The organism is Lacrimispora indolis DSM 755 (genome assembly GCF_000526995.1).
Taxonomy (GTDB): Bacteria; Bacillota; Clostridia; order Lachnospirales; family Lachnospiraceae; genus Lacrimispora; species Lacrimispora indolis.
The window spans coordinates 346,029-461,371 of the sequence record NZ_AZUI01000001.1 but is presented as its reverse complement, the minus strand read 5'-3'; the positions used below and the strand labels follow the sequence as shown (position 1 = coordinate 461,371).

Annotated in this window: 102 protein-coding genes and 1 riboswitch (2 of these 103 cut by a window edge); of the genes, 82 read left to right on the top strand and 20 right to left on the bottom strand. The window is 46.0% G+C overall.

Going from position 1 to position 115,343, the window contains the following annotated elements:
• The 4 genes in view from K401_RS0102190 to K401_RS0102175 are tightly spaced (at most 28 nt apart) and all read left to right on the top strand, a layout consistent with a single transcriptional unit that may run on beyond the window.
• On the top strand, window positions 1-15 hold the 3' end of the coding sequence (locus K401_RS0102190) for a nucleoside phosphorylase (protein WP_024291434.1). Its footprint begins 726 nt before the window's first position; only the last 15 of its 741 coding nucleotides appear in the window; the start codon falls outside the window, past its left edge; it ends in the stop codon at window positions 13-15.
• A 28-nt stretch (window positions 16-43) separates the two neighbouring features.
• Entirely contained in the window at window positions 44-646 is a 603-nt protein-coding gene (locus tag K401_RS0102185; RefSeq protein ID WP_027352212.1) for an ECF transporter S component, read from the top strand.
• 20 nt (window positions 647-666) lie between these two features.
• Complete coding sequence (locus tag K401_RS0102180) at window positions 667-1,440, top strand: energy-coupling factor transporter transmembrane component T family protein (protein WP_024291432.1); 774 nt, start codon at window positions 667-669, stop codon at window positions 1,438-1,440.
• Window positions 1,431-3,122: an ABC transporter ATP-binding protein gene (locus K401_RS0102175; RefSeq protein ID WP_024291431.1), complete on the top strand. Its 1,692-nt coding sequence runs from the start codon at window positions 1,431-1,433 to the stop codon at window positions 3,120-3,122. Before K401_RS0102180 ends, K401_RS0102175 begins: the two co-directional genes overlap by 10 nt.
• 210 nt (window positions 3,123-3,332) lie before the next feature.
• On the opposite strand, the gene K401_RS0102170 is transcribed toward K401_RS0102175, so the two are convergent.
• A complete protein-coding gene (locus tag K401_RS0102170; RefSeq protein ID WP_024291430.1) occupies window positions 3,333-3,839 on the bottom strand; it encodes a hypothetical protein in 507 nt (168 codons plus the stop codon).
• Window positions 3,840-4,096: 257 nt separating this feature from the next.
• Between K401_RS0102170 and K401_RS0102160 the strand changes: the two genes are divergently transcribed.
• From K401_RS0102160 to K401_RS0102125, 8 genes are all read left to right on the top strand, one after another.
• Window positions 4,097-5,791, top strand: coding sequence for a L,D-transpeptidase family protein (locus K401_RS0102160; RefSeq protein ID WP_024291429.1), 1,695 nt, complete (start codon window positions 4,097-4,099; stop codon window positions 5,789-5,791).
• A gap of 2 nt (window positions 5,792-5,793) precedes the next feature.
• The gene (locus K401_RS33820) at window positions 5,794-5,925 is read left to right on the top strand and encodes a hypothetical protein (RefSeq protein WP_278246351.1); all 132 of its coding nucleotides are present in this window, start codon (window positions 5,794-5,796) and stop codon (window positions 5,923-5,925) included.
• Window positions 5,926-5,967: 42 nt separating this feature from the next.
• Entirely contained in the window at window positions 5,968-6,243 is a 276-nt protein-coding gene (locus K401_RS0102150; RefSeq protein WP_024291428.1) for a hypothetical protein, read from the top strand.
• Window positions 6,244-6,353: 110 nt separating this feature from the next.
• Complete coding sequence (locus K401_RS0102145; RefSeq protein ID WP_024291427.1) at window positions 6,354-8,027, top strand: glutamine--tRNA ligase/YqeY domain fusion protein; 1,674 nt, start codon at window positions 6,354-6,356, stop codon at window positions 8,025-8,027.
• A gap of 189 nt (window positions 8,028-8,216) precedes the next feature.
• The gene (pdxR, locus tag K401_RS0102140) at window positions 8,217-9,653 is read left to right on the top strand and encodes a MocR-like pyridoxine biosynthesis transcription factor PdxR (RefSeq protein ID WP_330362353.1); all 1,437 of its coding nucleotides are present in this window, start codon (window positions 8,217-8,219) and stop codon (window positions 9,651-9,653) included.
• The gene (locus tag K401_RS0102135; protein ID WP_024291425.1) at window positions 9,646-10,503 is read left to right on the top strand and encodes an MORN repeat-containing protein; all 858 of its coding nucleotides are present in this window, start codon (window positions 9,646-9,648) and stop codon (window positions 10,501-10,503) included. The genes pdxR and K401_RS0102135 overlap by 8 nt, the downstream gene beginning before the upstream one ends.
• Window positions 10,504-10,520: 17 nt before the next feature.
• Window positions 10,521-11,483, top strand: coding sequence for an AraC family transcriptional regulator (locus K401_RS0102130; RefSeq protein ID WP_024291424.1), 963 nt, complete (start codon window positions 10,521-10,523; stop codon window positions 11,481-11,483).
• Between the two features lie 145 nt (window positions 11,484-11,628).
• Window positions 11,629-11,988, top strand: a complete 360-nt coding sequence (locus tag K401_RS0102125; protein ID WP_024291423.1) for a hypothetical protein — start codon at window positions 11,629-11,631, stop codon at window positions 11,986-11,988.
• A 189-nt stretch (window positions 11,989-12,177) separates the two neighbouring features.
• Here K401_RS0102125 and K401_RS0102120 read toward each other — a convergent pair whose 3' ends face one another.
• Both K401_RS0102120 and K401_RS0102115 read right to left on the bottom strand, forming a co-directional pair.
• Window positions 12,178-14,070, bottom strand: a complete 1,893-nt coding sequence (locus tag K401_RS0102120; protein ID WP_024291422.1) for a DUF5696 domain-containing protein — start codon at window positions 14,068-14,070, stop codon at window positions 12,178-12,180.
• A gap of 80 nt (window positions 14,071-14,150) precedes the next feature.
• A complete protein-coding gene (locus tag K401_RS0102115; RefSeq protein ID WP_024291421.1) occupies window positions 14,151-15,095 on the bottom strand; it encodes a helix-turn-helix transcriptional regulator in 945 nt (314 codons plus the stop codon).
• 443 nt (window positions 15,096-15,538) lie between these two features.
• Between K401_RS0102115 and K401_RS0102110 the strand changes: the two genes are divergently transcribed.
• The 10 genes from K401_RS0102110 to rhaD all read left to right on the top strand — a co-directional run bounded on the left by K401_RS0102110 (window position 15,539) and on the right by rhaD (window position 25,090).
• Entirely contained in the window at window positions 15,539-16,819 is a 1,281-nt protein-coding gene (locus K401_RS0102110) for a Gfo/Idh/MocA family protein (RefSeq protein WP_024291420.1), read from the top strand.
• Between the two features lie 118 nt (window positions 16,820-16,937).
• Window positions 16,938-18,233 (top strand): ABC transporter substrate-binding protein, encoded by a 1,296-nt coding sequence (locus K401_RS0102105; protein ID WP_024291419.1) that lies wholly within the window; start codon window positions 16,938-16,940, stop codon window positions 18,231-18,233.
• A gap of 9 nt (window positions 18,234-18,242) precedes the next feature.
• Window positions 18,243-19,151 (top strand): carbohydrate ABC transporter permease, encoded by a 909-nt coding sequence (locus tag K401_RS0102100; protein ID WP_024291418.1) that lies wholly within the window; start codon window positions 18,243-18,245, stop codon window positions 19,149-19,151.
• A gap of 12 nt (window positions 19,152-19,163) precedes the next feature.
• Window positions 19,164-19,991 (top strand): carbohydrate ABC transporter permease, encoded by an 828-nt coding sequence (locus tag K401_RS0102095; protein WP_024291417.1) that lies wholly within the window; start codon window positions 19,164-19,166, stop codon window positions 19,989-19,991.
• Window positions 19,992-20,245: 254 nt separating this feature from the next.
• Complete coding sequence (locus tag K401_RS0102090; RefSeq protein WP_024291416.1) at window positions 20,246-20,479, top strand: hypothetical protein; 234 nt, start codon at window positions 20,246-20,248, stop codon at window positions 20,477-20,479.
• Between the two features lie 183 nt (window positions 20,480-20,662).
• Complete coding sequence (locus K401_RS0102085) at window positions 20,663-20,890, top strand: hypothetical protein (protein WP_024291415.1); 228 nt, start codon at window positions 20,663-20,665, stop codon at window positions 20,888-20,890.
• Window positions 20,891-21,199: 309 nt separating this feature from the next.
• On the top strand, window positions 21,200-22,642 hold the full coding sequence (gene rhaB / locus K401_RS0102080) for a rhamnulokinase (protein ID WP_024291414.1): 1,443 nt from the start codon (window positions 21,200-21,202) through the stop codon (window positions 22,640-22,642).
• A 14-nt stretch (window positions 22,643-22,656) separates the two neighbouring features.
• Entirely contained in the window at window positions 22,657-22,971 is a 315-nt protein-coding gene (gene rhaM / locus K401_RS0102075; protein ID WP_024291413.1) for an L-rhamnose mutarotase, read from the top strand.
• Window positions 22,972-22,998: 27 nt separating this feature from the next.
• Window positions 22,999-24,249 carry an L-rhamnose isomerase gene (locus K401_RS0102070; protein ID WP_024291412.1) on the top strand — a complete coding sequence of 417 codons (1,251 nt, stop codon included), beginning with the start codon at window positions 22,999-23,001 and terminating at the stop codon, window positions 24,247-24,249.
• Between the two features lie 13 nt (window positions 24,250-24,262).
• Window positions 24,263-25,090, top strand: coding sequence for a rhamnulose-1-phosphate aldolase (rhaD, locus tag K401_RS0102065; protein WP_024291411.1), 828 nt, complete (start codon window positions 24,263-24,265; stop codon window positions 25,088-25,090).
• Between the two features lie 96 nt (window positions 25,091-25,186).
• Here the strand turns inward: rhaD and K401_RS30930 are convergent, their stop codons facing one another.
• Window positions 25,187-25,864, bottom strand: a complete 678-nt coding sequence (locus tag K401_RS30930) for a hypothetical protein (protein ID WP_024291410.1) — start codon at window positions 25,862-25,864, stop codon at window positions 25,187-25,189.
• Window positions 25,865-26,234: 370 nt separating this feature from the next.
• Here K401_RS30930 and K401_RS0102055 point away from each other — a divergent pair, with 370 nt between their 5' ends.
• The 9 genes from K401_RS0102055 to guaB all read left to right on the top strand — a co-directional run bounded on the left by K401_RS0102055 (window position 26,235) and on the right by guaB (window position 36,743).
• Window positions 26,235-26,525, top strand: a complete 291-nt coding sequence (locus K401_RS0102055) for a co-chaperone GroES (RefSeq protein ID WP_024291409.1) — start codon at window positions 26,235-26,237, stop codon at window positions 26,523-26,525.
• Between the two features lie 85 nt (window positions 26,526-26,610).
• On the top strand, window positions 26,611-28,230 hold the full coding sequence (gene groL, locus K401_RS0102050) for a chaperonin GroEL (protein WP_024291408.1): 1,620 nt from the start codon (window positions 26,611-26,613) through the stop codon (window positions 28,228-28,230).
• A gap of 232 nt (window positions 28,231-28,462) precedes the next feature.
• Window positions 28,463-28,972 (top strand): DUF6106 family protein, encoded by a 510-nt coding sequence (locus K401_RS0102045; protein WP_024291407.1) that lies wholly within the window; start codon window positions 28,463-28,465, stop codon window positions 28,970-28,972.
• A 218-nt stretch (window positions 28,973-29,190) separates the two neighbouring features.
• On the top strand, window positions 29,191-30,858 hold the full coding sequence (locus K401_RS0102040; RefSeq protein WP_024291406.1) for a peptide ABC transporter substrate-binding protein: 1,668 nt from the start codon (window positions 29,191-29,193) through the stop codon (window positions 30,856-30,858).
• Between the two features lie 189 nt (window positions 30,859-31,047).
• Window positions 31,048-31,986, top strand: coding sequence for an ABC transporter permease (locus K401_RS0102035; RefSeq protein WP_024291405.1), 939 nt, complete (start codon window positions 31,048-31,050; stop codon window positions 31,984-31,986).
• Window positions 31,983-33,041: an oligopeptide ABC transporter permease gene (gene opp3C, locus K401_RS0102030; protein WP_024291404.1), complete on the top strand. Its 1,059-nt coding sequence runs from the start codon at window positions 31,983-31,985 to the stop codon at window positions 33,039-33,041. Before K401_RS0102035 ends, opp3C begins: the two co-directional genes overlap by 4 nt.
• A 12-nt stretch (window positions 33,042-33,053) precedes the next feature.
• Window positions 33,054-34,133 carry an ABC transporter ATP-binding protein gene (locus K401_RS0102025; RefSeq protein ID WP_024291403.1) on the top strand — a complete coding sequence of 360 codons (1,080 nt, stop codon included), beginning with the start codon at window positions 33,054-33,056 and terminating at the stop codon, window positions 34,131-34,133.
• Window positions 34,123-35,046 carry an ABC transporter ATP-binding protein gene (locus tag K401_RS0102020; protein ID WP_024291402.1) on the top strand — a complete coding sequence of 308 codons (924 nt, stop codon included), beginning with the start codon at window positions 34,123-34,125 and terminating at the stop codon, window positions 35,044-35,046. The genes K401_RS0102025 and K401_RS0102020 overlap by 11 nt, the downstream gene beginning before the upstream one ends.
• Before the next feature lie 242 nt (window positions 35,047-35,288).
• Window positions 35,289-36,743 carry an IMP dehydrogenase gene (guaB, locus tag K401_RS0102015; protein ID WP_024291401.1) on the top strand — a complete coding sequence of 485 codons (1,455 nt, stop codon included), beginning with the start codon at window positions 35,289-35,291 and terminating at the stop codon, window positions 36,741-36,743.
• 65 nt (window positions 36,744-36,808) lie between these two features.
• Here guaB and K401_RS0102010 read toward each other — a convergent pair whose 3' ends face one another.
• Both K401_RS0102010 and K401_RS0102005 read right to left on the bottom strand, forming a co-directional pair.
• Window positions 36,809-37,213: a DUF3842 family protein gene (locus tag K401_RS0102010; RefSeq protein ID WP_024291400.1), complete on the bottom strand. Its 405-nt coding sequence runs from the start codon at window positions 37,211-37,213 to the stop codon at window positions 36,809-36,811.
• 56 nt (window positions 37,214-37,269) lie between these two features.
• Window positions 37,270-38,679: a spore germination protein gene (locus K401_RS0102005; RefSeq protein ID WP_024291399.1), complete on the bottom strand. Its 1,410-nt coding sequence runs from the start codon at window positions 38,677-38,679 to the stop codon at window positions 37,270-37,272.
• Window positions 38,680-39,202: 523 nt separating this feature from the next.
• Here K401_RS0102005 and K401_RS0102000 point away from each other — a divergent pair.
• On the top strand, window positions 39,203-40,075 hold the full coding sequence (locus K401_RS0102000) for a YitT family protein (RefSeq protein WP_024291398.1): 873 nt from the start codon (window positions 39,203-39,205) through the stop codon (window positions 40,073-40,075).
• A gap of 117 nt (window positions 40,076-40,192) precedes the next feature.
• Here K401_RS0102000 and K401_RS0101995 read toward each other — a convergent pair whose 3' ends face one another.
• Together K401_RS0101995 and K401_RS0101990 are read right to left on the bottom strand one after the other, a co-directional pair.
• Complete coding sequence (locus tag K401_RS0101995) at window positions 40,193-41,605, bottom strand: MATE family efflux transporter (protein ID WP_024291397.1); 1,413 nt, start codon at window positions 41,603-41,605, stop codon at window positions 40,193-40,195.
• A gap of 130 nt (window positions 41,606-41,735) precedes the next feature.
• Window positions 41,736-42,176, bottom strand: a complete 441-nt coding sequence (locus K401_RS0101990; RefSeq protein ID WP_024291396.1) for an FMN-binding protein — start codon at window positions 42,174-42,176, stop codon at window positions 41,736-41,738.
• Window positions 42,177-42,231: 55 nt separating this feature from the next.
• On the opposite strand from K401_RS0101990, the gene K401_RS0101985 reads away from it, so the two are divergent.
• The 12 genes from K401_RS0101985 (at window position 42,232) to xdhC (ending at window position 60,302) form a co-directional block, all read left to right on the top strand.
• Window positions 42,232-42,459 (top strand): hypothetical protein, encoded by a 228-nt coding sequence (locus tag K401_RS0101985; protein ID WP_024291395.1) that lies wholly within the window; start codon window positions 42,232-42,234, stop codon window positions 42,457-42,459.
• A complete protein-coding gene (addB, locus tag K401_RS0101980; protein WP_024291394.1) occupies window positions 42,444-45,887 on the top strand; it encodes a helicase-exonuclease AddAB subunit AddB in 3,444 nt (1,147 codons plus the stop codon). Before K401_RS0101985 ends, addB begins: the two co-directional genes overlap by 16 nt.
• 1 nt (window position 45,888) lies before the next feature.
• The gene (gene addA, locus K401_RS0101975) at window positions 45,889-49,668 is read left to right on the top strand and encodes a helicase-exonuclease AddAB subunit AddA (protein ID WP_024291393.1); all 3,780 of its coding nucleotides are present in this window, start codon (window positions 45,889-45,891) and stop codon (window positions 49,666-49,668) included.
• A 79-nt stretch (window positions 49,669-49,747) separates the two neighbouring features.
• Window positions 49,748-50,794 (top strand): selenide, water dikinase SelD, encoded by a 1,047-nt coding sequence (selD, locus tag K401_RS0101970; protein WP_024291392.1) that lies wholly within the window; start codon window positions 49,748-49,750, stop codon window positions 50,792-50,794.
• A 5-nt stretch (window positions 50,795-50,799) separates the two neighbouring features.
• Window positions 50,800-51,942 (top strand): aminotransferase class V-fold PLP-dependent enzyme, encoded by a 1,143-nt coding sequence (locus K401_RS0101965; RefSeq protein ID WP_024291391.1) that lies wholly within the window; start codon window positions 50,800-50,802, stop codon window positions 51,940-51,942.
• Window positions 51,939-52,844 (top strand): selenium metabolism-associated LysR family transcriptional regulator, encoded by a 906-nt coding sequence (locus K401_RS0101960; RefSeq protein WP_024291390.1) that lies wholly within the window; start codon window positions 51,939-51,941, stop codon window positions 52,842-52,844. The genes K401_RS0101965 and K401_RS0101960 overlap by 4 nt, the downstream gene beginning before the upstream one ends.
• Before the next feature lie 65 nt (window positions 52,845-52,909).
• Window positions 52,910-53,146 carry a putative Se/S carrier protein gene (locus K401_RS0101955; protein ID WP_024291389.1) on the top strand — a complete coding sequence of 79 codons (237 nt, stop codon included), beginning with the start codon at window positions 52,910-52,912 and terminating at the stop codon, window positions 53,144-53,146.
• A gap of 273 nt (window positions 53,147-53,419) precedes the next feature.
• A riboswitch (purine riboswitch) is annotated at window positions 53,420-53,515 on the top strand.
• Between the two features lie 149 nt (window positions 53,516-53,664).
• Window positions 53,665-54,945: an amidohydrolase family protein gene (locus K401_RS0101950; protein ID WP_024291388.1), complete on the top strand. Its 1,281-nt coding sequence runs from the start codon at window positions 53,665-53,667 to the stop codon at window positions 54,943-54,945.
• A gap of 81 nt (window positions 54,946-55,026) precedes the next feature.
• Window positions 55,027-56,421 (top strand): NCS2 family permease, encoded by a 1,395-nt coding sequence (locus K401_RS0101945; protein WP_024291387.1) that lies wholly within the window; start codon window positions 55,027-55,029, stop codon window positions 56,419-56,421.
• Between the two features lie 190 nt (window positions 56,422-56,611).
• Window positions 56,612-58,894: a xanthine dehydrogenase subunit XdhA gene (gene xdhA / locus K401_RS0101940; protein ID WP_024291386.1), complete on the top strand. Its 2,283-nt coding sequence runs from the start codon at window positions 56,612-56,614 to the stop codon at window positions 58,892-58,894.
• 32 nt (window positions 58,895-58,926) lie between these two features.
• Entirely contained in the window at window positions 58,927-59,808 is an 882-nt protein-coding gene (gene xdhB / locus K401_RS0101935) for a xanthine dehydrogenase subunit XdhB (protein WP_024291385.1), read from the top strand.
• Window positions 59,808-60,302, top strand: a complete 495-nt coding sequence (xdhC, locus tag K401_RS0101930; RefSeq protein ID WP_024291384.1) for a xanthine dehydrogenase subunit XdhC — start codon at window positions 59,808-59,810, stop codon at window positions 60,300-60,302. The genes xdhB and xdhC overlap by 1 nt, the downstream gene beginning before the upstream one ends.
• 148 nt (window positions 60,303-60,450) lie before the next feature.
• Here the strand turns inward: xdhC and K401_RS0101925 are convergent, their stop codons facing one another.
• Complete coding sequence (locus K401_RS0101925) at window positions 60,451-60,915, bottom strand: TspO/MBR family protein (RefSeq protein WP_024291383.1); 465 nt, start codon at window positions 60,913-60,915, stop codon at window positions 60,451-60,453.
• 36 nt (window positions 60,916-60,951) lie between these two features.
• Entirely contained in the window at window positions 60,952-61,848 is an 897-nt protein-coding gene (locus K401_RS0101920; RefSeq protein WP_024291382.1) for an AraC family transcriptional regulator, read from the bottom strand.
• Between the two features lie 140 nt (window positions 61,849-61,988).
• Between K401_RS0101920 and K401_RS0101915 the strand changes: the two genes are divergently transcribed.
• Window positions 61,989-64,238 carry a glycogen/starch/alpha-glucan phosphorylase gene (locus tag K401_RS0101915; protein ID WP_024291381.1) on the top strand — a complete coding sequence of 750 codons (2,250 nt, stop codon included), beginning with the start codon at window positions 61,989-61,991 and terminating at the stop codon, window positions 64,236-64,238.
• Window positions 64,239-64,380: 142 nt separating this feature from the next.
• Here the strand turns inward: K401_RS0101915 and K401_RS0101910 are convergent, their stop codons facing one another.
• From K401_RS0101910 to K401_RS0101885, 6 genes are all read right to left on the bottom strand, one after another.
• Complete coding sequence (locus tag K401_RS0101910) at window positions 64,381-65,841, bottom strand: uracil-xanthine permease family protein (RefSeq protein WP_024291380.1); 1,461 nt, start codon at window positions 65,839-65,841, stop codon at window positions 64,381-64,383.
• Window positions 65,842-66,009: 168 nt separating this feature from the next.
• The gene (gene arcC, locus K401_RS0101905; RefSeq protein ID WP_024291379.1) at window positions 66,010-66,954 is read right to left on the bottom strand and encodes a carbamate kinase; all 945 of its coding nucleotides are present in this window, start codon (window positions 66,952-66,954) and stop codon (window positions 66,010-66,012) included.
• 113 nt (window positions 66,955-67,067) lie between these two features.
• A complete protein-coding gene (ygeW, locus tag K401_RS0101900; RefSeq protein WP_024291378.1) occupies window positions 67,068-68,261 on the bottom strand; it encodes a knotted carbamoyltransferase YgeW in 1,194 nt (397 codons plus the stop codon).
• Window positions 68,262-68,449: 188 nt separating this feature from the next.
• Window positions 68,450-69,760, bottom strand: a complete 1,311-nt coding sequence (locus tag K401_RS0101895; protein WP_024291377.1) for a YgeY family selenium metabolism-linked hydrolase — start codon at window positions 69,758-69,760, stop codon at window positions 68,450-68,452.
• Between the two features lie 41 nt (window positions 69,761-69,801).
• The gene (gene dpaL / locus K401_RS0101890) at window positions 69,802-71,007 is read right to left on the bottom strand and encodes a diaminopropionate ammonia-lyase (RefSeq protein ID WP_029695343.1); all 1,206 of its coding nucleotides are present in this window, start codon (window positions 71,005-71,007) and stop codon (window positions 69,802-69,804) included.
• 34 nt (window positions 71,008-71,041) lie between these two features.
• The gene (locus K401_RS0101885) at window positions 71,042-71,686 is read right to left on the bottom strand and encodes a helix-turn-helix transcriptional regulator (protein WP_024291375.1); all 645 of its coding nucleotides are present in this window, start codon (window positions 71,684-71,686) and stop codon (window positions 71,042-71,044) included.
• A gap of 328 nt (window positions 71,687-72,014) precedes the next feature.
• Here K401_RS0101885 and ssnA point away from each other — a divergent pair, with 328 nt between their 5' ends.
• The 27 genes from ssnA to K401_RS0101740 all read left to right on the top strand — a co-directional run bounded on the left by ssnA (window position 72,015) and on the right by K401_RS0101740 (window position 102,694).
• A complete protein-coding gene (gene ssnA / locus K401_RS0101880; protein ID WP_024291374.1) occupies window positions 72,015-73,349 on the top strand; it encodes a putative aminohydrolase SsnA in 1,335 nt (444 codons plus the stop codon).
• Between the two features lie 106 nt (window positions 73,350-73,455).
• Window positions 73,456-76,446: a putative selenate reductase subunit YgfK gene (gene ygfK / locus K401_RS0101875; protein WP_024291373.1), complete on the top strand. Its 2,991-nt coding sequence runs from the start codon at window positions 73,456-73,458 to the stop codon at window positions 76,444-76,446.
• Window positions 76,447-76,698: 252 nt separating this feature from the next.
• Window positions 76,699-78,075, top strand: a complete 1,377-nt coding sequence (hydA, locus tag K401_RS0101870; protein ID WP_024291372.1) for a dihydropyrimidinase — start codon at window positions 76,699-76,701, stop codon at window positions 78,073-78,075.
• Window positions 78,075-78,917: a selenium cofactor biosynthesis protein YqeC gene (gene yqeC / locus K401_RS0101865; protein ID WP_156882323.1), complete on the top strand. Its 843-nt coding sequence runs from the start codon at window positions 78,075-78,077 to the stop codon at window positions 78,915-78,917. The genes hydA and yqeC overlap by 1 nt, the downstream gene beginning before the upstream one ends.
• Entirely contained in the window at window positions 78,883-79,239 is a 357-nt protein-coding gene (locus tag K401_RS0101860; protein WP_024291370.1) for a winged helix-turn-helix domain-containing protein, read from the top strand. The genes yqeC and K401_RS0101860 overlap by 35 nt, the downstream gene beginning before the upstream one ends.
• A 92-nt stretch (window positions 79,240-79,331) precedes the next feature.
• Window positions 79,332-80,366 carry a molybdopterin-binding protein gene (locus tag K401_RS0101855; RefSeq protein WP_024291369.1) on the top strand — a complete coding sequence of 345 codons (1,035 nt, stop codon included), beginning with the start codon at window positions 79,332-79,334 and terminating at the stop codon, window positions 80,364-80,366.
• Window positions 80,367-80,399: 33 nt separating this feature from the next.
• Complete coding sequence (gene moaC / locus K401_RS0101850) at window positions 80,400-80,900, top strand: cyclic pyranopterin monophosphate synthase MoaC (protein WP_024291368.1); 501 nt, start codon at window positions 80,400-80,402, stop codon at window positions 80,898-80,900.
• Entirely contained in the window at window positions 80,897-81,865 is a 969-nt protein-coding gene (gene moaA / locus K401_RS0101845; protein WP_024291367.1) for a GTP 3',8-cyclase MoaA, read from the top strand. The genes moaC and moaA overlap by 4 nt, the downstream gene beginning before the upstream one ends.
• 4 nt (window positions 81,866-81,869) lie before the next feature.
• Window positions 81,870-82,313: an MOSC domain-containing protein gene (locus K401_RS0101840; protein WP_024291366.1), complete on the top strand. Its 444-nt coding sequence runs from the start codon at window positions 81,870-81,872 to the stop codon at window positions 82,311-82,313.
• Window positions 82,292-82,783, top strand: a complete 492-nt coding sequence (locus K401_RS0101835) for a MogA/MoaB family molybdenum cofactor biosynthesis protein (protein ID WP_024291365.1) — start codon at window positions 82,292-82,294, stop codon at window positions 82,781-82,783. The genes K401_RS0101840 and K401_RS0101835 overlap by 22 nt, the downstream gene beginning before the upstream one ends.
• A 22-nt stretch (window positions 82,784-82,805) precedes the next feature.
• Window positions 82,806-83,621: a selenium-dependent molybdenum cofactor biosynthesis protein YqeB gene (gene yqeB, locus K401_RS0101830; protein WP_084492767.1), complete on the top strand. Its 816-nt coding sequence runs from the start codon at window positions 82,806-82,808 to the stop codon at window positions 83,619-83,621.
• Window positions 83,622-83,645: 24 nt separating this feature from the next.
• A complete protein-coding gene (locus tag K401_RS0101825) occupies window positions 83,646-84,221 on the top strand; it encodes a nucleotidyltransferase family protein (RefSeq protein WP_024291363.1) in 576 nt (191 codons plus the stop codon).
• A gap of 75 nt (window positions 84,222-84,296) precedes the next feature.
• Window positions 84,297-84,803 carry a flavin reductase family protein gene (locus K401_RS0101820; protein ID WP_024291362.1) on the top strand — a complete coding sequence of 169 codons (507 nt, stop codon included), beginning with the start codon at window positions 84,297-84,299 and terminating at the stop codon, window positions 84,801-84,803.
• 190 nt (window positions 84,804-84,993) lie between these two features.
• Window positions 84,994-86,799: a sensor domain-containing diguanylate cyclase/phosphohydrolase gene (locus K401_RS0101815; protein WP_024291361.1), complete on the top strand. Its 1,806-nt coding sequence runs from the start codon at window positions 84,994-84,996 to the stop codon at window positions 86,797-86,799.
• A 163-nt stretch (window positions 86,800-86,962) separates the two neighbouring features.
• A complete protein-coding gene (locus tag K401_RS0101810; RefSeq protein ID WP_024291360.1) occupies window positions 86,963-87,898 on the top strand; it encodes a tocopherol cyclase family protein in 936 nt (311 codons plus the stop codon).
• A 145-nt stretch (window positions 87,899-88,043) separates the two neighbouring features.
• Window positions 88,044-88,544 carry a C-GCAxxG-C-C family protein gene (locus tag K401_RS0101805; protein WP_024291359.1) on the top strand — a complete coding sequence of 167 codons (501 nt, stop codon included), beginning with the start codon at window positions 88,044-88,046 and terminating at the stop codon, window positions 88,542-88,544.
• On the top strand, window positions 88,537-89,442 hold the full coding sequence (locus tag K401_RS0101800) for a TDT family transporter (protein WP_024291358.1): 906 nt from the start codon (window positions 88,537-88,539) through the stop codon (window positions 89,440-89,442). Before K401_RS0101805 ends, K401_RS0101800 begins: the two co-directional genes overlap by 8 nt.
• Window positions 89,443-89,710: 268 nt before the next feature.
• On the top strand, window positions 89,711-91,021 hold the full coding sequence (locus tag K401_RS0101795; RefSeq protein WP_024291357.1) for an extracellular solute-binding protein: 1,311 nt from the start codon (window positions 89,711-89,713) through the stop codon (window positions 91,019-91,021).
• 10 nt (window positions 91,022-91,031) lie between these two features.
• Window positions 91,032-91,916, top strand: coding sequence for a carbohydrate ABC transporter permease (locus tag K401_RS0101790; RefSeq protein WP_024291356.1), 885 nt, complete (start codon window positions 91,032-91,034; stop codon window positions 91,914-91,916).
• Complete coding sequence (locus K401_RS0101785; RefSeq protein WP_024291355.1) at window positions 91,916-92,749, top strand: carbohydrate ABC transporter permease; 834 nt, start codon at window positions 91,916-91,918, stop codon at window positions 92,747-92,749. Before K401_RS0101790 ends, K401_RS0101785 begins: the two co-directional genes overlap by 1 nt.
• A 99-nt stretch (window positions 92,750-92,848) precedes the next feature.
• Window positions 92,849-94,576, top strand: a complete 1,728-nt coding sequence (locus K401_RS0101780; protein WP_024291354.1) for a cache domain-containing sensor histidine kinase — start codon at window positions 92,849-92,851, stop codon at window positions 94,574-94,576.
• Entirely contained in the window at window positions 94,573-96,177 is a 1,605-nt protein-coding gene (locus tag K401_RS0101775) for a response regulator (protein WP_024291353.1), read from the top strand. Before K401_RS0101780 ends, K401_RS0101775 begins: the two co-directional genes overlap by 4 nt.
• A gap of 98 nt (window positions 96,178-96,275) precedes the next feature.
• Window positions 96,276-98,372 carry a beta-galactosidase gene (locus K401_RS0101770; protein ID WP_024291352.1) on the top strand — a complete coding sequence of 699 codons (2,097 nt, stop codon included), beginning with the start codon at window positions 96,276-96,278 and terminating at the stop codon, window positions 98,370-98,372.
• Window positions 98,369-99,328, top strand: coding sequence for an ROK family protein (locus tag K401_RS0101765; RefSeq protein ID WP_024291351.1), 960 nt, complete (start codon window positions 98,369-98,371; stop codon window positions 99,326-99,328). The genes K401_RS0101770 and K401_RS0101765 overlap by 4 nt, the downstream gene beginning before the upstream one ends.
• Before the next feature lie 538 nt (window positions 99,329-99,866).
• Window positions 99,867-101,249: a glycoside hydrolase family 1 protein gene (locus tag K401_RS0101750; RefSeq protein WP_024291349.1), complete on the top strand. Its 1,383-nt coding sequence runs from the start codon at window positions 99,867-99,869 to the stop codon at window positions 101,247-101,249.
• A 32-nt stretch (window positions 101,250-101,281) separates the two neighbouring features.
• Window positions 101,282-102,400, top strand: coding sequence for a type I phosphomannose isomerase catalytic subunit (locus K401_RS0101745; RefSeq protein WP_024291348.1), 1,119 nt, complete (start codon window positions 101,282-101,284; stop codon window positions 102,398-102,400).
• Window positions 102,401-102,481: 81 nt separating this feature from the next.
• Window positions 102,482-102,694 carry a hypothetical protein gene (locus K401_RS0101740; protein ID WP_024291347.1) on the top strand — a complete coding sequence of 71 codons (213 nt, stop codon included), beginning with the start codon at window positions 102,482-102,484 and terminating at the stop codon, window positions 102,692-102,694.
• Between the two features lie 23 nt (window positions 102,695-102,717).
• On the opposite strand, the gene K401_RS0101735 is transcribed toward K401_RS0101740, so the two are convergent.
• On the bottom strand, window positions 102,718-102,975 hold the full coding sequence (locus K401_RS0101735; protein ID WP_024291346.1) for a TfoX/Sxy family protein: 258 nt from the start codon (window positions 102,973-102,975) through the stop codon (window positions 102,718-102,720).
• Window positions 102,976-103,054: 79 nt separating this feature from the next.
• Window positions 103,055-103,948, bottom strand: a complete 894-nt coding sequence (locus tag K401_RS0101730; protein WP_024291345.1) for an AraC family transcriptional regulator — start codon at window positions 103,946-103,948, stop codon at window positions 103,055-103,057.
• A gap of 114 nt (window positions 103,949-104,062) precedes the next feature.
• Here K401_RS0101730 and K401_RS0101725 point away from each other — a divergent pair, with 114 nt between their 5' ends.
• Together K401_RS0101725 and K401_RS0101720 are read left to right on the top strand one after the other, a co-directional pair.
• Window positions 104,063-105,289, top strand: coding sequence for an MFS transporter (locus K401_RS0101725; RefSeq protein WP_024291344.1), 1,227 nt, complete (start codon window positions 104,063-104,065; stop codon window positions 105,287-105,289).
• A 57-nt stretch (window positions 105,290-105,346) separates the two neighbouring features.
• Window positions 105,347-105,805, top strand: coding sequence for a GyrI-like domain-containing protein (locus K401_RS0101720; protein WP_024291343.1), 459 nt, complete (start codon window positions 105,347-105,349; stop codon window positions 105,803-105,805).
• A gap of 45 nt (window positions 105,806-105,850) precedes the next feature.
• Here the strand turns inward: K401_RS0101720 and K401_RS31680 are convergent, their stop codons facing one another.
• Window positions 105,851-106,861: a hypothetical protein gene (locus tag K401_RS31680; RefSeq protein WP_024291342.1), complete on the bottom strand. Its 1,011-nt coding sequence runs from the start codon at window positions 106,859-106,861 to the stop codon at window positions 105,851-105,853.
• Between the two features lie 404 nt (window positions 106,862-107,265).
• On the opposite strand from K401_RS31680, the gene K401_RS0101705 reads away from it, so the two are divergent.
• Window positions 107,266-107,700: a DUF5684 domain-containing protein gene (locus K401_RS0101705; protein ID WP_024291341.1), complete on the top strand. Its 435-nt coding sequence runs from the start codon at window positions 107,266-107,268 to the stop codon at window positions 107,698-107,700.
• Window positions 107,701-107,955: 255 nt separating this feature from the next.
• Here K401_RS0101705 and K401_RS0101700 read toward each other — a convergent pair whose 3' ends face one another.
• A complete protein-coding gene (locus tag K401_RS0101700) occupies window positions 107,956-108,603 on the bottom strand; it encodes a 4'-phosphopantetheinyl transferase family protein (protein WP_024291340.1) in 648 nt (215 codons plus the stop codon).
• Window positions 108,604-108,755: 152 nt separating this feature from the next.
• Here K401_RS0101700 and K401_RS0101695 point away from each other — a divergent pair, with 152 nt between their 5' ends.
• The 7 genes from K401_RS0101695 to K401_RS0101665 all read left to right on the top strand — a co-directional run.
• Window positions 108,756-109,379 (top strand): TetR/AcrR family transcriptional regulator, encoded by a 624-nt coding sequence (locus K401_RS0101695; protein WP_024291339.1) that lies wholly within the window; start codon window positions 108,756-108,758, stop codon window positions 109,377-109,379.
• 328 nt (window positions 109,380-109,707) lie between these two features.
• Window positions 109,708-111,456 (top strand): ABC transporter ATP-binding protein, encoded by a 1,749-nt coding sequence (locus K401_RS0101690; RefSeq protein WP_024291338.1) that lies wholly within the window; start codon window positions 109,708-109,710, stop codon window positions 111,454-111,456.
• Between the two features lie 13 nt (window positions 111,457-111,469).
• Complete coding sequence (locus K401_RS30915) at window positions 111,470-113,125, top strand: ABC transporter ATP-binding protein (RefSeq protein ID WP_330363124.1); 1,656 nt, start codon at window positions 111,470-111,472, stop codon at window positions 113,123-113,125.
• A 78-nt stretch (window positions 113,126-113,203) separates the two neighbouring features.
• Complete coding sequence (locus tag K401_RS0101680; protein ID WP_051153092.1) at window positions 113,204-113,977, top strand: thioesterase II family protein; 774 nt, start codon at window positions 113,204-113,206, stop codon at window positions 113,975-113,977.
• A gap of 26 nt (window positions 113,978-114,003) precedes the next feature.
• The gene (locus tag K401_RS0101675; protein WP_024291337.1) at window positions 114,004-114,597 is read left to right on the top strand and encodes an MptD family putative ECF transporter S component; all 594 of its coding nucleotides are present in this window, start codon (window positions 114,004-114,006) and stop codon (window positions 114,595-114,597) included.
• The gene (locus tag K401_RS0101670) at window positions 114,597-115,268 is read left to right on the top strand and encodes an energy-coupling factor transporter transmembrane component T family protein (protein WP_024291336.1); all 672 of its coding nucleotides are present in this window, start codon (window positions 114,597-114,599) and stop codon (window positions 115,266-115,268) included. Before K401_RS0101675 ends, K401_RS0101670 begins: the two co-directional genes overlap by 1 nt.
• Before the next feature lie 19 nt (window positions 115,269-115,287).
• Window positions 115,288-115,343, top strand: the 5' portion of a protein-coding gene (locus K401_RS0101665; protein WP_024291335.1) for an ABC transporter ATP-binding protein. 1,321 nt of this gene lie beyond the right edge of the window; 56 of the gene's 1,377 nt are visible here — the first part of the coding sequence; it begins with the start codon at window positions 115,288-115,290; its stop codon lies beyond the right edge, outside the window.

Genomic DNA, 115,343 nt, shown 5'->3' with positions numbered 1-115,343 from the left:
CTGGATCAGGGTTGAAAGAAAAACATGAATGGAGGAAAATGAGATGAAAAATTTATTCAAAACCAAATTGAACGCGGCCTGCTTTGTGCTGATTCCGGCCTGCATTGGCATTAACTATTTAGGAAAGCTGTTTGCGTCTGTTTTAAAGCTGCCTCTTTGGCTGGATTCCATCGGCACCTGCATCGGAGGTATTCTGGGCGGGCCTGTGATCGGCGGAATCTGCGGAGCTGCCAACAACTTGATTTACGGCTTTACTACCGGTGATTCCATTACTCTGGTCTATGCATTAACCAGCTTGGGAATCGGCGTTGCCGTAGGAATCATGGCAAGGATCGGATACATGGAAAAGCTTTCAGGAGCCATTCTCACCGCTTGTGTGGCAGGACTTACGGCTGTTGTGATCTCCACGCCTTTAAACATCATCTTCTGGGGCGGGACCACCGGAAACATCTGGGGAGATGCTGTCTTTGCCTGGTCACAGGCTTCCGGGCTTCCCGTTGCCCTTGGTTCCTTCCTTGACGAGGTTATCGTGGATGTGCCTGATAAGCTGATCACCCTTTTGATCGTGTATGCAATCATAAAAGGTCTTCCAAAGAAACTCACTTCCCTTTACGAACTGGATGATGAAGTAATGAGTCTGGATTAAAGCAGGAAAGGCAGAAATATATGAAAAGTATCAGTCTTTACGTGGATAAAGATACCTTCCTGACCAGGCTCCATCCCTTTGCCAAGATGTTTTATATCCTGGCCGCCGTCAGCGCACCTCTGATCGGAGGTGCGCTGTGGATGTATGTCCTGTTCCTGGTCCTTAGCTTATGCCTTTTGGTCAGCGGGAAAATCATTCAGAAGGTTTTTCCGTTGATCGCGTTTTCTTTTACCATCATTATCACCATTTTCTTGATACACGGCCTTTTTAACCAGGAAAACCAGAAGGTTTTGTTTCATCTGGGCCCCCTTGTCTTTTATCAGGAAGGACTTCTTTATGCGGCCAGGATCGGGCTTAATATTTTAAACATGCTTCTGGCCTTTGCTACCTTTGTGCTGACCACCAAACCTGCACAACTGGTGGAGACCATGGAACAGGCAGGCTTTTCTCCCAGGTTCGGATATATGATCAGTTCTGTTTTTCAGATCATCCCCCAGATGATGGGAACCATGAATACCATCATGGATGCCCAGAGAAGCCGGGGGCTGGAAACAGAAGGCAGTTTGCTTGTGAGAGCCAGGGCATTTATCCCCCTGATCTCTCCTGTGGTCAGCAGCTCCCTGATCAACACCAGGGAAAGGGCCATTGCCCTGGAGGTGCGGGGATTTGATTCCAGGAATAAAAAAACATTTCTAAGGGAACACAGGCTAAATGGCAGGGACAAGGTGCTCATGTCATTTATGGCCCTGCTCATTGTAAGTTCTATTGTATGGAGGGTGCTTGTATGGCTTTGATCGAAGTGAAAAATTTAAAATACCGGTATCCCCATACAGAAAGCCTGGCTCTTGACGGAATTGATTTTGAAGTGGAAAAGGGTCAGTTTATCGGGATAGTTGGCGAGAACAAGGCCGGAAAAAGCACCTTGTGTCAGGCCTTTGCCGGTCTGGTGCCCACCATGTTCCGGGGAGCTTACGGCGGAAAGCTCCTCATTGACGGAGCCGAGGCGGCAAAGACTCCCATTGCCGGACTGTGCCAGAAGGTGGGGCTGGTGTTCCAGAACCCCTTTAACCAGCTTTCCGGGGCAAAGGATACGGTTTTTGAGGAAATCGCCTTTGGACTTCAGAATCTGGGAATCCCAAGGGAAGAGATATTTAAGAGGGTGGAAGAAAATTTAAAACTTTTGGATATTGAGGAGTATAAGGACAGAAATCCCTTTGATTTATCCGGCGGGCAGACCCAGCGGGTGGCTATCGCCAGCATCCTTGCCATGGAGCCTGAAGTCATTGTGCTGGATGAGCCTACCTCCCAGCTGGACCCACAGGGAAGCGAAGAAGTGTTCCGGGTGGTTGAAAAGCTGGCCAGAACAGGCATAACCATTATTATGGTGGAGCAGAAAATGGAGAAGCTGGCTTCCTACTGCCATAAGATTCTTCTCCTTCACAAAGGAAAACAGGTGTCCTTTGATACTCCGGAACGGATTTTTTCAAGGGATGATTTAGAGGAGCTTGGCGTGAAACCGCCTGTGTATACCCAGGTGTGCAAAGCTCTTGGAGTATGCAGGAAAGAAGGAGAGGACAGGCTCTATCCGGTCACTCTTGAGCAAATGGAAGATTTAAGGGAACAATTTCCGCCAGGGCTTACGGGCAGGAATTCTGCTGATGAAAAGGAAGAGGGACAGGCTGGGGAAGTGTTCCGGATCCTTGACCTTGGGTTTCATTACCAGCCTGATACTCCGGTGATCCGGCACTTAGATCTTTGTCTTGATGCAAAGCCAACCGCCATCATCGGCCAGAACGGAGCAGGAAAGACCACTTTGGTCAAACTGTTAAAAGGACTTTTAAAGCCTGATGCAGGGTGTATTTTCTTTGAAGACGAGGACATATCCAAAAGGACCGTAGCGCAGCTGGCCGGAAAGGTAGGGTATGTGTTCCAGAACCCGGATGACCAGATATTTAAGAACCGGGTGCTGGAGGAGGTCATGGTGGGGCCTTTAAACTTAGGTATGAGCCGTGGAGAGGCACAAAAGCGAGCGGAGGAAGCCCTTGAGATGGTGGGGCTTATGGGGGCCGCGGAGGAAAATCCCTATGATCTGGATTTATCGGAACGGAAAATGGTAGCCATTGCCTCTGTGGTGGCCATGGACACCAAAGTGCTGATTCTAGATGAACCGACCATTGCCCAGGATGCAAAAGGCCGTGCCGTTCTGGGAAGGATTGTCCGCACCTTAAGCGAAAAGGGGAAATTTGTGCTTGCCATTCTTCATGACATGGATTTTGTGGCGGAATACTTTGACCGGGTCATTATCATGGCCCATGGAAAGATACTTTCAGACGGACCAGGGGAAAAGGTCTTTTATGAGAAAGAAAGCTTATCTAAGGCCAGACTGGAACAGCCCCATGCCACCAGACTGTGTGAATTCCTGGGTTATGAGGGAGCATTTATGACGGCAGAAGATATGAAAATAACAGGCAGGTAGTTCTTAGGCTTTTGGCCTTTGCCTGCAGACAGAAAACGCCTGGCTTACAGAAGGATTCCTTTTAACCCAGGTGTTTTTTGGATTCACAGGGCATCATTTCCTATGAATCCAAAACCGTTCCGTTATGGATGCCCGCTTTCTGCAGTTGCAGCATGTATGGCTGGTGAGGCAGCCGTGCTCTGACGGGGAAATCTGCCTTGCGGACCTTTTCTAGGTTTTTTCGGGAGCACAGAAGACCACGACGGTCTGAGGAGTGGTGATGGCCGGAATGCTCCGGGTGGTGAACATGTAAAGCACAAGCAGAAAATGGCCGCCGGGAGTGTAAAAGAAGTTCTGGCCGTTGGATAGGAGGATCGCTGTCTCGCTGTCATTGGAAATGTTCAGCTTCAGTGTCTGGGAAGAATTCATTAAGTCTTCGTCAAAATAATCAAAAACAGCCTCATACCCGTCACTGTTTTCCGCCAGGATCACTGCCGTGAACTGAGGCGGATAAATAAGGGGCACAGGCGCCTTTGTATCATAAATGGCAATGATGGAATCACCGGTGTTAAAGGTATGCTGGCCAAGGACATAGGTCCTTGGGGTGACAATGAAATTGGTCTGTCCTATGCTCTCGCTCATTATGGAAATGATCATGGAGCAGCTGGTGTCGCCGGAGGCAGTCATTAAAGGATTTACGGAAGTTACTATACCGTAGATGGGAGAATAGCGTGCCATAAAAGGATCCTTTTCATCATTCTTAATTGTATCTTATGAAGGCGGGGTGGGCATTATGAAATATTTTGCCTGCATAAAAGTCCGGAATTTTCTTAAAGCTCCGGGGCGGAAATCCCTTTGCATCCTGAAGGCCAGGAAGGATAGAGGAAATCGTAATAAAAATGTCAAAAAATATACCGTAAAAATTTAGACAAATTTCGCGTTTTTCATGTATAATAAATGCTGAACGAAAAGGCTTGTAAAGAGGTAGGAAATTAATGGAAAACGTGAAACCGCGCAGCAGAAAGAAAAAGCCACTGGGATTAAAAGGCTGGGCAGCAATTGGAAGCGGGACTGTAGCTGCAGCGGCGCTGATTGCTGCCTTGGCCTATCTTCAGATAGGCAGACAGTATGAGAAGGTGTTTTTCCCCAACACCACGATCAATGGAATGGATGCATCTAAGAAATCCGTAGAAGAAGTAAAAAAGTCCATTGCTTCCGGAATTGATGGTTATGTGCTGTCAATCAGGGAGAGGGGAGGAAACACAGAGGAGATAAAGGGAAAGGACATAGGCCTTGAGTCGGTTTTTGACGGAAGTCTTGAAAAGATTCTGGAAGGCCAGAAAACTCATGAATGGATGAAGCATGTAAAAACGCCCCAGGAATTCGATATAGGGACCATGATTCAGTATGACAAGGACAAATTTGAATCGGCTGTTTCCGGTTTAACGTGTTTAAAGGATGAGCTTGTGGAGAAGCCTGAGAACGCATACTTGTCCGATTATGTATCAGGACAGGGCTACACAATAGTGGCCGCAAAGGAAGGAAACCAGCTGGATCCGGAAATGGTGAGGAAAGGGCTGTCCGAGGCTGTTATGGGCTTAAAGCCGGAGGTTTCTCTGGAAGAGCTTGGGGCATACGTAAAGCCTCAGATCCCGGCTGACGATCCCCAGCTGATTGAACAGGTGCAGGCATTGAACAAATATGCCAATGTTACCATTACATACAAGTTTGGAGATGAGAAAAAGGTTTTAAACGGTGATACGATTTCCAAGTGGATCGGAATCGGAGAAGATGGCAAGGTTTATTTAAACAGTTCTTCTGTCACCGCATATGTGAAGGAACTGGCTTCCCAGTATGATACGTCTACGAAAGCCAAGAACTTAAAAACCTCTTACGGGCAGACCGTAAAGATCACGGGAGGCAGCTATGGCTGGAAAATCGACCAAAGTGCAGAGGCGGATGAGCTGGCAGCGCTGATCCGTTCCGGAGAGAGCCAGGTAAGGGAGCCTGTCTACAAACAAAAGGCTGCCAGCCGCGGGGGTAACGATTACGGCAGTACTTATGTGGAGGTGAACTTAACGGCCCAGCATTTGTATTTTTATAAAGACGGAAAGCTTGTAGTGGATTCTGATTTCGTATCCGGCAATGAATCAAAGGGCTGGTCCACTCCTGCAGGTGTGTTTTCCCTCTCCTATAAGCAGAAGGATGCCACCTTAAAAGGAGAAGATTACAGAACTCCCGTATCTTTCTGGATGCCATTTAACGGAAACATCGGCTTTCATGATGCCACATGGCGCAGCAGTTTCGGAGGTGCCATCTATAAGACCGGCGGCTCTCATGGCTGTGTCAATCTGCCTCCTGCTGTGGCAAAAACCATGTTTGAGAATATTGCGGCAGGAGTACCGGTTCTCTGCTATCATTTGCCTGGAACAGAATCCAAAACGGCCTCTAACGGAACTTCAAAGCCAGGAGAAACAAAGCCAGCCACAGAGCCGACCACGGCTGCAAATCCTACGGAAACACCGACTGCGGCTCCGTCAACCACGGCTCCCCCCACGACTGCAGCCCCTCCTGCAACCAGGGAACCGGAGACAGAGACCACAACAAGCGCTCCATCCACAGAGGGTGAGATCGGACCTGGAGTTTCCGGGTCTTCAGACAAGAAGAAAACCGGGCCAGGCGTAAAGTAGCAGTGTACCGGCAGGAACATATAGGAGCAAAGCTTTTGGCTGCTGCCCCGGCTGGCAATGTAAGCTGGGGCGGCAGCCGTTTGTTTTTTCTGAAAACAAAGGATGATCTTGACAATGGCAGGATCCTGATATAGGGTTTGATATATCAGCGCAGTAAGATTAAGGAGGAAAATAAAATGCTTAATAAAGATACTTTTGTGCCCATGCAGTTTTTCAAAAAGGAAGCCTACACCGGGAGCATGAAAGGGATGCGCTACCGGGTGAAAAAGGAAGAGGAGGAATTTTCTGCCGTGGTATACCCGGAACCGTATTGCTATGAGGCGACTCCTGAGGAGAATAAAACAAGAACATCCTTTCCTTTTACAGAAGAAGGGCGGGAAGAAGTGGTGGACTGGATCAATAAGCAGTACGAGGAGAACCGGACAACCTGGGAGAAAACCGCAAGAAAATGATGAAAAGACAGGGCAAAGACCCGCTTCTTTGCTGTATTTCCCCCTTTCCTAAATCTATGAAGTATGGTATGATAGTGTATTATTGGAATTACTGACATGGAGGAAGAGAGATGGAAGAAAACAAAGAAGACGTGGTTTCTAAAAACTTTATTGAACAGGAGATAGATAAGGATCTTGCAGAAGGTGTTTATGATCACGTGCAGACCAGGTTTCCGCCGGAGCCTAACGGTTATCTGCATATCGGACATGCAAAATCGATTTTACTTAACTATGGCCTGGCTCAGAAGTATGGTGGAAAATTCAACCTCCGTTTTGACGATACTAATCCGACAAAAGAGAAGACAGAATTTGTGGAATCAATCATAGAGGATGTGAAGTGGCTGGGAGCTGATTTTGAGGACCGCCTTTTCTTTGCTTCCAATTATTTTCAGGAAATGTATGATTGTGCCATCCTTTTAATAAAGAAGGGAAAAGCATTTGTCTGCGATCTGACTGCGGAAGAGATCAGGGAATACCGGGGAGATTTTAAGACTCCGGGAAAAGAAAGCCCCTACCGGAACCGCAGCGTGGAAGAAAACTTAAAGCTGTTTGAAGAGATGAAGGAAGGCAGGTATCAGGATGGGGAAAGAGTGCTCCGCGCCAAGATCGATATGGCGTCTCCCAACATCAACATGCGTGATCCGGTCATTTACCGGGTGGCCCGCATGTCTCATCATAACACCGGCGATCAGTGGTGCATTTATCCCATGTATGATTTCGCTCACCCCATTGAGGATGCCATCGAGTGCATCACCCATTCCATCTGTACTCTGGAATTTGAGGACCACAGGCCTCTTTACGACTGGGTGGTCAAGGAGTGTGAATTTGCAAATCCTCCCCGCCAGATCGAATTTGCAAAGCTGTATCTGACCAATGTGATCACTGGAAAACGCTATATCAAGAAGCTGGTAGAGGACGGCATTGTTGACGGCTGGGATGACCCTCGTCTGGTATCCATTGCAGCTTTAAGAAGAAGAGGCTATACACCGGAATCCCTCCGCATGTTTGTGGACCTGGTAGGTGTGTCAAAGGCCAACAGCTCCGTGGATTATGCTATGCTGGAATACTGCATCCGGGAAGATTTAAAGCTGAAAAGACCCAGAATGATGGCGATCCTGGATCCCGTTAAGCTGGTCATTGACAATTACCCGGAGGACACGATAGAATATCTGGATGTTGCAAACAACCTGGAAAATCCTGAATTGGGAGAAAGAAAGGTTCCTTTTGGAAAAGAGCTTTACATTGAACGGGAAGACTTTATGGAAGAGCCGATTAAGAAATATTTCCGCCTTTTTCCAGGCAATGAGGTCCGCCTGATGAATGCTTATTTTGTCACCTGTACCGGCTGTGAAAAGGATGCTGAAGGCAATGTGACGGTGGTACATTGTACCTATGATCCGGAGACAAAAAGCGGTTCCGGCTTTGAAGGCAGAAAGGTGAAGGGAACCATCCACTGGGTAGCTTCCTCCACTGCAGTACAGGCGGAATGCCGTTTGTATGAAAACATCGTGGATGAAGAAAAGGGAAAGCTGAATGAAGACGGCAGCTTAAACTTAAATCCAAATTCCTTGACAATCTTAAAGAATTGCTATGTGGAGCCCAGCTTCGCAGGCACAAAGGCTTATGACAGCTTCCAGTTTGTGAGAAACGGATTTTTCTGCGTTGACTGCAAGGACAGCAGGGAAGATCATCTGGTATTCAACCGGATCGTTTCTTTAAAGAGTTCTTTTAAAATAACAAAATAACTTATGACAGGCTTAAAAGGCCGGTCAAACGAGGAGAATGCTGCATGGCCGGGAGAAAAAGGGACGTGCAGCATTTCTTCATATCTGATCAAATGCTGTCCTGCGGGCTTACCTTTACACCCTGCGGGTATCCCTTTATGCAAAAAACATGAGCAGATAAGAGGAAAGGAGGAAAATTTTGTGGAGCTTATGATACCCTTAAAAAACCAACCAGGACCGCCCTATTACAGCCAGATTTACAGCTATATCAAAGAGGAAATAAAAAAGGGAAATATCAGTCCGGCTACCCGTCTTCCTTCCACAAGACAGCTGGCGGAAAATTTAAAGGTCAGCCGCAGCACCACTCAGATGGCTTATGAACAGCTGCTGTCGGAAGGGTATATTGAGGCCATACCCTGTAAAGGATATTTTGTATGCAGGATCGAGGGCCTGGTGCATACCGGACAGGAACAAAGGGATAAGATTCCAGCCTTTTTCCCCCCAGCCTCTTCTGAGAAGAAAAGGGTTCCTGAATGGAACGTGGACTTTTCCCCCAGAGGAATTGATCTTTGCGCTTTTCCATTCAATACCTGGAGAAAGATATCGAAAAATACCCTTGTAGACGATAACAGGGAGATGTTTATGCCGGGAGATCCCCAGGGAGAGCCCGCTCTAAGGGAGGCTATCCGTTCTTATCTCCATTCCGCCCGCGGGGTAAACTGTCGGGCGGAGCAGATCATCGTAGGAGCGGGAAGTGAATACCTTTTGATGCTGCTGTCCCAGATCCTTGGATCTGAACGGGTGATTGCCATGGAAAATCCCACCTATAAGCAGGCTTACCGGGTTTTTGACAGCTTAAAATACCGGGTGGCCCCCGTTGCCATGGACCGGTCCGGCATGGATGTGAAGCTTTTAGAAAAGAGCAGAGCTGACATTGCCTATGTGATGCCTTCCCACCAGTATCCAACCGGTATTGTCATGCCGGTAAAGCGTAGGCAGGAATTACTTGTCTGGGCCTATGAAAAGGAGGGGCGGTATCTCATTGAGGACGATTATGACAGTGAATTCCGTTACAAGGGAAAGCCTATCCCTGCATTACAGGGAATGGACGGAAGAAACCGGGTTATTTATTATGGAACCTTTTCTAAATCCATTGCTCCTGCCATCCGTGTGAGCTACATGGTATTGCCCGGACCTCTTTTAACTATTTACAGGGAACGGATGAATTTTTATGCTTCCACAGTGTCCCGCATTGACCAGAACATCCTTTATCAGTTTATGGCAGAGGGGCATTACGAACGCCATTTAAACCGTATGAGAGCAGTCTATAAGGCAAAGCACGATGTCCTGGCAGCGGGGTTGAAGCCCTTTGAAAGCCAGTTCTTGATCAGGGGGGAGCATGCGGGGCTCCATCTGCTTTTGACGGACAAGAAGGGAAGGCCGGAGAGCCTGCTCATAAATATGGCGGCAGAATCAGGAGTTAAGGTTTATGGAATGTCAGGATACTTTATCCATGAAGAGCATAATACCTATCCTTCTACCGTTGTCCTTGGGTTTGCAAGCCTCACGGAAGAAGAGATAAGGACAGGACTTGGGCTCCTTAGCCGGGCCTGGTCAGTAGATGAAGAGGAGGGATTTTGTGGGTGAAAATTGGGAGGATCAGAAAAGGAAGGAAAGTCTTCACATCCTCCTTTGGGTCGGTCTTATTACGTTGCTTTTGCTGCTGCTCAGTGTGGCCGGTACTCTAAGAAATGAAGAGCCTTCGGCAGATTATACTGAGGCAGAAACGGCAGAAGCAAAAGTCATGGCAGAGCCTTTACAGGAGACTTCTCTTGCTGGAATACCCCTTACCTCCGATGATAAAGAGTTTTTGAACCGGCTGACAGAGCTGTTTGACCAGGGAGACTTAGAAGGAGCTGCCAGGGTGTTAAACGGTTATGAGATCCCCTGGAAGGGTTTTCCCTGCATGTATGACGGGACAGCCATGAAAACAGAAATATCTTCCGGCAAAGGACTGGTATTTATAAAATCTTCCACAGTTTTTTACGGAAATTTCCTGTCAGGAAAGCCTGAGGGGACTGGTACGGCCCTCCAGGTCCTTGAACTGGAGGAAGGAAAACGGTATGATTACTCCTATGGGACATGGGTGAGCGGAAAAATGAACGGAGACGGGGAGTGCGGCTATAATTATTACGATGGGGTAACTGAGGGCATCACAAAGCTGAATGCTAAAAGAGGTGTTTTTAAAGATGATATGATGCAGGGAGAAATTACCTACACCAGCACCAATGCAGAAGGAGAGTCTGCTGTCTGGCAGTTTTTGGTTGCAGATGGCGTGATCGTAAGGGATGACCGGTGGATAAAGGATACGGAAGATTCCGGTGCTGTTATTTACAAGCTGCCGGCAAAGGATGATGACATTCATGCCTATGCTTTAGGGGAAAGCGCCATAGGAGAGAACAGGTGGAAAAACCTGATCGTATTTCCACAGGGTTAAAAAGGAGGCCTTGACGGGTGAATCAGGAAATCTTAGACCGTCTGGGAGTCATTACAGACGAGGAACGGGAAATTATAAACGGACGGACGGAAATCGACCGCAATCGATATACTGAGGGAAAGGATCTGGTCATTGACAGCAAAAAGATGCTGGAGCATGGGAAGATGATCTCCATCAGGCCTCACACCAGGTTCGTCCATTTTCCAAGGCACAAGCATAATTACATTGAAGTGATCTATATGTGCAAAGGGGAAACAATCCATTATATTGATGGGGAAACAGTGGTTTTAAAAACAGGGGAGCTTCTGTTTTTAAACCAGCACGCCACCCAGGAGATCCTTCCGGCAGGAGAGGAGGATATTGGAGTAAACTTCATCATCCTGCCGGAATTTTTTGACACTGCTTTTGAAATGATGGGAGAAGAAGAAAACCTTTTGAGGGATTTTCTGGTGGGATGTCTCTGCTTTGATCCCCGTTACGCCAGCTACCTCCATTTCCAGGTCGCGGATGTGCTGCCGGTGCAGAATCTGGTGGAAAACATGGTATGGACCCTTTTAAGCGACCAGCCCAATAAAAGGAGCATCAATCAGATCACCATGGGGCTTTTGTTCCTTCAGCTCATGCATTATACGGATAAGATCAGCCATACACAGGAAAGCTTTGAGCAAAAGCTGATTTTTCAGGTACTTACCTATATTGATGAAAATTATAAGGCTGGGGAGCTGACTGAGCTTGCGGCGCTGCTTAATTACAATATTTACTGGCTGAGCCGGGCAATCAAGAGGTTGACCGGGCGGACCTATAAGGAGCTTTTGCAGATAAAGCGGCTGAATCAGGCTTCTTTCCTTCTTTTGAATACCAGGCTTTCCATAACTGACATTTCCATTGCAGTTGGGTATGATAACACCAGTTATTTTCACCGTATATTCCGGAGCTATTTCAAAATGTCTCCTAAGGAGTACAGAAATTCGGTTTCTTAGAAAGAGGCAGGGGGAAATGCAGAGGATGGAAATAGAAAAAAAGTCTCTATAATTGCGAAAGTCAGTGGGTTTCTGGAAAGAATGAATGGTGACTTTGCGTTTTGCATGTGATATAATATCTTTATTGAATTAAGGAGGGATGGGTATGACAGACAGTGAAAAATTAGAGCTTTTATTACAGGCCGTAACTAATATTAACGATGACTTGCAGGAGGTCAAAGTTGACTTGCAGGAGGTCAAAGTTGACTTGCAAGAAGTCAAGGCCGATTTGCAGGAAGTCAAGGTTGACGTAGCAGATTTAAAAAAGAAAGTATCCATTATTGAATTGACACTTGAAAACGAAATCAGCCATAATATTATGGTAATTGCGGAAGGGCATTTAGACTTAAACCGTAAACTTGATGAAGCGATACACCTTACCAGTGACATTAAGGCAAAACAGGAGATTCAGGATTTATATATAAAAAGGCACGACAATAAGCTGAGAACCAAAGAGATCTCTTAACCAATAGAAAAAACAATAAATACTTTACTGTATAAAAGCGTAAAGCCTTGTGGGGCATTACGCTTTTTCCGTATCTCTGCATGGGTCCTCAACAGAGAGCGCTGCTATTACACAGATATAAACTCAAAAATAAAAGGAAAGAAGGAAACCCTTCTATTATGAGAAGGATTTCCCGTTATAACAGTCGTGTTATTGTCTGGTTTTGATTTCATAAGTCCCATGAACCAAATCGATTTCAACCACAGTGCCGTCAGCAAATGCAGTGCGCTGCCGGAAAGGGTCATTTTCTATGAATTCGTGATACATCATTTCACACATGGCCACCTTTTCGTGGAGAGAAGAGACAACGCTGCAGCGGGCAGCCATTTCTTCCTCTGAAAGAGTCTCATATCCGCCAAAAGAGCCGTCAATGTTTTCGTAAGCCCCATCCCGGATAAAGTAAGGTGCGCCGCCGTTTAAAAGGGCGTAGAGCATGAAATCCTCATTCTCGTATTTTTCCATCATCCATGGGATGATCATACAGTCATGATACACCAGGTTAAAGAGGGGGACGGCGATTCCCTGGCGGGCAGCTCCCGGTTCGTGCATCATAAAGGAATAGGGAGCATAGTGGCAGAACACAAGGCTCTTTACGCACCAGTCCGTCACTTCCTCAGAGCTGGGAAGGATCCCCTGGGAAAGTAAGTATTCAAAGCAAAGGCTCCGGTAATCCAGGCATTCCTTCCGGTTGATCCGGTGCCATGGGTGGTCGCATTCGTCAGGCTCGTTGCAGGTGAACACATCTAAGTAGGCACAATCCAGTTCCACTCCGTTTTTCCTGATCTCTGTAAAATTCCTCTTAACATAGTATGGAGCCTGGGTGGCACACAGATAGGTCTGCGGGCCCCCTGCCCAGTTGGCATGCTCCGTCAGGGTTCCGTCAGGCTTTTGTGCGGCAAAATTCTGATCAAAGGTTTTTGCCCTGCGGTAATAATCCCGGTACTGGTCGTGGACGCCAAAGAAATATCCGCATTCATGCATGGTATCCGCAAGCATTTTCAGCTTTTCCCAGCCCCCGGCCTCTTCACAGGCGGGGATATAGTCTGGATGCTGGTTGTCATAACCTGGTTCCGCCCAGCCATCCAGGTGGAGATACAGCTTTTTAAGGCCTAAATCCTTGTGGAAATGACGGATCTCACCGGCTCTTTTCTCAAAGCTGTATACATGGTTGTTTTTATCCGGATTTTCCGGATCAAAGAAGCGGGAGTCAGGCATGACCAGGGTTTTGATCCCCTTATGGACAAAGGAAACCCCCACCAGCTTGTGAACAGGGGCCTTGGCAGCCTTTTCCTTTAAGGAACAGAAGGTACCCTGCTCCTTTACATAGGTTCTGTAATGCTTGCAGATGTCATTGTAATCGCAGTCAGACAAAAAGGAGTACCGCATGGTCCTGCGGCCGTTCATTTTGCCCAGGCTTGGCAGCCATTTGATGCCGGTATGTGTGTATGGACCCTTTGCCGGATGCTCCGCATAATAGGCGGCATCCCAGGGCTGCTCACAGATTGCTAAGTAGCCTTCTCCGTCTTTTACCTGGCCAAACCAGGGCATATAGGAACCGGCGGTGCACATCATACCGTCAAAGGGAAGCTTTTCAAGAGCCGTTTCCCAGGTGTTTGGTATGAGCAGTCCTTGCTGGATGTTCAAAAGAGTATACCAGCGGTCACTTTCCTTTTCAAATTCCATGTATCCGGGCCAGTATATTTCTGAGACCGGGATGCTGCTTTCTGCCAGGGGGATCCATTCAAAATGTATGTCTCCTGTGGCATATTCCAGCCATGCAACCGTTTCAAAGGCCAGTCCAAGATCCAAGCCCTCCAGCTGAAAGCCATGGTAATGGCTGATGATTCCTTCCCCTACTCCTGTTTTCCATTGCCTGTGGGTAATGGAAGCGGCATCCTGAAAATAGACGGCCTGTCCGCCGATCACAAGACGGGGCCTGTATTTTTTGTCCCATTTCCAAAGCGCATTCCCATGCTTTATGGCAAACAGGAGGGAGCTTTCTTCAAAGCTCAAGGCGGTTTGATTGAATATAATATCTTGCATTGTCCATCCTCCACTGAAGTGATGGTTCTAATATAGCACTTTTTCGAAAAAAAACCTTACGGAATCATCACGGAATCTTGTCAAATCATCCTGTCATCAACCATCTTTTTCTTACTGGCATTTGTGATCTCGTTGGAGTATTTCTTAACGGAATTAAAATATTCCAGGGGAGACATTCCTGTTGTTTTTTTAAACTGTTTGGAAAAATACTGCAGGGAACTGTAGGATAAGAAATAAGCGATCTCCGTAAAATTCATGTTCCCATCCCGCATAATTTCCTTGGATCTCTCGATCTTCATCAAATTAAAATAGTCAATGGCCCCGCAGTTCTTTTCTTTGTGAAACAGGGAATGAAGAGTGGAACGGCTTATGGAGAATTCCTCGCAAATGGTTTTTATGGAAAGGTGTTCGCAGATGTGAAACTCCATAAACTGAATGATCTGTTCCAAATGGGTGGAATTGGCGGAAAGGACCATCTGTTCAGTTAAAACCGCGTGGTTGGGTACGCCTTCCTCTTCAAAATGATTTCGTTTTACATGGATCAGAAAAATCTGGAGATATAAAAGGATGAGCTGGGCAGCTCCAAAGGGTGGTAAAGGGGCAAGTTCTACCTTTTCCACGGAAGGAATATGAAGGGGAGTGGAAAAAGCCTGTCTTGCCTCTGCAATGATCCTGGAGATGAGAAATCGTTCCTCCTGATTTAAGAAACAGGTTTTTTCCTCAAAAAACCTCATGCTTTCGCTGGTGCAGCGGAAGGAGACTGCCACCAGATTGGGAGCTTTGTTTCCCGACGCACTTAAGGCGTGAAATTCATTTGGCTTGTGAAAGATCACATCGCCTGCTTTTAATTGGTAGAAGGAATGGTTTGCCTGTACAATGATTTCTCCCTTGTCCACATAAAGAAACTCCCAGAAGTCATGGGATTCCCCTGAAAATACAAAATCCTTCATGTATTCAAAATAGTGGACGGTTATGATTTCCCGGATATCAAATTCTATGTTTAACGGTGTGCTGCAATATGCCATTTGGAATACCTCCTTTGGCTTTTATGGTAGCATGAAATCATACGCCTGGCAAGATTGGATAATTTGATAACAAGACAGGACAATCATGCAATTCAAACCCTGTGAATAAGAGTATAATAGAGGAAAATAATGATTCAGCCAATGGAGGTATTCATAGATTCGTATGGATGCCTCTTTTTGTGTTTTTTGGAAAGTTCCGTTGAAATCACCGTAAGTCGGGAGTGCTTATCCTAAAGATTTGTGCACAATAACTGAAAAAATGATGAATTTGGTAATGAGTCTGGACAATAGTATAAGCATATCATCTCGGTTCATTATATAATGATAAAAAAAGAACCATGATATCATGAGTGCAGGAGAGCAAAGCTGGGCCTGCTCACCGGCGCGAAGGCAAAATGCCTGTCATGAACCGCTGGTTCCTGATATTAAGAAAGGAAGATCATATGAGAAGGATTACAGTTGCCCTTGCGGGCTTGGGAAGCAGAGGCAAGGATACTTATGCACCGGTTGCAAGGCTGCTTCCTGAAAAGATGGAGATCACTGCCATTGCGGATATTGATGAGGCAAAGGTGGAAGAGGTGGCCAAAGAGTATGGAGTGCCAAAGGAACGGTGTTTCTCCAGTGCCGAGGAGATGCTTGAACAGGAAAAGCTGGCGGATGTGATGTTTATCGCCACGCAGGACAGGCAGCATGTGGGCCAGGCTCTTCCGGCTCTTGAAAAGGGGTACGATCTTTTGCTGGAAAAGCCTGTTTCTCCGGATTTGGACGAATGCAGGGAACTTTTAAAATCAGCCGCTGAGAAGGGACGAAAGGTAGTTGTCTGTCATGTGCTGCGCTATACGCCCTTTTACACAAAGGTAAAAGAGCTTATTGATTCCGGAGTGATCGGTGATGTGGTCACTGTCATGGGAATCGAAAATGTAGGCTACTGGCATCAGGCCCACAGCTTTGTCAGAGGAAACTGGAGAAATTCAGAGATCACCAGTCCCATGATCCTTCAAAAGTGCTGCCATGATATGGACCTTTTATTGTGGCTGACGGGAAAGACCTGCGATTCCGTGACATCCTTTGGAAGCACCTATTTATTCAAGGAGGAAAAAGCGCCGGAGGGTGCTGCAAAACGCTGCCTGGATGGCTGCAAAGCCAAAGAAGGCTGCCCCTTTGATGCAGAAAAAATATATATAACCAATGAAAAGACCGGCATTGCCCATGGCAAGTCCGACTGGCCCTGCAACGTGCTCACCCTCCATCCTGCGGAAGAATCGGTTATGGAAGCCATAAAGACGGGCCCTTACGGAAGATGCGTATACCATTGCGATAACAACGTGGTGGATCATCAGGTGGTGAATTTAAATATGACAGACGGTTCTACTATCAGTTTTACCATGACAGGCTGCACAGAGGAAAATTCCAGGTATGCTAAATTCATGGGAACAAAGGGAGAGATTGAGGCCAGCCTTCATTCCAATCTCATTATTGTAAGGCCCTTTGGAAAGGAAAAAGAAACCATAGATGTCTCCAAATTGTCCGATGACTTTTCCGGCCATGCCGGCGGTGACAACCGGATGGTGGAGCAGCTTCTTGATATGGTCAGGGAAGGAACTGAACCAAGCCATTCCATGACCACATTGGAAAAATCCCTGGAGAGCCACTACATAGCCCTGGCAGCAGAACAGTCCAGGATCTCCGGAGGAAAGCTGATTCATTTGAAGGATATTCGTTAAATGAAGGGGTGGGAGAAATGAATCTTTCAGCCTTGAGTTTATGAATCAACCGGATGTGTTTGTATATCCGCCTGATTCATTCGTATACAAAATATCAATAAAAAGGAGAGAGCAGATTATGAAGAAAATGAGAGGAACCAAGGTGCTGGCAATGGGAATGGCCCTTGCCATGGCGGCAATGAGCCTTACCGCATGCAATGGAGGAGGCGGAGCTTCCAAGGGAGGTTCTGCCACCTTAAGCTTCGGAATATGGGATGAAAAGCAGCGCCCGGTCATGGAAGCCATGGCCCAGGCCTATGAGAAAACCCATGAAAATGTAAAGATTGAGATCCAGCTTACCCCTTATAAGGGAGGCGAATACTGGACCAAGCTGGAGGCAGCTGCAACAGGAGGAACGGCGCCGGATGTGTTCTGGCTCAATGTACTTCATGCAGAGGATTATTATGACGGAGGAATCCTTCTGGACTTAAATAGCTATTTGGAAAAGTCAGACTTGGATCTTGGAAAGAACTTCCCGGAAGCCCTTGTAAAAGCCTACAATTTTGATGGCAAGCAGATCGCCGTACCAAAGGATTTTGATACCAATGCCTTATGGTATAACAAAGATATGTTTGATAAGGCAGGGGTGGCTTATCCTACTGATGACTGGACTTATGATGATCTTGTAAAAGCATGCAGGGATTTAAAGGCAGCAGGTCTTGATTCGGGAGCTTATCCTTTTGCCTGCCCCATCGATTTCCAGACATGGTATTACCCCACCGTATATGCTAACGGCGGCTGGATCTTAAATGCCGACAAAACAGAAACCGGTTATGCAGATCCCAAGACTCAGGAAGGAATCCAGTGCTGGATCGACCTGATTAATGAGGGCTATTCCCCATCAGTAGCCGCATTGTCAGAGACCAGTGCCGATGCCATGTTTGAGGGCGGCCAGATCGCTATGGTTTTAGCGGGCTCCTATATGACCCCTGAGTATACTTCAAATGACGCCATCAACACCAAGATCGATCTGGTAGAATTCCCGTCATTTAACGGAGTTGAGCCGAACATCATAAACGGACTTGGCTATGCGGTGTTTGCAGGAAGTAAAAATAAGGACGCTGCAGCGGATTTTGCATTATGGCTTGGCAGCGAGGAAGCCATGAAGATCCAGGGAGAGAGCGGAGTCGTTATTTCCGCACGGAATGACGCACAGAAGTATTTTTCCCAGTCCAACAAGGATTTGAACCTGGCTGCCTACACCAATCATTCCGGTGAAGCAAATCCCCTTCCTGTATGTAAATCCGTGGCAGAGATCTATGATGTGGAAGCAGAGGCCTTAAAGGCAGCTTATTCCGGCGAAAAGCCTTTAGCAGATGTATGCAGCCAGCTTAAGACTGATGCAGATGCAATTCTGGCAAAAAATAAGAAGTAGGTGTATGGAATGCAGGGTACGACAAAAAAGAAAATAGCAAAGCGGCAATGGAAAGAATGGGGAGAGGGGTATTTGTTTATAGCGCCCCTGTTGTTTGGAATCTTCGTGTTTTATATTTTTCCCTTTATCCAGAACTTCTGGTTCAGCTTTAATGAAGTGAATAAATTCAATGTAGCCACCTTTTATGGCCTTAATAACTATCTGGAAATGTGTAAGGATAAAGAATTGTGGAAGGCTCTTGGCAATACACTTCTCTACGTCGGGGTTACTGTGCCCTTGGGCCTTATGTTGTCCTTGTTTGTAGCGGCCCTGCTCAATACAAAAATCAAAGGGACTTCTTTTTACAGAACCGTCTATTTCCTGCCTTCTGTTACCATGTCGGCCGCAGTGGCGATGGTCTGGAAATGGATATATAATGAGCAGTACGGCCTTTTAAATGCGGCAATGAAGGCTTTGGGTTTTGCTCCCCATGGCTGGATTACAGACCCAAAGACAGCTCTGTTTATGGTTATGCTGGTTGGAATATGGGGAACCGTAGGCTATAACATGATCATACTTTTAGCAGGTATGCAGGGAATATCAAGGTCATATTATGAGGCGGCATCTGTTGATGGAGCAAGCGGCATTCACCAGTTTTTTAAGATCACGGTTCCCATGCTGTCACCCACCATATTTTTTGTTATGATCACTTCCATCATCAGCGGTTTTCAGGTGTTTGACACCATTTATATGATGATCGGAAAAACGAATACTGCTTATCGAAGCACTCAGACTCTGGTCATGATGTTCTACCGGAATGCCTTTGATTACGGCCATAAGGGCTATGCAGCAGCCATATCCATTTTAATCTTTTCTATTATCATGCTGGTAACAGTCATTCAGATGATAGGCCAGAAAAAATGGGTCAATTACGACTAAAGGAGGTAACCGATGAAGAGAACGAGCAGTCGAAAAAAGCTATTGATCCATCTGATTCTGATCGCAGGAATCGGCATCACCGTGCTTCCCTTTCTTTGGATGCTGTGTACCTCATTTAAAACAAAAGGAGAATCCATGGCGATCCCGCCTACGATTCTTCCGGACCGGTTTGTCACAGAAGCCTATCATAACGTTCTGACCGCTCTTCCTTTTGGAAGGATCTATATGAACACCGTATTTTCTACGGTCATAACGGTTGCGGGACAGGTGGTGATCTGTACCCTGGCAGCGTATTCCTTTGCCAGAATCAAATTCCCGGGAAGGGATGTACTGTTTTTGGTGGTGCTTTCCGTCCTGATGGTACCGGGACAGATCTTTCTGGTTCCCCAGTACTTAATTGTGCAGAAGATCGGACTTTTAGATACGCTGTTTGCGCTTTTTCTGCCTAATTTATTCAGTGCCTTCGGGACTTTTATGATGCGGCAATTTTTCTTATCACTTCCCGATGAGCTGGAGGAAGCGGCCATACTTGACGGCTGCGGCAGGTTCCAGATCCTGACACAGATCATGGTTCCTCTGGTTAAATCAGGGATCGTGGCTCTTGTGATTTTCACGGCAAAGTTTGCCTGGAATGACTTTATGTGGCCCTTGATCGTCAATACCACCACAACAAAGATGACCCTGGCTCCGGCCTTGTCCACTCTTCAGGGACAGCATACCAATGATTATCCTGCTCAAATGGCAGGCGCTGTTCTGGCTGTTATTCCAATGGTTGTTTTGTTTTTTATCTTCCAGAAACAGTTCATTGAAGGCGTGGCCCATACAGGTGTAAAAGGCTGAATTCCCATATCTGAAAAATTTTTAGAATGAGAAGAAGCTTGTTTGAAACAGGGAAAGGAAAGCGGATGAAATCTGCTTTCCTTTTTTTTGTCATGGGGCAATGAAAAGCCTTTTAAAACCGGAAACTTTCCATAAAAGTTCTTCCTGAAGAAATTTCAACGGCAGAAATGATAAAGTAATAAACAAAAGAAACTTTGCATATACTTGGTAATATATGGTCGATATAAAATATTTCTGTAAAGGAGAGAACCAGTATGCCAAGAGGAGTAAGAAAGACACCGCTTGAAAAGCTTCAGGAAGAATTAAAAGAGGTCCAGGAAACCATCCAGCAATATAAGAACAGCTTGGTAACTTTAGGAGAAAAAGAGAAGGAAATTCAGGATAAAATAAAGCTGGAACAATTTAAGGAAGTATCATCCATATTGGACGAGCATGAGATGTCGATCATGGATTTAAAGGAACTGCTTATTTCATCAAAAGCAGAGTAATAAACTCAGACTGCAGAGAAAAGATATTCAGGAAAGGGCACAGTCAGATTCTTTTAAGCGTGTATCTATTTTATTGTATATATTGTAAATTGTGTGATTTAACCGGATCAAGTGGCGAAGCGGATTGCGAATATCCACTTGACACTATATGTTTATATAACCAATTATAAGGAGGGCGCTATTATGCCAAGAGGTGTACGTAAAACATCACTGGAAAAGCTTCGGGAAGAATTAAAAAATACACAAGATGCCATAGAACAGTATAAGGCTGCTGTTAAGACTCAGGAAGAAAGAGCAAAACAGATACAAGAAGAAATTAAATTAGAGGAATTCAAGGAGGTATCAGCCATTCTCCAAGAAAAAAATATGTCAATATCAGAATTAAAAGATATACTTATCAGTAAAGAATAGTGTATATGCCAAATGCCCTGATTGGGTGTTTGGCATGTTTTTAGCTTGGTGCAGCAATTAAATCCTGATAAATCAGATGAATAAAACCCGGCAAAGGAAACCATTTTGCTGATCATGCAAATAAGGACGCAGTTTTAATTAAACAGCGTCCTTATTTTTATTGCGGAGATCCATTATGATATAAAGTAGAAACAATCTGTGAGTATACGTTTAAACCTGATGTCCGGTGGTGCGGGACATGGTGTAAACGGGTGCCCCTGTTAAAAAAGCGGGGGCAGTATGAAAGAAAACAATGGGAGAGTGGTTTACATGGAGAAGTATTATCTTGCTGTGGACATCGGCGCCTCCAGCGGCCGTCATATTCTTGGGACAGTGAGGGAAGGAAAGCTGGTACTTCAGGAGATTTACCGGTTTGGCAACGGCATGAAACGGAAGGACGGGCATTTGTGCTGGGATGTGGAGGCTTTATTTGCCGGGATCAAAGAGGGTATGAAGGAGTGCAGGAAGCTTGGTAAGATCCCGGTCAGCATGGGGATCGATACCTGGGCCGTGGATTTTGTTCTTTTGGATGGGGAAAACCGGATGCTTGGGAATGCAACGGGATACCGGGATAACAGAACAAATGGAATGGATGAAAAGCTGTACAAAGTCATTTCTTTAAAAGACCTATATGGAAGGACCGGCATCCAGAAACAGATATTCAACACCATTTATCAGCTTATGGCTGTCAGAGAAGAGAATCCGGAATATCTGGAGAAAGGGGAATCCTTCCTCATGATCCCGGACTATTTCCACTATCTGCTGACAGGAGTGAAAAAGCAGGAGTATACCAATGCAACTACCACGCAGCTGGTAAATGCGGAAACAGGGACCTGGGATTATGAACTGATTCAAAAGCTGGACCTGCCTGAAAGGCTGTTTAAAGAGCTGTCCATGCCGGGAACAACTGTAGGACTATTGGCAGAGGATTTGGAAAAGGAAGTGGGATTCTCCTGTCAGGTGGTTCTTCCTGCGACCCATGATACCGGTTCTGCCGTTATGGCGGTCCCTCTGGTTCCAGGCGGAGAGGATCCCATGGGAGATATCCTTTACATCAGCTCAGGAACCTGGTCCCTTATGGGCACAGAGCTTTCTAAGGCAAACTGCTCCATGGAAAGCATGGAGTTAAATTTCACCAATGAGGGCGGTTATGACCACCGCTTCCGATACTTAAAAAACATCATGGGCCTTTGGATGATTCAGTCCGTGAAAAAGGAGCTTGAAGAAAAAGGGGAGGCTTACTCCTTTGCAGAGCTTTGCCGGCTGGCCTCTGAGGAACGGATTCCTTCCATTGTGGACTGCAATGACAGCGTGTTCCTTTCGCCGGAGAGCATGATCAAAGCAGTGCAGGAGTTCTGCCAAAGGTCTGGAATGGCTGTGCCAAAGACTGCGGGACAGCTGGCGGCAGTCATATACAACAGTCTGGCAGCCTGCTACGGGAATACGGTAAAGGAGCTGGAAGCCATTACAGGAAATAACTATCCGGCCATTCATGTGGTAGGAGGAGGTTCCAATGCGGAGTATTTAAACCAGCTGACTGCAGACTGCACAGGCCGGACCGTTTATGCCGGACCGGGAGAAGCTACTGCCATCGGAAACCTTCTTGCCCAGATGCTTGCTGCCGGGGAGTTTAAAAGCCTGAAACAGGCAAGGGAAGCAGTATACCGGTCCTTTGCAGTAAAAGAGTACCAGCCCCGCAATAGGCTGTCATGAATGGAGGAGACGACATGATAAGAAAATCTTTTAAAATGTACTTAAATGAAGGAATGGCCGAAGAATATGAAAAGAGACATAATCTGCTCTGGCCTGAGATGAAGGAAATGATCAGCCGGCATGGGGGACACAATTACTCCATTTTCTTAGATGAGGAGACCAATGTCCTTTACGGGTATATTGAGATCGAAGATGAAGAGAAATGGGCGGAATCGGCTGATACTCCCATCAACCGGAAATGGTGGGATTTCATGGCTGATATCATGAAAACCAACCCGGACAACAGTCCTGTTTCCATTGGTTTAAAGCCTGTATTTCATTTGGATTAATTAAATCGTTAAAAGGAGAAGAGAGCCATGACAATAAAAGAAAGATATGAAGCAGCAAGGGAAGCATACAAAGCCGTCGGCGTAAATACGGATGAGGCATTGGAAGCCTTAAAAACGATCCCCATTTCCATGCACTGCTGGCAGGGAGATGACGTGATGGGATTTGATGGGGATGGAGCCTTATCAGGGGGAATTCAGGCTACAGGCAATTACCCTGGCCGGGCGAGAAATCCTCAGGAGCTGATGAGGGACATGGATAAGGCGCTGAGCCTGATCCCTGGAAAGCACAGGATTAACCTTCACGCAAGCTATGCTATATTTGAGGAGGGAGAATGGGCGGACCGGGATCAGCTGGAGCCGAAACACTTCACAAAGTGGGTGGAGTTTGCAAGGGAAAGAGGGATCGGCATTGACTTTAATCCCACCTTGTTTTCCCATCCAAAGGCGGAAAATGCCACCCTGTCCAGTGAAGATGATGAGATACGGAGCTTCTGGATCAGACACGTGCAGGCGTGCCTCCGCATTTCTGAGTATTTTGCAAAGGAGCAGGGGACTCCCTGTACCATGAACATCTGGATTCCCGACGGGTTTAAGGATATACCGGCAGACCGCACTTCCCCAAGGGCGAGATTAAAGGATTCTCTTGATCAGATCCTTTCCATTGACTACGATAGGACCAAGGTATATGTGGCTGTGGAATCCAAGGTATTTGGGATAGGAATGGAAAGCTGCACCGTTGGTTCCCATGAGTTTTATATGAATTACGCCTCCAAGAATGATATCCTCTGCCTGCTGGACAGCGGCCATTATCATCCCACGGAGGTGGTGTCTGATAAGATATCTTCCATGCTCCTGTTTTTTGACAAGGTGGCCCTTCACGTAACAAGGCCGGTGCGGTGGGACAGTGACCATGTTGTGCTGTTTGACGATGAAACAAAGGAGATCGGGAAGGAGATCATACGGGGCGGGGCGGACCGCATCCTTCTGGCCCTTGACTTTTTTGATGCAAGCATCAACCGCTTAAGCGCCTGGATCGTTGGAATGCGCAACATGCAGAAGGCTCTTCTGAATGCCCTTCTTCTTCCCAATGAAACCCTTAAAAGGTTACAGGAAGAACGCAATTTTACGGAGCAGATGATGCTTCAGGAGGAGCTTAAGCTTTATCCGATAGGCGATGTTTGGAACTACTTTTGTGAGATAAACGGAGTGCCTGCAAAGGAAGACTGGTTTGAAGAGATATGCTGCTATGAAAAAGAAGTGCTGCTTAACCGGAAATAAGGAGAAAGATAATATGAAGATGTTAGATACGGAATTTGTAAAAAGCTTTATCCGCTTATGTGATGACGGCTTCCGTCAGAACTGGCATGAGAGGAACGGCGGCAATTTAAGCTACCGCATCAAGCAGTCAGAGGTGGAATCCATAAGAGAAGGCTTTACGGATGCAAATCCCTGGCAGCCCATCGGCACCAGCGTGAAGGGTCTGGCAGGAGAGTATTTTATGGTAACAGGAAGCGGAAAATACTTCCGCAACGTGATCCTGGATCCGGAAGCCAATACCTGTATTATTGAGGTAGATGAAAAGGGCGAGAATTACAGGATCCGCTGGGGTCTTATAAACGGCGGGCGTCCTACCAGTGAGCTTCCTTCCCACCTTATGAACCATGAGGTCAAAAAAGAGGCCACGGCTGGAACGCACAGGGTGATCTACCATGCCCATCCTGCCAATATAATCGCCCTTACCTTTGTCCTGCCCTTGGAGGATAAAGTGTTTACCAGGGAATTATGGGAGATGGCTACGGAATGTCCGGTGGTTTTCCCTGCCGGCGTAGGTGTTGTGGGCTGGATGGTGCCTGGCGGACGTGATATTGCAGTGGCTACCAGCGAATTGATGAAGAAGTACGATGTGGCTGTCTGGGCCCATCACGGCCTGTTTGCTTCCGGAGAGGATTTTGACTTGACTTTCGGCCTTATGCATACTGTGGAAAAATCTGCGGAGATTCTTGTTAAAGTGCTTTCCATCCGTCCGGATAAGCTTCAGACCATTACGTCTCAGAACTTCCGGGACTTAGCGGTGGATTTTAAGGTGAATTTACCGGAAGAATTCCTGTATAAGAAATAAACTGTGATTTAGGAAATGCGGCAACAGCATTGAAAAAAGCCACTGCAGAGCGAGCGCTTTCCAGTGGCTTTTCCCAGGTTCCATTACTAAATTGTTTTAATCTATTTCTTCTTCCACAATGGTAGTGGTTTCATCGGCCAGTTCCTTAATCGCCGCTCCGGTAGATTGGGCTGCTTCTTTAGTGGCCTCAAATCCGTCCTTTGCTGCCTCCTTTGCCGCCTCAAACCCCTCCTTTGCTGCATCTTTGGCTGTCTCAACAGCTGTTTCCGCTGTTTCCATTATAGAGTCCGCTGCCTCTGTGGCCTCTTCTGCCAGACGGTCTGCGGCTCCGGCAGCATAATCCAAACCGCCATCTGAGCTGTCTTCTTCGTCATCTAAATACGTATCTGCCTGTTCTTTTGCGGATTCAAACATGTCCTTCGCTGTAAAAGCCATAGCAGAAGCCGCTTCCTTTGCCGTATCGGAGACAATACTTGCCGCATCCTTAACCAGGTTTTTTGCCGCACTCACCGCATCCTTGGCAGCATCTGCCATATGGTCAGCGGCGACCTTAAATTCATCCTTATTGGCATGTAAGGAAACATAGTTGCGGTTCATCGTGCTGTCAATTTTGGAAATGTCGTCATTCCCTTCATCTTCAAAATCATGGAAATTTTCTTCCAGTTCTTTGTGGAAGGATTTGTATTTTGTAAAATAAGAGATACCGGCGGCAACAACGCCGGCCACAGTGGCCAGTGCCACAAATTTCCCAAACCCATTACCCTTTTTTGCCATTTGAAACACTCCTTTCCTTATTACCGCCCGTGTATTCTGGACATAACGGTATGCTTAAAAGGCGCTTTTTTATTAACGCCTGTGCATTTTAAACATAACGGAATGCCTGTAAGGCTCTTCATTCTATGTTATTGTAATACGTTCATAGAAAAAAATAAAGGTATATAATAAGAAAATTTCTATAAACTATGTAGGTAAAGGAGAAAATACCGCAAATATGGTAAAAATGTAAAAAAAATATAAAGTTAGCACTCAACTATTGACAGTGCTAATAATGAGTGATATAACTTAGTATGTGAATAAAATAAAACTTCTTTCGGAAGGCCAAAAGAAAGAAATAATAAGCAGAAAGCTATGAGGAGGAATTGCAATGAAATTAGTACCATTATTTGACAAAGTTGTGTTAAAACCATTGGTTGCAGAGGAGACAACAAAGTCCGGTATTGTTCTGCCGGGTCAGGCAAAAGAAAAACCCCAGCAGGCGGAAGTTATCGCAGCAGGACCAGGCGGTCTGGTAGACGGCAAGGAAGTTACCATGCAGGTTAAAGTGGGCGATAAAGTAATCTTCTCCAAATATTCAGGAACAGAAATAGAGACCGGAGAAGACGATGAGAAATATGTAATCGTCAAGCAGAGTGATATTTTAGCAGTGATCGAATAATTTTAGAAGGCAATACTGAAATCATAACAGATAGTTTTAGATAATACGTATTTTTATTTTTAGAAGAAAACTGGAGGAATGAATCATGGCAAAACAGATTAAATATGGCGTAGATGCCAGAAAAGCACTTGAGTCCGGAGTTAATCAGTTAGCAGATACCGTTCGTGTAACATTGGGACCTAAGGGAAGAAACGTTGTACTGGATAAATCCTTTGGCGCACCTTTGATCACAAACGATGGTGTTACCATTGCAAAAGAGATCGAGCTGGAGGATGCCTTTGAGAATATGGGCGCTCAGCTTGTAAAAGAAGTTGCTACAAAGACCAATGACGTGGCCGGTGACGGTACCACAACTGCAACTGTTCTGGCTCAGGCTATGATCAATGAAGGAATGAAGAACCTGGCAGCAGGCGCAAACCCAATCGTTTTAAGAAAGGGTATGAAAAAAGCCACAGAAGCAGCAGTAGAAGCTATTGCAAAGATGAGCGAGCCGATCAAAGGCAAGGCATCCATCGCAAGAGTAGCAGCTATTTCCGCATCAGATGATGAGGTTGGCGAGATGGTAGCTGACGCTATGGAGAAGGTTTCCAACAACGGTGTTATCACCATTGAAGAATCCAAGACCATGAAGACAGAGCTGGATCTTGTGGAAGGTATGCAGTTTGACAGAGGTTATATCTCTGCTTATATGTGCACCGATATGGAGAAGATGGAAGCTAATTTAGACGATCCATACATTCTCATTACAGATAAGAAGATCTCAAACATTCAGGAGATCCTTCCTTTATTAGAGCAGGTAGTTCAGTCCGGCGCAAGACTTCTCATCATCGCAGAAGATGTGGAAGGCGAGGCTTTAACCACCTTAATCGTTAATAAATTAAGAGGTACCTTCAATGTCATCGCTGTAAAGGCTCCAGGCTACGGCGACAGAAGAAAAGAGATGTTACAGGATATCGCTGTTTTAACAGGCGGTACCGTGATTTCCGATGAATTAGGCTATGAGCTTAAGAATGCAACCCTTGATCTCTTAGGACGTGCAAAATCCGTTAAGGTTCAGAAGGAAAATACCGTGATCGTGGACGGCTGCGGCGATAAGGAAGCAATCACCGCAAGAATCGGCCAGATCAAGGGCCAGATCGAAGAGACCACTTCTGATTTTGACAGAGAAAAATTACAGGAAAGACTAGCAAAATTATCCGGCGGCGTAGCAGTGATCCGTGTAGGCGCTGCAACAGAGACCGAGATGAAAGAAGCAAAGCTTCGTATGGAAGACGCTTTATCCGCAGCAAGAGCAGCTGTTGAGGAAGGCGTTATCGCAGGCGGCGGTTCTGCTTACGTTCATGCGATCAACCAGATCGAAGACACTGTAAAGGAACTGGAAGGTGATGAGAAGACCGGAGGAAAGATCATCTTAAAGGCACTCGAAGCTCCTTTATACCACATCGTAGCCAATGCAGGTCTGGAAGGAAGCGTCATCATCAATAAGGTGAGAGAGTCCAAGGTGGGAACCGGCTTTGACGCATACAAGGAAGAATACGTTGACATGGTGGAAGCAGGCATCCTGGATCCTACAAAGGTCACCAGAAGCGCCCTTCAAAATGCTACCAGTGTTGCATCTACCTTATTGACAACAGAGTCCGTTGTTGCTAATATTAAAGAAAAAGCACCTGCAATGCCAGCACCAGGCGGAATGGATATGATGTAACATTCACGAAAGCAATGAGCAGTGCGAAGCGGAAGATGAAAAAAATTTCGTTGTGCTTGCACATAAGAAATTTTTTCCATCTTCCGCTTCCCAGGGCGAACGCCCGTGAGCGGGTAAAGCCTGCGGCTTTACCCGCTGCACTGCGGATTTCCGGTATAACAAACATCTTTTGAATCGGGACAGGCTGCGCCGTAAGAAGCCATGCAGGTAAGAGGAAAGGACCCAGATCGTTATGAATGAAATGTATGCAGAATGGCTAGTGAAGCGAAAGTCTCCGGCCTATACCATGTTGATAAAAATTGCGATGGGAATCCTGTGCGTGATCGCGTTTTTCCTCTCCATGTCTCCGGTTTTCGGGATCTTTGGAGTGCTCATCCTGCTTGCTGCCGTTGCGGCCGCTTATTTTGTATTCCGCAACAGTGAAGTGGAATTTGAATACCTGTATGTGACCAATACTCTTTCCATTGACCGGATCTACGGCAGAAGCAAGAGAAAGAAAGCCTGGGAAGGTTCCATGGAAGAGATTAAGATCGTTGCTCCTACCGGCTCCACAGAAGCCAGGGATCACGAAACAAAGAATATGAAGTTACTGGATTTTTCTTCCCACGCACCGGGAGCAAAGACTTATACATTAATAAGCCAGGCCGGTGCCGAAACGACCAAGATCATATTTGAACCTAACGATAAGCTGCTTCAGTGTATGAGGATGACGGCGCCGCGTAAGGTTGTGAAAGCAGTATAAAATAAAAAAGGAATCAGATGTTTTATTAAAACATCTGATTCCTTTTTTATTTTTACAAAAGTTTCTTAAAGAAGTTATTTTGCCGGATACATCGGTTCAAAGCCGTAAAATCTTCGTTGACAACCCCTTAAAAATTTGGTACACTAGTGTAATTGATTAGAGCGTTAAAGTTTTTGAAAAAAAACGTTAACGCTTAAATAATTATGAGGAGGACGAAGATGAGAAGTAGCAAAAAGTTAATCAGTTTCCTGTGTCTGGCTGCCATGACATTAAGCCTGGCCGGATGTGGGGCTTCAAAGCCGGCGGAAACGAAATCAGAAACAAAGGAATCCGCGGCAGATGCAGCGAAGGCTGGCGGAAATGTATTGAATGTGCACATCGACGTGGAAGTAGCTTCCATGGATCCGCAGATTGCGGTGGATGGAACTTCATTTGAAGTAATCGCAGATGTGACAGACGGTCTTTATGCGTTGGCGGAAGACGGAAGCGCTGTTCCTGCATTGGCGGACAAGATTGAAAAAAGTGAGGATGGATTAACCTACACCATCACTTTAAAAGATGCCAAATGGTCCAATGGAACCCCTGTTACAGCAAATGACTTTGTATTTGCATGGAGACGTCTGGTGGATCCTGCAACTGCCAGTGAATATGCATTTATGGGCGGCATTGCAGGCATCAAAAATGCAGACGCCATTGGCGGAGGCAGTGTGGCACCGGATCAATTAGGGGTAACTGCCGTTGATGAAAAGACATTGGAAATACAATTAGATAATCCGGTTCCTTATTTTGAATCCCTGATGGCATTCCCGGCTTTTTATCCGGTAAATGAGGAATTCTTTAAAAAATGCGGGGATACCTTTGCAACATCCCCGGAAACAATTTTAAGCAACGGCCAGTTTGTAATAACTTCTTATGAACCGGCAGCAACCACAATTGAATTAGTTAAAAATGAAAATTACTGGGATGCAGCTGCGGTTAAGCTTGACGGTCTTAAGTATCAGGTAATTAAAGACAGCCAGCAGGTAATGCTTGCTTACCAGAATGGTGATCTGGATACTGCTATTCTTTCCGGAGAGCAAGTAGAGCAATTCCAGGGTGACCCTGAATTTACGAATATTATGGCCGGATATTTATGGTATCTTTCTCCAAACCTGAAAGTAGCCGGGCTGGAAAACTTAAATCTCAGAAAGGCACTTGCCCTTTCTTTTGACAAAAAGGCAATTGTTAATAACATTTTAAAAGACGGTTCTATTGTGGCAGACTTTGCAATTCCTACCGGTCTTGCAACCGGTCCTGACGGCAAAGATTTCCGTGACGGAACAGCTACTTACCTTTCAACCGACAAAGCAAAAGCATTAGAATACTGGAATGAAGCCAAGAAAGAGCTTGGGGTAGAAACCCTTACATATTCCATGATTGTAGAAGATACAGAATCCGCCCAGAATGTGGCCCAGTTTATTCAGGCTGAGGTTCAGACAACCCTTCCAGGCATTACGATCAACTTGGAAGTTCTGCCGAAGAAAAACAGAGTAGAGAGAATGCAGGAAGGTGAATTTGAAATTGCCCTGACACGCTGGGGACCGGACTATGCAGATCCTATGACATATGAGAATATGTGGATCACCGATGATCCCAACAACTATGGTTTCTGGTCAAATGCAGAATACGACGCAATCATTGAGTCCGCGAAAAAAGGAGAACTGGCACTTGATCCGGCTGCCAGATGGGAAGCTCTGAAAAAAGCGGAAGGCATTGTTATGGATGATGCAGTTATTTTCCCCATCTACCAAAAGGGCAATGCTGTTATGATCAAGAGTAATGTTAAAGGCATTGAATTCCATTCAGTAGCAATTAACAGAGTATTTAAAAATACAACAAAAAACTAATACCATAATCACAGCTTTATTGAAAGACGCTTATAAGGCGGATAACCGCAGTACGCGGCCCGGCCTGTATTCAATCAAAAGTTGCTTGTATACGGTTTCATACGGTCATGCAGGCAACTTTTTGAATTAAGGGCAATGGGAAAGGAAGTTATTATGGTAATATTTACTTAGAAAGAGAAGTAATATGATATGAAAAAATATTTGCTTAAGCGAGTAGTTGTTTCGATAATTACCTTATTAGCCATTTTAATCATATTATTTTTAATGCTGGAGTTTATGCCGGGATCTCCGTTTAATGATGAAAAGTTAACGGCAGATCAGATCGCCATATTAAATGCAAAATATGGACTTGATAAACCGGCATTCCTTCGTTTTATAAATTATATGAAAAATATGCTTACCGGGGATTTTGGAGTTTCCTATACCATATCTAAAAACACACCGATTTCACAATTACTGCAGTCTCGTTTACCCATATCTGTCCGCATCGGAGGACAGGCAGTTTTACTTGGAACTGTCATAGGTATAATTTTAGGCATTATAGCTGCGCTTAAACATAATACCATATGGGATACCTTAACAACGGTTGTTTCCGTTTTAGGAGTGAGCCTGCCTTCTTATGTTTTTGCACTGGCGTTATCTTATTCCCTTGGTTTTAAATTACGGTGGTTCCCCCTGCTTTATGACATAACCGCTCCTTTAAAATCTTCCGTTTTGCCGACTGTATCACTATGTATGTTTACCATAGCAACGGTAGCACGATTTACCAGAACGGAAATGCTGGAAGTGCTTGGATCGGATTATATGCTTTTAGCAGAAAGTAAAGGAATAAGCGGGTTTCAGTTAATATTTAAGCATGCCTTAAGGAATGCTCTGATCCCCATTATTACCGTGCTGGCTCCGTTGGTTGTAGGATTGATGACAGGAAGTCTGGTAGTGGAAAAAATATTTTCCATACCGGGAATTGGAAGCTTGCTGGTAACAGCAATACAGGCCAATGATTATAATGTTATTCTTGCATTATCCTTTATTTACAGTGCCATGTACATTGGAATCATGTTATTTGTAGATATTCTCTATGGTATCATTGACCCCAGAATACGATTGGCGAAGGGGGGAGCATCATGACAGATTTAAACGAAAATAAGCCTTTTACAGCTCATGACTTTGAATTTCTGCATAAGGATTCCATATCAAAGGTGGATCAAAATTATTCCAGTCAATCCTATTGGAAAGATGTATTTCAGCGTTTCATAAAAAACAAGGGTGCTGTTATCAGCCTGATAGGCATTGTTTTAATCATCATGCTGGCAATTTTTGCGCCTCACTGGACAGCGTATACATACGATTCCCAGATCATTGCAAACCAGAACCTTGCACCCCGTATTCCAGGGCTTGAAAAAATCGGAATATTTGACGGTTCAGAGACCATGAACACTTCTACAGGCGTTACAAAAATCAATAAATATATATCCGCTGACGGTGCAGAAACGGGGCTGGAGGATACCTATTATTGGTTTGGTTCAGATGTTCTTGGAAGGGATATCTTTACGAGAACATGGGTGGGAACCAGAATATCTTTGTACATTGCATTGGCTGCGGTCATGATTGATATGGTATTTGGCTTAAGCTATGGCTTGATATCAGGTTATTTCGGCGGAGCAGTGGACAATGCAATGCAGCGTTTTGCGGAAGTTTTAAACGGTATTCCCAATCTGGTTATCGTAACTCTGTTAATTATTGTATTAAAACCGGGATTAATAACCATAACCTTTTCCTTAATGATTACCGGATGGATCGGCATGAACCGTATTGCAAGAGCGCAGATGCTGAAGTTAAAGGAGCAGGAATTTGTTTTGGCTTCCAGGACCCTTGGAGCCTCTGATCTGACAATTATATTTAAAGAAATATTGCCGAATATTTTTGGACAGATTATAACAAATACCATGTTCTCCATTCCCAATGCTATTTTTACGGAGGCATTCTTAGCATTTATCGGATTAGGAGTGCCGGCGCCAATGGCATCACTTGGATCATTAATCAGTGATTCCTTTAAGTCCTTTACCACACATCCTTATATGATTATTCCGCCAATTATCGTGTTAGCCATATTAATGCTCAGCTTTAACATGCTGGCAGACGGCATCCGGGATGCGTTCGATCCAAGGATGAAAGAAATGTAGGAGGCCAGAAGAATGGAAAAAGAAAAAGTACTGGAAATTAATGATTTATCCATATCTTTTCAGACTTCATCCGGAGAGGTGAACGCGATACGTGGAGTAAAGCTTAATTTATATAAAGGCGAGACCATTGCAATCGTCGGGGAAAGCGGAAGCGGAAAATCGGTTACCATGAAAGCGGTTATGGGCATCTTAAGCAGCAATGGAAAAGTGAATTCCGGCACCATTGATTTTACGTATCACCGCGGAGACGAAACCGTTCATGTGGATATCTTAAAGCTAAATAAAAAACAGATGCGAAAAAGCATCAATGGAAAAAGGATGGCCATGATTTTTCAGGACCCCATGACCTCTTTAAATCCTACCATGACCATAGGTGCACAGATTATGGAAGGAATGATCTGGCACTATAAGACACCCAAAAAAGAAGCTTATGAAAAGGCTGTTGAACTTTTAGAACTGGTGGGAATCGTGGATGCCGAAAAGCGTATGAAGAATTATCCCCATCAGCTTTCAGGAGGAATGAGGCAGAGGGTTGTCATTGCCATTGCCCTTGCCTGTGATCCTGAATTGTTGATTTGTGATGAACCGACAACAGCTCTTGATGTTACGATTCAGGCTAAAATATTGGAGCTCATCAAAGAAATCCAAAGGAAAACCGGAATTTCGGTTATTTATATCACCCATGATTTAGGTGTTGTAGCGAAAGTAGCGGACTACGTGTCTGTTATGTATGCCGGTAAAATTGTAGAGCAAGGAACGGTAAATGATATTTTTTATGACCCAAGACATCCCTATACATGGGGACTGCTTTCGGCCATGCCGGATCTTGACACCGATGATGATAAGCTTTATGCCATTCCCGGCAGTCCCCCTAACCTGTTGAATAAAGTAGATGGGGATGCCTTTGCGCCGAGGAATATCTATGCTCTGAATATTGATACAAAAGAAGAACCACCCATGTTTCAAATATCCGACACACATTATGCGGCAACCTGGCTGCTGCATGAAAACGCACCCAAGGTGGAAATGCCTGCAGAGCTTAGAAACAGGATAGACAGGATGTTAAAGGAGGCTGGCATGAATGGAAACTAAAAAGCCTATATTAACTGTAAATAATTTGAAACAGTTTTTTAAAGTGAGCAGAAAATACACTGTTAAAGCAGTCAATGGGGTATCCTTTGAAATCTTTCCAGGGGAAACTTATGGCCTGGTGGGAGAGTCCGGCAGCGGGAAGTCAACCATAGGCCGTTCCCTGATCCGCCTTTATGAGCCTACAGAAGGAGAGATATTATTTGCAGGGGAGAATATTTCCGGCAAGTTATCGGGAAAGGAAATCAAGCACTTAAGAACCGGTATGCAGATGATATTCCAGGACCCTATGGCAAGCTTGAATCCAAGGAAAAAAGTCCTGGATATCATTGCGGAGGGATTGGATATCCATTATCCCTTTGCAAATGCGGAAGACAGAAAAGAGGCGGTCTACAAGATCCTTGCAAGAGTCGGATTGTCGAAAGAACATGCAAACCGCTATCCTCACCAGTTTTCCGGCGGGCAAAGGCAGCGGATCGGCATTGCCAGAGCCTTGATCATGAACCCAAAACTGATTATTGCAGATGAAGCCATCAGTGCGCTGGATGTGTCCATACAGGCCCAGGTGGTAAATCTTATGAAGGATATCCAGAAGGAAACCAATACGGCCATTCTTTTTATTGCCCATGACTTATCCATGGTAAAATATATTTCAGATAGAATCGGTGTATTGCATTTAGGATATCTGGTGGAGACAGGAACCACAGAAGAAATATTTAATAACCCCATTCATCCTTACACGAAATCTTTATTATCCGCCATACCCCATCCAAATCCAATTGTGGAGAAGGAGAGAGTTTCCGTAACCTATGATTATGCTGCGAGCGGCATTGATTACGCAAAAGGAAAACAGCATCATATTGACGGGACCCATTATGTATTGGCAAGTGAAGAAGAATTGAGCGGTTGGAAATAAAGCTGACAGCGGCGCTGTATAAGGCTGCAAAAGAAGTATAAAAGAAAAAGGAATCGGCCGGTTTTACAAAAGACTGTCCGGTTCCTTTTTTCATATTTCTGGTTTTACTGTCCATGTCAGACGGAAAATGATCAGAAAATGTCCGTTGACAACCCCTGTAAAATTTGTTAAACTATGTAACTAACAAGCGAAAAGTCTTATTAGTTACATTAATAAAATATAAAGAAGGAGAGGAAAAATTAATGGGTACAATAATTGGCGAAGGCATTACTTTTGATGATGTGCTGTTAGTTCCGACCTATTCAGAAGTCATTCCTAATCAGGTTGATTTATCGACCAACCTTACAAAAACCATCAAGCTCAATATTCCGCTTATGAGTGCCGGTATGGATACCGTTACCGAGCACCGCATGGCCATTGCCATGGCAAGACAGGGGGGTATCGGTATTATCCACAAGAATATGTCCATTGAGGAGCAGGCGGAAGAGGTTGATAAGGTAAAAAGGTCAGAAAACGGCGTCATAACGGACCCATTCTATCTTTCTCCGGAACATACATTAAAGGATGCGGATGAGCTTATGGGCAAGTTCCGCATTTCCGGAGTGCCGATCACAGAGGGAAAAAAGCTGGTGGGCATCGTTACCAACCGGGATTTAAAATTCCAAGAGGATTTTAGCAGGAAGATCAAGGAGTGCATGACTTCTGAAAATCTGGTAACAGCAAGAGAAGGCATTACCCTCATGGAGGCAAAGAAGATCCTTGCAAAGGCAAGGGTGGAAAAGCTCCCAATTGTTGACGATGATTTTAATTTAAAGGGTCTTATTACCATCAAGGATATTGAAAAGCAGATCAAATACCCGCTGTCCGCAAAGGATGGCCAGGGAAGGCTTCTTTGCGGAGCGGCTGTAGGGATCACAGCCAACGTGCTGGACCGTGTGGGCGCTTTGGTAAAGGCAAAGGTGGATGTAGTTGTTTTAGATTCCGCTCACGGCCATTCTGAGAACGTTCTCCGCTGTGTGAGAATGATCAAAGAGTCTTATCCGGCTCTTTCCGTGATTGCAGGGAATGTGGCGACCGGAGAGGCTACAAAGGCCCTTATAGAAGCAGGCGCCGACGCTGTGAAGGTGGGAATCGGACCAGGATCCATCTGCACCACCCGCGTGGTGGCAGGTATCGGCGTTCCACAGATTACAGCTGTTATGGACTGTTATGCAGTGGCTAAGGAATACGGTGTCCCCATCATTGCCGATGGAGGAATCAAGTATTCCGGAGATTTGACAAAGGCAATTGCTGCCGGCGGAAGCGTATGTATGATGGGAAGCATGTTTGCCGGATGTGACGAAAGTCCGGGAACCTTTGAACTGTATCAGGGCAGAAAATACAAGGTATACCGGGGCATGGGTTCCATCGCCGCCATGGAAAACGGAAGCAAGGACCGTTATTTCCAGAGCGATGCCAAGAAGCTGGTTCCGGAAGGAGTGGAAGGCCGTGTGGCCTACAAGGGATTGGTAGAAGATACCGTGTTCCAGATACTGGGAGGGTTGCGGTCCGGTATGGGGTACTGCGGAGCAATGAATATCAGGACCCTGCAGGAAACAGGAAGATTCATTAAAATAACCGCGGCCTCCCTTAAGGAAAGCCATCCTCATGACATTCATATTACAAAGGAAGCACCAAACTACAGCATTGATGAATAAACATATCAGCCGTTTCAAACACGGGATAGTGAATTGAATAACCATAAAGTAAAAACAGGTGGAGATCATAAAAGATTCTCCACCTGTTTGATTACCAGGGCAATGGATTCCGTTAAACTTAAGTCTTCACAGCCCACCACATAATGATTGCACCTGTTTACAGGTATCAGGATCTTATAGGCGCTGCTTTTGCCGATGGCCTCTGCCATAGCCGGGGTGATCTCTCCTAAAAGAGAGTCGGCAATGACGATCCCAATGGGGCCGATGATGATATCCGCATCCCGGCTTGCCACAATGACAGGATTTTCCCCGGTCGCTCCTGCGTCAGCTCCGGCCTTTAACATGGCGGAGGTGGCGATGGAATTGGTTCCGATGGCAATGAGCGGAAGCTTGGGAAAGGATTTTTTCAGCTGGGCAATGACGGACTGTCCCATTTTGCCGCCCTGCCCGTCAATAATTACGATTTTCATGGCATCCTCCTTGCCCTTTATTGTAGTATAGGGAAGGAAAGAAATCAAGTATTCTGCTATTTTTCCCTGTGGGGAAGCCGCCCGCGGAAGAACCTCTTTTTCAGTTCGGAAATGTGGAAGGGAATTAAGGGATAAATATAGCTTTTTCCTGCAATGGTTTTGTTAAATACAACGGCCAATATGGAAAGGGCTACACCTCCCACAAATCCCCAGAAGTTAAATAATGCGGTGGTGATCAGCATGATCAATCGCATGAATTTAAAGGCATATCCCAGTTCAAAGCTTGACTGGGAATAGTTTGCTATGGTTACAAAGGCCATGTAAAGCATGGTTTCACTGTTAAACCAGCCGGATTTTACGGAATATTCACCCAGTACAATACCGGCGATCACACTGAGGGGAGTAGTCAGCATGCTTGGAGTGTTGACTGCGGCAAGCCTGAGACCGTCAATGGCAAATTCCAGGATCAAAAGCTGGAAAAGCAGGGGAACCTGAGGTTCTTCCGACAAGCGGATAAATCGCAGCCAGGAAGGGATCACTTCCGGGTTTTGCATGAAAAACAGCCATGTAGGCGTTAAATACAGGGTCAGAATGGAAATGACCAGGCGGGACAGCCGTAAGTAGGTTCCTGTGACAGGGGGGAAATAATAATCGTCGGCCTCTTCAATGATATCAAAGACAGAAGAAGGCAGAATCATGGCAGAGGGAGAGTTGTCCACCAGGATAATGATGTTCCCTTCCAGAAGGGAAGCTGCAGCGGTATCCGGCCTTTCGGAATATTTGAATTTGGGGAAGGGGTTGTACCATTTATGGGGATAAATGCACTCCGCAAGACTTTCCTGGTTCATGGTCAGGGCATCTACTTTAAGCTTGTTGATCCGATCCTTGATCATGGTAAGAAGTTTTTCGTCATGCCGTCCCTTGAAATAGCAGATGGCGATATCCGTATGAGAGCTTTCTCCTGCATTCATGACTTCTATGGTAAGCTTTGGATCACGGATCCTGCGGCGGATGAGAGCTGTATTAAAAACCAGGGTTTCCACAAATCCATCCCTTGATCCTCTGAGGACCTTATCCTTTTCCGGCTCTGAAACGCCTCGGGAGGGATAGCTTCGGCAGTCAACTGTCAGACATTTGTCATAGCCATTAATGAGCAGGCAGGATATTCCGGTCAAAAGCTGTTTGATCATGGCTTCGTCATCTTTTACAAGGCCCACCTGACCATAAGGAAGATACCTTTTGGAAAATTCGTGGGCATCCGGCGGCATATCATTCGCTTTAATGGATGAAAAACTGTCCAGGATCTTCTGCCACACATCACTCTGAGTAAATCCTTCAATGAAGTAAAGACAGGCTTCCTGCTCCCCGATGTAAAAGGTCCGGTAGACGATATCAAAGTTTCCGGCTACATCCAGCTTTGTGTTTAAATGGTTCATGTTATTGGAAAGGCTGTTGGAAAATTCCATGGCGATTATCTCCTTGCAAATATAATGGCGAAAAGTGGGGTAATAAAGAAACACTTTGCAGGCATACGATCACACCCTAAATGATGGGCGGCAATAAAGAAAGTATGCGCATTTTTCATGAAATTATGTTTTATAAATTCTGTACGTATAACAAAGACTTTTGCCATAGTCTTGTATGGAAAAGATATGACAATGATCCTTTGATTTAAAAAGATTTTTAGTAAAATGTACTAAAAACGTTGACTTTTTAAGCAAGGGATGGTATCATCGTCCATGTGAGAAGCACAAAGGGGTTTCTTGTGTGCGTGATTTCGGCATGGGGATGCCAGATAGCAGAAACTGAATAATGTGACGGTTTCAGATCGTGACTGGGGATTGCCTTCTGTGGGGGAAGGGCAATCCTCTATTAATTTAAAAAAATTGATACAAGAGAAGGATTTACATATAATAACAAGAAGTCCCTTCCAGGGATACCTTTATGCCCGGAAAAACGGGCGATAATAAGGAAAAGAGGAGGAGTTTTATGTGGAAAAAACTGAGGAGAGATAAGCGCTTCCGCAATGTAATGACAACTCTGGCAGTTGTGGTCTCCGCACTTTTACAGACTTTTGTAATCCAGGCGTTTATTAAGCCGGCCGGCCTTTTGTCCGGAGGATTTACTGGAATTGCGATTTTGGTTGACCGGGTGACGTCTTTGTATGGATTTAATATTTCCACATCCCTGGGTATGGTCGCTTTAAACATTCCTGTTGCATGGGCTTGCAGCAGAAATATCAGCAAACGGTTTACTTTTTTTTCCCTGATGCAGGTATTTCTTGCCAGCGCATTTTTAAGGATATTTAATTTTTCACCCATATTTGAAGACAGACTCTTAAATGTTATTTATGGAGGCGTTCTCTATGGATTTGGAATCGTCTTGGCACTTCGGGGAAATGCGTCCAGCGGAGGAACGGATTTTATCGCCCTGTATGTATCCAACAAGACAGGAAATTCTATCTGGTCCGAGGTTTTCGTAGGAAATGTGCTGCTGCTTTCTATCTTCGGAGCGATTTTTGGATGGGATTACGCAGGATATTCCATTTTGTTCCAGTTTGTAGGAACAAAGGTCATTTCCACCTTTCATCACAGGTATGAGAGAGTCACTCTTCAGATCACCACGGTGCAGGGACCAAAGCTTGCCAATAAATATGTAGAAACCTTTCAGCACGGCATTTCCTGCGTGGATGCTGTGGGCGGCTACAGCAAGAAGAAGATGTACCTTCTTCATACAGTGGTGTCTTCCTATGAGGTGGCTGATATTGTGGCCCTGCTTCATGAGGTGGATGAGCATGTGATCGTAAACATGTTTAGGACCCAGCAGTTTTACGGAAGCTTTTACAGGGCGCCCATGGAATGAGTCTGGTCTTTCCTTAAAACAAAAGCGAGACTTTTACCGCTTAAAGAGAACGCTGCAGTAAAAGTCTCGCATGATATAGTTTTATGACTGTTATTTCTTAAAAACAGCTGGAAACGGTTATCCCTTTTCTGCCCGTCTTTTCAGGCATAAAGGTATTCCAGGAGGGGTTTTTCGCTTTAGTTTGCCGAACCAGTTAAAATATGCGATGAACAGCAGCGAAGTGGCAGTCCAGGTCAATGGGTAGCTGAAAATCACGGTTTCAATGGTGGGGCGTAAGGGAACTGCTACGCAGATCCAGACCACGCGGAGTGCGCAGACGCCCAGGCTGGTGAGTATCATGGGGATCCAGCAATCCCCCACTCCCCTTAAGGAACCGGAGTAAATCTCGATGCACACGTAGGTGAAAAAGGTGGGGGCAAGGTAGCGGAGTATTTGCGTCCCTTTCTGGATCACGGCTTCATCGGTAGTAAACAGCAGATAAACGTAATTACCAAAGGTATAAAGGAGAATGCTGAGTACAACAGCGGAAGCAAAGCTCATAATCATGCAGACCCGGATCCCTTTGTAGATCCGGTCCTTTTTTCCTGCGCCGTAGTTTTGTCCCACAAATGTGGTGATGGAAATGCCGAAGGCGCTGATGATCATCCAAAAGACGCTGTCGATTTTTCCATAGGCTGTCCAGGCTGCAATGGTGTCGGTTCCCAGAGAGTTGACGCTGGACTGGATGATGATGTTGGAAGCGGAGTACATAACGGACTGAAGCCCGGCAGGAAACCCGATCCTTACGATGCGCCACAGCATGGCCTTATGGATCCTTATGGCCTTTGGTGTCAAATGGTAGGCTTCCCTTGTCCTCATTAACACCAGGACCACTAAAACGGCGCTGAGGAGCTGGGAAATGATGGTGGCAAGAGCGGCTCCCATAACACCCATGTGCCAGTAAACCACGAATATAATATCCAGAATAATATTGGTAAAGCAGCTTGCGATGAGGAAATAAAGAGGGCGCCTGGAGTCCCCGATAGCTCTTAAGATTCCTGCTCCCATATTATAGACAAGATTTGGGATCACTCCCACAAAATAAATCCTCATGTAAAGGACCGCATAGTATAAGATCTCGTCAGGCGTTCCCATGGCCATTAACGCATAGGGAGCTGCCAGAATGCCCACCACCATGAGGATGGCGCCGCATAGGATGGAAAAGGCTATTGCGGTGTGAACTGCCCGGCTCACCCGTTTTTCCTGCCTGGCTCCGTAAAACTGGGAAATGATGACCCCTGCGCCGGAAGAAAGCCCTATGAAGAACCCGATCAAAAGATTGATAAGGGGTCCCGTAGGGCCTCCCACGGCTGCAAGCGCTTCCTTTCCCACAAACCGGCCCACAATGACTGCGTCGGCGGTATTATAAAGCTGCTGAAAAAAGGTTCCAAATAAAATGGGAAAGAAAAACAGAAGAAGCTGTTTCCAAATCACTCCCTCTGTAATCTGATTCTGCTTAGGTGTGTCTGTCGTGACCGTATTCTGGTTCATATCATTTCCTCTCTTATGTCCATGCTTTCCGGACATAGAGGTATACCCGTAGGGTGTTTCCTCGTTCATGTAATTATGTATTCTTTTCTTCCATTATACTGTCTCAAATGGAAAAATACAATCCCCGGCCTTATTCGGTTATCTGTGCCTTTGCAATGGCCTGGTCTACGGCCTTTAGAAGCACGCCCGAAGTATAGCGGGTTTCTGTTGAATAGGAAATGTTCTTTGTGGACTGGTTTTTAACAATCTGCTGGGACAGGTTATCCATGGCCGGCTGTATCAAAGGATACATGGTGGTAACGGCCTCGCTTAAGGGAACCAGGGTAACGGAAGTGATTTTTTTGGAGTCTACTAAAACCTCTACATTGATATCCTGGCTGTTCAGGGTGATGACAGAGGAGTATACTCCCGGAACATAGCGCACAGGATCGCCGGAAGTGGGCATAATATCCTTCTTCGGGCGGAACATGACTAAAAACAAAGTGATGAGTAGGATTCCAAGACCAACGAAGATTGCGGTGTAGATGATTTCTTTCATTCGTAAAACAACAATTTTTGTTTTTGAGCTCATAAAAAAAGCCCTCCGTATAGTTTTGTTATAATGTATGAATGAGCCAGGAGGTTTCATGCCAAAGATTTCATTGTTGGCAAAGGAAATCTGTGTTAAGATGATAAACAAACATGCGTTTTGCTTAACCCAGAGAGATAAATGGGAAACACCCTGCGGGCATACCTTTATTCCCAGAAAACATGGGCATAAAAAGAGGAAACACCCTGCGGGCATACCTTTATGCCCAGAAAACATGGGCATAAAAAGAGGAAAGGAGACGAACAAGCCATGTCCCTTCAACTGATATTAGGCGGATCCGGTTCCGGAAAAACCTATCACCTTTATACGGAATTAATACGACAGTCCTTAGAACAGCCGGATACCCGGTATATTGCCATTGTGCCGGAACAGTTTACCATGCAGACCCAGAAGGAGATCGTTTCTCTCCATCCAAATCACGGGGTCATGAATATTGATATCGTAAGCTTTAAGCGTCTTGCTTACCGGGTTTTTGAGGAGCTGGCCATTTCAAATCCTCAGGTTCTTGATGATATGGGAAAATCCATGGTGCTGCGAAAGGTGGCTGCCAATAAAAAAAAGGACTTAGTCCTTTATAGAGAACATTTGTCAAAATCAGGCTTTATTTCCCAGCTAAAGTCCATGCTGTCAGAGCTGTACCAGTACGGTGTATCGCCGGAAATGTTAAATGAACGGATATCGGATACTGTAAGCCCCATGCTCCGTCAAAAGCTTTCCGATATTTCCGTCATTTATCAGGGCTTTAAGGATTACATCAGGGATAAATACATTACCACGGAAGAAATTTTAGATGTGCTGTGCAGGGTCCTGCCACGGTCAGAGCTGATTAAGAACAGTGTGATCACCCTTGACGGGTATACGGGCTTTACTCCTGTCCAGTACCGGATTTTAGAGCTGTTTCTCCGCTACAGCAAACGTGTCATAGTTACCGTGACTATAGACCCTTCGGAAAACTTAAGCAGAAGATCCGGAGTACAGGAGTTGTTTTACATGAGCCGGCAGATGATATGGAAATTAAATGAGCTGGCAAAAGAGACAGGAGCGGGAAAGGAGAAGGACCTTCTTCTTAAGAACCATCCGGCTGTCCGCTATCTGGGCGAGGCCAAAGAGGAGAACAAGGAAGGAGGCGGCAAAGTAAATGCCCTGGATTTTCTGGAGCAGAACTTATACCGCTACAAAGGAAAGGCCTGTCATGAGGCTTCCTCCTCCATACGTCTTATTAAAGCTTTAAATCCTATGGAGGAGATCTCGTTTGTGATCCGCTCCATGGAGGAAGAGATCAGGAATCAGGGACTTCGTTACCGGGATATGGCGGTTATTACCGGGGATATTGGAGGCTATTCCAATGAAATCATTCACCAGTTCCAGTTAAATAAAATTCCTTTTTTCCTGGATGATAAAAAGAGCATTTTGAAAAATCCTATGGTGGAGCTGATCCGCGCAGCCATAGAGATCATTCAAAAGAATTTTTCCTATGAATCCGTTTTCCGGTATTTGAGAACCGGCCTTATTGTGGGGAAAGAGGAGGAGAAAACTGACCGGCTGGAAAATTATGTAATTGCCATGGGGATCCGGGGATTTAAACGGTGGGATTCCCAGTGGGAAGGCTGGTACCGGGGAGGAAAGGAACTGAATCTGGAAGAATTAAACGGATTCAGGGAAGAGATCATGGCTCCCTTAAGGCGCTTAAAAGAGGCCTTTGGGGAAGCTGATTCCACGGTTGCCTCCATGACCCGGGCAATGACGGTTCTTCTTTTGGAGACAGGGATCGAGGAAAAGATGCTGGCTTATGAGGAAAGATTCCGGGAGATGGGTGAATTCACCCTTGCCATGGAATACAGCCAGGTTTACGGGCTGGTCATGGATTTATTTGACCGGCTGGCAGGGCTATTAGGAGAAGAACATGTAAGCAAAAGGGAGTATGGGGAGATCCTGGATGCGGGATTTTCGGAAATCCAGGTAGGACTTATTCCTGCTACCATTGACCGGGTGGTGGTAGGGGACATCACCAGAACCAGGCTGGATCACATTAAGGTGTTGTTTTTCGTGGGGGTCAATGACGGAATTGTTCCGGTGAAAAAGGAAAAGAGCAGCTTATTCACGGACCGGGAGCGGGAGTTCCTGGGAGATCACCAGATGGAGCTGGCTCCCACTGCCAGAGAGGAAGGCTTCCGGCAGAGATTTTACCTTTACCTTGCCTTGACAAAGCCGGAAAAAAGGCTGGTTTTATCCTATGCGGCCATGGGCGGCAGCGGAAAAAGCCTGCGCCCCTCCACCTTGATCGGTGAGCTGAAACGCCTGTTTCCCGGACTCTTGGAAGCCCCGCCTTTAAAAATGGCGGCGCCCCTGTCCATGAGGGAGGCAAAGAACCAGCTGGCAGACGGGCTGCGGGATTACGGAAAGAACGGAGAAGACAGGAGATTACTGGAGCTTTTGAAGGCGTTTCTTTTATCCGATGATCAAAGGGAAGAAGGAAAGAGGCTGACAGAGGCCGCTTTCCATGCCTATGAGCAGAAAGGCATCGGAAAAATAGCTGCCAGGGCCCTCTATGGCTCCGTCATAAGCGGAAGCGTCACAAGGATGGAGCAGTATGCCTCCTGCGCCTACGCCCATTTCTTAAGCTACGGGCTGGAACTGATGGAGCGGCAGGAGTATGAACTGGCTGCCATGGATATCGGAAATCTGTTTCACGATTCCATTGATTTGTGGTTTCAGCGGATGAAGGAGGAAGGAAGAGATTTTAAGACCCTTACAGAGGAAGAACGGAAAAGTCTGGTCCATGAATGCGTGATCAAGGTGACGGAAGAATACGGCAATACCATTTTAAAAAGCTCCGCCAGAAACGCATATCTGGCAGGCAAGGTGGAACGGATCACAGACCGTACGGTGTGGGCCCTTTCGGAACAGCTTAAAAAGGGTGATTTTGTCCCTGTGGGATTTGAAGTATCCTTTTCTGCCGCCGACCAGCTAAAAGCTATGAGAATCCCCCTGTCAAAGGAAGAAGCCATCCATTTAAGGGGCAGGATCGACCGAATGGACTTATGCGAGGATGAAGAGGCAGTCTATGTAAAGATTATTGATTATAAGTCCGGAAGCACGGCGTTTGACTTAACGGCCCTGTATTACGGCCTTCAGCTTCAGCTGGTGGTCTACATGGATGCGGCCCTGGAGATGGAGGAGAGGAGAAAGCCGGACAAGTCTGTGGTTCCTGCCGGAATCTTCTATTACAATATCAACGACCCTGTCATTGAAAGAGAAGGGAAAATGACCGATGAGGAGATAGGCGGCAGGATATTGAAGCAGCTTCGCATGAATGGTCTGGTTAACAGCGATTTAAGCGCGGTCTCTCATCTGGATCACGAGATTGAAACAGAATCCGATGTGATCCCCGTTTCCATGAAAAACGGGATCATACAGGAGGCTAAGTCATCGGTTGCAGGGGAAAAGCGCTTTTCCTCATTAAGACAGTTCGTGCGGGAGAAGTTAAAGACGGAGGGAAGAGAGATTCTTGACGGAGTGATCCACGTAAACCCCTATAAGCAGGGAAACCGCAGCGCCTGCGATTACTGTCCCTACCATGCGGTCTGCGGATTCGATTTAAAGACGGCCGGTTATGGCTTCCGGAAGTTTAAAGCCTTAAAATCCGAGGAAATATGGCCTGCCATTGAAGGGGTAGAGGAAGAAGGTGAATAAAATGGCGATTAGCTGGACTGAGGAACAAAAGGCTGTCATTGAAAGCAGAAACAGAAATCTCCTGGTATCGGCGGCAGCAGGAAGCGGCAAGACCGCCGTATTGGTGGAAAGGATCATCCGCATGATCACGGAAGGCGAAGCGCCTTTAAAGATCGACCAGCTTCTGGTCATGACCTTTACCAAGGCGGCTGCCGACGAAATGCGGGAACGTGTGCTGAAGGCTGTGGATGAAAAGCTTATGGAGAACCCGGACAGCGACCATTTGCAGATGCAGGCGGCCATGATCCCCTATGCTCAGATCACCACCATTGACAGCTTCTGCCTGGGACTTATTAAGGACCATTACAATAAGCTGGACATTGATCCGGCCTTCCGGGTGGGAGATGAGGGAGAGCTCATCCTGTTACGGGCCGATGTGATGAAGGAAATGCTGGAAGAGCATTATGAAAAGGCTGATCCCTTATTTGAAAAGTTTGTGGAAACCTATGCAACGGGAAAATCTGATAAGGGGATCGAGGATTACATCATGCAGGTGTATACCTTTTCCCAGAGCAATCCCTGGCCGGCCCAGTGGCTTGACCGGTGCAGGAAGGAGCTGGAAACCTGTGACATGGGGCAGATCATGGATACAGGCTGGATGAAATTTCTGATGAAGGATGTGAAAATGCAGCTTTCGGAATTAAAATTCCAGGTGGAAAAGGCCATGGAGGTGTGCGAAGAGGAAAATGGGCCGGAAGCTTATCTGCCCATGCTGGCAAATGACTTGCATATGCTGGAACGCCTCAATATGGCAGAGGATTACGAGGCTTTCAATGAGCAGCTGAAAAAGGCCTCCTTTGACCGTCTGGCCTCCATAAGAAGCAAAGACATTGATGCGGAAAAAAAGGCATTTGTGACGGGGATCCGGGACCGGGTGAAAAAGGCGGTTGGAAAGCTTCTTGACTTATACTGCTTTGAATCGCCGGAAGAAGTCCTTTCCGATATCAGAGGGACCAGAGACGCGGTGACTGCCCTTCTTTCCCTGGCAGGAGAATACGCCGAAAGATACCGGGATAAGAAGCGGGAGAAAAACCTGGTGGATTTTAATGACTTGGAACACTATGCTTTGGAAATACTGTTGACAAAGGAAGATGGGAAAGATCTTCCAACCGAGGTGGCCGATGAGCTTAGCAGGCAGTTTGAGGAGATTCTGGTGGATGAGTACCAGGACAGCAACGATGTGCAGGAAGCTTTAATCAGCAGCATTTCAAGGGAACGGTTCGGGACCCCCAATGTGTTCATGGTAGGGGATGTGAAGCAGAGCATCTACCAGTTCCGTCTGGCAAGGCCCCAGCTGTTTTTAGAAAAGTATGATTCCTATTCCAAAGAGGAAGGAAAGTACCAGAAAATTGAGCTGCATCAGAATTTCAGAAGCAGAGATGAGGTCCTTAAAGGCATTAATGAGGTGTTTTACCAGATCATGACAAGAAATCTGGGAGACATACAGTATACAAAGGATGCAGCCCTTCATCCGGGAGCAGAGTTTCTTAAGGCAGACGGGCGTATTGGAGAGAAATCGGAACTTCTTTTGATCCATGGGTCAGCAAATCTGTTAAAGCAGCTTGACGATGACGGGGCTGATTATACCAGCCGTGAGATGGAGGCAAAGACCATTGCCTGGAAGATCAAAAAGCTTACGGACCCTGTAAACGGGCTTTTGATCTGGGATAAAAACCAGGGTGAAAAGGGCGGCTACCGCATTGCGGAATACGGGGACATGGTGATCCTGCTCCGGTCTTTAAGCGGCTGGGCAGAGGATTTTGTCAGCGTTTTGATGAATGAGGGAATTCCTGCTTATGCGGAACGGAAAACAGGATATTTTACCGCCTCTGAGGTGGAAACCGTTCTTTCCATGCTGAACATCATTGACAATCCCATGCAGGACATCCCTTTGGCGGCAGTATTAAAGTCTCCCATGGGCAGGGTGACTGATGAGGAAATGGCCCATTTGATGGCTGTCTGGAAAAAGACGGCTAAAAAAGGCCAGGACAGGGGATTATATGGAGCATGGCAGCATTACAGAAAGGAATATGGAGATGGCCATGATCCGGATTATCCGGAGCTTTTTGAAAAGCTGGAAGTCTTTTCCAGGCTGCTTACTGAGTACAGGGAAAAATCAGCCTATCTCTCCATTCATGAACTGCTTTATGATCTGTATGAAGGAACCGGGTATTATGATTACATTTCAGCCATGCCGGCAGGAGAGGTCCGGAGGGCCAATCTTTCCATGCTGGTGGAAAAGGCGTCGGCTTATGAAAAGACCAGCTACACCGGGCTGTTTCATTTCATCCGCTACATTGAAAACCTGAAAAAATACGATACGGATTTCGGAGAGGCTTCCCTGGCAGGGGAGGAGAATACGGTCCGGGTCATGAGCATTCACAAGAGCAAAGGACTGGAGTTCCCTGTGGTGTTTCTGGCTGGTATGGGAAAAAAATTCAATAAGCAGGATGCTTATGGGAAAATCCTCATTGATCCGGATCTTGGAATCGGCACCGACCACCTGGACTTAGAACGCCGAGTCAAAGCGCCTACCTTAAAGAAGCATGCCCTGCGGAGAAAAATGGAGCTTGGCGCCATGGGGGAAGAGCTCCGGGTGCTTTACGTAGCCATGACAAGGGCAAAGGAAAAGCTGGTGATGACCGGACTTGACCGGTATCTGGACAAAAAGCTGGAACGTTTTGCCGAGATATTAAGGGTAAAGGGGCAGATCCCCTTTACCATCCTCTGCTCCGCAGATTCTTATCTGGACTGGATGCTCATGAGTCTGTCGGGAAAATATTCCCTTTCCCAGATCCAGGAGCCGGAAGGAGCGGACACAGGAAACCTGATCGTAAAGGAATTGACTGTGCCTGATCTGGTGGGAGGGGAGATGGAAAGGCAGGCTGAAAAGAAGCTGACAAAGGCTGCGCTCCTTTCCCTTGATACGGGAAGGATTTATGACCGGGAGTTTGAAGCCGATTTAAGGGCTGCTTTTGAATATTATTATCCCTTTGAGGCCGATATCAGACTCCATACAAAGCTGACTGTGTCTGAACTGAAAAAACAGGGACAGTTTGTGGATGAAGAGGAAAGCGAATTTATTCCTACGATTCCTGCCTTCTTAAAGGAGGAAGTCCCTTCCAGGGATCCCTTGACGCCCGATACCTCCGATAATGCGGGGGGCGCTGAAGCGGGGCGGGCCCTGCCTGGAAAAACGGACGGAAAAGAGGAACGCCCTGGAGGGGGAGCTTTCCGGGGAACTGCCTATCACAGGGCCTTGGAGCTTCTGGATTTTGGAAAGGTGAGAACCAGAGAAGAGCTTCGGAATGCTCTGGACGGATTTAAGAAGGATCAGAGGATGGATGAGGAAAGCCTTTCCCTTTTATCGGAAGATGTTCTTATGTCCTTTTTGACCTCTCCCCTTGGAAAGCGGCTTGCGGCTGCCCAGTGGGAAGGTCGGTTAAAAAAGGAACGGCAGTTTGTTGTAGGCATTCCTGCCAGGGAAATGGAGGCAGGGGATTCTGACGAACGGATCCTCATCCAGGGTATCATGGATGCATATATGGAGGAGGAAGAAGGTCTGGTTCTGGTGGATTATAAGACGGATCACATCAGGCCGGGAGAAGAAAAGGTGTTAATTGAACGGTATCAGACCCAGATGGATTACTATCAGCGGGCGCTGGAACAGATGACGGGAAAACGGGTCAGGGAAAAAATTATATATTCCATGGCTTTAGAAAAGGAAATAACCCTGGGCTGAACGCGTTTATGGATTGATAATAAATGACAATATGTTAAAATAATAGAAGATGTATATAAGTACAAGGAGAAGAACAGGTATGATACCAGATCATGAAGTGAGACTTACCCAAATGACAAAAACTGCCGGCTGCGCCGCCAAGATCGGCCCTGGAACTCTTGCAGGAGTTTTAGAGAACCTGCCGAAATTCCAGGATCCTAATCTGATGGTGGGGATCGAAACCTCTGATGATGGGGCCATCTATAAGGTAAATGAGGAAACCGCATTGATCCAGACGCTTGATTTCTTCACTCCTGTGGTGGATGATCCTTATACCTTTGGCCAGATAGCTGCCGCCAATGCGCTGAGCGATATTTATGCCATGGGAGGGGAACCCAAAGTGGCTCTTAATATTGTAGCATGGCCCAACTGTGTCAATCCGGCCCTTCTGGGAAAGATCCTGGAAGGAGGGGCCTCCAAGGTCCTTGAGGCGGGAGCGGTGCTGGCCGGAGGTCATTCCATTCAGGATGATGAACCAAAGTACGGGCTGAGTGTGACCGGGTTTGTTCATCCGGACAAGGTTTTTAAAAACTGCGAAGCCAGGCCGGGAGATGTTCTTATCCTGACAAAGCCTTTGGGTACCGGGATCGTCAATACGGCAGCCAAGGCAGATATGGCCTCAAAAGAGGCGAGGGAGGAAGTGATCCGTGTTATGACCTCCTTAAACAAGAAGGCAAAACAGGTGGCAGAACATTATGAGGTACACAGCTGCACCGATATCACCGGTTTTGGCCTGGCAGGCCATGCGGTGGAGATGGCTGACGGCAGCGGGGTCACTATAGAAATATTCGTTAAGGATCTACCGATCCAGAAGGAGGCTCCAAGCCTTGCGCAGATGGGACTGATCCCGGAAGGGGCTTACCGGAACCGTTCCTTTACGGAGGAAAAGGTGGATTTCGGTGACGCAGAAGAGTATATCTGTGATATTTTCTGTGATCCCCAGACTTCCGGAGGGCTTTTGATCAGTGTCTCTCCTGAAGACGGAGAAAAGATCTTAAAGGATCTGGAGAAGGCACAGATGGACACAGCCTACGGCATCATCGGGCGGGTCGTGGAAAAAGAAGAAAAATCAGTAAAGTTGAGGTAAGGGAAATGATCTATCTGGATAATGCGGCAACCACCTTCCGGAAGCCGGAGGAAGTGAGACAGGCTGTGGCTGACGCCATGGTTTCTCTTGGAAACTCCGGCAGGGGGGCCCATGGGGCCTCTCTGGATGCATCCCGCCTGATTTTTGACACCCGCAGGCTCTTGGCGGAGCTTTTCCATGGAGGAGATCCTTCCCGGGTGGCTTTTACAGCCAATTCTACGGCCAGCTTAAATCTGGCAATTCAGGGACTGTTTGAACCGGGAGATCATGTGATCACCACCATGATGGAGCACAATTCCGTGCTGCGCCCATTATACCGCATGGAGGAACAGGGTGTGGAGCTTACCATCCTGCCTGCAGATGAAAAGGGCAGGGTTGGTTATGAGGATTATGAGAAAGCCGTACGGAGAAATACAAAGGCAGTGGTCTGTACCCATGCCTCCAACTTAACGGGAAATTTAAACGACTTAGAAATCATCGGCAATATGTGCAGACGGCATGGGCTCCTTCTGATCGTGGATGCTTCCCAGACTGCCGGAGTATTTAAAATTGATATGGAGAACATGGGAATTGATGTTTTGTGCTTTACCGGGCATAAGGGGCTTTTAGGCCCCCAGGGAACGGGAGGGATCTGTGTCCGGGAGGGAATTTCCATACGTCCTCTCCTTGTGGGAGGCAGCGGAATCAAAAGCTATTTAAAGACTCAGCCGGAGGAAATGCCGGAAGCTCTGGAAGCGGGAACCTTAAACGGCCATGGGATCGCAGGACTTCATGCAGCTCTCCTGTATCTTGAGAAAACAGGAATCGAAACCATCCGGGAAAGGGAGCTTATGCTTATGAGACGGTTTTATGAAGGGGTAAAGGATATTCCTGGAGTCCGGGTATATGGGGACTTTTCGGAAAAAGCACTTCTTTGCCGCGCTCCGGTGGTTGCTCTTAATATAGGAGATTACGATTCCGGGGAAGTAGCTGACGAGCTGGCTTGTTCCTATGATATCTATACCAGGGCGGGAGCCCATTGTGCGCCGCTCATGCACCAGGCTCTTGGCACGGTGGAGCAGGGGGCAGTGCGTTTTTCCATGTCCCATTATAATAAGGAAGAAGAGATCGACGAAGCCATTCGTGCAGTGAGGGAGCTGAGCCTATGAATTTGAAACAACTGGAGGCATTTGTATGCGTAGCGGAAGAAAAAAGCTTTTCGGCTGCAGCCAAGAAGCTTTATTTAACTCAGCCCACGGTAAGTGCCCATATCAGTTCTCTGGAAAGGGAACTGGACGTCCGTCTGTTTGTCCGCACCACAAAGGATGTGGAGTTGTCCCGTGAAGGGGAACAGCTTTATGACAATGCAAGGAAAATGCTGCAGTTGGAAAAAAATATCCTGCGTGATTTCACACAGAAGGATTTAAAAGCGGCAAATAAAATCACAGTGGGCGCCTCTACGGTGCCGGGACAGTATATCCTGCCTCAGATCCTTTCCCTGTTTTCCAGGACCTATCCCGGAAACCAGCTGGAGTTAAAGGAGGCGGACAGCATGGAGGTGGTTCGGATGGTTCAGGAGGGCCAGGTGGAAGTGGGGTTTACAGGAACCCTGGGCTCTGATCCTACCTGTGTCTTTGAACCCTTTTATTTTGACCGTCTGGTGATCATCACTCCCAATAATGACAAATACCGCCAATATGAGAAAACCGGGTTCCCCATGGAGCAGTTTTATGAAGAACGGTGGATCGTCCGGGAAGAAGGTTCGGGCACGAGAAAGGAAGCGGAGCGGCATCTAAGGGATATGGGGGTGGATTTAAACCGTCTGGAGGTTGTAGCCACTATCAGTAACCAGGAAACCATTAAAAAATCCGTGGAAGCGGCCATGGGCATTTCCATCATATCCGGTGCTGCTGTGGATGATTTTGTAGAGCAGGGCTCCCTGCTCCGCTTTTCCCTTGGAGTCGAGGAGGTTTACCGGAAATTGTATATGGTTTGGAGCAAAAATCATAAGCCTGGTAAGGCTGCCAGATTGTTTATACGTTTTGTCCGGGAGCTGTATGCATATTTATAGAATCTTTCTATAGAAAAAGAATGATCAGTGAAGCAGGAATGACAAAAGAAACGCAGGCAAAAAATATGAGAAAAAAAGAACAGAAAATTGTTATCACCTTCCGCACCACGGCAGAGGCCATTGCCCTGGAATCCCAATGCCAGAAAGAAGGGATACCGGGACGGCTCATTCCGGTTCCCAGAGAAATCTCCTCCGGCTGCGGACTTTCCTGGGCAATGCCGGTGGATTGGTCAGGGAATATTGGACAGTGGATGGAAGAGAGGGGACTCCGCTGGGATAAGTACGGAGAGTACCTGATTTAATATCTGGAAAACGACATGTGAAATTATTAACAAACTTAAGAAAAAAGGAGTCAGAAGGAGACGGCTGCGGCAGTTTCTTTCTGGCTCTTTTTTAAAAAAATAATGGCGTAAGATTTATTTATAGAAAAAATCTATTAATTATTTACCGACAATTTGTGCCTTATTAGTAAGAATAGTATAAAATTAGATGAAGTGCACAAAAATAAAAAAGGTATTGACAAATAGTTGTACAATATGATATAGTCAACCTGTCACAAATTACAGGATTTTTCAGTATCAGTATTCATCGGAACTTATATATGCTCATAATTGGTTGAGCGTTTCTACCAACTACCGTAATAGTTGCCTATAAGTTTCCACGCCATAATCAGCCCGGTTTTTTTCCGTGTGTTTATCATGCGCGTGTGAACAATATAGAAATAGCGGTAGTTTTTTATTGCGCAGAATTTTCGGAATTGGTGGGACACTGCAATCAGGGCTGCCGTATTTTATATTTTTGATACGGAATAGGAGGTTCTATGACTGGTGGTAATAATTTTGTATTAAAAGGGAACATTTGTTATAGTGGAGATGCCCGCACTTTAAAGACGGTGGAACAGGGATACTTAGTTTGTCAGGATGGGAAGTCCGCAGGAATTTTTAAGGAGATTCCGGAGCAGTTTAAAGAATACCCTCTTGAAGACTGGGGTGACCGGCTCATTGTACCAGGGCTTGTGGATCTTCATATCCATGCACCTCAGTTCGCCTTTCGCGGCATGGGAATGGATTTGGAGCTTTTAGACTGGCTGAATACCAATACCTTTCCGGAGGAGGCAAAATACGCTGATCTGGAATACGCAAAAAAGGCTTATGGGATTTTTGCGGAATCCATGAAAAAAAGCGCTACGACAAGAGCCTGTATCTTTGGTACCATCCACAGGCAGGCAACAGAGCTTTTAATGGATCTGATGGAGGAAACAGGCTTAAGGACCATGATCGGCAAGGTAAACATGGACAGAAATTCCCCTGATTATTTACGGGAACAAAGTGCCGAAGAGTCAGAGCAGGAGACCCTTCTCTGGCTGGAAGAAACAGGCTCTAAGTATAAAAATGTTAAGCCCATTCTGACACCCCGGTTCATTCCATCCTGTACGGATGAGCTGATGGAACGGCTGGGGCGGATGCAGAAGGAGCACGGGCTTCCGGTACAGTCCCATTTGTCGGAAAACCAGGGAGAGGTAGCGTGGGTAAAGGAGCTTTGCCCGGCTTCCAGATTTTATGGAGATGCTTATGATCAATTCGGCCTGTTTGGAGGAAACGGGAAGACGGTAATGGCTCACTGTGTTTCTTCGTCAGAAGAAGAAATTGAATTAATAAAAGAGCGTGGGGTTTATATCGCTCATTGTCCTCAGTCAAACACCAACTTATCCTCAGGAGTTGCTCCGGTCAGGACCTATTTAGACCGGTCGGTGAATGTGGGGTTGGGAAGCGATGTGGCAGGGGGAAGCGGGGAATCTATTTTCCGTGCCATGTCAGATGCCATTCAGGTGTCAAAGCTGAGATGGAGACTGCAGGATGAAAGCTTAAAGCCTCTTACAGTGGAAGAGGCATTTTACCTTGGAACTTTAGGCGGGGGTTCCTTCTTTGGAAAGGTGGGAAGCTTCCTGGAAGGCTATGAACTGGACGCGCTGATTCTGGATGACAGCAGTTTGCCCCATCCTCAGACCCTTACATTAAGGGAAAGGCTGGAGCGCTTCATTTACCTGTCTGATGACAGGCACTTAAAAGGGAAATATGTGGGGGGAAACAGGATTTTCTAGTTTTACTTATCAAGAGAAGAACTGCATGGGGCAGCTCTTATACAGCAAGGAAAATATTCTAACTATCAAGGAGGTAGAGGTATGGAAACAAAAAAAAGCGGTGGGCTCTTAGAGAGGGTATTTCACTTATCTGAGAATCATACGGATGCAAGGACCGAGATCGTGGCCGGTGTTACCACATTCATGACCATGGCTTATATCCTGGCGGTCAACCCAAGCATCTTAAGCGCTGCGGGTATGGACAGCGGGGCCGTATTTACGGCAACTGCTCTTGCATCACTGTTTGCAACTCTGTTAATGGCAGGACTTGCAAATTATCCCTTTGTATTGGCACCGGGAATGGGACTTAATGCGTATTTTGCATATACTGTAGTCCTTAACATGGGCTATACCTGGGAAATGGCTTTGGCTGCCGTATTCATTGAAGGTCTTATATTCATCGCTCTTTCACTGACTAGTGTCCGTGAAGCGATCTTCAATGCGATCCCTGTAAATTTAAAGCATGCCGTATCTGTTGGTATTGGCTTGTTCATCGCATTTATCGGACTTCAGAATGCGAAAATTGTTGTGGATGGGGCAACTCTTGTAACAATGTTTTCTTTCAAGGGTTCCCTTGCGGATGGTTCCTTCCATACCGTTGGCATTACCGTATTACTGGCGATCATCGGTATTCTGGTCACAGCCGTACTGGTAGTAAAAAATGTAAAGGGCAACATTTTGTGGGGAATTATCTTTACCTGGGTTTTAGGCATGGTCTGTCAGGCAATCGGTTTATATCGGCCAAATCCGGAGCTTGGAATGTTCAGCGTTTTCCCTAACTTTTCATCAGGTTTCGGTATTCCGGACATGAGCCCCACTTTTTTAAAGCTGGATTTCTCCAGGGTAATTTCTCTGGACTTCCTGGTTGTCATGTTTGCGTTTTTGTTTGTTGATATGTTTGATACTCTGGGAACCTTAATCGGTGTAGCTTCCAAGGCAGATATGCTGGATAAAGACGGAAAGCTTCCTCAGATCAAGGGCGCTTTAATGGCAGATGCCGTTGGTACCGCTGCAGGTGCATTATTCGGTACATCCACTACAACCACTTTCGTAGAAAGTGCAGCCGGTGTTGCAGAAGGCGGCAGAACCGGATTAACGGCAGTGGTTGCCGCAATCCTGTTCGGTTTATCCCTGTTCTTATCCCCAATTTTCCTGGCCATTCCGTCTTTTGCAACGGCTCCGGCCCTGGTAGTGGTAGGTTTCCTGATGCTGACCTCCGTTATCAAGATTGATTTTGCGGATTTCACAGAAGCAATTCCATGCTACATCGCAATTATTGCAATGCCTTTTATGTACAGCATTTCCGAGGGAATTTCCATGGGAATCATCTCTTATGTGGTTATTAACGTGATTACCGGAAAAGCTAAAGAAAAGAAGATAAGTACCCTTATGTATGTTTTAGCGGTATTGTTTGTGCTAAAATATATACTAATATAGTTATAAAAAGCAACCCAATAAAGCAGCCTGATTAAAATCAGAACATCCGGTCAACAGATATGGACTGGCGGCGACATCACTTTGATAAGCATTTCATGCTTTGAAAAAGTCTCGTCTCCGTCGGTCTTTTTCATAAGGGGAAGGACCGGAAGCTGTTAACACAACAGAATCAGAAATAGGAGGCGTAAATATGATAATCGGAAAAAGTGTTACCCGTGTGGATGCATTTGATAAAGCCACGGGAAGATCCAAATACACCGATGATCTCTGTGAGAGAAATGCCCTGGTAGCTAAAATCTACCACTCTTCCATAGCCAATGGAAACGTAAAATCGATTGATACTTCAGAAGCCGAAAAAATACCGGGAGTGGTCAAAGTAGTTACCTGTTTTGATGTGCCTAAGAACTATTTTCCAACGGCCGGCCATCCCTGGTCAACGGACATCTCACATCAGGATGTGGCGGACCGGCTTCTTTTAACAGACCGGGTGCGTTTTTACGGTGATGAGGTAGCTGCGGTGATCGCGGAAAATGAAATAGCTGCAAAGCAGGCGATCAGGGCCTTAAAGGTGGAATACGAGGAATATCCCTTTGTTCTTGATGTTCAGGAGGCCATGAAGGATGGGGCACCTCAGCTTCACGAGAAGTATGTCAATAATATTCTGGGCCATTCCAGTATCAGAAAGGGGAATCTGGAAGAAGCTATTAAAGAGCCGGGACTTGTAAAAATTGACCAGTGGTACGATACTCCCATCGTTCAGCACTGTCATATTGAAAACCATATTTGTTTTGCCAGCATGGAAAACGGAAAAATTACCGTGGTTTCTTCTACCCAGATCCCTCATATCGTCAGGAGAGTGGTAGGGCAGGCCCTTGGAATCCCCTGGGGAAGTGTCCGCATCATCAAGCCATATATAGGAGGCGGTTTTGGAAATAAGCAGGATGCTTTGTATGAGCCTCTTTGTGCATACCTTTCAACGGCAGTTGGAGGACGGCTGGTCAAGCTTGATGTGACCCGTGAAGAAACCTTTGTAAGCAACCGTACAAGACATGCTATCCGCAGCCATATTATCAGCTGGGTGCGCCCTGACGGAACCTTTGCCGCCCGTAAACTGGAGTGCTTTTCCAATCAGGGAGCTTATGCTTCTCACGGACATGGAATCGCGGCAAAAGGCATGAATGCATTTCCACAGTTATATCCTTGCGAAAATGTAGAATGTGATGCCTATACAGTATTCACCAATATGCCTGTGGCAGGAGCCATGCGCGGCTACGGCATTCCTCAGGCCATGTTCCCGGTGGAAAGCCAGTCTGATGACATTGCCTTGAAAATCGGCATGGATCCGGTAGAATTCCGCCGTAAAAACCTGATGCCAGTAGGCTATGTGGATGGTTTTTCTAAAAATGAAAATTACTATGACACCTTTAATCAGTGCCTGAATAAGGGAAAAGCCTATATAGATTATGACCGGAAACGAAAGGAATACGCCAACCAGACCGGACTTATCCGCAAAGGCGTGGGCTGCGCAGTATTCTGGTATAACACGGCGGTATGGCCAATCAGCCTGGAAACCTCTTCCTGCCGGATGGTCATGAACCAGGATGGCTCCATACAGGTTCAGCTGGGTGAGACGGAGATCGGCCAGGGGGCTGATACGGCTTTTGGCCAGATGGCGGCGGATACTCTGGGAATTCCTTTTGAAAAGGTTCATGTGATTTCCTGTCAGGATACAGATATCACTCCTTTTGGAACAGGATCCTATGCTTCCAGACAGACTTATGTAGGAGGCTTTTCCATCAAACAGACGGCGCTTATATTAAAAGAAAGAATTTTAAAATATGCCCATGAGCTGACCCGTATGCCGGTCTTTAACCTGGATATCAGGGAAGGAAAGATCGTACGGACCACAGATGGAAGAGAACTAATGACGTTAGGCGAATTGGCAACAGAGGCCTTTTACAGCCTTGCCAACTGCCAGCATCTGACCTCTGAAAGCACTTATCAGATAAAGTCCAACGCTTATTCCTTTGGCTGCTGCTTTGCCGAGGTAGAGGTGGATATTCCCATGTGCAAGGCAAAGCTGGTGGATATTATCAATGTCCATGACTGCGGCCAGCTGATCAATCCGGCTCTTGCAGAGGCCCAGGTCCATGGAGGAATGAGCATGGGAATCGGATATGCCCTTTCAGAACAGCTTCTCATTGATGAGAAAACAGGCAGAACCTTAAATGACAATCTGCTGGATTATAAATTGTCCACTACCATGGATCATCCCCATCTGGAGGCACAGTTTGTGGAAAATTACGAGCCTACCAGCGCATTTGGAACAAAATCCCTGGGTGAGCCCCCGGCCTGTCCAGTGGCTCCGGCCATCCGTAATGCCATTTTAAATGCAACAGGTGTGTCCATGTACCAGATACCCATGACATCTCAGAATTTATTTAAACGGTTCAAGGAAGAAGGACTTATCTGAATGCAACTATTAATAGCAAGGAGGAAAGCTTTATGTATGATATGAAAGCATTATATGAAGCAAATACCGTGGAAGAAGCGGTAAAGCTTCGTTTGGAACATCCTGAGGCCCAGATTATTGCAGGGGGAAGTGATGTTTTGATACAGATGCGTGAGGGAAAACGCGCCGGAAAGGAATTGATCAGCATTTATATGATCAATGAGATAAGGGGCGTGAAAATGGACGAAGAAGAGGCCATACGCATAGGCTCTCTCACCAGTTTCTCCCATATTACCAAGGATCCCATTATTCAGAAATACATCAATGTTCTTGGCGAAGCGGTGGATATGGTGGGCGGTCCCCAGATCAGAAACATTGCCACAATCGGAGGAAATACCTGCAACGGTGTTACCTCAGCAGATTCAGCTTCAACGCTTTTTGCATGGGATGCCATGATCGAGCTGACAGGCCCTGAAGGTGTCCGCCGGATTCCAATCAGCGATTTCTATATAAAGGCAGGAACCGTGGATATCAGAGAGGGAGAGCTTCAGACCGCAGTGATCATTCCGAAGAAAAGCTATAAAGGCTATAAAGGCCATTATATCAAATATGCCAACAGAAATGCCATGGATATTGCCACCACAGGCTGCTCCGTAAATATAAAGCTGTCAGAGGACAAAAAGACCGTGGAAGACGTGAGAATCGCTTATGGAGTGGCAGGCCCTATTCCAATGCGTACGAAAAGTGCGGAAAACTTAGCAAAGGGCCAGCCGGTGTCAAAAGAACTGGCAGAGGCCTTTGGAAAAGAAGTCCTTGCAGACATCAATCCCAGAGACAGCTGGCGCGCCTCAAAGGATTTCCGTAAGCACATTGCTGTGGAAATGGCAACCCGCTGTTTCATAGAGTCAGTGAAACTTTCAGGAGGTGAGATCTAATGCCGGTACAATATAAGTTGGTAAAATGTACCATCAACGGAAAATACACGGAAACAATGGTGGATGTACGGGCATCCCTGACCGATATGTTACGGGATGATTACCGTCTGACTTCCGTGAAAAAAGGCTGTGAGGTAGGAGAATGCGGAGCCTGTAACGTGATCATAGACCATGAGTGTTACAATTCCTGTATTTACCTGGCCATATGGGCAGAAGGAAAAGAAATTAAGACCCTGGAAAGCCTGATGGGTCCAAATGGAGAGCTTTCCGATATTCAGCAGGCATTTATAGACGAGGCAGCAGTCCAGTGCGGATTCTGCACGCCGGGATTTATTATGTCAGCGGTGGAAATTCTGGAAAGCGGAAAAGAGTATACAAGAGATGAACTTAGAAAGCTGATGTCCGGCCATCTATGCCGGTGCACAGGCTATGAGAATATCTTAAATGCGGTGGAAAAAACCATGCTCCGCAGATTGGGAAAGCTGCCTGCCTGATTGCAGCTTAAAACAACCGAAAACGCAAGGCCAGAGCAACGAAACAGTTGCCTTGACCTTGCGTTTTTGTTTTTGTAAAAATTACTGGTTTTACACATTCTATTAAAAAATTCCCGAAATTCTCAAAAACAATGCATTTTCTTATGCATTAATTAAGAAATACGATCCCCAGGTTTAAGTATGCGGCAAAGGTGACCCACAGCAGGTAAGGGATCTGCAGGACAGCAGCATCGGGACTGACAGACCAGAAGGCCGCTATCATTTTCAGGATAAAGTACCAAAGAAAAAGGAGAACCAAAAAGGCCAGGAGATAATTATTTAAGTTAAAGAACACCAGGTTCCAGAGAAAATTCAGCAGCAGCTGGATTCCATATAACCTGAGGGACTGGTTTTTCCTGTGGGAGGGCGAGGAAGCGGCCAAATAAGAGCCGATTCCCATGAGGATATATAGAACCGTCCATATGATGGGGAGCAGCCAGCCGGGAGGAGAAAAGGCAGGATGATTCAGGCTTTTGTATATGGACAAGCCGTTCCTCGTCAAAAATCCGGCCAAAGCCCCGACCACTAAGGGAAAAGCGATATAAGCAGTACGTATCCTTTGGTTTCTGTCCACATGGATTCTCCTGTCTTGCATTTGTTACTATCTTATTCACAGAGAAGGGGGAATATCCATGCGCCTCCTGAATTCCCTGGGAGTCATACCGAATTTTTCCTTAAAGATCCGGTTAAAATAAGACAGATTGTTAAAACCGGTCTCCCCTGCAACGGTAAGGACTGAATCCTCGGAGGAGAGGAGCAGCCTGGAGGCCATTGTCAGGCGGTAATCGTTTAAATAAGCGGTAAAGGGCAGCCCCATGGTCTTTTTAAAGAATTTCATAAAATGAGACTGGCTCATGCCGCAGGCCCGGGATACTTCTTCTATGGAAAGGGATTCACTGTAATGCTGTTCCATGTATTTAAGAATCTGCCGGGTCCGTTCCAGCTCCTTGGGAGGGCGGGAAGGAGGGGGAAGAGAAGCTTCCTCAATACCCCAGAGAAGAAAGAACAGTTGGAACAACTTCCCCTTGATTAACAGTTCATAGCCTTCAGGAAATGTTTCCCGGATCTGGTCGATCCGGTCCAGGCAGGAAGCGATCCCGCTGTAACCGGGAAGGCTTTTGGTCATGAGTACCGGAAGTTTTTTTTGTCCCCGGATGATGGGAGAGAAGTAAGTTTCCCAGCACATATCCGGCTGCCTGGAACCTAACAGGCTTAAGTTGAAAATAATGTTCTCATACTCCATGGATTCCTGTTTCCATTGCTTTATGGTATGGAGCTTTCCGGGGCAGACCAGGACAATATCTCCAGCCTGGACCTCATATGGGACAAAGTCCACCGAGACCTGCCCGGTTCCTTTTTTGATATAGATGAATTCCATTTCATCATGCCAGTGAAGGGGAACCTTGTTAAAATCCAGGGGGATGGTGCAGGGATAAGTCAGGTAAGGAAAATCGGAAGGGTCCTGTTCCCGTTTTTCCTGATAGTTTTCGTACTGTATGATATTCATAGAACTCCTGTTTTTCGTGATATTTCAGCAGTTAATGATAGTATTGTACCATAATAGGCCAGAATGCTGCAAGATAAACAGCAGCAGGAACATTATAATACTAGGGTAAGGTTAAAGAAAACAAAAAAGGAGTGGTTTCAATGAATCTTGAACAACAAATTTTTGAAATATACAAAAAAACAGTGAACCAGTGTTCCAATCAGGAAATTTATTCTGCGCTGCTGAAAATCGTGGAGGAGGAAGGAAAAAAGCGGCAGGAGGAGGAAGGAAAGAAAAAGGTATATTACTTATCTGCGGAATTCCTCATAGGAAAACTGCTTTCCAATAACCTGATCAACCTTGGAATCTATGATGAAGTAACCCGGGTTCTTGCTGAAAACGGCAGGGATATTTGTGAGATTGAGGAAATAGAGCCGGAGCCATCCCTTGGAAACGGCGGTCTGGGACGCCTTGCTGCCTGTTTTCTGGATTCTATGGCAACCCTTGGGTTAAACGGGGACGGCATTGGCCTTAATTATCATTTTGGCTTGTTTAAACAGACCTTTAAGGACCATCTTCAGGCAGAAGACCCTAACCCATGGATAGAGCCGGATACATGGCTTAACAGGACAGAAGTCACTTATCCGGTCACCTTTGGCAGTCTGACCGTCCGTTCCAGAATGTATGACATAGGGGTGACCGGTTATCAGGGACGCACCAATAAGCTTCATCTGTTTGACTTGGAGACCATTGATGAGGAGCTTATAGAAGATGGGATAGCCTTTGATAAAGAAGCCGTTAAAAAGAATCTGACCCTGTTCCTCTATCCCGATGACAGCGATGAGGCCGGCAGAAAGCTTCGTATTTACCAGCAGTATTTTATGGTAAGCAGCGCTGCACAGTATATCCTTGATGAGTGCGTTAAAAAGGGATGCAGGCTTTATGATTTGCCGGATTATGCGGTGATCCAGATTAATGATACCCATCCATCCATGGTGATCCCGGAACTGATCCGGCTTTTAACCCTTAGGGGGATTCCTTTTGAAAAGGCGGCTGAAATTGTCAGCAGAACCTGTGCCTACACCAATCACACCATCCTTGCAGAAGCCCTTGAAAAGTGGCCCATGGAGTATTTGGAGGAGGCTGTGCCTCAGCTGGTGCCTGTTATAGAGAAGCTGGATAAACAGATCCGTAAATCATATAAAGACCCGGCTGTGGCGATCATTGATGAAAAGGATCTGGTGCACATGGCCCACATGGATATCCACTACGGCTTCAGCGTCAATGGGGTGGCATATCTTCATACGGAGATACTGAAAAAAAGCGAATTAAAGAAATTTTACGATATTTACCCGGAAAAATTTTCCAATAAGACCAACGGGATCACCTTCCGGCGATGGCTTCTCCATTGCAATCCCCGGCTGTCGGAACTCATTGCCTCCAGAATCGGAGAGGGTTATAAGAAAGATGCAATGGAGCTGGAAAAGCTGGCTGCCTTTGACGACGAGGCGACTTTAAAAGCCATTCTGGATATAAAAAAGCAGAATAAGACCGCTTTGAAGAAATATCTTATGTCAACCCAGGAGACGGACATAGATGAAAATTCCATTTACGATATCCAGATCAAGCGTCTCCATGAATATAAGAGACAGCAGATGAATGCCCTCTATGTTATACACAAGTATCTGGAAATAAAAAGAGGAAACTTACCTGCAAGACCGGTCACAGTGATCTTCGGTGCAAAGGCGGCTCCTGCCTATGTGATAGCAAAGGATATTATTCACCTGATCCTGTGTCTTCAGGAGCTGGTGAACAATGATCCCCAGGTGAGCCCCTATCTTAAGGTGGTAATGGTGGAAAACTATAACGTATCCAAGGCAGAAAAGCTGATTCCTGCCTGTGATATTTCCCAGCAGATTTCACTTGCGTCCAAGGAGGCCAGCGGAACCGGCAATATGAAATTTATGTTAAATGGAGCAGTGACCCTTGGAACCATGGATGGAGCCAATGTTGAGATTGCAGAGCTGGTGGGAAAGGATAATATTTATATCTTCGGAGAATCCAGTGAGAAAGTGATCCAACATTACACAAAAGCTGATTATGTGGCTAAGGAGTATTATAAAGAGGATGCACAAATCCGGGAAGCTCTGGATTTTATGGTGGGAGCGGAGATGACTTCCATCGGTCATAAGGAAAATTTAAAACGGCTTTATGATGAAATCCTGAAAAAAGACTGGTTCATGACCCTGTTGGATTACAAGGCTTATGAGGAAGCCAGGGAAAGGATTTACAGGGATTATGAGGATTCGTTTGCATGGGCGAAGAAGATGCTGGTCAATATCAGCAAGGCAGGATATTTCTCTTCGGACCGTACTATTCTGGAATATAACCGGGATATCTGGAAGCTGTAAAAAAGCCGTCTAGTGAACAATAAAAAAAGCCCTTCTGCTGAAAGTTTTGGCTTAAAGCAGAAGGGCTTTTTGTTAAAATCCGTCAAAATGGAACTCAGCGGAAATTGCGGTTAACATGTTAACATAAGGATGCTTTGTTTCATTACACATCTTGCATAGCAGCTTTTGCCTTCTCTTTATCTTCTTTAGTCATTGGGAAGCAAATGCTTGCAACGATTGATACGATACAACACACGGCAGCCGGTGCGCTCATTAATGGCGCAATGGCATGTAAGAGTGGTTGAATGAACGCCGGGAAGGTTTCCACGGCCAGGCTCATGGAGGTAAGTCCAATACCAAATGCAAGTGTAATACCGATAATAGTTACGTTTCTCTCGGAGAAACCTGCTTTGGCAATCATCTTAATACCGTTTAATGTGATCATAGCAAACACAGAAATAATGGCGCCGCCCAAAACCGCATCAGGGATGGTTTGGAAAAGAGCTGCCAATTTCGGGATGAGTCCGCACAAAGCCAGGAATACAGCTCCTACGGCAACGCACCATTTGTTCACGATTCTCGTCATGGAAATGATACCTGCGTTCTGTCCAAACGCGGTGTTTGGCAGTGCGTTAAATATAGCTGCCAACATCGATCCACCCGCATCTGCCAGGATGGCACCGGAGGTTTCTTCGGAGGTAGGTTCCCTGTCAAATGCCGCAATGGTGATACCGCCGGTGTTACCGATGGTTTCCAATCCGGAAATGATATAAAACAGGGCGAAGTTTAAGATGCCGGCTAAGGAGAATTTGAGGCCGAAATAAAACGGCGTTGGTACGGAGACGACTTTAGCGGCTGTGATCGGCGCAAAGTTCACCATACCCAAGGCAACAGACACCACATATCCGATAGCCAGTCCAAAAAGCAGGGCGGAATTCTTCACTATACCTTTGCCATATTTTTGGAGCAATAACACAAGGACAAATACAAATAATGCCATGCATACATTTTTCATGGAACCAAACACGCCTGTAAATTGAAACTTGTCCGGATTCTCATTATACGCAGCCAAATTTGCAGCCGCGTTTGAACCGCCGTTAAAGTATCGCGCTCCAGCGCTTAATAAGTTTAATCCAATGGCAATAAGGGTTGTTCCCACCACGATAGGTGAAAATAAATCGGAAAGCTTCTTATAGAAGAAACCCATAAATACTTCAACAAGACCGCCTACAAGTGAACAGCCGAGAACCAACGCGTATATATCACGCGGATCGGTCAGTCCCATAGAAGGCGCGACTTGAGTGGCAACAATGGAAGCCACGGAAACAAATGCAAACGATGTCCCCATGACAATGGGGAGATTCGCTCCGATACGGAAGCTCTTTCCCAGCTTGAGCGGATACAGCTGAAACAAGGTGGTTACACCGGATACAACCATGGCTGATGATAACATAACCGTTTTATCCGCAGGTTCCAGACCACAGATACTGGCAATGATGAGTATGGGGGCTAAGTTGCCCGTAAACATGGCCAGAATGTGCTGCAGACCCAGTGGGAATGCAGTTTTTAAGCTTGGCCTGCCTTCCAGTTGATAGATTAGTTCTTTGTCGTTTTGCTTACCCATAGATAATCCCTCTCTTTATTGTGATTTTCAAAGCCAAAGAGGGACTGTTTAGAGTTAACTTGGACAGTTCCCAGCTTCCAAAGAAGAGAGCCCCAGCTAGTAATAACCAATCCGGTCTTCTATGATGGTCAATGGCTTTGAATGTTGGTATTTTACCTAACAAAAGTTTCACTTATGAATACGAGTTCCGGTCTTCCCCAGGATTCCCTCTTTAGCTTTTTCAAGCAAAGTGATAAGCGCATTGCGACCCTCTTTGGAATCTGCGAATTTCACAGCAGCCTGAACCTTTGGCAGCATGGAGCCAGGAGCAAAATGTCCTTCTCCAATGAACTGACGTGCCTCGTCTGTTGTGATATCGTCCAACCATTTCTCTTCCGGTTTACCGAAGTTTATTGCTACTTTCTCAACTGCTGTAAGGATGATTAAGAAATCTGCATCCAGTTCTTCTGCCAGCAGTTCACTTGCAAAATCTTTGTCAATTACTGCGCTTGCGCCTTTTAAGTGGTTTCCCTGAAGGGTAACGGGAATTCCACCGCCGCCGCAGGCGATAACCAGCTGTCCGGATTCCACAAGGGAGCGAATTGCGCCGATTTCAATGATTTCTGCAGGATTTGGTGAAGCTACCACACGGCGGTATCCCCGTCCGGCATCTTCTTTTGTAATATATCCGTATTTTTCCTCAGCCAGCTTTGCTTCTTCCTCAGTCATGAAGTGACCGATTGGCTTGCTGGGAGAGTTGAAGGCAGGATCGTTTTCATCTACACGAACCTGTGTGATCATGGTGGTTACGGGAATGTTGGTGAGGTTCCTGTTTACCAGTTCTTCTCTCAGGGCATTCTGTAAGTCATAGCCGATATAAGCCTGGCTCATGGCTACACAGACGGAGAGAGGAGTGTTTGGCTGTTTGGGATCTTCCCGGGTTAAAGCGCTCATTGCGTTATTAATCATACCCACCTGTGGGCCGTTGCCGTGAACCACCACTACTTCACAGCCTTCTTCGATCAGGTCAACAATTGCTTTTGACGTGATCTTTACTGCAGTCATCTGCTCCGGTAATGTGTTGCCCAGGGCATTGCCGCCTAACGCAATAACTATTCTTTTTTTCTTTGCCATTTTGCTGTCCTCTTAATGATTAAGAATTTTTTAAAAGACGCACCAGTATCCTTTGAATAGGCTGCAGGTGCGCCTGGAATTCTTAAATATAGGGCAATTGCCCCCGTATGAAATTATTCAAAAATTCTTGGTGATTTCTTTTCTTCCAGCTTTTTTAAGATCTCCTGTGGATTGCCGAATTTGCTTAAGAAGATCATAGCAGCGATTACATATGGCTTGTAGCTTGCTTCTTTGTATAACGGATCGCGGTAACGATCGAATACAGATGCCTCTACTTCGCCGTCTACACAGCTTACATCGTTGATGTCAGCAGGTAAGCAGTGCATGTAAAGAGCCTTGCCGTCTTTTGTTGTCTTCATTAATTCTTCTGTACAGCACCAGTCTTTGTGCTGAGCGTTCTGAGCCAGTAATTCTTTCTCAAGAGCCTTGATGCCGTCGGAATCGCCTTCAGCGTAAAGGTTGGTTCTCTTTTCCATAGCAGCAAATGGAGCCCAGCTCTTTGGATATACAACATCAGCATCCTTGAATGCGTCAGCCATATCGTTGGATACACGGAAGGAACCGCCGGATTTCTCTGCGTTCTTCTTAGCTATTTCCACAACCTCTGGCATAACCTCATAACCTTCCGGATGAGCCAGAACAACTTCCATACCCATACGGGTCATTAAGCCGATGATTCCCTGTGGTACGGATAATGGCTTTCCGTAGGAAGGAGAGTAAGCCCATGTCATTGCCAGCTTTTTGCCCTTTAAGTTCTCAAGGCCGCCCAGCTCATGGATGACGTGAAGCATATCAGCCATACTCTGGGTAGGATGATCGATGTCACACTGTAAGTTAACTAAGGTCGGTCTCTGCTCTAAAATGCCGTCCTTGTTTCCCTGGGTAACAGCGTCCATGAATTCATGCATATAAGCATTTCCTTTGCCGATGTACATATCATCACGGATACCGATTACGTCTGCCATGAAGGAAACCATGTTAGCTGTTTCACGAACAGTCTCGCCGTGAGCCACCTGGGATTTGCCCTCATCTAAATCCTGAACTTCCAGACCAAGTAAGTTACATGCGGAAGCAAAAGAGAAACGGGTACGTGTGGAGTTGTCGCGGAATAAGGAGATTCCAAGGCCGCTTTCAAATACTCTTGTAGAAATGTTGTTCTCTCTCATGAAGCGGAGAGCATCAGCAACGGTCCAGACAGCTTCCAGCTCGTCGTCAGTCTTTTCCCAGGTTAAGAAGAAGTCATTCTCATACATCTCCTTAAAATTTAAGGAATTCAGTTTGTCAATGTAATCCTGTAAGGTTTTCATAAAATCGTTAGCCTCCTGATTTTTTCTTTGTTTTATTGGTATCTATCCTTCATGCAGCCTGCCAGGCATTGATTGGGGAAGGAATGATCGGCAGACGGCAAAAATGATTGTTAGGAGCGGCGGCAGGCCTTTATAAGGCCCGCTGCCGGAATTATGGTTCCAAAATGGTTCCTGAATAGCTTGTCTGTTTATTTGCAGTATGCGCTTGGAAGTGCTGCATATACTGCTGCACATGTTACAAGATCCTGTTTCCAGGTCTTCTCGTTAGGAGCATGAGCCTGAGCCTCTGCGCCAGGTCCGAAGCCGATGCATGGGATTCCGTTACGGCCCATGATGGAAACGCCGTTTGTGGAGAAGGTCCACTTATCGGTAAGAGGACGGGCGGTTCTCATAGCAATTGTTTCTTCTGCACCGATTCTGACATCGCCGTAAAGGTTCTTGTAAGCTTCTTCCAGAGCTGCGGTAACAGCGTGATCCTCCGGGATAACCCAGGTTGGGAAGTAGCACTCGATCGGATAGGTAAGTCCTGTATAGGAAGGACGGGAATATTCGTACATGGAAACAGTCACATCATCGCCGTATTTCTTTACGTTTGGAAGATTACGGATCTCATCCAGACAGCTTTCCCATGTCTCGCCGGCGGTCATACGGCGGTCTAAGGATACGGAACAGGAGTCAGCAACTGCACAGCGGCTTGGGGAGGTGAAGAAGATCTCGGAAGCAGTAACAGTACCGCGGCCTAAGAAGTTAGCTTCTTTCCATTCTTTGTTGTACTTCTCATCAAGCATCTTTACAAGGCCTTTGATTTCCTTGTCATCAGCAGCGTCGTTCTCGTTAAGAGAGCGGACATCCTGAAGAATATCAGCCATTTTATAGATTGCGTTATCACCGCGCTCCGGTGCGGAACCGTGGCAGGAGATACCCTTTACGTCAATACGGATTTCCATACGGCCTCTCTGTCCGCGGTAGATACCGCCGTCAGTCGGCTCTGTGGAAACAACGAATTCCGGACGAACCTTGTCTTCGTTGATGATATACTGCCAGCAAAGACCATCACAGTCCTCTTCCTGAACAGTACCGGTTACCAGTACGGTGTACTTGTCATTTAAAAGACCTAAGTCCTTCATGATTCTTGCGCCGTAAACAGCGGATACGATACCGCCGCACTGATCAGATACACCGCGGCCGCCGATTTCTGTGTCATTTTCGTAGCCTTCGTATGGATCAAATGTCCAGTTGCTCTTGTTGCCGATACCAACGGTATCGATGTGAGCGTCAAAACCGATTAAAGTTTTGCCGGTTCCCATATAGCCTAATACGTTGCCCATGCCGTCGATTTCCACTTTGTCGAAATCCAGCTTCCGCATTTCTTCTGCGATGCGGTCGATATGAGCTTTTTCATCACAGCTCTCGCCTGGGAATTTAACGATTTCCCGTAAGAACTTTGTCATGTCGGCTTCATAGTTTTGTGCTGCTTCTTTGATTTTACTGTAATCCATATTTTTGTCCTCCATTTTATAATTTATTAAGAAATATATGCCTAACGTTCTTTTCCTTCCCAGACAATTGCTTTGTAACGATCCGGGTCGGTGTCACCCTCAGTAGAGAAGAGGAGAACTTTTGAATCCTTATTAAGTCCTAAATGCTCCCTTAATTCCTTGTACTCATCAAGAAGCATGATGCAGGTCAAAACTCCGAAAGGAGCAGCGCCTGATTCACCGGAGGTTACCGGTGCATCACCTTTGACAGGAGCGGCAAGCATTCTCATACCCTGTGCGGCTACCCAGTCAGGAGCGGAAACAAAGGTATCTACGTGATTCTTTAAGATATCCCAGGAAATTGTGTTTGGCTCTCCGCAGGCAAGGCCGGCCATAATGGTCTGCATATCCCCGTCTACAATGCGGATCTTTCCGTCTCCGGCTTTTGCTCCCTTATAGAGACAGTCAGCCACATCAGCTTCCACAACCACAACCTTAGGCGGGTTCTCAGGATAACGGTTAGCGAAATATCCCTGAACAGCGCCTGCAAGAGAACCTACGCCAGCCTGAACAAATACATGGGTAGGTCTGTCGCAGCCATATTCCTCAAGCTGCTCATTGGCTTCTAAAGCCATGGTTCCGTAACCCTGCATGATCCAGGCAGGAATCTCTTCGTAACCATCCCAGGCAGTATCCTGTACCACAACGCCGTTCTTTGTTTTGGAAGCGGCATCAGCAGCCATGCGGACGCATTCGTCATAATTGACTTCTTCAATAGTAACTGTTGCGCCTTCTGCTTTGATGTTGTTGAAACGGGTGATAGTGGAGCCCTTTGGCATGTAAACAACGGACTTCTGGCCTAATCTGTTGGCTGCCCATGCAACACCCCGTCCATGATTTCCGTCGGTGGCAGTAAAGAAGGTAGCCTGACCGAACTCTTCTCTTAAAGCGTCAGATGTGAGAACGCTGTAGGGAAGATCGGAAACATCTTTTCCAGTCTGCTTTGCAATGTACTTTGCGATAGCAAAGGATCCGCCCAATACCTTGAATGCATTTAAGCCGAACCGGTAGGATTCGTCTTTCATGTAAACCTGGCCAAGGCCTAAATAATCAGCCATGTGATCCAGCTTTACAAGAGGAGTCTTGCTGTACTGGGGAAAGCTTTCATGGAATACTCGCGCTTTCTTGATTTCATCAAGGGCCATGACCGGCAGATTCTTATCATCGGTCTTTGGCATGGTGTTTACAACCCATTCGATTGGTTTCATGATTACTGATTCTCCTTTTTCTTATTTAATTATGTTACTTTTCTTTATTCGTATCCATATAACTGTATAAAGTGAATTTGGATATGCCAAAATAATTGGAAACCTTGTCGCCTGACTTTGTGATCAGGAATGCTCCGGCATCGTTTAAATACTGGATTGCGGCAACTTTGTCGTCCTTGCTCATAAGGGCAACAGGTTTGCCCACCAAAGCTACGGACTGTTCAATCAGTTCGTCGAGAAGATCGTTCACATTATGAGTGATTCTCCTCGGCTGCTTCTCATCGTCTTCTGTTTCCGCAGTGGAGAGAAGGGATTTTAAAGAATTGTCTATGGTGAGCAGGCCTGTGATATCATAATTAAGGGCCAGAATGTAATCGATGGTATTATCTTTCCCTCTAATATACATGGTGCTGGATTTTAAAATCCTGCCGTCATCGGTTCTTGTTAAATAAGAAAGGCGGTCTTTTAAAAGATCCGGGTTCTTTTTTAAGGTCTCAAGAACGATTTCTGAGGGACCATCTCCCAGCTTACGGTTGCTTACCTGGCCATTTTCGATATAGACAATGGAGCTGTCTAAATCTTCTTTCCTTAAATCATGGATAACTACTTCACAATTATTCCCAAAATGAGTAGAAATTCCTCGTGCAATTTGTGTTAATAACTCAAGTTTTGTATCCATCGTTTGCCCTCCCCTCATGGAACTTCTTATACACTCATCATAGCATAAAAAATTAAAATTTCAAGTGGTTTTCTAAAAATTTTTTAGGTTCTCTAAATTTTTTTTGAATTTTGACTTGCATTTCTTTATATGAAATGATACACTGTACTCAGTAAGGAATTTATGGTGTAATCTGTATAGAAAATGGCGAATTATGAGAGTGAGTATAAGCAGGTTGCGAAAATAAAGTGCAGCCATAGGGGAAGAACCTATGTGAGGTTTGTACAGTTGAAAATTTTAAGATTTCACTTAAATTATGTTAAAAAAATCGAAAAAAGGAGATGGAAACATGCTTGTTATCGGTAATGGAAGAATGATTACAAGAGACCCTCAAAATCCGTTTTTTGAGAACGGTGCGGTTGCAATGGAAGAGGGTGTGATCCGTAAGGTCGGAACCACAGAAGAAATTAAAAAAGAATATCCAGATGCGGAGTATATTGATGCAAAGGGCGGGGTTATCATGCCAGCCTTTATCAATGCCCACGAGCATATTTACAGTTCTTTTGCCAGAGGCTTAAGCATTAATGGATATGATCCCCATGGATTTCTGGAGATTCTTGACGGAATGTGGTGGACCATTGACCGCAATCTCACATTGGAAGAGACAAGGTTAAGCGCCATGGCAACTTACATCGATTCTATTAAGAACGGTGTGACAACCACCTTTGACCATCATGCAAGCTTCGGACACATTACGGATTCCTTATTTAAGATCGAAGAGGCTGCAAAAGAAACCGGCGTCCGTTCCTGCCTTTGCTATGAGGTTTCCGACCGTGATGGCAAGGACAAAGCAAAGGAAGCGGTTCTGGAGAACGAGGCATTCATCAAGCACGCTCTGGCAGATGACAGCGATATGATTGCAGGAATGATGGGCATGCACGCTCAGTTCACCATCTCTGACGAGACCATGGAGCTTGCAGCTTCCCACAAGCCGGAAGGCGTTGGTTACCACATTCACGTGGCAGAGGGAATCGAAGATCTTCACGACTGTCTTAAGAAATACGGCAAGCGGATCGTAGACCGTCTGATGGACTGCAATATCCTGGGAGAGAAAACCCTCCTTGGACACTGTATCTACATCAATCCTCACGAGATGCAGTTAATTAAAGATACGGATACCATGGTAGTTCACAATCCAGAATCCAATATGGGCAATGCATGCGGATGCCCTCCCACCATGGAACTGGTACACAGAGGTATCTTAACAGGTCTTGGAACCGATGGTTATACCCATGACATGACAGAGTCCTACAAGGTAGCTAACGTTCTTCATAAGCATCATTTATGCGATCCTAATGCAGCATGGGGAGAGGTTCCCAAGATGCTGTTTGAAGGAAATGCAAAAATTGCAGGCCGTTACTTTAAGAAGCCTTTAGGCGTTTTAAAAGAAGGTGCAGCAGCAGATGTCATCGTTACCGACTACATTCCGCTGACGCCCATGAATGGGGATAACTGCAACAGCCATATCCTTTTCGGAATGACAGGACGCAGCGTAGTGACCACCGTAGGCAACGGCAAAGTGCTGATGAAGGATCGTATCCTTACAGCCGTTGACGAAGAAAAGGTGATGGCAGACTGCAGACAGGCAGCAGCCGAATTGGCAAAACGAATCAATTCCAGATAATATTTTCATAAAATTCAGAAAAAATGTAAAATCTACAGGATAGAATATTCATCGAGGGTTGTTTGCAGGATCAGTCTGCGGACAACCCCGTTACAGGAGGTAAAAAATGGGAGATAGAATGACACCAATGCCATTTGAGCAGTTAGTGGACTGGATCGTAAAGGAACATGATAACAGCGGGACTGTTTTCGGAGTCTACAGACCTTATAAGGCGGATAAGAAAGACAACAGGAAAATTTTCGGACGCACCTTAGAAACACCAATGGGACCGGCAGCAGGCCCTCATACCCAGCTTACTCAGAACATTGTGGCTTCCTATTATTCAGGCAGCCGTTTCTTTGAGTTAAAGACTGTTCAGATTTTAGACGGAGAGGATCTGCCTGTAAGCAAACCATGTATCAGGGCAGATGATGAGTGCTATAACTGTGAGTGGTCTACGGAGCTTTATGTTCCCCAGGCTCAGGACGAATATATCAAGGCATGGATCCTGCTTCACATCATTGCCAAGGAATACGGCCTTGGAGCTATGGACGGCTTCCAGTTCAACATGAGCGTGGGCTATGACTTAGAGGGAATCAAATCTCCTAAGATTAACAGCTTCATTGATTCCATGAAGGATGCAAAGGATACGGAAATATTTAAATCCTGCAAGAGCTATCTCCTGGATCATATGGACTTATTTAAGAATGTGACCAAAGAGGACATTGAGAACATTCCTTCTGAGATCTGCAATTCCGTGACCCTTTCCACACTCCACGGATGTCCTCCTCAGGAGATTCAGAGAATTGCAACTTATCTGATCGAAGAAAAAGGACTGAACACCTTTATTAAGTGCAACCCGACTCTTCTTGGCTACGAATTTGCAAGAAAGACCATGGATGATATGGGATATGATTATATCGCATTCGGCGATTTCCACTTCCTTGATGACTTACAGTATGAGGATGCGGTTCCCATGTTAAAGACCCTTATGGCTCTGGCAGAGAAAAAGAACTTGGAATTCGGCGTGAAGATCACCAACACCTTCCCTGTTGATGTAAGAAACAACGAGCTTCCAAGTGAAGAGATGTATATGTCCGGAAAGTCCTTATATCCCCTTTCCATTTCACTGGCAGCCAAGCTGGCAAAGGAATTTGACGGAAAATTAAGAATTTCCTTCTCAGGCGGTGCGGATTACCACAACATCAAGGCAATTGTAGATGCAGGAATCTGGCCGGTAACCGTTGCCACCACTCTTTTAAAACCAGGCGGCTATCAGAGGCTTTTACAGATCGCAGAGAAGCTGGAAGGCGGCAATGTGGAGTTTACGGGAGTTGATCCGGTAAAAACGGCTAAGCTGGCAGAGGATTCCATTCATGATCCTCATCACAGAAAGGCAGTAAAACCACTTCCTATCAGGAAGATGGCAAAGAGTGTTCCCCTTATTGACTGCTATGTGGCTCCGTGTAAGGACGCATGTCCGATCCATCAGGATATTACTACCTATTTACAGCTTTCCGGCGCAGGGAAATACGAAGACGCCATGAAAGTGATCGCAGAGAAGAATCCCCTTCCATTCATAACCGGGACTATCTGTGCCCATAACTGTATGGGCAAGTGCAACCGGAACTATTATGAAGATCCGGTTAACATCCGCGGTGTCAAGCTGGTCTGTGCAGAAGGCGGCTATGATGCGTTTATGAAGGAGATCGAGGCAGGAGAACTTAAGGGCAAAAAGACAGCAGTGATCGGCGGCGGCCCGGCTGGCCTTGCAGCTGCATACTTCCTCACAAAGAACGGCATGCCTGCAACTATTTTTGAGAAGACCGGCACCCTTGGCGGCGTAGTGAAGCATGTGATCCCTGGATTCCGTATTTCTGATGAGGCAATTGACAAGGATGCAGTTCTGTCTCTGGCATATGGAGCTGAGGTAAGATACAATACGGAAGTAACAGATTTAGAAGCCTTAAAGAAGGAAGGCTTTGATTATATTATCCTTGCCACCGGCGCTTCCAAGCCAGGTGTGTTAAAGCTTGAGGCAGGAGAAACGATCAATGCTCTGGATTTCCTTGCTCAGTTTAAGGCTGCTGACGGAAAATTGGACATTGGCAAGAACGTGGTAGTCATTGGCGGCGGAAACACTGCCATGGATACGGCAAGAGCGGTTAAGAGAACGGAAGGTGTGGAGCATTCCTACCTGGTTTACCGGAGAACAAAACGTTACATGCCGGCAGATGAGGAAGAGTTAGAGATGGCACTGGAAGACGGCGTGGAATTCAAGGAATTGCTGTCTCCTGTAGAGCTTAAGAACGGAAAACTCCTTTGCAAGGTGATGAAGCTTTCCGATACCGATGCTACCGGCAGAAGGGGCATTGTAGAAACAGAGGAAACAGTGGAAATTCCTGCAGATACCGTGATCGCAGCAGTTGGCGAGCAGGTTCCTACAGAATTCTATGAGGCTAACGGCATTCATGTAAGCAACCGCGGCAAAGTTCTTGTAAACGAGGAAACTCTGGAGACCAGCGTATCTGGTGTTTACGTGGTAGGCGACGGACTTTATGGACCGGCTACTGTTGTAGAGGCCATGAGAGATGCCCGCATGGCTGCTGAAGCAATTTTAGGCAAAAAGGCTGCTGTTGACTTTGATGATACAGTGGACAACTTAGGCACGATTTATGATAAACGCGGTATTCTTGAAGGAACCAAGGAATATACGGTAGAAGGCTCCAGATGCCTTGGCTGTTCTAATGTCTGTGAAAACTGCGCGGAAGTCTGTCCAAACCGTGCAAACCTGGCCTTGAATATTCCTGGATTATCCATGCACCAGATCGTTCATGTGGACTATATGTGCAACGAGTGCGGAAACTGTAAGAGCTTCTGTCCATATGACAGCGCTCCTTACTTAGATAAGTTCACCTTATTCGCTAACGAGGCTGATATGGAAAACAGCAAGAACGAAGGCTTTGTTGTAATGGATAAGGCAGAGATTGCCTGCAAGGTGCGGTACCTTGGAAACATTCTTACCTGGAAAGCCGGTGAAAAGGACAGCGTAATTCCCGATGGGCTTAGAAAAGTCATGGAAACTGTCTGCAAAGAGTATGATTATATTTTAGGATAGTCAATATCCTGAAGTAAAAAGAAAAAGTAATTGTATTGGAAATGAATCGGCGCAGTCGGAGAAGCAGCTTTCTCCCTGCGCCTTTCAATCTTGGCAGATGAACCTCCTTCCAGGGATCCCTTTACGCCCGATAAAGCGGGGCGGGCATTGCCCTGGAAAGACGGGCGGAATAGATGAAAACAGCCATCCCACGGAATCAGAGAGCGGGCCGTAAAAAGGCTGAGACAGCGAAAAGAAAGGAAGTAGATGTTTATGAAAACCCTATTAAAGGGCGGAACCGTAGTTTCGGGAAGCGGCGTCATTCAGGCGGATGTTCTCATGGATGAAGGAAAGATCCAGGCAGTGGAACCGGAAATCCAGGCGGAGGGAGCAAATGTCATTGACGTAACAGGAAAGCTTTTGTTCCCCGGGTTTATCGATGCCCACACTCATTTTGATCTCCATGTGGCAGGAACCGTGACAGCGGATAATTTTGAAACGGGAACAAAGGCCGCGCTGTCAGGCGGAACCACCATGATCATTGATTTTGCCACCCAGTATCAGGGAGAAACTCTGGAAAAGGCCCTGGAAAACTGGCATAAAAAGGCGGATGGGAACGCATCCTGTGATTATGGCTTTCATCTGGCCATTTCCGACTGGAATCCCGCTGTCAGCAAGGAATTGGAAGAAATCGTTGAAAACGGCGTGACCTCTTTTAAACTTTACATGACTTACGATGAAATGTACTTAAGTGATAAGAAGATCTATCAGGTACTGAAGCGGTTAAAGGAAGTAGGCGGAATTGCCGGCGTTCATTGTGAAAACATGGGAATCATAGAAGCACTGAAAGAAGAAGAGAAAGCAAAGGGAAATTTATCTGTCAGCGCCCATAAGAAAACCAGACCCGCCCCAGTAGAGGCGGAAGCAATCGGCAGGCTGTTAAAAATCTCCGGCCTTGCGGATACTCCGGTGATCATCGTTCACTTAAGCTCCGGAGAGGGTTATCAGGAAGTGAAATATGCCAGAGAGAGGGGCCAGGAAGTTTATCTGGAAACCTGCCCTCAGTATCTGCTTATGAATGAAAGTGTTTATGACCTTCCCGGCTTTGAAGGCAGCAAATATGTGATCTCCCCCACCATTAAGAAGGAAAAGGACTGCATCAGGCTGTGGAATGCCATTCTTAAGAATCATATCCAGACCATAGCAACGGATCACTGCAGCTTTACCACCAGCCAGAAGGCGGCGGGAAAAGAGGACTTTACAAAGATTCCAAACGGAATGCCTGGAGTGGAATCCCGTCCGGTCCTCATGTACAGCTTTGGAGTCCTGGAGCACAACTTAAAGCTGGAGCAGATGTGCAGGCTGCTGTCTGAAAATGCGGCAAAGCTTTATGGCGTTTATCCCCGGAAGGGCGCCATTGCTCCTGGAAGCGATGGGGATATCGTGGTGTGGAATCCTGATGTCCAGTGGACAATATCCGTGGAAAATCAGGTGGCAAATGTGGATTATTGCCCCTTTGAGGGAACTGATGTCAAGGGAAAGGCTGAGCTTGTATTCTTAAAGGGAAATCTGGCTGCAAAAGACGGTCAGGTGGTATTGGAGAAAACAGGTTCCTATGTCAATAGAAATAGGCGTATGGAGTTGTACTAATGGGTGCAAAAAGTGTTTATACCATGAAAAACCAGGAGGGAAAACCGGTCGTGACCAGGAGGACTTCCCTGTGGGAAGCCCTGGGGTTTCCGCTTAAGGACCATATGGTCATTTCCTTTACCGGCGGCGGCGGTAAGACCAGCGCCATGTATTCCCTGGCTGATGAGCTGGCTCACATGGGAAAACGCGTGATCGTCACCACCAGCACCCATATCTTTTGTCCTGAGGACCGGGAGGTAGTGCCGGCAGACCGGGCTGAAACCGTTAAAGAATTTCTAAAGGGCCGGGAAAAACGGCATTCTGACCGGGTGGGCCAGGTTCTGGTAACAGGACAGTCTGCAGCCGGGGGAAAGTTAAAAGGCATGGATCTCCGGGAAATGGAGCAGCTTCCGGATCTTGCAGACGTGCTTCTGGTAGAGGCAGATGGAGCAAAACGCCTGCCTCTGAAGATCCCAAGGGAAGGGGAGCCTGTGCTTTTAAAAGGCACCCATGTGGTGATCGGATGTGCCGGACTGGATGCCATAGGCTGTCCCTGGGAAGAAAAGTGCTTCCGGTGGGAGCTTGCAGAACAGGCATTTGGCTGGCAGACGGAAAATAGTCTGATCACCCCGGCCCAGGCCGGCAGAATCCTTATAAGCAGCCAGGGGACCAGAAAGGGAGCAGAATCCATGGAGTACCGGATTTTGCTGAATAAAGCCGATAATGAAGCCAGGATATCCGACGGGATCCGCATTGTGGAATCCCTGGGGGAAGAATGGACCGGACGTTGTGTGATGACCAGTTTTTTTACCATAGAGAAGGATCAGAATGGAAGAAATAAAGCAGCAGGAAAGAAATCTTAAGTATCATTTAAAGCTTCGTGTTTATTATGAAGAGCGTAATTTCGGTCCCGGGGTGGCAGACTTAATGAAGCTGGTGAGGGAGAGGGGATCTCTTTCGGCGGCTTGCCAGGAACTGCATATGGCTTATTCCAAGGCCTGGAAGATCATTAACAAGGCGGAAGAGGATCTGGGATTTTCCCTGATGGAAGGACGAAGAGGAGGAGAAAACGGAGGAAATACCGTTTTGACTCCCCAGGGCGAAAAGTTCTTAGAGCAGTATCTGGCCTTTTCACAGGCAGTGGAAACGGCGGCGGAAGAATTATTTTACAAATATTTTTCCTGATGATATAATGAAAGGATATGGAGTTTATTTGCAGGGGGGATATTCTTACATGAGAATAACATGCTCCATAAGGAACGAAAGGAGAGGGGAACATGAAGGAAATCAAAACCATAGATTCGGTGGGGCAGGTGCTCTGCCACGATATGACCCAGATCATACCTGGAGTCATAAAGGATGCAAGATTCAGGAAAGGACATGTAGTGACAGAGGAGGACATTCCGGTGCTCCTGTCCATGGGAAAAGAACATATATTTATATGGGAAAAGGATGATTCCCTGTATCATGAAAATGAAGCTGCTGAAATCCTGTGCAGTCTTTGCTTAAATGACCATATGGAGCGCAGTCAGGCAAAGGAAGGAAAAATTGAATTGAAATCAACTGTTCGGGGCCTGTTAAAAATAGATACCGGACTTTTGGATAAAATAAACAGCCAGGGAAACATGATGATCGCTTCCAGACACCCCAACACTCCCGTAGAGCCTGGAGACAAGCTGTGTGGAACCAGAATCATTCCTCTTGTCATTGAAAAGGAAAAGATGGAAGAAGTCAAAGACCTTTGCGGCGGAAAGAAGATCTTTGCTATATTGCCTTACCTGGACAAAAAGGTAGGGCTGGTGACCACTGGAAGCGAGGTATTCCACGGAAGGGTAAAGGATTCCTTTGGTCCTGTTTTAAAGGCAAAGGTGGAAGAGTTCGGTGGTAAAATCCTTGGACAAACAGTCACCGATGATAAACCGGAGCACACCACGTCAGCGATCCTTGAATTTATCCGGCAGGGAGCTGATATGGTGCTCGTCAGCGGAGGGATGAGTGTTGATCCGGATGACAAGACTCCCCTTGCCATCCGCAATACAGGGGCAGAGGTGATATCCTACGGTGCTCCCGTTCTTCCCGGAGCCATGTTCTTACTTTCTTATTACAGAAAGGACGGGAAAAAAATTCCCATAGCAGGGCTTCCCGGATGCGTCATGTATTCCAAGAGAACGGTATTTGATCTGGTGCTTCCAAGACTCATGGCCGATGATCCGGTGACAAAGGAAGACCTTGACAAGCTGGGAAAGGGAGGACTCTGTCTTTCCTGCGATGTCTGTTATTATCCAAACTGCGGTTTTGGAAAGGGTTGGTAGACACTACCGATTAAATTCATCAGGAGGCATAGAATGAACGGACTGACACATTTTGATGAACAGGGAAACGCCCGCATGGTGGACGTAGGTGAAAAGGCGGAGACAGACCGGATCGCCGTTGCACATGGGTTTATTACGGTCAATGAGGAAGTTTTTAACGCCATTTCCTTTGGTACCGCAAAAAAGGGCGATGTCCTGGGAGTGGCCAGGGTGGCCGGGATCATGGGGGCGAAGAGAACCTCTGAACTGATTCCCCTGTGCCATGGGCTGATGCTTACAAAATGCGCGGTGGATTTTGTGCTTCACCGGGAAACACTTTCGGTGGAGGCGGTCTGCACGGTCAAGACCCAGGGAAAGACCGGGGTGGAGATGGAAGCCCTGACCGGGGTGAATATCGCGCTGCTTACCATATACGACATGTGCAAGGCAATGGACCGGGGTATGGTCATCAGTGATATCTGCCTTTTAAAAAAGGATGGCGGCAAGAGCGGGTTATATGAAAAGGTCTCAGATGGCAGAGGGAGCGGATCATGAAAGACAGCTGTAACAGAACCATTGATTATATCCGGATTTCCGTTACGGACCGGTGCAATTTAAGGTGCCTATACTGCATGCCTGAGGAGGGAGTCGTCCCCATGCGCCATGAGGACATCCTCACCTACGGGGAAATTGTAAGGATCTGCGAGGCAGGCGCCCGCCTTGGGATCCGAAAGGTAAAGGTGACGGGCGGAGAGCCTTTGGTGAGAAAGGATATAGAGGTTCTGATCAAAGAACTGACAGCCATTCCGGGAATCCAGGATGTGACCATGACCACCAATGGCTGCCTGTTAAAGGAAAAAGCGGCCGCATTAAAGTCTGCTGGCTTATCCAGCGTCAATGTGAGCCTGGATACCCTGGATCCTGTGCGTTTTGCTAAGATCACCAGGAGGGATTCCTTTGAATCCGTTGTGGAAGGAATCGAAAGCGCATTGGCAGCGGGGCTGAAAGTAAAAATCAACTGTGCGGTAATGGAGGAGCTGACAAAGGAAGATGTGCTGGCTTTTGCCCGTTTTTCCATGGAACGCAGGATCCCGGTCCGTTTTATCGAAATGATGCCCATCGGCCAGGGAAAAAATTATAAGGCAATGGAAAACGACGATTTGGCGGAGATCTTATCAGAGGCTTTCGGTGAGCTTAGGGAAAGCCGGGAGGTAAAGGGTAACGGTCCTGCCGTTTATTATACGTGGGGAGAGGGGGCAGGTTTTGTGGGCTTTATCAGCGCTGTCAGCCATAAATTCTGCGGTTCCTGCAACCGGGTGAGGCTGACCTCTGACGGCTTTTTAAAGCTTTGTCTGGACAGCCCTGTTGGAGTGGATTTAAAGGGACCTATGCGCGCCGGGATTTCCGATGACAGTCTTTTTGAGCTGATGAATCAGAGCATCAGGAATAAGCCGGAAAGCCATCATTTTGAAGAAGACTGTGGGGAAACAGGCCTTAACATGAACCAAATAGGAGGATAAGCAGATGGGAAAGGTAATGGCTGTCTGTATCAGTGAAAGAAAAGGAACTCAGAAAACCAGAGTGGATGAAGGATATTTTATAGAAGAATACGGAATCGAAGGAGATGCTCATGCAGGCAAATGGCACCGGCAGGTAAGTCTTTTATCCTTTGATACCATCGAGGATTTTAAGGCAAGAGGTGCTGAGATCGGAAATGGAGCCTTTGGGGAAAACGTCATTGTCCAGGGCATTGATTTAATCCATCTTCCCATCGGTACCAGATTAGCCTGCAAAGACATCCTTTTGGAAGTGACCCAGATCGGAAAGGAATGTCACAGCCACTGTGAGATATACAAGAAAATGGGAGAATGCATCATGCCCACTAACGGGATCTTTACAAGAGTTCTCCATGGAGGGATTATGAAGGAAGGAGATGAAATTACCGTATGTACCGAGGAGGAATCGTAACCTTAAGTGATAAGGGAGCCGCCGGAGAGCGGGAAGATGTAAGCGGCGCAGTCATAAAAGAGATACTGGAAGGTGCGGGCTTTGAAGTGGTCAGCTACAGACTTCTGGCTGATGAAGGAGAGGAGCTTAAGGAAGAGCTTATACGCTTAAGCGATGAAGTGGGCTGCGATCTGGTCCTGACTACAGGAGGGACCGGTTTTTCTCCCAGGGATGTGACCCCGGAGGCCACTCTTTCCGTCGCGGACCGCAATGCACCGGGGATTGCCGAGGCCATACGGGCTTACAGCATGACAGTGACCAAGAGGGCCATGTTAAGCAGAGGTGCCAGTGTTATCCGTGGATCGACCCTCATCATCAACCTTCCCGGAAGTCCCAAAGCAGTAAGAGAGAGCCTGGAATACATTCTGGATACTCTTTCCCATGGTTTGGAGATCCTTTCAGGCAGAGGCGGAGAATGTGCCAGAAAATAAATAGGAGATTCGGAGAATCATAATGAAGGTATTGATAAAAGGGGCCGGCGACCTGGCCACAGGCATTGGCTGCCGGCTGCACCGATGCGGTTTTGACCTGGTCATGACAGATATTGCCGTTCCCACTACGGTACGGAGGACAGTGGCTTTTTCAAGAGCAGTCTACGAAGAAAAGGCAAAGGTGGAAGATGTTACAGGAGTTTTATGCAATAGTCTGGAGGAGATCCGTGAGGCTGTCGCAGGGGACAAAGTTGCGGTGATCGTAGACAAGGAATGCAGGATCAGGGAAACATGGAAGCCGGATGTGGTGGTGGATGCCATTATTGCAAAAAAGAACCTGGGAACCTTGATCACCGATGCAGCTGTGGTGGTGGGCGTTGGACCCGGCTTTACCGCAGGGCTTGACTGCCATGTTGTGGTGGAAACCAAACGTGGCCATAACCTGGGCCGGTGCATCTGGGAGGGAAGCGCTTATCCCAATACAGGTGTTCCGGGCATGATCGGCGGCTATGACAAAGAAAGGATCATACGCGCAACGGCTGACGGAGTGTTTAGAGGCCAGGTCAGGATCGGTGATCTGGTGGAAAAAGGCGGCCTGGTGGGCTATTCCGGGGATTCTCCTATTTATGCCCAGGTGGGCGGCGTTGTCAGAGGGCTGCTTCAGGACGGCGTGGAAGTGATAAAGGGAATGAAGTCAGGAGACGTTGATCCCAGAGGGATCATTGAAAGCTGCTATACTATCTCAGATAAAGCCTCTTCCATCGGCGGCGGTGTTCTGGAGGCGATCTTAAGCATGGAGAAGAAAAGAAGGCGGGAGGCTCCTGAAAGGGAAAAATAATGATGGGAAAGGGAGGTTTATGGCATGAAACTGGCACTTATCCTTCTGGCAGCAGGTGACAGCCGCAGATTTAACGGCAATAAGCTGCTTCATGAATTCAATGGAAAACCCATGTACCAATATATTTTAGAGGAAGTCGAAATGCTTCCTGATGATCTTTTTGACAGGAAAGTGGTCGTCACCCAGTACCAGGAGATCATGGACTGTATGAAGGATCATGGCTATGAGGTGGTGGTAAACATGGAGAGCAGTCTTGGGATATCCCACTCCATTCATCTGGCGTTAAAAGCTCTTGAGGAGGAAGAAACAGATTATTTCTTTGCAGTCTGTGACCAGCCTTATTTAAAGGCAGCTACCATAGGAGGCCTGGTAAAGGGCTGGCGGGACAGCGGAAAGGGGATCGGTTGTCTGTGCAACATGGGAGCTTTGGGAAATCCGGCCATATTTTCCAGGAATTACTTAAAAGAGCTGCTTTCACTGGAAGGAGATGTAGGAGGAAAACGGATCATCCGGAAACATATTGAGGATTTGTACCTTCATGAGGTGCCGGACGGTTTGGAACTGGTGGATATTGATGTACGGAAAGATTCTTTGTCCTGACCTGTATCTGATTCTGTTATGTCATAAGGACATATATAATAAATAGATAAATATTAAAATTATGGAGGTAGTGGAATGTTAAAACCAGTTGATTTAAAACAAGTGCCCATGGACGCGATCACTATGATAGGAAAGGAATGGATGCTGATTTCTGCCGGAAACCAGGAAAAGTATAATATGATGACAGCCAGCTGGGGAGGAATCGGGATCATGTGGAACAAAAGTGTTACCAGCATTGTTCTCCGCCCCCAGAGATATACCCTGGAATTTGTGGATCAAAGTGATTATTACGCTCTCAGTTTTTTCGGTGAAAATTGCAGATCAGCCTTAAATTACTGCGGCTCCCACTCCGGACGGGACGTGGACAAAGAAAAAGAGACAGGTCTTACTCCCGTTTTTGATGCACAAGCCCCTTATTTTGCCGAGGCCAGACTGGTGCTTATCTGCCGTAAGCTTTATAAGCAGAAAATTGATCCAAAGGGCTTTTTTGACAAGACCTTAGATGAACAAAACTATCCCAATAAGGATTACCATGAACATTTTATAGGGGAGATCGTTAAGGTTTTAAAGGCAGATGAATGAAAGAATGTTTTGATCAATAAAATACTGTGAGAAACCGTAAAAAGGAAGGGTGCCCGACTGCCCTTCTTTTTTTGCGGTGCATGTCATTTTTGGATGGAAAAAGCGGTAATATGTTTCTTATGGAATCAAAATAGTGTATAATACGGAAGGGAGGACAGTTCTTGTTTTCACCGATTAAAGGGGGGATTGTATGATTAAATGGATAAAGGATAAAAGGGATGCTCTCAAACACAGAGGAGATCCATTGAAGCAGGAAGGAATTAAAATCTGCATCTTGTATTTACTTTTTGGTTTTATCTGGATCTATTTTTCCGACAAAATCGTGAACAGGCTGGTTTACAATCCTTCCACAAGGATGATGATCCATACCTATAAGGGAATTATGTATGTTTTATTTACTGCTGCGGTCCTTTATTATCTCATATCCAACCTTTTAAGAAAGGTGGAACAGGCGGAAAGCAGGCTGAACAAGAGCAACGCTGATCTGTCTTCCGCCAATGAAGAACTTAAGGAATACGTGGATCAGCTGACTGTATCAGAATGGGAACTGAGGATTCAGTATGAAAAGATCGTGGATTATGATCAAAGATTAAATGTAAGCGAAGAGAAATATAAGGCTGTCATCAGCCAGATGCAATTAGGCATGGCATTGTATGAGGGAAGCGCTGGTGATGACATTTTTAAATACAGGCTGGTGGATGCCAATCACAGCCATGAAGTTCTGACAGGATTAATAAAAGAGGATATTTTAGGAAAATATTTTTCAGAAATACATAAAAACATGGAGCCGGAAAATCTGGGCATGCTGATCCGGACCATAAAAACAGGAGAATCCACCCGCTATGAGCGGTTTCAGAGGAACACCGGTTATTATTATGAGATCATCGCGTCACGTCCCAAGAAAAACCAGCTGGCCATTATTTTAAATGACATTACAAAGAGAAAAGAGGCAGAGGAGCGGTTAAATTACTTAAGCTACCATGACCAGCTGACAGGAATGTATAACAGGAGATTTTTTGAGAAAGAACTGAGAAGGCTGGATGTTTCTGCTTACTATCCCTTAACCATTACCATGGCCGATATCAATGGTTTAAAGCTTATGAACGATTCCTTCGGCCATACGGCAGGAGATAAATATATTCAAAAAGTGGCACGGGTATTGAAAGCGTGCTGCAGGGAAAAGGATATCATATGCCGTCTGGGCGGAGATGAATTCATCATCCTTTCTCCCAATACGGATGTGAAAGAAATCAAAGAGATCATTGCAAGGGCCAATGAGCGGACCAGGCGGGAAGCCGTAAATAAGATCACTCTTTCGGTTTCGTTCGGGTACAGCGTAAAACACAGGGAGGATGAATCCATATTAGAAGTTTTTAAAAAGGCTGAGGACTTTATGTATAAGAAAAAGCTGCTGGAAAGCTCAGGCATGAGAGGAAAAACCATTTACACCATTATGGCGGCGCTGCATGAGAAAAACCCAAGGGAAGAACAGCATTCTCTCCGGGTGTCCGAGCTGTGCGAAAAAATGGGGACAGCCCTTGGCATGCAGGAGGATGAAGTAAAGGAGCTAAAGACCGTTGGCCTTTTGCACGATATCGGCAAGGTGGCAATTGAAGAAGGGATACTGAATAAAAACGGAAAGCTGGTTGAAAAGGAATGGGAAGAAATTAGAAAACACCCGGAAATCGGCTACCGCATTTTAAGCACAGTCAATGAGCTGTCAGAGATGGCGGATTACGTTCTGGCCCACCATGAACGGTGGGATGGAAACGGCTATCCCAAGGGACTAAAGGGGAATGAAATACCGGTCCAATCCAGAATCATTGCCATTGCAGATGCATACGATGCCATGATCAGCGAAAGAAGCTACCGCAAGGCATTATCAAAGGAATATGCCATCAGCGAGCTGATTAGGGGCGCCGGCACCCAGTTCTGCGGGGAGTATGTCCATTTATTTATAGATAAGGTGGTTCAGGACATGGAAATGAGCCTGTAAAATAAAAGAGAATTTTGAGCGGCCCTGTTTTTCATCCATTTATAAAATACTGTATTGATCTTAGAAAGGCTTTTCTTGATTATGTTCCCTGACATTTGGAAACCCTATGGTTAGAATCATCCAATGATTAAAACAGAAGGGAGATATAAAATCCATTGTGAAAATGAAAAACCTTAATGAAAATATAAAAACCAGATTAAACAAACCGTTTTTTGAGGGCTGGTATTTTAAGCATCAAAATGAAGACACGGTCCTGGCTTTTATTCCCGGCCAAAGCATAGATGAAAGGGGAGGGAAGCATCCGTTTTTACAAATCATATGGAATGAAAACTCTTATACTATGGATTTTTCGCAGGAGGACTGCCTGATTGACAGAAAGAACAGAAGAATCATTCTTGGAGACAATATGTTTTCCCCTGGCGGAGTAAAGCTGGATATTCATTCAAATGACATGGTTATCCAGGGAGTGATCCGCTATGGCCCCTTAAGCCCCATTGATTATTCCATTATGGGTCCCTTTCAATTGGTCCCTTTTATGGAATGCAGACATGAGATCATCAGCATGTCCCACAGCCTGATGGGAAGCTTGAGGGTCAATGGAAAGGTTCTGGATTTTACTGGAGAAAGGGGGTATATTGAGGGAGACCGGGGAAGATCTTTTCCCAGAGATTATTTATGGCTTCAATGCAACCGGTTTAAGGAAGAAGCATCGGTCATGGTTTCCATTGCCCATATTCCTTTTATCGGATACAGCTTTCAGGGCTGTATCTGCGTCATCCAGCATAAGGGCAGAGAATACCGCTTTGCCACTTATCTGGGAGTAAAGGTGGTATGCAAAAGGGAAACAGCAGTCATATTAAGGCAGGGGGAGTATTCCTTTAAGATATTTTTATCAAACAGGAACAGAAAGAAAGCTGCCAGGTTTTCCCATAAGCTTTTGGCTCCTGATCAGGGAAAGATGGTGCGTTCCATAAAAGAGGAGCATTTATTGCTGGCCAGGTTTTTGCTGTATAAAAAGGAGGAGCTGATATTTGATTTAACAAGTGATCACGTGAGCTTTGAGTATGTGCCGGGTCCGGAAAACGGACAATCCATATAGAAATTTGGAAAAATTTTCATTTCCTGACTGCAGGTGATAGATAATTTCTATAAGTATAGCTTATTTATAGAATTTATGAATTGGACGTAGGCCTTAAATCTTAATAGAATAGAATTATCAATAAACATGCAGGAGGATACATGAGATGAATGTGAAACAGGCAGTTAGTATAAAGAAAATTGGGGATGATGCGGAAGATCTGTTTCGTGGAGGATTTTTTTGCTCAGAGGCGGTTGTAAGCTCTATGAGATCAAATTTTGAATTGGATATACCAGAAGAAGTCATAGCCATGGCTTCCGGCTTTCCTGTAGGAATCGGCCGTTCCAAGTGCCTGTGCGGAGCGGTATCAGGAGGAGTAATGGCCCTTGGCATATTCTTTGGACGGACAAAGCAGGGAGATCCTAAGGTAGAGAAGAATTTAGAAGTGTCAAAGGAGCTTCATGACTGGTTTAAGGAAAACAACGGGAAGAATGCCTTATGCTGCCGGATCCTGACCAAAGAGTTTGATATGGGAAAAGGGGAGCACAAGGAACAGTGCATTCATTTTACAGGACTGGTAGCCAAAAAGGTGGCTGAGATCGTGGTGCGGGAGTACGGTCTTACCAATACCGATGAACTGGTGCCTGCGGAGGGATGCAATGATTAAAAAAATTCCGGTTCCAATGGCAGGGCTTTCTCTTGGGTTTGCTGCCCTGGGAAATCTCCTTCAAACCTATTCAGAATCCATCCGTCTGGTATGCGGAAGCATCTCCGCTATATTGGCAATTTTGTTTTTGTGTAAATGCATTTTTCATTTTGATATGGTAAAGGAAGATATGAAAAACCCGGTGATGGCAAGCGTATCCGGGACCTTTTCCATGGCGGTGATTCTTCTGTCAGCCTATGCCAAGCCTTTTATCGGCGGCGGTGCGGTCTGTATCTGGTATTTTGGCATTGCCCTGCACGTTCTTCTCATCGTGTATTTTACCGCGCGTTTTCTTTATAAGCTGAATATGAAAGCCGTATTTGCCAGCTATTATATTGTTTATGTGGGAATTGTAACGGCCAGCGTAACGGCTCCTGCCTTTGGGCAAACAAAGCTGGGAATGGTCATTTTCTGGTTTGGCTTGATCTCGTGCCTGATATTACTTGTTCTTGTGACGGTCCGGTACGTAAAACACAGGGACATCGCAGAACCGGCAAGGCCGCTGTTTTGTATCTATACGGCTCCGGTGAGCCTTTGTCTGGCTGGATACCTTCAGTCCGCCGAAACAAAATCAATGACAATGGTTCTTCTGCTCATGGTATTAGCCTGTGTATTATATGTGGCCGTGCTGATCCGTCTGCCAAGATTCCTTGTCCTGCCTTTTTATCCAAGCTACGCGGCTTTTACATTTCCGGTGGTGATCAGCGCCATTGCAATGAAGATGTCAACGGCGTTCCTGGGAAAGATGGGATATGCCGTGGGATTTTTACCGGCAGTGGTCCTTGTTGAAACCGTGATTGCAGTCTGTCTGGTGGTCTATGTATTCATCAGGTATATGAAGTTTTTATTCAGCAGATAATAAGAGTACTTATAGTAAGAGGGTGTTGCTGAATCAATGCCGTTAGGTTAAAACTTAATGGCATTGATTCAGCGGCACCCCTGTTTTTTATTTTACAGGAAGGTTCTCTGGACTTTCCGGTAAAATAAAAACGCTCCGCTTTGGAACCCTGAATGTGTAGAATTTCAAACTTTTTAATAGATACGTCCCCTTAAAACATTTCCGGGGGCTTGTTATAATCTCCATAAGTGAACGAAACAGGTTCTAAGTGAAAAGGAGGATCATTCTTATGAGAAACAAAATTTGGATGCGGCTGGCCAGCCTGGCCTGTGCCGGGATCATGGGGGTTACATTGACAGGGTGCGGGCAGAAAGCGCCGGAGGCAGCAGGTCAGAAAGTGGAGATTTCCATGCTGGATTTTTTTATACCAGGGGAAGGGGTCACAAAGGCGATGAAGCCGTTGCTGGATAAGTACTTAGCAGAGCATCCCAATGTGACCATTGATGAAGAATCGGTTTCCAACGCTGATCTGGCAACAAAGGTGCAGACCCTGGCCGCAGGGGAAGAACTGCCTGACATCTTTATGATCAAGGGGCAGATGGCGGAGTCATTTGTGGAAAATGGGAAAGTATATTCTTTAAATGAGGCTTTAAACGGTGATCCGGCATGGAAGGATAATTTTAAGGAGGGAGTATTTTCCAACTTTACAATTGGAGAGAACATCTATGCTGTACCGTTTCAGGTGACAAATACCTGTGTATTTTACAATACGGACTTATTGAAACAGGCAGGGGTCCAGGAGTTTCCGAAAACATGGTCTGAGCTCTTGGAGATCGTTCCAAAACTTAAGGAAATCGGGGTGACGCCTATCGTACTTGGAAATAAGGAGAAATGGAATGCGGAATCCGTTATCATGAGCACCCTGGGCAACCGGTGTACGGGAGACGAGTGGTATCAGAGCATTCGTGACCGCAGCGGAGCGAAGTTTACAGATCCGGAGTTTGTGCAGTCCTTACAGGCTTTAAGTGATCTGGCCGAAGCCGGGGCATTTAATGAAGATGTAAACAGCATTGACGGCGCCCAGCAGAGACAGTTATATATGAATGGAAAAGCGGCTATTACCATTGACGGCAGCTGGGCCATTGCGAACTTTGATGAGAACTGCCCGGAAGAAGTGAAAAATGTAACGGAAATGGCGGCTCTTCCCATGGTAGACGGAGGAAAGGGCAATCCTGAGACAATCACCGGAGGCGCCGGCTGGGCTCTGGCGGTAAATTCCAAGATTCCGGAAGAGAAAAAGGCGGTAGTCATTGAGATCTTAAAGGCAATGACAGGGCCGGAATACGGTACGGCTGCCATTGAAGAAGGAACTTTGACTGCTGTGAAGCCGGGAGAAGAAGTTAAGATCGAAAAGACCGTAGCTGCAAAGTTTGATGTATTTGCAAAGGACAGACCATTTATTCCTGTTTATGATCATCAGCTGAATTCAGGCGTGATCGATGTGATGCAAAGCGGGCTACAGGAATTGCTGATCGGCAGGGTTTCCCCTGAGGAGCTGGCTCAGCGGATCCAGACGGAATATGAAAACAGCGGAAAGTGAGTGACAGGAAATGAGTAAGGCATTAAGACCCAAAAACATAGTGATCTATGGTTTGCTTGCTCCTGGACTGGCTGTCTTTATACTCTGCTGCATCGCACCATTGTTTGTGGCAGTTTATAACAGCTTCTTTGACTGGGATGGAGGTCCGGTGAAACGGTTTGTCGGGGTTCAGAATTATGTGGAGCTGGTACAGGACAGGGCATTTTGGAGCGCATTTAAAAATAACCTGACCTTTATCTTCTGGACGGTACTGGGGCAGATCGGGATTGCCTTTCTCATTGCCATGCTTCTCCAGTCCAGGATTTTAAAATTTAAAAATTTCCATAGGACGGTTATCTTTTTCCCGGTAGTATTATCGGCTGTTGTGGTGGGATTTTTATGGAGGATCATGTACAACTCCCAATACGGCATTGTGAATACCATGATGCGTGCTGCGGGACTTGGAAATTTCATACAGCTGTGGCTGGATGATCCGGATATTGTGATCGGCTCCCTGGCGATTCCAAAGGTCTGGCAGTTTATCGGATACTACTTGATCATTCTGCTGGCAGCGATCCAGGGCATCGACCAGAGCGTTCTGGAGGTTGCGGAATTAGACGGGGCTACCGGATGGAAAAAGTCTAAGTACATTGTAGTGCCTCTCATCAAAAACACGCTGATGGTGACCATTATGCTTTGCATATCCGGTAATATGAAGACCTTTGACCAGATTTTTGTAATGACAGGCGGGGGTCCTGGGACCAGCTCGGAGGTAGTAGCCCTGTATGCGTATAATGTTTCCATGAACCGCATGCGTTACGGCTACGGCAGTACGGCGGCTATTGGAATCCTGATTCTGAGTTTAGGACTGATTTTGCTCAGCAGGCTGGTTGGAAGAAGAAAGGAGGAGTCTTGATGAAAAAGATTTACAGCATGGTTCAGGCGGTTATGGCAAATGCGTTTGTGACGCTGTTTTCCGTCACCTGTATATTCCCGATCATCTGGATGATTTATTCTTCCCTGAAAACGGATAAGGAGTTTTCCCTGGACATATTAAGCCTTCCTGCCAGACCGGAGTTTGGAAATTACGCCAAGGCGATCACCGAGGGCAGGATCGGCTCCTATTTTATGAACAGCATGTTCAATACCCTGTCAGCCTTAGTTGTGGTGCTGGTGATTTCCTTTGTTACAGGCTACTGTCTTTCCAGATTCCGCTTTAAGGGAAGAACCTTTATTTATTATATGTTCCTTTCCGGCATGCTCATTCCCATCTATGCCCTGCTGATTCCTATTTTTGTGGAGTTTAAAACTCTGGGATTGCTGAACAGGAAATTTACGCTGATCCTTCCCTACATAGCATTTGCTCTGCCCACGGGGGTATTTCTGGTGGAAAGCTCCGTGGAAAGCGTGCCCATTGAAGTGGAGGAGGCCGCCTGCATAGACGGAAGCTCTTTTTTAAACACCATGTTCCGGATCGTTATGCCCATGTGCAAGCCGGTTTTATCCACCTGCGCCATTTTAACCTTCCTGCATACATGGAATGAATTTCCTCTGGCACTGGTGCTGATAAGAAGCAATGCACTGAAAACAATGCCCATCGGTCTGACCAATTTTGTGGGAAGCTACACGGTCAATTATCCTCTGATGCTGGCGGCGCTGGTGGTTTCTACCTTACCGGTTGTAATTATGTACTTACTGTTTTATAATCAAATTATGAAAGGCATGACTGCAGGGGCGGTGAAGGGGTAATAACGTTGGAGGAATGTTTAGGCAAGCCAGATCATGGCTTGTCTAAACTTGTTTGCACAGGCCATGAGCCGAAGGAATATGTTTGCAAAAGGAGCAGGTATGAAGACTAGGTTTAAAAATATATTTGGAAGCTTGCAGATGGCCATATTTGCCATGGTCCTGGTACTGATCCTGATTCCTACCACGATTCTGGGGGTGATTTCCTACGGCCAGTACCGGAAGATCATTACGGAAAATGCGACCACACTGAATCAGAACAATACGACTCAGATCGCCGCCAATATGGAAGGCATCATGAGAAACGTGGGGAACAATTCTCTTTCCTTTTTCCAGAATGAACGGGTGAGAAATTTCCTCCTTGCCGATGGGGAAGAAGAGGTGGAAAGCGCTGCCTATGATCTGGACCGATACGTCAGGAACCAGCTTTGCTATGAGGAGTATGTTTATGCAGTGGATTTTGTCCGCATGGACGGAAAAAGGTACAGCTCCACCTCCATCACCGACGGAATCAGCAAAGAACTGCAGGAAAAGCTGCTGAAGGAGAACGGCCATGCTGTTTTTTTAACAGATGTGAAAGTCAGCCCTGATTGGGGGAGCAACCAGGAAGAGCTGTACGGATATGCAAGAAGTATTAATGACATCAATGACATTGGCACAACCATTGGGTTTCAGAAAATCTATATAAAAAAGAGTGTGCTTAAGCGGCTGCTTTCTGATCAGCTGTCAGAGGGTGAGGCCTACTACTGTGTGGAAGACGGAATCATCCGGATTTCTACGGAGCAGGAAACGGAAGGCTGGGAGATCGCCAGAAGATTTCCGGGCTTGAAACTGGAATCCTCTGAAAACCATGATGGTGACCTGGTCTATGCCAGGGTGAAGTATCCGGGCTGGTATGTGATAAAGAAGATTTCTCCCCTCCAGGTGGAGGATGATGCGTCAGTGGTACGCCAGCTTCTGATTTCCACAGGCATTTTGGCAGTGATCCTCTGCGGGATCATGGGCTTTTTCCTGTCCCGGTTTGTGATAAAGCCCCTGGGAGATTTAGAGTCCTCCATGGGGAATCTGGAAGAGGATGATTTTAAAAGGAAGCTGCCGGAAAATGGTTACAGGGAAATATCCGTCTTATCCATGGCCTTTAACCGGATGACCCTTCGCTTAGATGAACTGGTAAACCGGGTATACAGGGCGGAAATCCGGGAAAAAGATGCCCAGATCCGTGCCATGCAGGCATACATTAACCCTCATTTTCTTTATAATACCCTGGATACCATCTGCTGGATGAGCCGGATGGAGCAGGCATTTGAAACCTGCGGCCTCATTGAGGCATTGTCCAAGCTGTTCCGCACTTCTGTGAAGGATACAAGTAAAACCACCACAGTGGCAGAGGAGACGGAACACATACAAAATTATATCAAGATTCAGGGGTGCAGGTATACGGATACCATTGAATTTGACATAATCATGGAGCCTGGAACAGAGGAATGCGAGACCGTGCGGTTTGTCCTGCAGCCTCTTGTGGAAAATGCCATTGTCCACGGAATGGGGGAGCAGGAGCATTCCGGAATGATCCGGATCAGAGCGGAGAGACAAGGGGAAGATCTGGTTCTGTCTGTGGAGGATGAAGGAAAAGGCGCCGATGTGGAAGAATTGAACCGGCTTTTGGAGGGAGAAGTGGATGGCCTGCGGGGAATGGCTTTATTCAATGTACATGAAAGGGTAAAGCTGTGCTTTGGAGCCGCTTATGGAATCCGTTTCCGGGAAAGAGGAAGCAAGGGATTGGCAGTTGAAGTTGTTCAGCCGTTTCGAAAAAGGGGAGAAGGAATATGATCCGACTGATGATAGTAGATGATGAGCCCATCATCCGGGAAGGGATGATGACCATCATTGATTGGGAGAGTTTGGGGATTATGGTAGTCGGCACTGTGGGAAATGGACGGGATGGCCTGGCCAGGGCCATGGTGGAAAAGCCGGATATTGTGATCACGGATATCCGGATGCCCATTGTGGATGGAATCAAATTTACTGAGGAATTGCGTAAGAAATTGCCAAAGACCCGGATCGTATTTCTTACCGGGTACAATGATTTTGAATATACCCGCCATGCGGTGAGGGTGGGGGCGGCGGACTATCTTTTAAAGCCCATTAACACAGAGGAACTGACCGGGCTGATTCAAAGGCTGGTAAAAGAGATCAGCAGGGAGAGCAGAGAGTTTGAAAGCCGCAGCCAGAGAGCGGTCCTGCTCAAAGAGAATCTGCCTCTGATGCGCAGCCGTTGCATCCATGATTTTATGTGGGGAAGGACGGAGAAAAAAAGATTTTTGGAACGGGCCGGTTATCTCGGCGTTCCTTTAGAGGAAAAAAGGTTCCGGATCCTTATTTTTTGCATTGACTATTATTTCCAGCTTCTTGCCAACGGGGAAAGGGAAGCAGATTTGCTTAAGTACGCCCTGTCCAATGTGACGGAAGAGCTTGCGGGACGGCTGGGAAAGGTCTGTGTCTGCGATGAAGGCGAGGCCAGGCTGATGATTCTCTTATGTTCAGGGGAAGACACCAGGGAGGTGGCAAGAAGCGCCAGGGAGGTGCAGTTTTATTTAAGAAAGCATTATGGACTGTCTCTTTCCGTTGGAATCGGTAAGCTGGTGTCAGAATGGGGAGATTTAAAGCTCTCATACCAGAATGCTGATGAAGCCCTGGAAGAGCGGATGAAGCAGGGCAGCAGCCAGGTCATCACCAGGGAAGAATCCCAGGGAAATCTTCGCGGGGAAAAGATATTCATCACGTCAGAGGAAGAGGCAGAATTAAAAAATGCTGTCACACTTCTGGACAGGCGGAAGATTTATGATATGCTGGAAGAGATCTTTCAAAAATATGTCATGGAACAGGCGGTGGGACGAAAAGCCGTGGAACAGCTTTGTATGTACCTGGTGCTGATGGCCATGCGGGAGATCCAGCGTTTCCAGCTGACTCCTGAGCAGGTTCTGGGCCGAAATTACTATTATTATGAAGAAATATCCAAATATGAAACTGCGGAAGATTTGGAAATGTGGCTGAAGGATATCTATGGCTCCGTGCTCCGGGCGGTGGAAGAACGGCGAAGCAGCAAATACAAGGGGATCGTAACAAATGGAATTGCTTATGCCCAGGACCATTTTTCAGAAAGCCTGCAGGTGGCGGAGGTGGCAAAGGCTGTTTATGTGACGCCAAACTATTTCAGCAAGATTTTTAAAGAGGAGACAGGAGAGAATTTTACTGACTGGTTAAACAAGTTCCGCATTGAGATGGCAAAAAAGCGGATGGAAAAGGAGCCGGAAACAAAAATTTATACCATTGCAGAGGAATGCGGATTCAGCGATTACAAGTACTTTGCCTTTATTTTCAAGAAATATACCGGATATACGCCTACCTCTTACCGGAACATGATCGTGTAGAATATGAAACCTTAATGTAGAATATCAGGTTTATAGATTTTCCATGGCTTTTATAATGGAAGATATTCTATAAAAAAAGGATGAATAAGGAGGACATCATGGATCGATTTTTATTTGGGGCAGTCTACATTATTGAGCAGGATTATACACAGGAGGAGATCAGGAGAGATTTGGCTTATATGAAAGACTGCGGCTTTAACCTGGTTACTCTCTGGCCGGTGTGCAATCCATGGCTTGCACAGGACAGCCATCAGTGGATATTCACTCAGACCAGACAGGTGCTCGATGAGTGCGAAAGCCTGGGAATGAAGGCTATTTTACAGCTCTTTGGACAGAATCAGGCTCAGGAATTTATGCCGGACAGTGCCTTGACCGAGGATATGCTGGTCTGTGATGAAAGAGGAGAGCATATCAATGAAAATTGCTTCTGGGCGAACTTAAATCATCCGGTGGTCCGGGATTATATGGACCGGTATTTCCGGGAAGCGATCACGTCATTACGGGATCACAGGGCTGTATACGGCTACGACGTGTTTAATGAAGCCCATTTTAGAAGCGACGACCCTTATACCATACAAAAGTATCAGGAATGGCTGGAGGAAAAATACGGCACCATCGGACATTTGAACCGGGTGTGGCATAGAAGATATGAGAGCTTTGGGCAGATTTCTCCCAAAAGAAGAAGATCGCCTTACAGTATCTGGAGCAGCATCATGCCGGATCTGGAATATGAAAGGTTCCGGAGCGTGACTTTGACCCAGATCTGCAGTTTCCTGTATGAAACCGCAAGGAAATACGATACAAGCCATCCGATCATCATTGATGGAACCAGCGCACAGATCCTGTCAGGGGATGTGACCCTTCGCAACAACGATGAATTTGCCACGGCAAAGATCCCGGATGTGTACGGCTCAACCTTTTACCCTAAGAGCTGGGGAAGAAATTACCGCAATACGCCCTGGACTATGTCCATGTATTATTCTGTTCCCGCAGGAGCGGCAAAAAAAGCCGGAAAACCGTATATGGTCAATGAGTTGCAGACTCACACCCAGTCCGTGCTGACCCCAGGCTCCGAGGTAACACCCCAGGAATTGTACAACTGGATTCTTATGTGTATCTTCACTGGTGCCAATGGGATGCAGCTGTGGCGCTGGAGGCCGTTCTTACACGGGTACCAGTCCACGGGACGGGGGCTTACCAGAATGGATGGGACCCCCAATGAACGTGGGGCACGGGTGAAAGAGCTGATGAACCTGATTCGGGAAAATGGAGATTTGTTTGACAGCTTCCAGGTGGAAGCTCCTGCTGTAAAGATAGCTGTTTCCTATTCTTCCAGACTTTATTTTGATGCGTTTTTAAAATGGAACAACAGCTTTTGGAGTGAGGATGTGGAAGGCTGGTACCGTCTTTTCTGGAACAGGGGCTTAAATCCGGAATTTACGGATATTGAGGATCTGGAAGGGGAGGAGGCCTTGGGTTTGGTGCTGCCTTCCGCCTTAAGCATCAGCGGGGACATGGCAGAAAAGCTTACCTCATACGTAGAACGAGGAGGAATCCTCATCTCTGATGGCAGAATGGGAAGTGTCAATGAATACGGGGAAGTGCCTGCAGAAGGGATCCCGGGAAAGCATTTAAGCAGGCTCTTCGGACTGCGGGAAGTGGATGTGGATTCCGGTCACTCCTTTTCCATTAAGAAACCAAGTGACGTGGAAAAAATAAATCCTTTAAAAGAGAGAATTCCATGTAATTTCATGGAACAGCGTTTAGAGGTGGATGAGGATACCCGGATCCTTGGAACCATGGAAGACGGAAGTCCTGCCGTGGTGCTTCATCCCTATGGAAAGGGCTGCACACTGTATTTCAATTCTTTTATAGGAGCGGAGCTGAAAAAACAGAACATCCCCCAGGTGGAGCAGCTGGTGATGGAGGTGATCACCGGACGGCATGATTCTCTGTTCACCGTAAATAAGGGAAGCAAGGTGCATGTGGCCTGCATCCGGTCAGAGGGGAGCAGGGCAGTTCTGATCATTAATTTTAATGAAAAGGCTGAAGAAGTGACGCTTCATGGGTTGGGAAATAAAACAGAATTTGTGAATCTTTTAACAGGTGAAATTGTAAAGGCCCGGGAGCAGGTAAAGCTGCTGATACCGGAGAATACGGCTTATATTTATAAATGTCAGGGGGAATCAGAGTGAAATTGGTGTTTGATGTAGGCGGAACAGCGGTTAAATACGGCGTTTCCGATGAGGAGGGAAACTTTTCTTTCACAGATTCGGTGCCTACGCCGAAAACAGATGTGAAGGAATTTTTGAAAGTGACCGGAGATATATTCGAAAAGGCTGTCAGGGAATATGCCCTTGACGGTCTGGCCTTCAGCTTTCCGGGAGAGGTGCACAGCAGGGAAGGGGTAATAAAGGGCATCAGTGCTGTAGAGTATCTGCATCACATCCCTTTGAAGACGATTCTGGAGGAACGGTTTGGCGGGCTCCCTGTGACCATGGCCAATGATGCCAACTGCGCTGCCATGGGGGAACGTTGGAAAGGGGTGGCAAAGGAATATCAAAATGTTGTGTTTGTGATCTGCGGGACCGGTATCGGGGGAGCGGTGATCGAACGGGGAATGCTGGACAAGGGAGTGACCATGAACCGGGGAGAATTCGGGAACTTTCCCATGGGAGGCTTTCAGGACGGAGCCCTTCTTTCCTGGAGTGATTATACCCTGGAAAAGCAGGCACAGAAATACAATATGAAAAAACAGCCAAAGGAGGCTCCTGTTGATGGGATAAGGCTGGAACTGCTGTCCAGGAAGGGAGACCGGCTGGCTGAGGAACTGATGGAAGAATTTTACTACTGGATGGCGGTTGGCTGCATAACCCTGGAATTTGCCTTTGATCCGGAACTCATTGCCCTCGGCGGCGGGATCAGCAGCAATCCGGGAATCATTGACCGGATCCGGAAAAAGGTGGTTTCCCTGTTGGATGGACAAAGGCAGGGCTATTTAATGCCAAGGATCACAGCCTGCGCAAACGGCAGCAGGGCGAATCTGTACGGAGCTCTTTATTATCACCTGTATGGAGAAACGATTGAGTTGAATGGAATTACAGAGCAGAACCATTGTGGCCTGATGCTGAGAAAAGTAATTGCACATTAAAATGGGATATGTTACCATAGTGGCATGGAGCAATCGTGTCACTGCAAGGGCGTTGGCCTTCTATCTTTACATAGATAGGAGGTGGTGCGGATGAAATATGACTTTAAGGACCTTATGTCTTTTGGTATGTTCATTTTAGCATTACTTACCTTTATATTTTATAATTGTAAGTAGCGTTTTTCTATAAAGTCCTGGGAACAGGCATAGAAAAACCACCCTTGTATACTTTGGACGGTTACAGGGTGGAATTTTCTATCGTTTAATCGGCCAACCCCTTGTATTGGGGTGGTTGCTCCTTTTGTGTATTTATTATAACATTTCTGGCATGGCATTTCAATAGTTTTCTTTGATATGCAAAGATCAAAAAACAACGGACAGGTATCCGCCATTTTGAATCTCCTAAATTGGAACTATAAATTTATTCAGACGTTGCAAACAGAACATATATACGATTTAAAGCGGTACAAGTAGCCTTAAAAACAATGATTTCATGACACATCAATGTATCAAAACGTGAATTTGAATAGGAGAGATGAAGATGGATTATGTATTTCCAAAGGGATTTTTATGGGGAGGAGCATCTTCCGGTCCCCAGTCAGAAGGCGGAAGCAGCGAAGGCGGACGTGTAAAATCGGAATGGGATTACTGGTTTGAAAGGGAACCGGAACGGTTTTTTGACGGAGTAGGACCGGCAGTGACATCCGATTTTTATCACAAATATGAAGAATACATCAGGAAGATGAGGCTGGCCGGTGTGACTTCCTACCGGACCTCCATTCAATGGAGCAGGGTGATTAAGGACTGTGAAGGAACTGTAAACGAAGAGGGAGTGAAATTCTATGATGATGTGATCAATGAAATGATTGCAAACGGAATAGAACCCATGATGTGCCTTCATCATTTTGACTTGCCGGAGTATTGGGTGAAAAAAGGCGGATTTGAGAACAGGGAAACCGTTTTTGCATTTGCAAAATTTGCTGCTGTTTGCTTTGAGCGGTTTGGGGACCGGGTAACATACTGGACTACCTTCAACGAACCGGTCATCATTCCGGAAACAGGGTACTTATATCAGAGACATTATCCTGCAGTATGTGACGCAAAGAAAGCGGCTAATGTGGGATATCATGTTCAGCTGGCCAGCAGCCTTGCAGTGGAAGAATTCCGTAAAAGCGTCTGCAGGGGTAAAATAGGCATTATCATCAACTTAACGCCAACCTATTGTGAAAATCCAGAAAGGGAAGAAGACCGGAAGGCTGCGGATATTCTGGATCTGATCTTTAACCGTTCCTTCCTGGATCCATCGGTGAAAGGTGAATATCCGGAGGCATTGACAAAGCTGCTGAAGGAGGAGGGGATTCTTCCCCAGGTGATGGAAGGGGATCTGGATATAATCCGTAAAAATACAGTGGATTATCTGGGCGTAAATTATTATCATCCAAGGCGGGCCAAAGCCAGGACTACCCCTTATGAGGGACCGCTGATGCCGGAAAAATATTATGAGCCTTATACCTTTCCAGGGCAGAAGATGAACACTTCCAGAGGCTGGGAGATTTATGAGCCGGCCATTTATGATATTGCAAAAAATATTAAGGAGAACTACGGAAATCTTCCATGGTACATATCAGAAAACGGAATGGGAATTCAGGGAGAAGAGGAGTTCTTAGATGAGAACGGTGTGGTGGCAGATGATTACCGGATCGAATTCATCAAGGGGCATTTGAAATACTTACATAAAGCCATAGAGGAAGGTTGTAATTGCTTTGGATATCATTTATGGGCGCCCTTTGACTGCTGGTCCTGGATCAATGCCTATAAGAACCGGTACGGCCTGTTAAGGGTGGATATTTATGATAACTGCAAGATCACCATGAAGAAATCGGGCACCTGGTTTAAGGAGCTGTCAGACCGGAATGGCTTTTAACCGATTGATCAGGAAAATTGCGGAGGGAAATCATGGAAATAAGAAAAGACTGCCCCATTCGCCTGACAGGCTCCAGGGCCTGGCGGACCTATTTTGGGGGTAAACTATTGGAACAATTTCACGGGGAAAAGAATGGGGAAGATGATCATTTCCCGGAAGAATGGATTGCCTCTCTTGTGGCAGCCAGGAACGCCGGAAGGGAAGAATTGACAGAAGGCTTAAGCATGCTGGCAGACCGGCCGTCAGTGTCCTTGAAAGAGCTGATTGAATCAGATCCTGCCGGTTATCTGGGAGAGGAGCATGCCGCACAGCTGGGAGCAACCCTGGGGGTGCTGGTGAAGCTGATTGATTCGGCAGAGCGGCTGGCCGTTCAGGTGCATCCGGATAAAAAGAAGGCCAGAGAACTGTTTCATTCCGAATACGGGAAAACAGAATGCTGGCACATACTGGGCGGCAGGGAGATTCATGGAGAAAAACCTTATGTTTACCTTGGATTTCGTCCCGGTGTGACACGGGAGCATTGGAAGGACTGCTTCCTGCGTCAGGATATAGAAGCCATACTTCAGTGTCTTCACCGGTTTGAAGTACAGGAGGGGGATACCATTCTGATTGAAGGCGGTGTTCCTCATGCAATTGGTGCCGGCTGTTTTCTGGTGGAAATCCAGGAGCCGACTGATTATACCATACGGGTGGAGCGTGTGACCCCGTCAGGGTATCAGGTGGCTGATTCCATGTGCCACCAGGGACTGGGTTTTGAGAAAATGTTTGAATGCTTCCATTATGAAAATTTTTCAGAGGAGGAGGCCAGGAAACGGTGGTTCATTCCGGCAAAGCTTTTAAAAGAAGAGGGAAAAAACCGCCGGATCCGTCTGGTGGGATATGAAGACACCCCATGTTTTTCCATGGAAATGCTGGAAGTAAAAGACGTCATGAGCATGAAACAGAATGGCTGCAGCGCAGCTTATGTACTGGAGGGCAGGGGAAAACTGCTTTTAGGAGGAAAAAATGCCGGGCAGGAGAACGGCTGGCAGGAGGAGATCAGTCAGGGGGACCAGTTTTTTCTGCCAACGGGAACTGAGGAACTTCAGTGGCTGGCTGAAGAAGGAAGCCATTTAAAGCTTATCCAGTGTTTTGGGCCTGAAATAAAATAAAATGGAAATCCGTCCCCACCTTTGCTTAAGAGGGGAGAAAGAGGGGAAGATAAGAACAGGACGTATTTTGGGAGTAATGGGATGAATCTTATCTTTCTTATCATGGCCTGGCTGCCAATCCTGGTTGGAGCCTTGGGGATCGTTTTGATTTTTTATTATTTTTATCAGTGGATGAAGGGTTTCCGGCTGATTAAATACCGGCTGGCTGGTGAAATCTGCCTTTTGGCCGTACTTGCGTATTTTTTGGTGTTTTTTATTTTTGGATTTCTGGGCCTTGGCCTGGCTTCCGGTTAACAGGGGGCAGGCCGGGCCTTTTCTTATAATTTGTGAAAATTGTAAAATTCCTTTAATTCTTCCTTCCTCTTCTGAGGCAGGAGGCTTTTTTTAATCCCCTGTATGGCTCCTTCCAGGCCATAGAGACGGTGGATGCAGGCGGAGGAGTCCATGGCCTGGATCTTCAGCCAAGCCTGTTCTGTGCCTGTTTCCTTTAATTCTTCATAAGTAAAGATTCCGGTTTCATTTAACTGCCGTTCCACTTCTTTTCCAATATTCGGAAGCTTTGATAATTCTCCCATATGAATCCTCCTTTTTATAGCTGTCTTTTATTATAATAGCTCTTATGGAAAAGGGAGTAAAGGATATCCCTGAAAATGTTCATGAGTTTTTGGAACTGTTTCGGTGTTTTCTGGGGGTGATATGAAATTCTCTTTTAAACAGGCGGTCAAAATAGCTGGTGCTTTCAAATCCGGTATGCTCCGCAATGTCGGTAATGGAACGGTCCGTGTGAAGAAGCAGCTTCCAGGCCTGATGGAGCCGGTATTTATTTAAGTATTCCATAGGGGATAAAGGGACCGAGCAATGAAAGCAGCGGAGGGCTTCCCGTTTACTTACGCCCACTGATGCGGCGATGTCCTCCAGGGTGATTTTTTTTCGGTAGTTTTCCTCAATAAAACAGGTCATGCCCTTAAAACGGGCCTGAGAGATCCTGGTTATTCCCGTATTCTCCATGGTGGGAAATTCCTGTCTGTGTTCAAACAGGCTTTGCCAGACCTGGCAGACCAGGGTATGGGCTTCCAGCTCCCAGGCCGGTCCGGGATGTTCACATAAGTAATACAGCCTTATAAGAGAGAAGAGAACGTCTTTCTGCCAGGGAGTGTTACTCTTCAGCACAAAGTGGGAAATGCCTGAGGTGAGAAAGGGAAGGAGGTATTTTTCGTGAATGGAGCTGCTTTCCGGTGCAATGAAATCAGATGCAAACAAAACGTTTGGGATGACCGCTGTTCCGGCTGAGAGAAAGCGGTGAATGACGCCGGAATTGATGAATATCCCATCTCCGGCTTCCAGTATGTGATTGATGTTTCCCACGGAGCACTGGAGGATCCCTTCTGTTACGGATACCAGCTCAAATTCCTTATGCCAGTGCCAGTCAATGCATTGGTTATCAAATTTTCCTACATCCTCGTAATAATATTGAAAGGGAAACGTGGAGGAACCGTGGGGGACAAGCTCCATCATGGATTCGTCGGTGAGTATTTTCGTGCTTTGCATAGAGCATTCTCCTTTGCTTGATTGGCTAGATTGTATCATAAACTGGCGGTAATTTACAAGAATTTCAAAAAAATATGCGGTATAATACAAAAAAATAAACAGCAGGTGATTACAATGAATAAAGATTATACCAAAACCGTCCATGCCTGTTTTTTGAGCTATATCGTACAGGCGATCATTAACAATTTTGTTCCCCTTTTGTTTCTGACATTCCAGTCCGAGTATGGCATTTCCTTATCCAGGATCACCATGCTTGTGACCCTTAATTTTGGAATCCAGCTGTTGGTGGATTTATTGTCAGCAGGTGTGATTGACCGGGTAGGATACCGTGCTTCCATGATAACGGCACACGTATTGTCGGCAATCGGACTGATCTCTCTGACTGTTCTGCCGGGATTGTTTTCCCAGGCATGGATGGGCCTTTTTATCTCAGTGGCCATCTATGCGGCAGGAGGCGGACTTTTGGAGGTTCTTGTAAGTCCTATTGTGGAAGCCTGTCCCACAGACAACAAGGAAAAAGCCATGAGCATGCTTCATTCCTTTTATTGCTGGGGCCATGTTGCCGTTGTCCTTGTATCCACCATATTTTTCGCCGTTGCCGGATTGAAGAGCTGGAGGCTTTTGGCGCTTTTTTGGGCCCTGGTTCCCGTTGTCAACATGATCCTGTTTTTTAAGGTGCCCATTGCTCCTCTTGTGGAAGAGGATGAAGGTCTTTCCTTAAAGGCCCTTATTGGAAAACGGATATTCTGGGGATTCATGCTTCTCATGATATGTGCCGGGGCCAGTGAGCAGGCGGTAAGCCAGTGGGCGTCTGCATTTGCGGAGAAAGGGCTGGGAGTGAGCAAGGCCGTAGGAGATCTCACGGGTCCCATGTTTTTTGCCGTAATGATGGGAACCTCAAGGGCTGTTTATGGAAAATACGGGGAAAAGGTAAATTTGAAAAAGACGATGATTGCAAGCGGGATTCTTTGCATAGGCTCTTATTTTCTGATTTCCCTTTCGCCTTTTCCGGCTTTGGGCCTTTTGGGCTGCGGGCTGTGCGGCTTATCCGTGGGCATCATGTGGCCGGGAGCCTTTAGCATGGCCTCTGCTTCTTTGCGGGGGGGAGGAACCGCAATGTTTGCATTTCTGGCGCTGGCAGGCGATTTGGGCTGTTCCGGGGGACCTTCCTTTGTAGGCATTGTTTCCGGGTATTTTGGGGATAATTTAAAAATTGGAATATTAGGAGCTGTCCTGTTTCCCGTTATTCTGGTATTCATCCTGATCCGCTTTTATAAATCAGGCAAAGAGACAGAAATTCTTATGAAAAATAATGGAGAGCAGATGAATTGTGACATATAGATGTCATGTTCCATATGCTACAATCGGCTTACCATATGAAGAAAAGAGGTAAGCAGAATGGATTTTGAGAAGGTTTTTCTAAAGGAAAAAAAGGCAGTGGGGCTGATGGCCCGGACAAACAATGGATCACCGGACATGGGAAATGTGATCGGGGGCATGTGGGAGAGCTTTTACGGCAGGGGGGTTTATTCTGCCATTAAAAATAAGAGCAATAACAAGGCTCTGGGAATTTATACGGATTATGACGGGGCGGAAATGGATGATTACAGCGTAATAACAGCCTGTGAAGTAGAAGCTGCAGATGACATTCCCGAAGGCACGGTGGCAAGGACCATTCCGGATGGGACGTATGCCAAGTTTGTGGTAAGAGGAAACATGGTAAAGGCGGTAGCAGAATTCTGGCAGGAGCTTTGGAAGCTGGATCTGCCAAGAGCCTTTGTCTGTGATTTTGAGGAATATCAGAACGAAGACATGGAGGATGCGGTTATCCATATTTATATCGGTTTAAAGGATTGATGAACAAAAAGGAGGGAGCCGTCTGCGGCTTCCTCCTTTTTGTTATTAATAGATGACTTCTTCAAATCCTTCTGTGGAAGGAAATTCAATGGAAACGGCTTTTCCCGGATCCTTATAATTTAAGTTTATATTCATGACCAGGTCCATGGTTTCTTCGTCTTCGGTTATCGTTGTGTATATGGAAATGACTTCCCTGGAAAAGTAGCCTTCCGGGCTGATGAATGCCTTTCCGTCAATCCGGTTGATCTTATAATCAGAATCAGAAAGGGAAGGCCATATCCCGTCATAAACATTGGTGAGATATTTTTCTAAGCCTTCTGTCTTGCTGGAGTACATGAGGATCTTATTCCCTCCTTCTCCGTCTGCAATCTGTACATTATCAAGGAATGCCCCAAACTGCCCGGTCAAGCCTCCCAGGGTGAGGTTTCTGGTCATATCCTCATGTCCGATTTTCATCTTGTATTTATCATACTCTCCCATGTCGGAATAATAGCAGCCGTTGGTGTAGAAGGAAGTTTCTGATTTACGTATTCCCATCATATCAATATCGGTCTGGGAAAGAAATTCCATACCAGGAGTGTTTAAGTCATGATATTTTAGCTGCATGTTCATGGTGATAGGTATCTCCAGCCAGTCATAGTAAAAATTCATCCCGATATCTGCGGAGATATCCAGACCCGGCAGTCCGGAGCTTTTTTGGTCTGCTTCCTGGTAAAGCTCCAGCCCTTTCCGGTTCATGTTCCGTGAGGCAGACGGGGATGAGGCCCTTTGACGGACAACGCCCTCATCGGTCCATGCACCGGATTCATTGACAATGCTGCCGTCAGGGGCAGTGGTTCCGGTCAAAAGATAGCCGTTTTCATCGAAATAGTAGCATTCTGCCATGCCATCCCCATCGGAATCGATCCATTTCCATGTGGAGGAGGGGTAGGATTTATCGCTGTCCTGCCACCACCAGCCATGGCCGTCCTGCTTCCAGGCTCCCGCATGGGCGGTTAATGCCATGGATACGGACAGAAGGGCTGCGACTGCAAATAATTTTATGATTTTTTTCATGAAGTTTTCATTCCTCCTGTTTGTTTTGTTCACCCTGAAAGGGAGAAAAGAACCGGACAATGTTTCCCATGCCTGTACTTATTCATCCACTATACCATATTTTGGTAATTACAGCAAGAATATGACACACCATGTATCCGATAAGTGTTTTGATGTACCCAATGCCAGTTGATGAGCAGAATCAGGCATGTTAAAATATGTGGTAAATGGGAAAAAAAGGAGAAAAGTAATATGTACGGACTGACAAGTAATCTGGTAAACATACTGTTTTTTGTGGCAGCAGGTATTGCAATTGCCACGGCTATCATAAAAAAGAGAAAGAAGTAACAGTGGATAGCCGGTATTACCGGGTAATGAGATGACTAATGAATAATAACTAGAAAAGATATATGGAGGAATTGAGTGTGTATAGTGATTTGTATGCTTCTTTAGCTGTATTTGGTATTTTTCTTTTAGTATTTGGTTTAGGTGCTTGTATTTTCTTTATTGTTACCAATTGGAGAATTTTTTCAAAAGCCGGCAAGCCAGGCTGGGCGGCTTTGATACCAATTTACAATATTTATATTTCGTCTGATATTGCTTTTGGAAATATAAGCTATTTTGTTGCGGTAATGATCTTATGGGTAGTTTCTATGATCGGAGGATTTGCAGAAGTTGGATTTTTAAGCAGTCTTGCAGGGCTGGCTTCCCTGGTTTTATATATTATCTACTGTGTCAAGATTTCCAAGGCTTTTGGAAAGGGCGGCGGGTTTGCAGTTGGCTTAGTGCTGCTGCCGTTAATATTTTTCCCAATTCTGGCATTCGGCAGTGCCGAGTACATAGGACCGCAAAATAATTAAGGTTTCCAGGCGGTGTCCTTTTTTTATCATATGAGGCAGCAAAGCGGATTGCGAATATCCGCTGGACCATGAAATAACCTGACAAGAGAGGCGGTTGATCCCCTCTCTTTTTTTGTAATTGGAAAATTCTTTGGCCCCTTTTTCCCCTGCCTTCTGTTGGATTCCTTAAGTATCAATGATTCCTCACACATAGGTACTTGATTATTTTGGAAAAATTCAGTACACTAAATTCGAAACGGAACATGTTGCTTTGTATTAAGACTGAAAAAAGTTCAAAATATCTGTTTCCGTTATGTTATGCCTTATGATTTTACCGATCGTATCACTGCATATCGTGCAAAAGTAATCACCTGCCTGGTAGCTGCAGTAATCCACCGGAAGCATCCGTGTATTAATAAGGCTGGGATCTTGGATAAAACCGGTGCCGGTCTTTTTTAGATAAGCTTCTTTTTTTGTCCATATCTCATAAAACTTATGCACGTTTGTATTTATTGAAGCGGACTCAATGTAAGATATCTCATCCGGATGGAAGACTGTTTCCATAATTTCAAATGGAGGGGGATTAAGTTTTTCAATATCTGCCCCCACCGGCTGATGATCGGATATACAAAGTAAAATACAACTCCGGGTATGAGATAAATTAAAGTACAAATTTTCTGTGTTTGCCAAATAAGGCTTTCCCATTGCTTCATAAGCTATTTCCAGTTTATCTGCGGGAACTCCCATTCGTCTGCTCACGACCATCCGCGTCAGCAGCGCTGCATACAGAGACAGCAGGCGGTCGGAAAAAAAACGGTACCTTAGTATTTTTTCTTTTCTTTCGTTCGGGACAAATTGCAGTAAATGTTTTTCCTCATGGGAAAATACAGATTTGTTAACTTCTAAATGATAATTCTCAATCATGGAATCCTCCCAAGGAAAATCATGTTTTTATGTTATATCGTATCATTTCAGGACAATTTGTCAAATTATTTTTTAAATTTAAGAATAAAAATTAAAGGGTATTCTGTAAGCAAAATGGGGCCCTGAAAGGAAATGAAATTTGGAGGCAGCCAATGAGACCAACGAATGAAAAATTAAAACAAGCCATTTTGGATGCAGGGAAGCAGGAATTCTTAACCCAGGGGTACCAAAAAGCATCCATGCGGAACATCGCAAGATCGGCAGGGGCCACAACCGGTGCTGTTTATATTTATTTTACTGATAAACAGGCACTGTTTCACGCACTCGTATCAGAGGCTGCTGAGCAGCTTGAGAATCGGTACAGAGATCAGCAGCAGGAGTTTTGGGATCTGGATGTGGATCATCAGATCGAAAACCTGGACCAGCTTGCGAAACATGACCAGAATTGGTTAATTGAATATGTTTATGACCACTTTGAAGAGTTTAAATTGATTTGCTGTTGTTCCGCAGGAACGGTTTATGAGAATTATATGGATCAGCTGGTTCAAATTGAAGCAGAAGCCAGCCTGACTTTTATTGAGCGGCTTCAATCGGAAAGAGGAAAGCAGTTAAGGATCGATAAAGAGCTGGTTCATATTGTCTCCAATGCTTTGTTTTCTGGTATTTTCGAAACCGTAATTCACGATATGCCGCGGGAAAAAGCCAGAGAATATATTGAGCGGCTGTATGTTTTTTATGAAGCCGGGTGGTTTAAGCTTCTGGATATAGAATTATAATCAGAGCAATGCATCCTGATTCCCGGTGAGGAACGTAATATTTTATGATCTGCATTCCAGAGAATAGAATATTACGTTCCTTTTTGCTATCATATAGAAGATAGAAAGACATCCTTTTACATGTAATTTCCATACCTGCCATAATTTACCTTGACAAAAGCCATAATTGGAATTAAAATATCAGTGTTATCTAAAGAGTTTAAAGTTCGGAGTATCTGACTGCTCCGCTTTTTAACACCCTAAGGTTAGTTGTATCTAACTGCATGTTTTATGATAAATATCTCATTGCATGCCTAATAGGGGAAAGAGATAGGAAGGAGTCTTTTTTATGGAGGATTACGAAAAACAATCTTCAGCCAGTATTTTGATGGAATGGGGAAAAAAATATCAATCACAGTTCATTCTGTCAATTTTTTTTGCAGTGATCGGAGTCGCAGGAGGAATTGTCCCATATTTTTGTGCGGCTCAAATGGTAGGCGGGCTGTTGGAAGGGAATGATGACTTTCATTTTTATGTTACATGGTGCGGGACAGCGCTGGCAGGATATCTGGTAAAAATCATATTTTCCTGTACTTCCACGTCCATATCCCATAAAGCCACATACAGATCGCTGAAGGATCTGCGGATCCGTTTAATTAAAAAACTGACACGGCTTCCCATGGGAACCATATTGGACACCCCTTCCGGGCAGTATAAAACGGTCATAGTAGAGCGGGTGGAAGGCATGGAACCCACATTGGCCCATCTGATTCCGGAGATGACCGCGAACCTATTGATTCCCATTTTTATTTTCATTTATCTTTTTATATTAGATTGGAGGATGGCATTTATCTCAATCATCACACTGATTGTGGGAATGGCTGTTATGATGTATGGGATGAGAGGATATGCCAAGCGGTATGAAGGGGCGGTCCTTGCAGGCCGGAAAATGGTAAATGCCATTATCGAATACATCAACGGAATAGAAGTGATCAAGACCTTTAACCAGTCAGCCGGATCCTATAAAAAGTATGCTGATGCCGTATCCTATAACGGAAATTACTATATTGACTGGATGAGAGATAATCAGAAAACAATGTGTGCATATCAGGCCATACTTCCGGCCAATTTACTGACGGTGCTGCCGGCCGGATTGTATTTCTGGGCCACAGGAAGTATTGCTTTCCATGAACTGCTGACGATCATCATCTTAGCTCTGGGCATTATCGGGCCCATTATGGCTGCCTTCACATTTACAGATGATATTGCGGTGCTTGGTGCCAATGTTGCAGAAATTAACGATATTTTAAATGCCGGGGAACTGAACCGTTCAGAAACTGATGCAATATTGGACGGAAGTGATATTCAGTTAAACAATGTATCTTTTACATATGGAACGGGCAATGAACAGGCTCTTGATCATGTCAGCTTAAGGATTCCTGCAGGGACAATGACGGCACTGGTAGGCCCCTCTGGTTCCGGAAAATCCACTCTGGCCAAATTGATTGCCGGCTTTTGGGATGTAACAGAAGGTGAAATTCATATCGGCGGTGTTGAGATGAAACAGATTCCTGTGTCGCAGCTTAATTGTCAGATTGCTTACGTTTCACAGGATACGTATTTATTTAACCGCAGCATCCGTGAGAATATCCGGATGGGCAATTTGAATGCATCGGATGAAGAGGTGGAAGAAGTGGCAAAACGAGCCGGCTGTGATGAATTTATCCGGAAACTGGAACATGGCTATGATACCCTGGTTGGAACGGCCGGAAGCAGTTTGTCCGGCGGCGAGCGGCAAAGAATCACCATTGCCAGAGCAATGCTTAAAAATGCCCCGATTGTAATTTTAGATGAAGCTACGGCAGCAATGGATCCGGAAAATGAAGCTGAAATTCAAAGAGCACTTTCTTCCCTGACCAAAGGAAAGACATTGATCATAATTGCCCATCGTTTATCCACAATTGTTGATGCGGATCAGATTGTTGTGGTAAACCATGGCAGGATTGAAGCGGCGGGCAGGCAGGATGAGCTGCTTCTTCAGTGCCCTCTGTATCAGGAAATGTGGAATGCACATATGGATGTCAAGGATCAGGCGTAGAGGAGGGAATGAAATGATACATATTTTTCGGAAGATCTTTACCTTTGCCGGAGAGCGGAAAAAGATGCTGGTTCAGTCAATCTGGATTAGTTTTATGGGATCTGTTTTTGCGGCGCTTCAGTTTTGGGCATTGCTGATTTTGATTCAGAATGTTCTGGCTGATAACCGTGAGCTAAAAACCGCCGCATATCTTTTTGGGATTATGCTGGTGTCGATTGCCGGAAAAGCCTGGGCGACTTATGGATCGGTAATCAAACAGACTGAAACCGGATATGGTATGGTCATTGATAAAAGAGTGCATATCGGGGATCGGTTAAAATACATTCCTATGGGATTTTTTAATGAAAATAATCTTGGCAATCTAACTGCAGTTGTAACGACTTCTCTTGGAGATGTGGAAAACACGGCGGCCCGAAGTCTGGCTATCATACTGAGCGGCATCTTACAGTCTCTGGCTTTTTCCATCGCTGTACTGATCATTGATTTCAGAATCGGCCTGGTGGTTTTTGGGGGAATGATTATTTATCTGATCATTACGGAAGTGGCTCAGCGCCGCTCCCGCATTGTCTCCGGGAAACGGCAGACTGCACAGGAAGAACTGGTGGGTGCGATTTTGGAATATGTGCAGGGGATGAGCGTGGTGAAATCGTTTAATCTGGAAGCTGCCGGAAATCAGGAAATTGATGATGCCATACATAAAAGCTGTGAAAAAAACATTAACCTGACTTTAAAAAGTGTTCCCTGGGATGGGTTAAAGCAGCTGATTGTAAGGGCTGCCGGTACAGGAATCCTGTTGATGACTGTCCGTCTGTATCTGGATGGAGGACTGGAGCTTGTAAAGTGCCTGCTGCTGATCATTGCTTCCTTTATGGTTTACAGTGAACTGGAATCAGCGGGTAATATGGCTTCCATGCTTCAGATGCTGAATGATTCGATGGATAAGGCAAATGCCATTGATGAGACCCCCGTTATGGACCAGAACGGAATGGAGATCGTTCCGGAGAATATGGAAATCAAATTTCAGGATGTTGACTTTTGTTATGAAAAAAGTGAGAGAAAGGTGCTGGAAAAAATCAACCTGGTTATTCCCGAAAAGTCAACTGTGGCAGTGATCGGACCCAGCGGCGGCGGAAAATCCACACTTTGCAGTTTGATCGCAAGGTTTTGGGATGTGACCGGCGGCCGGATCCTTTTAGGAGGAACCGATATCAGAAACTATACGCTGGACAGTCTTTTAGAGCATATCAGTATGGTGTTCCAGAGCGTGTATCTGTTTCAGGATACCATCGAAAATAACATTAAATTCGGCAGACCGGAAGCCACACATGAAGAGGTGGTAAAGGCTGCTAAGGCTGCCTGCTGCGATGAGTTTATCCGCCAGCTGCCGGAAGGTTATCATACGGTGCTGGGAGAGGGTGGGGGCAATCTTTCCGGAGGAGAAAAACAGCGGATTTCCATTGCCAGGGCAATGCTTAAAAATGCCCCGATTGTAATTCTCGATGAGGCGACAGCCAATGTGGACCCTGAGAATGAAGCGGATTTACAGAAGGCCATTGAGGCATTAACTCACAATAAAACCATTATCATGATCGCTCACCGGTTAAAAACAGTGAGAAATGCAGATCATTGTTTTGGATCAAGGGAATATCGTACAGAAAGGCAGACATGAGGAGCTGATCAAACAGCCGGGAATTTACGCAGATTTTATTAACGTCAGAAAAGAATCAGTCAGCTGGAAGGTGAGCCAATGAACGGAACTGCAGCAGGGTATGAGAAAACATTTCCCTTTGAGAGTAAGCTGATCCTTAACCCGGGAGCGGGAAATGAGAAAAGGGTAATGAATGTATTTTGTTTCCACCATGCAGGCGGAACCGCAGCATCTTACCGGAAATGGACCACAAAATTAATGCCGGTCAGAATCATCTGCGTGGAGCTGATGGGAAAAGGAACAAGGCGCGGGGAACCGTTTATTGGGAACAGCAAAATGCTGGCACAGACTTTGGCACAGCAGATACTGGCTAAAACAGGAAGTGAACCTTTTTGCCTGTTTGGCCACAGCATGGGGGCGGCTCTGGCATTTGAAGTCTGCTGCATCCTGGAACGGTTATATGGGGTGAGGCCGGAAAAGCTGATCGTGGCAGGCCGTCAGGCTCCCCAGGATGAGAACTTTTCCGAGTTCAAGACTTATATGGATGATCAGGCCCTGATTGAGGAATTGAGGCGTTATCAGCTCACCCCGGAGGCTGTGCTGCAGAATGAGCAGTTTATGAGCTATTACCTTCCTGAAATCAGAAGAGATTATCAATTGAATGAGAGCTTTTGCTACAACGGCGAAAGGACTGATGTTCCGGTGATTGCCCATTCGGCCATAAAAGATGCAGGAGCAGACAAAAAAATGATGAAGCGTTGGAAAGAAGTAACTACAAATCATTTTGAGATTCGCGAGTTCAAAGGAAACCACTTTTTTGTGTTGGAGGACGAAAGCTATCTTGCCGGTTTAGTAGAAGATGTGATGAAGTAAAATGGCCAAAGGAGGATAATGATAAAATGAGCAGAGAAAGCAGCAGTAAATTGAGTATGAAAGATATAATAATAGCATCTGTTTTGGGGGTGATTTGCATTGCGATCCGCTTTCTTTTTATGATCTTAGGAGGGATTCTGCCTGTTGCATGGTTTGCATCCCATATGTTTGATGCGATTTTCATTGGTCCGGTTTATATGCTGATTGTAGCAAAAACCAGGAGAACAGGACCTGTTTTTGTGATCAGTCTGGTTACTGGAATTATATTTATTTCAGCAGCAATTTCGATCATCGTTTCAGAAATCATTGCCGGTATTTTAGCTGAACTGGCGCTCAGAAAAGGGCAGTTTGAAAATAAGTTCTGGATCATGATCTCTTATGTTATCTTTTCTTTTGGATTTATTGGAGATTTTTATCTGTTGTGGTTCCACAAAGAGTCCTTTTTGAAATATTCGGAAAATTTTATGAATGCCGAATATCTGGATGCGTTAAGCCGGCTGGTCTCCGCACCGACAATGATCTTTATTATCGTCAGCATTCTGATTGGTTCTTTAGCAGGTGGGTTTTTAGGTTTTAAACTGATGAGAAAACACTTTGTAAAGGCAGGAGTTGCTCAGTAATGTATGGAAAAAGCAGGGGATTGGATCCCCGGATCGGCATGATACTGATCATTTTATCAGTGGTTATTGTATTTTCCCATACAAAGTTATACATAGAATGGATTTTTATGTCCAGCATTTTATTTTTAATGTATTGTTTCGGAGTCAGAAAAACCATGTTTCAGATTTTGGCCAGTTATCTGGTCTTATGTGTCATTCAGGTTTTCGTAATTCCTAATGTAAATGTCACATTGGCCAGCATGATATCGGTAGCTGTTTATTTTAAAATGATTTTTCCGTGTGGTGCGGCCGTAGCTTTGTTTTGCGCAACAACACCGGTCCGGGTTTTGCTGGAGGCTTTCCGAAGAATGCATATTCCATTATCTGTTTCAGTGGCGGTAGCGGTGTCCGCCAGATATTTTCCCACGCTGAAGGATGAACTGACGGCAATTTGGAATGCCATGCGTCTGCGTAATATAAAGGGAATGGAACAGAAAATAGAGAGTATGTATGTACCGCTTTTAATGAGTGCGGTAAAGACCGGTGAAGAACTGGCACAATCGGCCATTGTCCGGGGAATAGAAAATCCAGCTCCCAAGACTTCCATTGTCGAGATCCGGATCCGGTTATTGGATGTACTGGTGCTGGTGTATTTCCTGCTGCTGGCAGGGGCAGCCATTTGGCTGGGGTAAAAAATCATTGGGAGGCAAAATGATTCGTATTTGTGATGTGACATTTACATATGAAGGAGAAGAAAAGGCCAGCTT

Coding starts and splice junctions, on each gene's coding strand:
- K401_RS0102010 (WP_024291400.1), bottom strand. CDS start 37,213: ATGAAAATCGTAATTATTGACGGGCAGGGCGGCAAAATGGGACAGTCC.
- K401_RS31680 (WP_024291342.1), bottom strand. CDS start 106,861: ATGAAAAAAATCATAAAATTATTTGCAGTCGCAGCCCTTCTGTCCGTA.
- K401_RS0101735 (WP_024291346.1), bottom strand. CDS start 102,975: ATGGGAGAATTATCAAAGCTTCCGAATATTGGAAAAGAAGTGGAACGG.
- xdhC (WP_024291384.1), top strand. CDS start 59,808: ATGCCGGTACAATATAAGTTGGTAAAATGTACCATCAACGGAAAATAC.
- K401_RS0101690 (WP_024291338.1), top strand. CDS start 109,708: ATGGAGGATTACGAAAAACAATCTTCAGCCAGTATTTTGATGGAATGG.
- K401_RS0102055 (WP_024291409.1), top strand. CDS start 26,235: ATGAAATTAGTACCATTATTTGACAAAGTTGTGTTAAAACCATTGGTT.
- K401_RS0101770 (WP_024291352.1), top strand. CDS start 96,276: ATGGATCGATTTTTATTTGGGGCAGTCTACATTATTGAGCAGGATTAT.
- ssnA (WP_024291374.1), top strand. CDS start 72,015: ATGCTTGTTATCGGTAATGGAAGAATGATTACAAGAGACCCTCAAAAT.
- K401_RS0102040 (WP_024291406.1), top strand. CDS start 29,191: ATGAGAAGTAGCAAAAAGTTAATCAGTTTCCTGTGTCTGGCTGCCATG.
- xdhA (WP_024291386.1), top strand. CDS start 56,612: ATGATAATCGGAAAAAGTGTTACCCGTGTGGATGCATTTGATAAAGCC.
- opp3C (WP_024291404.1), top strand. CDS start 31,983: ATGACAGATTTAAACGAAAATAAGCCTTTTACAGCTCATGACTTTGAA.
- K401_RS0101675 (WP_024291337.1), top strand. CDS start 114,004: ATGAGCAGAGAAAGCAGCAGTAAATTGAGTATGAAAGATATAATAATA.
- K401_RS0101985 (WP_024291395.1), top strand. CDS start 42,232: ATGCCAAAGATTTCATTGTTGGCAAAGGAAATCTGTGTTAAGATGATA.
- K401_RS0101775 (WP_024291353.1), top strand. CDS start 94,573: ATGATCCGACTGATGATAGTAGATGATGAGCCCATCATCCGGGAAGGG.
- K401_RS0101955 (WP_024291389.1), top strand. CDS start 52,910: ATGAGAAAAAAAGAACAGAAAATTGTTATCACCTTCCGCACCACGGCA.
- K401_RS0102150 (WP_024291428.1), top strand. CDS start 5,968: ATGCTTAATAAAGATACTTTTGTGCCCATGCAGTTTTTCAAAAAGGAA.
- K401_RS0101800 (WP_024291358.1), top strand. CDS start 88,537: ATGATTAAAAAAATTCCGGTTCCAATGGCAGGGCTTTCTCTTGGGTTT.
- K401_RS0102145 (WP_024291427.1), top strand. CDS start 6,354: ATGGAAGAAAACAAAGAAGACGTGGTTTCTAAAAACTTTATTGAACAG.
- K401_RS0102110 (WP_024291420.1), top strand. CDS start 15,539: ATGAGAAGGATTACAGTTGCCCTTGCGGGCTTGGGAAGCAGAGGCAAG.
- K401_RS0102070 (WP_024291412.1), top strand. CDS start 22,999: ATGACAATAAAAGAAAGATATGAAGCAGCAAGGGAAGCATACAAAGCC.
- K401_RS0102020 (WP_024291402.1), top strand. CDS start 34,123: ATGGAAACTAAAAAGCCTATATTAACTGTAAATAATTTGAAACAGTTT.
- K401_RS0102090 (WP_024291416.1), top strand. CDS start 20,246: ATGCCAAGAGGAGTAAGAAAGACACCGCTTGAAAAGCTTCAGGAAGAA.
- K401_RS0102105 (WP_024291419.1), top strand. CDS start 16,938: ATGAAGAAAATGAGAGGAACCAAGGTGCTGGCAATGGGAATGGCCCTT.
- K401_RS0101825 (WP_024291363.1), top strand. CDS start 83,646: ATGAAACTGGCACTTATCCTTCTGGCAGCAGGTGACAGCCGCAGATTT.
- K401_RS0101950 (WP_024291388.1), top strand. CDS start 53,665: ATGACTGGTGGTAATAATTTTGTATTAAAAGGGAACATTTGTTATAGT.
- K401_RS0102085 (WP_024291415.1), top strand. CDS start 20,663: ATGCCAAGAGGTGTACGTAAAACATCACTGGAAAAGCTTCGGGAAGAA.
- K401_RS30930 (WP_024291410.1), bottom strand. CDS start 25,864: ATGGCAAAAAAGGGTAATGGGTTTGGGAAATTTGTGGCACTGGCCACT.
- K401_RS0101750 (WP_024291349.1), top strand. CDS start 99,867: ATGGATTATGTATTTCCAAAGGGATTTTTATGGGGAGGAGCATCTTCC.
- K401_RS0101835 (WP_024291365.1), top strand. CDS start 82,292: ATGTACCGAGGAGGAATCGTAACCTTAAGTGATAAGGGAGCCGCCGGA.
- rhaD (WP_024291411.1), top strand. CDS start 24,263: ATGAAGATGTTAGATACGGAATTTGTAAAAAGCTTTATCCGCTTATGT.
- K401_RS0101725 (WP_024291344.1), top strand. CDS start 104,063: ATGAATAAAGATTATACCAAAACCGTCCATGCCTGTTTTTTGAGCTAT.
- xdhB (WP_024291385.1), top strand. CDS start 58,927: ATGTATGATATGAAAGCATTATATGAAGCAAATACCGTGGAAGAAGCG.
- K401_RS0102025 (WP_024291403.1), top strand. CDS start 33,054: ATGGAAAAAGAAAAAGTACTGGAAATTAATGATTTATCCATATCTTTT.
- K401_RS0101670 (WP_024291336.1), top strand. CDS start 114,597: ATGTATGGAAAAAGCAGGGGATTGGATCCCCGGATCGGCATGATACTG.
- K401_RS0101920 (WP_024291382.1), bottom strand. CDS start 61,848: ATGAATATCATACAGTACGAAAACTATCAGGAAAAACGGGAACAGGAC.
- K401_RS0101785 (WP_024291355.1), top strand. CDS start 91,916: ATGAAAAAGATTTACAGCATGGTTCAGGCGGTTATGGCAAATGCGTTT.
- hydA (WP_024291372.1), top strand. CDS start 76,699: ATGAAAACCCTATTAAAGGGCGGAACCGTAGTTTCGGGAAGCGGCGTC.
- K401_RS0101790 (WP_024291356.1), top strand. CDS start 91,032: ATGAGTAAGGCATTAAGACCCAAAAACATAGTGATCTATGGTTTGCTT.
- moaA (WP_024291367.1), top strand. CDS start 80,897: ATGAAAGACAGCTGTAACAGAACCATTGATTATATCCGGATTTCCGTT.
- K401_RS0102125 (WP_024291423.1), top strand. CDS start 11,629: ATGACAGACAGTGAAAAATTAGAGCTTTTATTACAGGCCGTAACTAAT.
- K401_RS0101810 (WP_024291360.1), top strand. CDS start 86,963: ATGAAAAACCTTAATGAAAATATAAAAACCAGATTAAACAAACCGTTT.
- K401_RS0102120 (WP_024291422.1), bottom strand. CDS start 14,070: ATGCAAGATATTATATTCAATCAAACCGCCTTGAGCTTTGAAGAAAGC.
- K401_RS0101995 (WP_024291397.1), bottom strand. CDS start 41,605: ATGAACCAGAATACGGTCACGACAGACACACCTAAGCAGAATCAGATT.
- moaC (WP_024291368.1), top strand. CDS start 80,400: ATGAACGGACTGACACATTTTGATGAACAGGGAAACGCCCGCATGGTG.
- K401_RS0101745 (WP_024291348.1), top strand. CDS start 101,282: ATGGAAATAAGAAAAGACTGCCCCATTCGCCTGACAGGCTCCAGGGCC.
- selD (WP_024291392.1), top strand. CDS start 49,748: ATGATACCAGATCATGAAGTGAGACTTACCCAAATGACAAAAACTGCC.
- K401_RS0102035 (WP_024291405.1), top strand. CDS start 31,048: ATGAAAAAATATTTGCTTAAGCGAGTAGTTGTTTCGATAATTACCTTA.
- K401_RS0102045 (WP_024291407.1), top strand. CDS start 28,463: ATGAATGAAATGTATGCAGAATGGCTAGTGAAGCGAAAGTCTCCGGCC.
- K401_RS0101720 (WP_024291343.1), top strand. CDS start 105,347: ATGGATTTTGAGAAGGTTTTTCTAAAGGAAAAAAAGGCAGTGGGGCTG.
- K401_RS0101915 (WP_024291381.1), top strand. CDS start 61,989: ATGAATCTTGAACAACAAATTTTTGAAATATACAAAAAAACAGTGAAC.
- K401_RS0101860 (WP_024291370.1), top strand. CDS start 78,883: ATGGAAGAAATAAAGCAGCAGGAAAGAAATCTTAAGTATCATTTAAAG.
- addA (WP_024291393.1), top strand. CDS start 45,889: ATGGCGATTAGCTGGACTGAGGAACAAAAGGCTGTCATTGAAAGCAGA.
- K401_RS0102180 (WP_024291432.1), top strand. CDS start 667: ATGAAAAGTATCAGTCTTTACGTGGATAAAGATACCTTCCTGACCAGG.
- ygeW (WP_024291378.1), bottom strand. CDS start 68,261: ATGAAAACCTTACAGGATTACATTGACAAACTGAATTCCTTAAATTTT.
- K401_RS0102095 (WP_024291417.1), top strand. CDS start 19,164: ATGAAGAGAACGAGCAGTCGAAAAAAGCTATTGATCCATCTGATTCTG.
- K401_RS0101805 (WP_024291359.1), top strand. CDS start 88,044: ATGAATGTGAAACAGGCAGTTAGTATAAAGAAAATTGGGGATGATGCG.
- yqeB (WP_084492767.1), top strand. CDS start 82,806: ATGAAGGTATTGATAAAAGGGGCCGGCGACCTGGCCACAGGCATTGGC.
- K401_RS0101740 (WP_024291347.1), top strand. CDS start 102,482: ATGAATCTTATCTTTCTTATCATGGCCTGGCTGCCAATCCTGGTTGGA.
- K401_RS0101945 (WP_024291387.1), top strand. CDS start 55,027: ATGGAAACAAAAAAAAGCGGTGGGCTCTTAGAGAGGGTATTTCACTTA.
- K401_RS0101895 (WP_024291377.1), bottom strand. CDS start 69,760: ATGGATTACAGTAAAATCAAAGAAGCAGCACAAAACTATGAAGCCGAC.
- K401_RS0101885 (WP_024291375.1), bottom strand. CDS start 71,686: ATGGATACAAAACTTGAGTTATTAACACAAATTGCACGAGGAATTTCT.
- K401_RS0101695 (WP_024291339.1), top strand. CDS start 108,756: ATGAGACCAACGAATGAAAAATTAAAACAAGCCATTTTGGATGCAGGG.
- K401_RS0101990 (WP_024291396.1), bottom strand. CDS start 42,176: ATGAGCTCAAAAACAAAAATTGTTGTTTTACGAATGAAAGAAATCATC.
- addB (WP_024291394.1), top strand. CDS start 42,444: ATGTCCCTTCAACTGATATTAGGCGGATCCGGTTCCGGAAAAACCTAT.
- yqeC (WP_156882323.1), top strand. CDS start 78,075: ATGGGTGCAAAAAGTGTTTATACCATGAAAAACCAGGAGGGAAAACCG.
- rhaM (WP_024291413.1), top strand. CDS start 22,657: ATGATAAGAAAATCTTTTAAAATGTACTTAAATGAAGGAATGGCCGAA.
- K401_RS0102160 (WP_024291429.1), top strand. CDS start 4,097: ATGGAAAACGTGAAACCGCGCAGCAGAAAGAAAAAGCCACTGGGATTA.
- dpaL (WP_029695343.1), bottom strand. CDS start 71,007: ATGAAACCAATCGAATGGGTTGTAAACACCATGCCAAAGACCGATGAT.
- K401_RS0102100 (WP_024291418.1), top strand. CDS start 18,243: ATGCAGGGTACGACAAAAAAGAAAATAGCAAAGCGGCAATGGAAAGAA.
- K401_RS0101700 (WP_024291340.1), bottom strand. CDS start 108,603: ATGATTGAGAATTATCATTTAGAAGTTAACAAATCTGTATTTTCCCAT.
- rhaB (WP_024291414.1), top strand. CDS start 21,200: ATGGAGAAGTATTATCTTGCTGTGGACATCGGCGCCTCCAGCGGCCGT.
- K401_RS0101815 (WP_024291361.1), top strand. CDS start 84,994: ATGATTAAATGGATAAAGGATAAAAGGGATGCTCTCAAACACAGAGGA.
- groL (WP_024291408.1), top strand. CDS start 26,611: ATGGCAAAACAGATTAAATATGGCGTAGATGCCAGAAAAGCACTTGAG.
- K401_RS0101855 (WP_024291369.1), top strand. CDS start 79,332: ATGAAGGAAATCAAAACCATAGATTCGGTGGGGCAGGTGCTCTGCCAC.
- arcC (WP_024291379.1), bottom strand. CDS start 66,954: ATGGCAAAGAAAAAAAGAATAGTTATTGCGTTAGGCGGCAATGCCCTG.
- K401_RS0101680 (WP_051153092.1), top strand. CDS start 113,204: ATGAACGGAACTGCAGCAGGGTATGAGAAAACATTTCCCTTTGAGAGT.
- K401_RS0101960 (WP_024291390.1), top strand. CDS start 51,939: ATGAATTTGAAACAACTGGAGGCATTTGTATGCGTAGCGGAAGAAAAA.
- K401_RS0101780 (WP_024291354.1), top strand. CDS start 92,849: ATGAAGACTAGGTTTAAAAATATATTTGGAAGCTTGCAGATGGCCATA.
- K401_RS0101910 (WP_024291380.1), bottom strand. CDS start 65,841: ATGGGTAAGCAAAACGACAAAGAACTAATCTATCAACTGGAAGGCAGG.
- ygfK (WP_024291373.1), top strand. CDS start 73,456: ATGGGAGATAGAATGACACCAATGCCATTTGAGCAGTTAGTGGACTGG.
- K401_RS0102115 (WP_024291421.1), bottom strand. CDS start 15,095: ATGGCATATTGCAGCACACCGTTAAACATAGAATTTGATATCCGGGAA.
- guaB (WP_024291401.1), top strand. CDS start 35,289: ATGGGTACAATAATTGGCGAAGGCATTACTTTTGATGATGTGCTGTTA.
- K401_RS0101840 (WP_024291366.1), top strand. CDS start 81,870: ATGGGAAAGGTAATGGCTGTCTGTATCAGTGAAAGAAAAGGAACTCAG.
- K401_RS0101965 (WP_024291391.1), top strand. CDS start 50,800: ATGATCTATCTGGATAATGCGGCAACCACCTTCCGGAAGCCGGAGGAA.
- K401_RS0101795 (WP_024291357.1), top strand. CDS start 89,711: ATGAGAAACAAAATTTGGATGCGGCTGGCCAGCCTGGCCTGTGCCGGG.
- pdxR (WP_330362353.1), top strand. CDS start 8,217: ATGATACCCTTAAAAAACCAACCAGGACCGCCCTATTACAGCCAGATT.
- K401_RS30915 (WP_330363124.1), top strand. CDS start 111,470: ATGATACATATTTTTCGGAAGATCTTTACCTTTGCCGGAGAGCGGAAA.
- K401_RS0102170 (WP_024291430.1), bottom strand. CDS start 3,839: ATGGCACGCTATTCTCCCATCTACGGTATAGTAACTTCCGTAAATCCT.
- K401_RS0101730 (WP_024291345.1), bottom strand. CDS start 103,948: ATGCAAAGCACGAAAATACTCACCGACGAATCCATGATGGAGCTTGTC.
- K401_RS0101820 (WP_024291362.1), top strand. CDS start 84,297: ATGTTAAAACCAGTTGATTTAAAACAAGTGCCCATGGACGCGATCACT.
- K401_RS0102185 (WP_027352212.1), top strand. CDS start 44: ATGAAAAATTTATTCAAAACCAAATTGAACGCGGCCTGCTTTGTGCTG.
- K401_RS0102000 (WP_024291398.1), top strand. CDS start 39,203: ATGTGGAAAAAACTGAGGAGAGATAAGCGCTTCCGCAATGTAATGACA.
- K401_RS0102175 (WP_024291431.1), top strand. CDS start 1,431: ATGGCTTTGATCGAAGTGAAAAATTTAAAATACCGGTATCCCCATACA.
- K401_RS0102005 (WP_024291399.1), bottom strand. CDS start 38,679: ATGGAATTTTCCAACAGCCTTTCCAATAACATGAACCATTTAAACACA.